This window comes from Rahnella woolbedingensis (assembly GCF_003602095.1).
In the GTDB taxonomy this organism is placed as follows: Bacteria; Pseudomonadota; Gammaproteobacteria; order Enterobacterales; family Enterobacteriaceae; genus Rahnella; species Rahnella woolbedingensis.
Genome location: NZ_RAHH01000003.1, coordinates 1 through 115,343 on the forward strand (window position 1 = coordinate 1; position 115,343 = coordinate 115,343).

Consider the following 115,343-nt stretch of genomic DNA (forward strand, 5'->3'; position numbering starts at 1 on the left):
ATGCCAGAAAGTGTACGGATTGCCTGAGGGAGTCAGCGACGAGGGGAGCTTTTATCTAAATCCGATTTATTCAACAAAGCCCATTTACCTTTTATCACGTCAACAGTAACGATCAGATAGTTCATGCCGAACAAAAAGGCACCCGGCCTCTGCTGGAGCTATTCCGGTACGACGCCGCTTTAAACATTATCGGGCATCAGCAGCGCCGGGGTGATGATGATGTTCCGCCGGAGCGGCTCAATCAGACGCAACAGGCAGGCCGGGTTATCCGCCGTGGCAACGGGGAATACCGTTACGACAGCGCCGGAAGGCTGGCGGAAAAACGCACCGAAATACCGGGATATCGTCCGCAGGTGTGGCGCTACCGCTGGGACGCCAACAGCCAGATGCGGGGCCTTATCACTCCGGACGGCGAGCAGTGGCACTACCGCTACGACGCTTTTGGTCGGCGGATAAGCAAGCGGCGTCAGGAAGCCACGCGAAGCAAACTGGCGGGTTATGATTATTTATGGAGCGGCGATCAACTTATCGAAGAGACGCCGGTCTATGCCGACGGCACCCCGGCGTATGAAGAAAGCATTCACTGGCTGTATGAACCGGGGGCATTAACGCCCGCCGCACGCCGTGAAAAAGGCCAACTGCATTATGTGGTCAGCGACCACATGGGCACGCCGCGTGAATTACTGACGGAAAAAGGGGATGTCGCCTGGGCCAGCCGGCTGAGCACGTGGGGAGACGCCACCCGCTACCGACCGGCGGCCAACGATGATAAACTGAGCTGTAACCTGCGCTTCGCCGGACAATACGCCGACGAAGAATCGGGATTGCATTACAACCGCCATCGTTACTATGATAGCGAGACAGGGCAATACCTGATCCCGGACCCGATAGGGCTGGCGGGTGGGGTGAATCCTTACGGGTATGTGCATAACCCGCTGGGGTGGGTTGATCCGCTGGGGCTGGCTTGTTGTCCTCCGAAGTTTAGTTCGAGAAATGAAGCGTTCAGAGCAGCGAAAAGGGATGCGGGAATACCAATGGGGCAACAACCATCAAAGGTTGATATGTTGAATTTAACAGATCGTAATGGTCATAATATTCTTGATAAGAATCATAAACCGATTAAAACTAGAGAATATACGTTCACGAAATCAGGGAAAGAAGATATTGTTATCCAAGATCATTCCCCTGGTCATATTTATGGAGCAACTGGTACACCTGGAAATCAGGGGCCTCATATTAATGTGAGACCTAAGAGTGATACCAGAAATGGCCACATAGACGGTACATCTGACCACTACCCCTTTTAGGAAAAATCATGAAATTATGGACTGATTATCTTGTTGATTCACAACATATTGATTCAATTTATCATGATGACAAGCCGAGCTTAAATAATGTAGATATCCATGAGATAATTTTCCATAGAGATGGTCCGAAAATCTCTATCAGAATGAATCTGAATGAATATCCAAGTAGCCCCCCTAAGAAATGGGTTTTGCAGAAATTTAACACAGTTCAGCTAACATTAACTCTTATTGATATTAAAGATGTAAACATGTCAGGATGGATTAATACTAATTACGTTGCAGATGCCAGTATTGAAATAATAAATGATAATATTTTCATGAAATTAGATAGCGTTAGCCTTAAGTTTATAGCCAAAGCAAAATTCATGGATGTTGAATCTATAGTTTCTTATATGAAAAAGTAAAAATAAGCAGGAAAGATCATCCTGATCTTTCCTGCTTATTCATTTAACTCACTATGCTCTGTAACGCTGATTTAATATTTTTATTAGCCCGTTTAATATCCCGAAGTTGCTGACGCAATGCTTCCTGCTCATGTTTCAGTTCGTCCACTTCGTCGCTATCTTTAATAATCACAATACAGCCGTTGGCTATTTTAACAGTGAGGTGTGCGCCCGTCTCAAACCCCGCCTCACGCAGCCATTTACCTTTTATCACGTCAACAGTAACGATCAGATAGTTCATGCCGAACAAAAAGGCGCACGGCCGCTGCTGGAATTGTTTGAGTACGACGCCGCTTTAAACATTATCGGGCATCAGCAGCGCCGGGGTGATGATGATGTTCCGCCGGAGCGGATCAATCAGACGCAACAGGCAGGCCGGGTTATCCGCCGTGGCAACGGGGAATACCGTTACGACAGCGCCGGAAGGCTGGCGGAAAAGCGCACCGAAATACCGGGATATCGCCCGCAGGTGTGGCGCTACCGCTGGGACGCCAACAGCCAGATGCGCGGCCTTGTCACCCCGGACGGCGAGCAGTGGCACTACCGCTATGACGCTTTTGGTCGGCGGATAAGCAAGCGACGTCAGGAGACCACGCGAAGCAAACTGGCGGGTTATGATTATTTATGGAGCGGCGATCAGCTTATCGAAGAGACGCCGGTCTATGCCGACAGCACCCCGGCGTATGAAGAAAGCATTCACTGGCTGTATGAACCGGGGGCATTAACGCCCGCCGCACGCCGTGAAAAAGGCCAGCTGCATTATGTGGTCAGCGACCACATGGGCACGCCGCGTGAATTACTGACGGAGAAAGGGGATGTCGCCTGGGCCAGCCGGCTGAGTACGTGGGGTGACGCTACCCGCTACCGACCGGCGGCCAACGACGATAAACTGAGCTGTAACCTGCGCTTCGCCGGGCAATACGCCGACGAAGAATCGGGATTGCATTACAACCGCCATCGTTACTATGATAGCGAGACAGGGCAATACCTGAGCCCGGACCCGATAGGGCTGGCTGGGGGGATTAATCCTTACGGGTATGTGCATAACCCGTTGAGTTGGGTTGATCCGCTGGGGCTGGCTTGTTGTCCTCCGAAGTTTAGTTCGAGAAATGAAGCGTTCAGAGCAGCGAAAAGGGATGCGGGGATACCAATGGGGGAGCAGCCAGTTAGGATATTTAATCCTAAAACAGGATTTGAAGGCGATCATCGAAATATACGAATGACAGACTCAAATAATAATCCAATTTTTGATAGCAATGGTAATCAAATTTGGACTCGCGAGTATCAATACACCAAACCTGATGGCTCAAAAATTATAATCGAAGATCACTCGGCGGGGCATAGTTATCCTGATGGTATAGGAAATCAAGGAGCACACGTGAATGTTAGGCCAAGCGATAACACCCGATCAGGGTCTGTTCCCGGAACATCTGGACATTATAATTTCTAAGGATTTCATCATGAACTGGAATGATCTTGATGGCAGTGTATTATTTAATAAAGTTTTTTCAAGACCAATAAAAATATCAGAAATTGATATTTTTGACATTAAGATAGACCGAGAGGGGTCCACCGTAATAATATCTTTCGATTTGATTGATGAAATCCCTGACCAGCCGCCAACTAAATGGATGAAAGGCTATAACCGGTGCAGGTGTGGCATCAACTGTGGTGGTGTTAGTCAAATGAAAATAGAAGGGGTGTCACCAAGCATGCCGGCAAAAATAAATATAAATAAACATGGCTCGCATGTCGAAGTAAGTATTTCAGGTGATGCTATAAATATGTATTTACAATGTTTTCATGTACAGATGATGGGGCCGTCAGTGTATATTAGCAATTAAAACAAATACCGGGAAGGACGTTCAAACCTTCCCGGTTTTTATTTATTCGCTGTTGTTCAGAACACTAAACCAGCACGTCCTGCATTCCCTTCATCATCTGCCGCGCCTGATAAACCTGCTCCCTCAATTCCTGCACCTCGTTATTATCCGCCATCAGCACAATACACCCCTCCGTGATTTTCACCGTCACGCCCGTCCCGGTAGTAAATCCCGCTGCTTTCAGCCAGTCACCCTTCAGGTGCAGGCTAGGGCTGCGTGAATAATAGGTGGTGATATGGGGTTTGTTTTTCATGGGGCAGGCGCTGATATAGCCGACTTATTAAACTGATGCCGGAATGCTCGCCGGTTTGAAAAATCATCACATCCCAGATCACGCTCTGACGATGAGTGCGCACGTACACTTATGTGGCTTCGTGGAGAAGGGGAAAGACGCCAAGCCGGCCGAAGACGGGTGAAGGCTATCAGTGCCGCATACCCCGTTTTACACAATCCCCTACACCCTGTGCTTTTTAGAAAGTCCCCCAATAGTGTATTCTGATCCACATTCCGCTCGCTGAGCCGTTTTGCTGATGGTTAATCCTTGAAATATCTTGCTTCGTTTCGAACAACGCTAAAAATATCCCGCTATCTGTTCCGGGTGCTGGCGCTCATGTTGTGGACACTGGGTGTGTTGCTGACCACCTTTTATGTGCTCAATATTTTCCACAACAAAGAATCCGAAATCCGTGATGAAGACAACTTCAATTACGATCTCGCGCAGAGCTACATCAAGAACTCCAATGACGTCATGCACAGCATTAAGTTCATGGCGGAAAAGCGGTTAAGCGATTCAATGAACGGGCTGGATATTATCAATGGCATGATCAGCACCAAAAATACTCAGCCGACGTATCTTTCCCTGTTTCCTGAATCCGACTGCTCGCAGATCACTGACAGCTACCGCAACTCCCTGTCTACGCTCGGAAACATGATCCACTACTGGAAGGATAATTTTTCCGATGCGTACGATCTCAACCGGGTGTTCTTTATTGGCGGCGCGAACCTGTGTCTGGTGGATTTTGGTATCAGCAGTGAACCGTTCGAGCGTGCCAGTCAGGATCAGCTCAAGTCGCTGCATGAAAAAATTCTGCAATACCGTAACGGGAAGAGCCAGGATAAAGAAAACAGCCTGTACTGGGTGTCGCAGGGCAGCAACAGAGATTCCGGTTATCTCTATGTTCTGACGCCGATTTATGTCGGCAATAAGCTCGAAGCGCTGATGGGCATTCAGCAAAATCTCCGTCTGGAAGATCTGGTCAATCCGAATGCGCAACACACCACTGTCACGCTGCTTGATGCTGACGATCAGCCGCTGCTGAACATTTCTGAAGATAACCGCACCGCCACGCCAGTGGCCAATATTCCCGAGGCAAGCTCATTCTTTGGCTACGTGAATGGTTACAAGGATCTGGTCTATAAAAAGCCGCTGACGCCTTCCTCACTCAGCGTGGTGTATTCGATGCCGTTTAATACGGTCATCGAGCGTTTTAAAATCCTGATTTTTAACGCGGTGTTACTGAATATTTTCTCCGGCCTGCTGCTGTTTATTCTGGCCTGGGTCTTTGAGCGCAAAATGTTTTTACCCGCCGAGGATAATGCCTTCCGCCTCGAAGAACATGAGCAGTTCAACCATAAAATCGTCGCCTCGGCACCGGTGGGCATTTCGATTCTGCGTATCAGCGATGGCGTCAATATTCTGAGTAACGAACTGGCGCACAACTACATCAATATGCTGACGCAGGAAGACCGGCAGCGTATTACGCGCATCATCTGCGACCAGCAAACGAACTTTGTTGATGTTATCACTAAGAACAATAACAACATCCAGCTGAGTTTCGTGCATTCGCGCTACCGTAATGAAGACGTGGCGATCTGCGTGCTGATCGACGTCAGTTCGCGCGTGAAAATGGAAGAATCGTTGCAGGAAATGGCCAATGCCGCCGAGCAGGCCAGCCAGTCGAAATCGATGTTCCTGGCAACCGTCAGCCATGAATTGCGTACGCCGCTGTACGGCATCATTGGTAACCTCGATTTACTGCAAACCCAGGGGCTGCCGCAGGGCGTTGACCGTCTGGTAACGGCGATGAATAACTCCTCGGCGCTGCTGCTGAAAATCATCAGCGACATTCTCGATTTCTCGAAAATTGAATCTGAGCAGTTGAAAATCGAGCCGCAGGAATTCTCCTGTCGCGAGGTCATCACCCATATTGCCGGTAACTATTTACCGCTGGTGGTGAAAAAGCGGCTGGGTCTGTACTGCTTTATCGAGCATAACGTGCCGCTGTCATTTAATGGCGACCCGGTACGTTTGCAGCAGGTCATTTCTAATATCCTCAATAACGCGATTAAATTCACTGATACCGGCTGCATTGTTCTGAATGTCAGAACCTGCGGAAATTATCTCGAGTTTCAGGTACGTGATACCGGCGTGGGTATTCCTGAGCGGGAGATTACCCGTCTGTTTGACCCGTTCTTCCAGGTCGGCACCGGTGTTCAGCGTCACTTCCAGGGAACCGGTCTCGGTCTGGCGATTTGTGAAAAGCTCATCAACCTGATGGATGGCGATATTGACGTCGAATCCGAGCCGGGGCTGGGCAGTTCGTTTACTGTGCGTATTCCGCTTTATAACGCGACATTCCCGTCGGGCGAACCGCTGGATGACTGGCAGGATAAAACGGTCTGGCTGGATGTGCGCAACGCTTATCTGGAAAGCTATCTGATGCAGCTGCTTCGCTACAACGGCGCCAATATCCAGCGCTGCGAGGCGGGGATGCAAAGTCAGCGGGAAGATGTATTGATCACCGATATTCCGAGGATCCACAAAGATGAACTGGCCGCGCAAATCGAGTTTTCTATCGATCACATTGGTCCGCCGGTCGAAACGCGTCCGGGGTACTGGGTACACAGCACATCCACGCCGCTGGAAATCACCGCGCTGCTCAATCGCATCTACCGCCTTGAAGCAGAAATGGAAGAGGGCGTTCCGGCTCTTCCTGAAGCTACGGTGCAGGATTATAGCGATGTGACCCTGCTGGTGGTGGATGACCATCCGATTAACCGCCGTCTTCTTGCCGATCAGCTGGGAACCATGGGGTATATCGTGGTGACGGCGAATGACGGGATGGACGCACTGGATGCCATGCGTGCGCACGAAATTGATATTGTTCTCAGCGACGTTAACATGCCGCGACTTGATGGTTATGGCCTGACGCAGAAGCTGCGTGAACTCGGCCATACGCTGCCGGTGATCGGTGTGACCGCCAATGCACTGGCTGAACAGCGTCAGCGCTGTCTGGAAGCGGGTATGGATAACTGCCTCTCCAAGCCGGTCACGCTGGAAACTCTGCGTGATACGCTGCGTTATTACAGCGCACTGGTGCGAAAGAAACGCGACAGCTGAAAACAACCAAACAAAAGGCACCGTGAAGGTGCCTTTTTTACTGACTTGCTGAGACGACTAAGCTGAAACGTTAGTCTCTGTCCACCGGCTGAGAGCTGACGGAAGACAGGTAGTTCAGCAGGGCGATATCATTTTCCACGCCCAGTTTCAGCATTGCAGATTTCTTCTGGCTGCTGATGGTTTTGATGCTGCGGTTCAGTTTTTTGGCAATCTCAGTCACCAGGAAGCCTTCTGCGAACAGGCGCAGAACTTCGCTTTCCTTCGGAGACAGGCGTTTGTCGCCGTAACCGTTGGCGCTGATTTTTTCCAGCAATTTCGCCACGCTGTCCGGCGTGAACTTCTTGCCTTTCTGCAATGCAGCCAGTGCTTTAGGCAGGTCAGTTGGCGCACCTTGCTTGAGCACAATCCCTTCGATATCCAGATCCAGAACAGAGCTCAGGATCGCCGGGTTATTGTTCATCGTCAGAACAATAATGGACAGCTGCGGGTAATGGCGTTTGATGTATTTGATCAACGTGATGCCATCGCCGAATTTGTCGCCCGGCATGGACAGGTCAGTGATCAGAACATGGGCGTCGAGTTTGCTTAAGCTGTTAACCAGTGCAGTGGAGTCCTCGAACTCACCTACAACATTCACCCATTCAATTTGTTCAAGGGACTTACGAATACCAAACAGGACGATAGGATGGTCATCAGCAATAATTACGTTCATATTATTCATGTGATTAGCTACCTTGCTGGAGCAGTCTGGAGACAAAAGAATCAATGTGATTGATGGTTTCAGTAATCTGTAATGCATCGCCATCTGCGATGTATTCTTCTAACGATTCACACATTTGCTTGCCTGGGGTCAGGTTCAGCATGGCGAACACCCCCTTGAGACGATGTGCTGTTTGTGAAAGTGACGTAAAGTCACGACGTTGGTTCTCATTATAAAGTTTCTCAAGATCTTCCGGTACCGTCTCGACGAAAAGCTGATAGTAATCGCTTGATTTTAACTGCTTTTCATAATGGTCGAGAGAGTCTTCACCGGGTTCTTCGGATGAAACACTGTCATCGGAAACAGAAAATTGCTGTTCGATTAACAGTAGGGTTGCGTCAATCAGCGCACTGCTGATGTTGTAATTGACGCGAATATAATGCTTTTCAAGCTGCTGGAAACCCGACTCATCGTCGGTCAGCAAAAGCGTAAACTTGTCACTGTTCTGCGGGTTATCTGTCAGCAAAACGTCGTATTCCCGCGCGACCTGCCGGTCGTCTGCCACGATACATACCGCACCGTACGCATTCATCGTGCGGGTCACAATCCCGCGCACTTCATCTGACGTAATGTCGAGTAAAACGGTGACATCATTGAGTAATTTCTCGTGTTCAGCTTCAATTTCCTGCGCTTCCTGACGTTGCTTAACCCGTACAGTATAGCGTGTGCCGATATTAAGCTTGCTGCGGATCTCTAACTGACCGCCCAGCTTCTTGCACAACTGATTACACAGGAAGAAGGTCAGCCCGGAACCGTGATTGAAACGGTCAACCAGCGTCTGACTCAGGAAAGGATAATTCAGATTGCTTAATTCTTCCTTGGAAATTCCGCTACCGGTGTCGTTAATGTGGAAAATTAACTGGTCCGGGCGATCTTCGTCCTGTTCGCTGGTCAGCGTCACTTTCCCCAGAGAGGTGGTGACGATGGCGTAATCGAGCAGCAGCGAAAGGATTTTCTTCACCGCCTGCGCATCGCCGATAAACGTCGCTTCCGGGGCAATCTGGAAGTGATTTAGCAAGCCGAGGCCTTTCTGGTTCAGACGGGGCAGGGCTTCAAGCAGCAGTTCATCAACCATGGCGGATAACACGTACTTTTCGCCAGACGGTTGCCAGTCCTGCGTTTCCAGTCGTGTCAGCAGGGTGATGTTATCCACCAGCGTCAGCGCATTACGCGATTCGTTGAGCAGTTTGCCTTCAAGCGTCTGGCGCTCTTCCGGGATTTGCTCTTCCATCAGCGCCACCGCCAGTCCGTTCAGTTCCTGCAACGGCTGATTCAGTTCAATGCCTAAATTGTGCAGCATCAGTTTGCGGGCCTGCAGGTTTTTCTCAAACTCGCGTTTTGCCTGTTGCAGCGTCCGGTTCACCATCACTTCTTTATCCTGATCATGGAGCATAAACAGGTAAGTTTCGGGTGAGATCTGACTGCGGATCATACGGATTTCATAGACTTCATTATTCACGGTCGCCTGAATGGTGCCGTGATGCTGTTCGGCCATATTGGCAATTTTATTCAGGCTCAGATGCGGCAACAGCTGGTCGGCAATTTTATTGCTCAGCACCACGCTGTGATTACTGAAGTTATACACCAGCAAACCGAGCGGTAACCCGGAGATAATTTCCTGGTTCAGCGCCTGCTGCATCTGCAACTGCGCGGCCATATTTTCACTCGGGCGGATGTACTGATGGCGGATAAAGTAAATGCTGGCCATCGCCAGTCCCATCAGGAACAGGTTAATCAGGATCAGCCAGAAATTGTTACGGGAAAGGTCCAGAACCAGGCTAAGCAGCGGAACATGATAGGTCAGCGACAGCGGCGAATTACTCAGCGGAACGTCAAACACCAGTGACCAGCCCTGCATCACGATGCTGCTTGCCTCTGCGTTATCGTCGGCCGGATCCCCTTCATTCACCGCCGTGGTATTACCGTTTAGCTGGAAATTATCCCGCGCCATGTTGTACGGGATCAGGTCGGTGATCGGCAGATCAAACGCAATAACGGTCGCCAGATGTCCCGGATTATTAAACGTGGTACGCAGGGAGAATGCATAGTCGCTGCCCTGGCGCAATTTTCTCAGCGCAGAATAGCTTTCACGCTCATCAAGCGTATTGGCCTGTTGCAGCATTTCAGCACGGCGTGCCTGCAATGTGCTGGTGAACGCGTTTTCCTTCAGGCGGGAATCTTGTTGCTGCAAAGGAACGGTCGTGACCACCAACATACTGTTGTCCTGACCGTTCAGATAATACAGCGAGTAGGGCAGGGTATCCGACCCCCACTGGTCATCCAGAAACGACGAAATTTTCAGGGTTAAATCCAGCGTTGAGCTGTCATGCGTGCCGAAAATAAGTGCGTCGGTTTTTTTGTGGGGTTTGGAAACGAGATACATGTCCTGACGCAGACGGATCTCCTGCGTGCTGACCGCATCCGGTGTCATAGGCTGACCCGAATAGTTGTCATAAATCTGGTAGGTCAGGTAACGGAATTTATCGATACGCTTTTGCAGCAGTTCGGCGGTGTTTTGTACCGTTCGCAGTTTATCGTTCAGATAAGCGTTGGTGTAATTGTAACCATACAGGCCCAGTCCCATCACCAGAAGGACGATGAACAACCAAAAGAAGCGCGTGATATTGGTTGATGTCAGCGATAAAAATTTACCAGCCATGATGATGAGTTTTTTCCTTCATTCTTGTTATTACTCTTTACCGGACGACGGCTCTGGCGCAGGCGGTGACGCAAAGCATCATTGCCGCTACGCAACCTAATGCAAAAGACAAACTGCTGACCTGAGCGATAAAACCTATCAGCGCAGGGCCTGCCAAAATACCGGCATAGCCTAACGTTGTCACGGAGGCGATAGCCATGCTGGCAGGCATCGATGTCTGATTTCCTGCCGCGCTGAACATGATCGGCACCAGATTCGAAGCACCAAATCCGATCATCACAAAGCCCAGACCGGCGATCCACAGATTATCCACCACCGTCAGCAAAATCAGTCCGAGGCTCGCACAAAGACTGCCGTACATCAGCACCTTATAACGTCCGAAGGCGGCGATAATCTTGTCACCGGTCAGACGCCCTGCGGTCATGGCGATCGAGAAAACCGCGTAGCCCAGTCCGGCCTGATGTGCTGCCACGCCGCGTTCAGTGGTCAGAAACAGCGCACCCCAGTCCAGCATCGACCCTTCGGTCAGAAACATCACAAAACATAAAAAGCCCAGCAAAATGACCCAGCCGCGAGGCAGCACAAAAATAGGGCCGTCGCCGTCATGGCGGGTTTCACGCCATAGGTGCGGGCTGGTCACCACCGTCAGAACAGCCAGTAAAATGACCACCAGCATCACCGATTCAAAAGGCGTCAGCCCGAAAAATAATAAACCGGTAACGGCCAGCGCGCCAAAAATGCTGCCCATACTGAAAAAGCCATGAAACCCAGACATCATCGCGCGGCCACTGGCTTTCTCAACCACTATCGCGTGGACATTCATCGCCACGTCAATCATGCCTATCGCGGCCCCGAACACCAGCAGCACCACGGCCATCCCGGCGGCGCTGTCCATCAGGGTCAGCAGTGGCAATGCCAGCAGCAGCAACACGCTGGCAATCAAAATCACGGTTTTACATCCCAGTTTTCCGGTCAGAAAGCCGGTCAGTGGCATCGAAAAGGTAGAGCCCGCCCCGATGCACAACAACAGTAATCCTAATGTTCCGTCACTGATCGCCAGCCGCAATTTAACAAAGGGCACCAGAGGTGCCCAGGCGGCCATCGCGAAGCCGGACAATAAGAAAATAAGCCGGGTGGCATGTTGTTGCGCTCTGCCCGGAACCGGCGTTTCAGTCAGGGAGTGTTCAGATGACGAAGCTGTCGTCATCGGTTCTGGAGACATCCTGGGAAATTCCTTTTCGATTGGTCTTTTCGATATATCTGTTGGACCCAAGCAAGACTGACTCAGTTTCCACCTGACTGACCGGACACTTTATCAGAAAGCATAAGTTACTGTGATTGCACATAGTCTTAATTATTTTCCTGCGGAATACATTAGCGACAAATATTCTAAAACGCGATCACACAATTGGTAAGTCATTTTGATGGGTGGTTGCGATGACTAATGCTTGATTTTATTAATAATGATCTCGCTTATTCTTTGCGTAAAAGTTAAGAAGATGTTGTTTTTTATGAATTTGTTTTAATTCTCAGTAAGCTAGATGACGATTTAACACTCGTCAAACTTATGTTTCGGGATTCTTTAATGAAATTTTCTTGTCATTAAGATTATATTTATTTATGGCACTTATCTCAAATCATGCATATAACTTATGGAGTTTCGGACAAAAAACTACCGAAACGATGAACCACTGAAGTTATAAAAAAATATCTTAATGCATTAACGACGCTTTTATTTGTTCAATTTGTAGTCTATGGCTTTCCCTGACACCAGTTGGAAGTATTCCCATTTTTCTTAATGGTCTTCACATCACGACACACCGCTTTTGCCTGAAAGAGGGAGAGCGGAGTTTGGCGTGTGTGTGCAACAACTGGTGTAACAGGGGTACAACATGGCTCAGAACGGTAGCGTTGTTATTGATATTCTCTCTCGTACAAATGGTGCTGTAGTTTCTCAGGTCTCAAACGCCAGCCAGGACGTCACCCTCAATCAACTCAGTATCGTACGTGTCCATGCGACACGCGACGCCGTCACCAGTTATGAGCGTGTCGGCAACGATCTGGTCATCCACATGAAAGATGGCCGCACTGTCCGCTATCACAGCTTCTTTGATACCGACGGCAAAGGGCACCACAGCGAACTGATTTTTGACGACGGTGTACACCCGATCGAGCATGCCGCGTTTGTCGATACAGGCGCGACGGCAGGTGCCGTACCGGTTGTCCCTGCTTATGAAACCATTCCTGATGTCGGTGTTCTGGTCCTCGACTCTTCCAATTTTGATCCCGCTGTTTTAGGTGCCGTGCTGGGCGTGCTTGCCCTCGGTGCCGGGATTGCCATTGCCGCAGGTGGCGGCGGTGGTGGTGGCGGTGGCAGTGGCAGCAGTAACAACGGCGGCAGCGACGGCGGTGGAAACACGGGCGGCGGTAATACTGGCGGAAACTCCGGGGGCGGGAATACAGGCGGGGGCAATACCGGCGGCGGCAATACGGGGGGCGCTACGCCAACCCTGACGCTGGCAGCGTTTGCCAATGAAAATACCGTCAACCAGTCTGCGGTTCAAAGCACGCAAACCTTCAGCGGCAGCTCGACCAACGCCGCCGCAGGCAGCACCATCGTGCTGACTATCAACGGAAAAACCTTCACCACCACCGTCGACGGCAGTGGGAACTGGCACGTTCCGTTGTCTGCGGGTGAGCTGCAAACGCTGGCGGACGGGACTTATGTCATCTCCGTGACCCTGACCAATACGTCGGGCGAAACGGTGACCAAGAGCGTGACGGTGGTTGTGGATACCACGCCGCCTACGCTGACCGTTGACCCAATCGATGGCGACAACGTGCTGGATGCCAACGAGCATCAGCAACCTCTGACGCTTACCGGTACGGCATCCGTTTCCGAGGCAGGCCGTTCGGTGGATGTGGTGCTTAACGGTGTTCACTACAGTGCGACCGTCGGTGCGGACGGCACCTGGTCTGTGACCATTCCGACCAATGTCGTTTCTGCACTGGCGGAAGGTAATTACCAGCTGACGGCGTCCCTGACCGATGCGGCGGGTAACTCGACCTCCACGCCGGAAAGTTTTGTCATCAATGACAGCGCGGGCATTCTGACCGTCAACCCGATTTCCGGTGATGGTCAGCTCAATGCCAGCGAAGCGCAAAGCCCGCTGGTGATCACCGGTACGACCTTCAATGTGCCGGTCGGTACGCAAATTACCGTCACGGTAGGCAGTACGGTATATCACACCACCACCACCGCGGGGGGCGGATGGAATCTGAGTATTTCCCCGGCTGATTTGCAGGCGCTGACCGATGGTTCGACGACCGTGACCGTCAGCATAGTGGATTCGCAGGGCAATACCATCAGCCAGAGCACCGATTTGAATGTCGCCATTCACGGTGTGCCGCCCACTCTGGATCCGGCATTTGGTGGCGACAATACGCTGGATGCCAGTGAATCCACCACCAGCCAGACGCTCACCGGCCACACCGGTTTAACCGGTGACGGCCAGACCGTGACCGTTACGATTGGCGGACAGCAAATTACCGGCACCGTATCGCCTGACGGCACATTTACCGTTCAGGTGCCGCCATCCGTGCTCGGCACTTTGCCGCAGGGCAGCAATAATATCGTGGTCACCGTGACGGATCCGGCGGGTAACCACAACACCATCACCACACCGGTGAGCGTGGATACGGTCGCGCCGACCCTGACGGTTAATCCGCTGGAAGGCGACGGTTACATCAGCGTGACGGAAGCCTCCGCTGACATGACACTGACCGGTACGGCGTCGGTATCCGAAGCCGGTCGTCCGGTTGTCGTGACCATTAATGGCGTTGATTATACGGGCGCGATTGTTCAGCCGGATGGCACCTGGAGTGTGAACATTCCGGCCGGTTCGCTGAGCAATCTCAGTCAGGATGTGACGGTCACCGCAACGCTGACGGATGCAGCGGGGAACGCCACCACCAATACCAGCACTGTTCACGTCGCCTCTGATCCGACCCTGCCGCCGCTGGTCACGGTGAATATGTTCGCGTCGGATAATATTGTCGATGGTGCCGAGCGCCAGACCGCGCAAACGTTAAGCGGTACCACCACGCGCGTCGAAGCGGGTCAGATGGTGACAATCACACTCAATAATCACTCGTATACGGCGACCGTCGGTACAGACGGAAAGTGGAGCGTGATTGTTCCGGCGGCGGATATGATCGTACTGGCAAACGGTTCGCAGACCATAACGGCTACTGTTTCTGATAAAGCCGGTAACGAAGCCGCGCCGGGCACCGACACCTTTAACGTGGATGCCGGGCAGGAAGGCATCTCGATTGCGCCGATCTCCGGCGACAACATCATCAACGTGCAGGAAACGCAGGACGGTGTGCTGGTCACCGGTACCACGCTGGGTGTGGCGACCTTTGAACTGGTTCAGCTGCAGTTCGGGTCACTGACCCGCCTGGCGCTGGTTCAGCCGGACGGTACCTGGTCAGTGCAACTGACATCGAACGATTTGCTCGCTGCAGCCGGGACATCCGGTAATCTGCAATTCACGGCCACCGTCCAGGGAATGGACGGTACCACGCTGAGTAACAGTGTTTCCGTCAATTATGATGCGACCAGTCCGGTGCCAACCCTTAACACCCCATTTGGCGACGGTTATCTGAATATTGCCGAAGCGGCAACGGCGGAAACGCTGAGCGGTACCACTGGCAAAACCGGTGACGGCCAGATTGTCACCGTAACCCTTGGCGGACATACCTATAACGCCACGGTGGATGGCGCCGGTGTCTGGTCAGTCAGTCTGCCTTCTGCTGATTTGCAGGCCTTACCGGCAGGCAATAATGCGATTGTGGTGAATGTGACGGACAGCGCGGGCAACACCGCGACGCTTAACGGTTCTGCCATCGTCGATTTAACCGCGCCGACCCTGACTATCAATCCGGTTTCCGGCGATGGTTACGTCAACAGCGCCGAAGCGGCTGCGGATATTGCCGTGACCGGTACCGCGTCGATTACCGAGGCGGGTAACACTGTCACGGTGACGGTAAACGGTCAGCCTTACACCGGCATCGTGGCGGCGAACGGGCAATGGACGGTGACTATTCCGGCAGGTGCTCTGGCAGGCGTGGCGGACGGACAATATCCGGTGACCGTGCAGCTTGCGGATGCCGCAGGTAACAGCACCACCATTACTTCGAATGTTCAGCTGGCAACCGATCCGGCGTCAGCGCCGACCATCACCCTGAACGCCTTTGCTGGCGACAATATTCTCGATGGCGCAGAGCAGCAAACGGCTCAGACCATCAGCGGGACAACGACGCATGTTGAAGCCGGGCAGGTCGTCAATATCACCCTCAACAGCGTGGTGTACAACGCGACCGTGCAGGCCGATGGCAGCTGGAGCGTCAGCATTCCGTCTTCAGCGCTGGGCGCACTGACTAACGGCTCAGTGCAAATTGGTGCTGCTGTACTGGATAAGGCCGGAAATCAGGCCACCGGCAGCGAATCGTTCACCGTGGATAACACGCAAAGCGGCCTGTCTGTAAATCCGGTTACCGGCGATAACCAGCTGAATGCCCAGGAAGCGGCGGCGGGTGTGACCATCAGCGGTACCTCAGTTAACGTGCCGGTCAACGGCGTGGTGACGATCACACTTAATGGCAAAACCTACACCGCGACAGTTGCCGTAGGTGGCGGCTGGAGCACACAGGTTTCTGCGGCAGATCTGGCGACATTGAGTGACGGCAAAAACACCATCACCGTCAGTGCCACCGATGCCCTCGGGCAAACGGTCACCGGCAGCGATGTGCTGAATGTCATCATTCACAATCTGCCAAATGCCACACTCGACACACCGTTTGGCGACAGTATTCTGAATGCCGCTGAAGCCGGTGTCAGCCAGACACTGACCGGGAATACCGGCGTTTCCGGCAGCGGCCAGACCGCTATTGTGACCTTTGGCGGCCAGAATTACGCCGCCGTTGTCGCCGCCGACGGTTCGTTCTCGGTGTCCGTGCCGTCATCAGTACTGACTGCCGTCGGACAAGGCCCGACCGCCGTGCAGGTGGCGGTAACGGATGCCGCTGGCAACACCAGCAACATTTCTGTGCCGGTATCGGTGGATACCGTTGCGCCGGTGGTGACCATCACCACCCCGGTTGCGGGCGACGGCACCATCAATGCCGCAGAAGCCGGAGCGATTATTCCGGTCAGCGGTACGGCGGGCGCGGGTGAGACGGGCGATACCGTCACCATCGAGCTTGGCGGGCACACTTACAGCGGTACCGTGGGTGCAGGCGGCGCATGGACGGTCAACATTCCGGCCGATGCACTGGCGAATGTGGCGAACGGAACGTACACCCTGACAGCGACAGTCACCGATGCGGCGGGCAACGCTGGCACGGCGACCGCACCGGTTACCGTGACAGCGGATCCGGCCTTACTGCCGACGCTGACTGTCTCTGCGTTTGCCGGCGACAACACGCTTGATGGCGCAGAGCAGCAGACCGCGCAGGTGATCAGCGGCACCACGACAAACGTGGAGGCCGGTCAGCTTGTCACTGTCACACTCGGCGCACATACCTATACGGCTACCGTTCTGGCCAGCGGCGCATGGAGCGTTTCTGTTCCGGCTGCAGATTTGCAAACACTCGGCGACGGACCGGCGACGATCAGCGCTTCTGTCTCCGATGCGGCGGGTAACCCGGCACAGGGCAGTGATGCCATTACCGTAAACTCGACGCTCGGCGGTATTTCTATCGATACCATCGCAGGTGACAATAATATCAACGTGGCGGAAGCCGCAGATGGTGTCACCATCAACGGCTCGACGTCCAATGTTCCGACTGGCACAACCGTAACGGTCAGTCTGGGCGGAAATACCTTCACCACCACGACCGACGCTCAGGGCAACTGGAGCGTTCCGATCCCGTCCAACGTTCTTACCGGTCTGGCCGATGGCACCAGCCATGTGATTGCCACCACGATCTCCACCGATCTTGGCGCGGTGACTACGCAGCAGGATGTCGGCATCTACACGCATCCTCCTGTGCCTACCCTGAATCCGCCGTTTGGCGATGGTCAGTTAGGCACCGATGAAGCAGCGGGTGCGCAGACTCTGACCGGTACTACCGGGCTGACCGGCGACGGTCAGACGGTGACCGTGGTCATTGACGGTCACACCCTGACCGGTACGGTTGCGACCGATGGCACCTGGAGTGTCACCGTTCCGGCGGGCACATTAACCGGCGCAACCGAAGGCCCGACGCCGGTGGTGGTAAACGTCACCGACGCTGCGGGCAATCCGGGCACCATCACGGGGTCTGTGAATGTCGATTTCACACCACCAACGCTGACGCTCAACCCGGTTGCGACAGACAACGTGATCAACTCGCAAGAAGTGGCGGGCATCATCGAGCTGTCGGGTACCGCCGATGTGGCGGATGCCGGTCAGATTGTCACGCTGCAATTTAACGGTCAGACCTATCAGGCGACCGTGCAGGGCGATGGTACCTGGTCGGCAGACGTTCCAGCGGGCACGCTGGCCGGTATGGCAGACGGCAGCTACACGCTGACCGCAACGCTGACGGATCTGGCGGGCAACACAACGACCCTTCCTGAAACGGTCACCGTGGTCGCGGCGCATCCGCCGGTGCCAACCATCGATACCCCGTTTGGCGATACCTTCCTTAATCAGCGCGAAGCGGATACCGATCAGACCCTCACCGGTACCACCGGCGTCTTGGGTGCGGGCCAGACCGTAGTGGTCAATATTGGCGGAATGGATCATAACGCTGCCGTCGATGCTAACGGTGTCTGGACGGTCAACATTTCGGCTGTCGATTTGCAGGCTATACCTGAAGGTCCGCAAACGGTTCTGGTGACGGCAACCGACAGCGCGGGTAACGAGGGCACAGTCAGCAGCGCCATCACTGTGGATTACACGCTGCCAACGCTGACCTTCGATCCGGTCGCAACGGACGACATCATTAATGCGGCCGAAGCACTGCAGCCGGTGGTGATCAGCGGCACGTCTGACATCCCGGATGCCGGACAAACTGTTTCTGTGGTGCTGAACTTCAACAATGTGACTTACACCGCCGTCGTCCAGCCGGACGGCACCTGGAGTTTCACGCTGCCGAGTTCTGTGGTGCAGGCGCTGGCTGATACCACTTACACGCTTTCAGCTTCAATCACTGACGCGGCGGGTAATACCACCACGGGCAACCATACCTTCACCGTCGATGCGGCGGCGGCAGATTTGCCAACGCTGACCATCACGGCGGTGGCCGGTGACGACTACATTAATGCCACCGAAAAAGCCGATGGTTTCCCAATCAGCGGGACATCAACGAATCTGGAAGTCGGCCAGCCAGTGACGGTGGTCTTTAACGGCGTGTCTTATACCACCAACGTGCTGGCCGGAGGTGCCTGGACGCTTAACGTGCCTGCGTCAGCGCTGGGTAGTGTCTCTGACGGTCCGACCACCGTGACCGCCAGTGCCAGTGATACGTCCGGTAACCCGGCGTCTGCGACCCACAACGCCACTGTGATTGCTGAGCCGGGCGACCTGCCGACCCTGAGCATCAATACGATTTCCGGCGATGATTACATCAACATCCTTGAGCACAATCAGGGGATGACCGTCAGCGGTACCTCCACCCACGTCCCTGTGGGCGGTACGGTCACTGTGGTGATCACCGGCGAATCCTATACCGCGACGTATACCGCTACCGTGCAGGCCGACGGCAGCTGGAGCTTCCCGATGACGGCGGCTGAGGTTCAGGCGTTGCCTGCGGGTAATAATACCTTCACCGCTACTGCGGATGACGTGGCGCAAAACGTCGCTACGGCAACGCATGATGTGGCCGTTGATACCATTGCACCGATACTGACAGTGACTGTCGATACCGGCGGTGATGACATCATCAATCTGGCTGAAGCGGCGCTCGGTATTCCGGTCAGCGGCACCACGGATCCAAATCTGACCGTGACCGTCACACTTAACGGTAAAGATTACACCACCACCGCAGACGGTTCAGGCATCTGGAGCCTGACCATTCCGGGCGTGGATGTGCAGGCCATCACGACGGATGGCACCAAAACCATTGGTGTCAGCGTCACCGATCCTGCCGGGAATAATCTCACTACTTCGGCTGATTTCACGCTCTCCTCGCATGCGTTACCAACGCTGACGATTGGCGTGATTGCCGGTGACGGCGTTCTGAACATCAGTGAAGCTGCCAACGGTTTCAACCTGAGCGGAAGCAGTTCAGGTCTGGCGCCGGGAACTGTCGTGCAGGTCACGGTTCCGGGACTTGCGGATCCTATCTCCGGTACCGTCAATCCCGACGGGCTCGGCTGGACGGCGACCGTACCACCGGGTCTGCTCAGCGGTCTGACTACCGGCATTGTGCAGGTGACCGTGACGGCAGAAGACGTGGCCGGTAACCCGGCGTCTTCCTCTGCCAGTCTGGATATCGAACTGTCTGCGCTGCCATTACCGACCATCAATACGCCGTTTGTGGATGGCATTCTTAATGCCGCCGAAGCGGCGGGTAATCAGCTGATTACCGGTACCACCGGCATTACCGGCGCGGGTCAGACCGTTGTGGTGACTGTCGATGGCACGCCAGTGCTGGCCACCGTCGCCAGTGACGGCACCTGGACGGCGACCGTGCCTTCCGCCGTGTTGCTGGGGCTGACAGACGCACAGCACACCATCAGCGTGACAGCAACCGACAGCGCAGGGAATACCAGCGCGCCGGGAACCCTTGATTTCACCGCGCTGACGCATGTTCTGCCAGTGGCTGGCATTAACGTGCCATTCGGTGACGGCATTCTGAATCTGCAAGAAGCGTCAGATCCGGCGGGACAAACCATTACCGGTACCACCGGGATCACCAGTCCGGGGCAGACCGTCACCGTGGTCATTAACGGCAATGCGGTACCGGTCGACGTCATTTCGGCGGCGGGAACCTGGAGTGTTTCGCTCACGTCAGCCCAGCTGCTGGCCTTGCAGGACGGTACCTGGCCGGTCGTGGTGACGGTGACCGACAGCGCAGGTAACACTTCTGTGCTGCCGGTTTCTGTGGGCGTTCAGATCCACACCGTACCTGTGCCGACCATTGATCTGCCATTCGGTGACGGCACGCTGAACATTGCGGAGTCTGTGGCTGTTACCGGCCAGACACTGACTGGTACCACCGGTGAAACAGGCCCAGGGCAAACGGTCAGCGTGGCAATTGCGGGCATGACCGGCAGTCCGTTCACGGCAACGGTGGATCCGGCGACCGGCAACTGGAGTCTGAACCTGACGCCTGTTCAGCTGGCATCACTCGGGACATCGACGGCGTCTCACGACATCACTGTCACAGCGACGGATTCTGTGGGTAACCATAACGATGCGACGGTCAGCTTTACGTCGCATCTGTCCGGACCGGTGCCTGTTATCAATCCACCATTCACTGATGGCAGCCTGAATATTACAGAAGCGGCCGGTGTGAATGTCATCACCGGTAACACCGGCATCACCGGCGACAACCAGAACGTCAAACTGACCATTGATGTGAACGGCACGACTTATACCGCGACTGTCGATCCGACAACCGGTGACTGGGCGGTAAGCCTGCCTGCGGGCGTGCTGAGTTCTCTGGGCAGCGGTACGCATGATATCAACGTGACGGTGACCGATGCCGCAGGCAACAGTTCGCCAGCGACGCTGCCATTCATCAGCTACCTCACCGCGCCGGATGTCACCATCAATACGCCATTTGGTGATGGTTATCTGAGTGCCGCCGAAGCCGCCGCGGCTGCCACAACGCCAATCATCCTCAGCGGGACGACGGGAGTAACTGGCACCGGGCAAAGCGTGGTGGTTTTTGTCGGGGGGATCCCTATTTCGGGCGCGACGGTAGATGCGAACGGTAACTGGACGGTTTCTCTGACTTCGGGCGAAATCGCCGATCTGCCGCAGGGCCCGCAGCAAATCAGCGTGACCGCGACGGACGGCGGCGGTAATACCGATTCGGCCTCAGCTGATATCGGCATTTCCGTCACGCTGCTTCCGGCCGTGGCAGTCACATCCTTCGCCGGTACCGGTTTTGATCTGACGTATGCAGAAAGCCAGAGCCCGCAAACCATCACCGGTTCAACGGCGAATGTGCAGGCCGGACAACAGGTCACGGTGACGGTCGGTGGTATTTCGCATCAGGCTACCGTGCAGGGCGACGGCACCTGGAGTGCCACCTTTACACCCGCTGAACTGGCAACGCTCGACAGCGCGGACACGATCACCGCTTCTGTGAGTGACCTGGCCGGTAACACGGCAAATCTGCTGGCGCCTCAGGCTATTACTGTTGATCTGCCGCCACCGCCATTGACCCCAACGCTGAGCATCGATCCGGTGACCGGCGACAACATCATTAACGTGGCGGATGGCAATCTGACGACTATTACGGTGTCTGGTAAGGTGCTCAATATCCCGGATACCACTTTGGTCACCGTTACCGTCGGGGGAGATCAGCATATTGCCGTGGTGACCGGCGGTGTCTGGTCAATTGCAGTACCCGCCAGTGACTTTACCGATGGCACCACCACCATTACCGCATCTACATTAATTCCGTCAACCAATGCGACCAGCAACGTGCTGGTGGATCTCACCGCGCCGGTGGTGACCATTAACGACTTTACCGCTGATAACACCATTAACAACCTTGAATCGAAATCGTCGCAGACCATTTCGGGGACGGTTGCTGATAACAACAATAATGATGTGGGCAGTGTGGTGACCGTGACGCTCAACGGCAAAACCTACACCACGACGGTGCTGACCGGCGGCGTCTGGTCGGTCAGTGTGCCTGCCGCCGATCTGCAGGCATTGCCACAAACGGCTACCGGCGGAGTTAACGTCATTACCGCAACGGTGACAGATGCCGCAGGGAATACAGGCAATGCAACACCGCATCCGATCACTGTCGATACCACCGCGCCGTTGCTGGCGCTGGATGTGGTCGCCGGGAATAACGTCATCAATCTGGTGGAATCACTGGCCAACGTACTGGTCGGCGGGACATCCAGCGGGGCTGACGGTCAGACGGTGAACGTCACACTAGGCGGCGCGTCGATTGGTACGGCACTTATTCAGCCGGGCGGGGCATGGTCGCTCAACCTGACGCCAGCGCAGTTGCTGTTGCTTAACGACGGCACCCTGACACTGGCGGCCACGGTAATGGATGCGGCGGGTAACACCACCAGCGTCAGTACCGGTCTGGATATCTTCTTCAACAAACTGCTCGCACTGAATGTGACCAGCGGTCTGGGGCTGACGGATGGCTTCCTCAATCTGGCGGAATCGCAGGTGGCGCAAACCATCAGCGGGACGGCGATTGGTGCAGGCGTGGGGTCTGTGGTCTCGACCATCATCAATGGCACGCCGCTGTCGGCAATCGTCGGGGCTAACGGTGCGTGGTCACTGAACATTCCGGCGGCGGTGCTCGGTGCACTGGGTGATGGTCAGCAGGTGCTGAACCTGAATCTGACCGATGCAGCAGGCAACGTGACCGCCTCCGTACTGAATCTGGACGTTATTAAAACGCTGCCAGTGCTGGGCAATCTGGATCCGCTCTTTGGTGGCAATGGCCTGCTGAATGCGGCGGAATCTCTGCTGGCACAAACTATCGGCGGCGCAGCGACGGCGGTGGACGGCACCTTAGTCACCGTGACGCTCGGCGGTAAAACTTACACCACCACGGTAACGGCGGGCACCTGGAACCTTCAGATCCAGCCGGGCGATCTGGGTGCGCTGCTTGATGGCAATCTGAATCTGGGTATCACCCTGACAGACCCGGCAGGCAACACGTCTTCTACCACTATTCCGGTGGGGATAGCCATCCACAATCTGCCACAAGTGGTGCTCAACACCGTGTTTGGCGACGGCGTGCTCAACATCGCCGATCTGCTGGTCAATCAGACGATCAGCGGTACCGTCTCGAATGTGGCAGAGGGCACAGCCATCGCAGTGCATGTCGGTACGCAAACTATTAACGGCGTCGTTGATGCGACGGGGCATTTCCTGGTCACCGTTCCGCCATCCGTGCTCGGCTTGCTGAGTGGCACAACCGCGGCAGTCAGCGTTACGGTGGCTGATGCGGCCGGAAACGTCGGTTCGGCGGCAGCGAATGCGGTGCTGGATCTGGTGAGACCGGTGATCAATGTCACTTCGGTGCTGGGCGATGGCCTGCTCAATGCTGCGGATGCCCTGACGACTCAGGTGATTGGCGGCACCGTCGGCGGCGTCGCGGCGGGCACGCAGGTTCAGGTTTCGCTGGGCGGGAAAACCTTCCTCGGCGCGACCGACGGTACCGGCGCATTCAGCATCACCCTGCAACCGGGTGACCTGAAAGCGCTGGGTGACGGCACCTTCCCGGTCGTGGTTTCTGTTACCGATGCTGGCGGTAATACCAGCACCAGCAGCAGCACGCTGACTTCCATCATCAACGCAGTACCGAAAATTGTGCTGGATCCTGTTTTCGGTGCAGACGGCATCCTGAACGCGGCGGAAGCGCTGCTGACGCAAACTATCAGCGGGACAGTCACTAACGGGCATGTTGGCGAAACGGTCAACATTAACGTCGGCGGCGGCCTGATTAACCTGACGGCAACCGTGGGCAGTGACGGCACGTTCTCCGCTTCTCTGACACCGCTTCAGCTGGCCGGATTGCTGGACGGCAATCTGACCATCGTCACCACCGTGACCGATGCGGTGGGTAACACGGCGTCGAATACCGTGGGGCTGAGTGTCGGTATCCATAATCTGCCGTCGATTGTTCTTAATCCGGTCTTTGGCGATGGCGTGCTGAACGTCGTTGACCTGCTGACCGGCCAGACCATCAGCGGTATTGCGACCAACGTTGCGCAGGGTACGCAGGTGCAGATTTCCCTGAATGGCAAAAACTATCTTGCCACCGTGGGAGTGGGCGGCGCATTCAGCGTGACGGTGCCGGTGACGGATCTGGGCGCCATTCTCAATGGTACACAATCGGTCGTCGCCAGCCTGGTGGATGGCACCGGCAACACGGCGTCTGTCAGCAATCTGCTGAACGTGGTATCGCAGTCTCTGCCTACCATTACGATCAACCCGCTGTTTGGCGATGGTCTGCTGAACGCGGCGGATGCGCTGCTGACGCAAACCATCAGCGGTACCACTACCAACGCGCAGGGCTCAACCGTGACCCTGAACGTCGGCGGAAATACCCTGACCGCGCTGGTGAAAGCCGATGGCACCTTCAGCGTGGCTATCCCGCAACTGACTCTGTCCAGCCTGCTCGACGGTACGCTGAACGTCGGTGCTTCCATCACTAACGCCGCCGGTCATTCAACCAGCGGAAGCGCAACCGCAACGGTCGGTATTCACCTCCTGCCAACGCTGTCACTCGGCACGTTGTTTGGCGGCGACGGTTACCTGAATGCTGCCGAAGCGGGCGCTAACACCAACGTAACCGGGACTTCAAACCTGCTTAACGGCACGGTGTCGGTGACGATTGGAGGCGTGACGCACACCGGCACCATCACCAACGGCGCGTGGAGTGTGCCGTTTACCTCAGCAGAGCTGAAAGGGCTGGCGGATGGCTCGACGCAGGTTTCTGTCTCGGTCGCAGACGTTGTGGGTAACACCGCGATTATCTCTGATCCGCTGAATGTGCTGACACACGCGCTGCCGCTGGTGGCGCTGAATCCATTACTCGGGCTGACGCTCGGTGTGGTCGGCGGCATCCTCGGTGGTCAGGGGCTGACGCTGAGCGGGACCAGCCGCAATATCGCACAAGGTGGCCAGGTCAGCGTCACGCTGCTGGGCAATACGCTGGCGGGGACCGTGCAGGGGGATGGTTCGTGGACAGTAAAACTTTCCAGTGCGCTGCTGAGCAGTTACGGACTGGTGGGCTTACTGAACGCACTGCTCGGCGCGATTGTTGAGCTGAAAGCGGTCGATGCGGCCGGTAACGGATTTGATGCTCACGTCGGGCTGACGGTCGGTTCTTCATTACCGGCTGAACCCGCAACGCTGATGGCAACGTCACAGGCAGTGGACGATACCCATACGCTGGCGGCGGTTCACACCTCCGATACCAGCAGTTCCACCACTGATACCAGCACAACGCACGCCGCCAGTACGCTGACGGATCCGCTGGTGACAACGGACACCAGTGCTTCAACCACCACCACCCACGACACCACCACGGCGGACACCACCGCGCATGCGGACACGGCGTTCTCCATTGGCGGTGTGACCCTCGACCTGACGGCAACGGACGGCGTCGCCATCGGCGGTGCGGGCAACGATACCATTTCGGTTCATACGCTCGATTTCTCGCAAATCGACGGCGGAACCGGTGTCGATACCTTACTGCTGGCGGGCACCAATCAGCATCTGGATCTGACCGTACTCGGGCTGAAAGTCGAGCATATCGACATCTTCGACCTGGGGACTTCCGGCACCAACAGCATCTCGCTGAATCTGCATGAGGCGCTGAACGTGAAGGACAATCCCACTGACGAAGTGATCATCAAAGGGGGCGAGGGCAGTCTGGTGAACCTGCAAATGGGCACCGACGGCGCATGGAACGAAAGCGGGCAACGCACGGTGGATGGCCTGACCTTCGACGTTTATCACAACGCATCAATGGATGCATCGAACACCCTGGGAGACGTTCTGGTGCAACACGGTCTGCACGTACAACAGAGTTAATGCTGTACGCCTCCCTCTGCGAAGGGGGAGGCGTAACACGCAAGCTTTTAAAAAAACAAAAAAATCGGCGTAATTAAGTGGTGTCGGTAATGAAAAAAAAGAGAGCAATACGGCAAATCGCCGTTGTGTTGGGCACCTTGTGCCTGGCGGGGTTAACAGGGAATACGGGTGTGATGGCGGCGGAAAAACAGCCGGAATTTAACTGGCAGGCGGCACCCACGGAGGAAATGCGCGCCAGCCTGACGTTACGGGATGCCATTCTGCGGGCGTTCGCGCGTAACCCGCAAATAGCGGAAGCGGCGGCGCAAATCCGCGTCGGCGGCGGGAATCTGGACGCGGCGAAAAGTGCGTGGTATCCGCAGGTTTCATTACAAGGGTCAGCAGGGCAATCGCGGCAGACCTATTCATCAGGTGACCAGAGCAGCAACGGATCGGCGGGGATTCAGCTCAGCCAGCTGCTGTGGGACTTTGGTAAAACCAACGGCAGTATCGGTGAGCAGGAATACCTGTCGGATTCCTATCGCTTTTCGCTTTACAGCACCATGACCGATGTGGCGCTGAGCACCATGCAGGCGTACCTCTCGGTGAAACGCTTTCAGGCGTTAAGCGTGGCGGCGCAGGACAATATCGAATCGCTCACCCGCGTGAAAGATACGGCGAAGCTGCGCTCGGACGCCGGGCTGAGTTCTCAGTCTGACGTGTTGCAAGCGGAAACCCGCATTGCCGGTATGCGTGCCACAGTTGAACAATACCGCGCGCAGGAACGTTCCGCACAGGCGCAACTGACCGTGCTGACCGGCGTGGTTTCGAACAACTTGCCGGACTTGCCGGAAAGTCTCCTCAATCAGAAAGTCACTCTCGACAAAATCCCCTACGAAAACAGCACGCTGGTGCGCGCCGCACAGGCCAAGCAGCAGGCGGCGATTGAGCAGGTCAATCAGGCAGAAGCCCAGCACTGGCCGACGGTCAAAGTTCAGGCCGGTCGCACCCGTTATGACAACAACGGTACCACCGGTTCTTACTGGGATGACCAGCTCCAGCTGGCGGTAGACGCCCCGGTGTATCAGGGCGGCGCGGTCAGTGCCAAAGTCCGGGCGGCAGAAGGGCAACGGCAGGCGGCGCAGGCGGATGTCGAAAAAGCCAAGCTGGATATCAACCAGAAAGCCTCAACGGCCTACGCCGACATGATCGGCGGTCAGCAGCGGCAGATCGCGGGTGAAGAACAGTATTCCAGCGCCACACATACCCGCAGCGTGTATCAGGACGAATACAAACTCAGTAAACGCAGCCTGAACGATTTACTCAGTGTCGAACAGGACGTCTTTCAGGCGGACACGTCGCGCATCGGCGCGCTTTATGACGGCTGGGATGCCACCGTGCGGTACGCCGCGGCGGTGGACAATCTTGTCGATATGTTAGGTATCGACCGGCAGAAACAATCAGGTGACACCATCCCGGCGCTGTAAGGCGAAACAGGCCGTGGGAACCCAGAAGCATTCGATACCGAGGTTGAAATGAGCAACGAAACAACAACACCTTTGTCGATCGACGTCTGGATAAGCGCCATGGGGCGTGTGGCCGAAACATTCGGTAAGCCAGCAGACTCACTTTATCTTCGCCAGCAAATGCGCTGGTTTGAACATCAGCCGCTGCGTCGTCAGCTCGACCGTCTGAGCGGGCTGATGGGGTTACAGATTGGCATGGTCAGCTGGAATCAGGTGCGCTGGCGTCAGGAAATTTTGCCCGCGGTGATAACCCTGGCACAGGGCGGCATTGCGGTGCTTGAACAGTTACACGATGACGGCAAGGTGGATTACTGGCTGAGCGACGGCGGTGACTTGGTGCGTTCGGCGGAGCTGGTCACGTTACTTGAGCAAAGTACCGGACCGGTCTTTCTGGTCGGCGTAGCGGCGCGCGGACGCGATGAGCGTATTGATCAGTTCGTTCAGCCGCATAAAAAACACTGGTTCTGGGAAAACTTTCGCGGCAGCGGGCGGAAAATCGCAGAAATCTCACTGGCGTCGATTCTCGGTAACGTGCTGGCGCTGGCCGGGATTTTATTCTCGATGCAGGTTTACGACCGCGTTATTCCGGCACAATCTTTCCCGACTTTATGGGTGCTGTTCTTCGGCGTGGTGCTGGCGGCAGGCATGGAATATGTCATCCGCCTGATGCGCACGCTGGTATCAGATCTCATGGGGAAGAAAATCGACCTCAAAGTGTCTTCGCTGTTTTTTGTGCGGGCGATGAACATCAAAAATGACGACCGGCCAAAATCTACCGGTTCCTTTATCTCTCAGCTGCGCGAAATCGATCAGGTGCGCGAACTGCTGACGTCTACCACCGTCAGCGCCGCCGCCGATATGCCGTTCGTCCTGCTGTTCCTCGGCATTATGTTTTTCATCGGCGGCCCGCTGGTGATCATCCCGCTGCTGGCCATCCCGCTGATTGTTATTCCCGGCATACTGATCCAGTGGCCGATGGCCAAACTGGCGAAAGAGGGGATGCGTGAAAGTGCGCTGCGAAACGCGGTGCTGGTGGAAACCATCGAAGGCATCGAAGACATCAAAGCCTTGCAGGCCGAAGCCTATTTTCAGCGTCAGTGGGAACAGACGCACGAAGTCAGCGCGGCGGTCGGCATGAAACAACGCCTGTGGGGCGCACGCCTGACCGGCTGGGCATCCACCGTCCAGCAACTGACTTATGGCGGGATGCTGGTGTTCGGGGTGTATCTGGTGCTGAGCGGCGATATCACCACCGGTACGCTGGTGGCCAGCAGTATGTTGTCGTCGCGCACCATTGCGCCGCTGATGCAGCTGACGATGGTATTTTCCCGCTGGCAGCACGCCAAAAGCGCCATGCACGGGCTGGATGAATTACTGAAAAAACCTATCGACCGGCCTGCGGATGCACAGCTGTCACATTGTCCGTCGCTCAGCGGCCATTTCAACGTGCGCAATCTGCAATACACCTACGATAAAGAGAATTCGCCGAATGTGCTGGGGATCGGCCAGCTGGAAATTAAGCCCGGTGAACGGGTGGCGATCCTCGGCAAAGTCGGCGCCGGGAAATCCACGCTGCTGAAATTGCTTTCCGGTCAGGCCAGTCCGTCGCAGGGAAAAATCCTGATCGACGGCGTGGATATGACCAAAGTTGAACCGGCCGATATCCGCCGTCAGCTGGGGTATCTGTCGCAGGATTCACGGCTGTTTTTCGGCACGCTGCGCCAGAACCTGATGCTCGGTTATCCGCATGCGTCTGACCAGGAAATGCTACAGGCGCTGCGCATCAGCGGCGCGCTGAGTATGGTGCAGGCCGATGCGTCGAGTCTGGATAAAATCATTAATGAAGGCGGGCGCGGACTTTCCGGCGGGCAGCGCCAGATGGTGATGCTGAGCCGCATGATCCTGCGCAATCCGCAGGTGGTGCTGATGGACGAACCGACGGCGTCGATGGATGAACAACTGGAGGAATATGTGATCCGCCAGCTTCACGCCTGGCTGGTCGGACGCACGCTGATTGTGGTCACGCACCGCCCGGCGCTGCTCAAACTGGTAGACCGGATTGTGGTGATGGACAACGGACGGGTGGTAGCTGACGGACCGCGGGATCAGATCCTTGCGAAAGCGGCCAGCAATACGCCCGCTCCGGCTGCGGCCGTGGTGGCGGACAACAAACAAGGCGCAGCCTGAGCTGCTAAGGACATCGCATGGCACATCTCACTTTGCATGATGAACTGGAAGCCGAAGGCCGCAAAGTATCGTGGATCATCTGGGTTTCGCTGGCCTGTCTGCTGATTTTCTTCGTCTGGGCGCGGTTTGCCCAGCTCGATGAAGTTACTGTCGGAACCGGCAAAGTCACGCCATCGAGTAAAGCGCAGCAGATCGACTCGCTCGACGGCGGCGTTATTTTAAAACTGATGGTGCAGGAAGGCTCGGTGGTCAATCGCGGTCAGTTACTCGCGCAGCTTGACCCGACGCGTTCGCAGTCCAATTACGGTGAAGCCGCTTCCAGAGTGCGCACATTGCGGGCATCGTCTGAACGGCTGAGTGCCGAACTGACCGGCGCTCCGCTGAAATTCAGTCCGGAAACCATGAAATCCCCTGAACTGGTGGCGCGTGAACGTCAGCTGTATTTATCGCGTAAACAGAACCGCGACGAAACCGTCAGCAACCTGCAGCAGTCGCTCAAACTGGTGAATGATGAAATCAACATGACCCAGCCGCTGGTGGCGAAGGGCGCGGCGGGGCAGGTGGAAGTGATCCGGCTGAAACGTCAGGCCAGCGAACTTCGCGGAAAAATCGACGATGCCATCAACCAGTACGCCGTGCGCGCCCGTGAAGAGCAGGTGAAGAACAACGCCGATCTGGACGCCGAATTACAGGTGATGGCGGGGAAAGAGGATCAGGTAACGCGTTCTGAACTCTATTCGCCGGTGCACGGTATTGTAAAAGATATTCAGGTATCGACCGTCGGCGGCGTGTTACAGCCAGGCGGCAAACTGATGGAAATCGTGCCGATTGAAGATCAGCTGCTGATTGAAACCCGCATCAATCCGCGTGATATCGCCTATATCCGTCCGGGATTACCGGCAACGGTTAAAATCTCGGCCTACGACTCGTCTATTTATGGTGATCTTGAAGGCAAAGTCGAAGGCGTTTCGCCGGATACCTTGCAGGATGAGGTGAAGCGCGATCAGTATTATTACCGCGTGTACGTGCGCACCGATAAAGCCTTCCTGACCAACAAAGCCGGACGCCAGTTCCCGATAGTACCGGGGATGGTGGCGAACGTGGACATTAAAACCGGCCAGAAAAGCGTGCTGGATTATCTGATCAAGCCGCTGAATAAGGTTAAGGAATCGTTGAGGGAGAGATAGCAGGAGGCCGCTGCTTGTGCGGCTTTTAGGTCAACTTCAACTTCAAGGTCGTGGGCGTCGGCCCACACCGACTTGGGGGGCGGCCAATCGCCGCCACCCCCCAAGACCCCCCGGGCTCTTTCACTGCGCGCTATCGCGGGCACGACGGACATGTTCCGGCACATGGGTGAGTGGCGCAAATCCAGGTGCTTCGCACTACCTTCTCTCAGTCTTCGAGCCTTTGGTCTCGAAGCCGCTCCGTTCAGCTGAATTTTGAGCACGCCATTGTGCTTTCTAAAGCAGATGTGTTTTTTTTTTAATTTAAGATCGTGCGGGCGGTTCAGAAAACTTGCTGAATGAGAGGTTGCAGACCTGAGGCTGCAATCCCGAAATGAAGGCACCGCGAAGCGGCAAGATTTCCAGCCTGTCGGTGAGATACCTGAAACATGGCCAGCGAGCAGAGCGCGCAGTTTAAGAGCCCGGGATTCTCAAGGGGTGCGGCGATAGGCGCCCCTTGAGGCCAGCTTGGGTGGCAACCCAAGGTGTTGAACTTGGCCTGAGGCCAGCTTGGATGCCAACCCCAAGATCTCAGCCCGCTATTGCAGCGGCTCCTGCAAACGAAACTCCGCTACCGGATCTTCCACCTCTGCTTTCCGTTTGTCCTGCCATAGACTCATCCGTGCCCGCAGTGAGCCGCTGAGTTCTTCATGTACCTGCTTCGCGGCTTCGGAATCCGGATTCAGCTCGAGTACGAATTCCATATATTTATCTGCGGTATAACGGTTTTTCTTCACGCCGGTACCGGTCAGCCATGCCATGCCGAGGGTGTAAGCGGCTTCGGCGCGATCGGGGTGTTGTGCGTTATGCAGAATTTCCGGCAGCCAGACTTCAGCAGCCTGACGTTTTTCGGCATCTGAACCGTTGTCCAGCGCGCAACTTGCACGGAAATAGGCGGCGGATAAATGCCCGGCATCCATCGCCCGCTGATACCAGTGCATGGCTTGTTCATAATCGGGTTCACCGCCAAGCCCTTCACGCAGCGCATTGGCGCAGGTAAACATGGCGGGCACCATGCCCGAACGGGCGGCGCTCAGCACGCAGTCCATGGCATTACTGTCGTTGTGATACTGCTCCGGCACATCCTGATGCCAGCCATTGCGGTAGAAAAAGTACAGCTCATAGCAATGGATCGCGCTGCCGTGGCGGGCCATTTCAGTCATCAGAAAATGTGCCGCGTCCAGATCGTCATTGATCGCCATGTCGTGTGCCAGCGTGACCAGATCTTTTACCGGTTGCTCGTCGCCCGCTTGCAGAATAAGCGACCACGCATGTTCCATCAGTCCCGCACATAATTCAGGGCGCGCCGGTAGTCCGTACAGGCCTGATTGCAGAGCCGTCGCGGCGAAAGCCACCAGCACCGGATCGTTTGCCTGACTCAGACCGCGGGTCAGCAGCTGTGTCAGTACCGGTAAACCTTCCTGATGACCATTGGCCAGTACGGCGCGGGAGATAAACATCCGCGCGGCGTGGCCGGGCATCGCCTGCGGTGAGACAGCAAATAAATCGTTATATACGGCCAGGCCGGCCTGATCGTCGTCCTGCCAGTAGGCGATGCAGATCCCGGCCAGACTCAGCAGACGGATCCGCGTTTCCGGCGACAGAGGCTGTGCCAGTAATCCGGCTAAGCGTGATTGTAATTCCAGCGCCTGCGGCGATTCACTGTCGGCGATATCGCCGGAAAGCGCATCGCACAACGCATTAGCGCGGAACTGATTGCGCTCTTCTTCACTGAATTCTGCGCACAGCGGACTGTCGATAATCTGCATCTGTTGCGCGTCACTGCCGCCCCAGAAAGCGGAATGGAATAAAAGGTAGGATTCCATAGTGCCGACGTCCGCGTGGCGTACTGACATCGCCATGCGCAGCCAGTAATCCAACGCTTCTTCGTCGTTTTTGCGGGTTTGTTGTAGCGCCGCAGGGAGCACTTGCGGCCAGTGCGTAGCGGGCTCGAATCCCAGCGCGTGGATGTGCGCCACACCGGCCCGCCAGATTTCACTGCCCTGAATCGAAAACTTTTCATGCAAAGGTTTGGGAATTTCACCCGCAAACAATGCCTTCAGCCAGTAAGGCTCACCAAAACCGCCACTCAGGTTCATCATATGGCGCAGCGCGTGCGTCGGGCGCGGGTGCAGTTCAATGGCGCGCAAAAATGACAGCACCGCATAGTCACAGCATAACTGTGCGCCCAGCCACTGGTGGTCAGCGACTTCTTCACCTTCCTGTGGCTGGCGGATAATCCAGGCATTTTCATGCCAGACCATTCCCAGCAAAGCATGGGCGTGATAGCTCTGCGGGCATTGCTGCACCCAGTCACTGAGTATTTCCAGCGGATTGAGCGGAGGGGATTCTGTGCCGGTAAACAGCGTCGCCGGATGCATCAGCAGTCCGTAATCACTGTGGCCTTCGCCCTGATTCTGCCAGCCACGCATTTGTGACAACAGCCACTCGTCGAGTTTTAGAAAACGGCGGGTCGCCAGAAGCATTCTGGCTTTGGAAATGTTGTCGTGCTGGTCCTGTTGTGGCATGAGGTTCCCTGAACTGTTGAGTAAAAACGGTGTTTTGCGCGGCACCCGAAGTCTAACTTTGTTCCCCTGCGCGATCAGCGGGATTGGTCTGACTTTGGCTATAGTAACGGATCCGAACCGTCACTGACTAACAAAGCCGTACATAATAAAGATTAATAATCATCCTAAAATTTCTTATTAATTGAACAGATTAGATATCAACTATTAAGAAAATCGGAATTTGAAAGATGGAGAAAGTATGAGGTAATTAAGGAGAAATACAGTTTAGTAGCGAAATTTAATTAGTGATCAATGTCACATCTGATAATTATCTCTTTGGAAAACAAAAAAAAACCGACCACAAAGGGTCGGCTGTTGTTTCCACAAAACGGGGAATGAGGGTAATAAATAACAAATAATGATGATAGCGAGAAAGAGTATATATTATCGTTGAATAGATGCTTTATCACTTAGTGCGGTAACTAATTTAGTTAATATCATGTTTTTAAAGGTTTTTTATTTAATTTAGCTTTGCGTGCTTTATTTTAACAAACAATCGCAGGTCTAAATTTACCCAATTTTAATAAATTGTTACACCTTTAAATACTTCGGAAATATATTAACTAATTTCGTATCATTTTCTTTCTGGATTAATAGTATTTATATCAAGAGAATGGAATTGCCATGTCGGGCCAACATTTATACAGATACCAACAAGCGTTAAGCAGATTTAAATCAGTAAAAACGTGTACTTTACATTCAGTGGCACGGCCCGACACCTATCGAGGACAGAAAAATGAAACTCCGTGTTCTTTCACTCATGATCCCTGCATTAGTGGTCGCAGGATCAGCAAGTGCGGCAGAAGTTTATAATAAAGATGGTAATAAACTCGACCTGTACGGTCTGGTTGATGGTTTGCACTATTTTTCAAATAATGCCGGCAGCGATGGTGATCAGAGCTACATCCGTCTGGGCTTCAAAGGCGAAACTCAGATAACCGACCAGCTGACCGGTTACGGCCAGTGGGAATATCAGGTTCAGGCTAATCAGGCTGAAAGCTCTGATGACGGCGACCGTGCATTTACCCGTTACGGTTTCGCAGGTCTGAAATTTGGTGATATGGGTTCCTTCGACTACGGTCGTAACAACGGCGTAATGTATGACGTTGCCGCCTGGACCGACATGCAGCCAGAGTTCGATGGTTCAACCTACGGTGCTGACCAGTTCCTGTATCAGCGTACCAATGGCGTTGCAACGTATCGTAACGAAAACTTCTTCGGTCTGGTCGACGGTCTGCATTTCGCTCTGCAATATCAGGGCAAAAATGACAGCGGCGGCGGTGAACCGGGTACACGCGATGTGCTGACTCAGAATGGCGACGGTTACGGTATGTCCCTGAGCTACGATATTGGCGCGGGCGTCAGCGTGGCAGGTGCGTTCTTTAACTCAGACCGTACTGATGAGCAAAATAGCGCACCGGGCATCATGGGCGACGGTAAAAAAGCCGAAGGTTACACCGGCGGTCTGAAATATGACGCCAACAACGTTTATGTGGCTGCCATGTTTACTCAGGCTTACAACGCTTCCCGCTTCGGTTCTACCGATTCAGAAGCTTACGGTTATGCTAACCAGTCACAGGCATTCGAAGCTTACGCAAGCTATCAGTTCGACTTCGGTCTGCGTCCGTTCGTGGCATATAACCAAACTCGCGGTAAAGATTTAGGCACTGACCGTCTGGGCAACAACTACCAGGATCAGGATCTGGTGAAATTTGTCGACCTGGGTGCGACTTACTACTTCAACAAAAACATGTCGGCCTATGTTGACTACAAAATCAACCTGATCGACAGCAGCACCTTCACCGATAACGCCGGTATCAACACCGATGACGTTACCGCTGTAGGTCTGGTGTATCAGTTCTAAGCGTGCCTTTCTCAGACACAGAATAGCGTTTAGATTTGAGTCATAAAGAACAAGCAGTAAAAGAACGCGGTCTCTGATGGCCGCGTTTTTTATGGGCACAATTTGAGGTGAGAACCCCGCAAAACGCCGCTATTGTGTTGGGGTGCATTTCTTCCACAGCCGAGGTCATTATGTCCGTTAAACCACCGTTACCGCCTTTTACCCGCGAAAGTGCTATCGAAAAAGTCCGCCTGGCCGAAGATGCCTGGAACAGCCGCGACCCGCAGCGTGTCAGTCAGGTCTATTCTGCTGATACCCTGTGGCGTAACCGCAGTGAATTTGTTCACGGTCAGGAAGCTGTCGTGGCTTTTCTGCAGCGCAAATGGGCTAAAGAGCTGGATTATCGTCTGATTAAAGAGATTTGGGCATTTGATGGCGCGCGGATTGCTGTGCGTTTTGCCTACGAATGGCATGACGATTCAGGTAACTGGTTCCGCAGTTTTGGCAATGAAAACTGGGAATTTAACGAACAGGGGCAGATGTTTGCACGCCATGCCTGTATTAACGATTTACCGATTCAGGAAAGTGAGCGGAAATTCCATTGGCCTCTCGGACGCAGGCCGGACGATCATCCTGGCCTGAGCGAGTTTGGATTCTGACGGTTTCAGGCTGATTTTTGGTGGATCAGATGCAGCGGGGGAGAAACATCGAGTTCGATTTCCGGATTCTGGCGAAATTCATGCGGCGTGATATTGAAACGCTTGCGGAACATGTAGGTAAAGTGTGACTGCGAGCCGAAGCCGAAATCCATCGCGATGTCGAAAATCGGTGTATCACTGCTGCTCAGCTGATAAACAGCACTCGCCAGACGACGTTCCCTGATGTACTTCCCCAGAGAAATGCCTGTCGATTCTTTGAACAATTTTTGCATGTGCCAAAGCGAATAGCCTGAGTACTCAGCCAGTTCTTCAAGGTGGATGACACGACCAAGATGGCCTTCAATCCATTTGCTGAGTGCGCAGACGATAGCGATATGAATATCCTGAGCCATAACCAGTCTGTTTTAAGGTTGAATATCGCTATTATACACGACTTCGCCGTGATGGCGTGGCAGGTGTTGCTCTGAGGTGTATGACAACAGAAGTGACAAAAATGGCCCGCTGAAAAGGAGTGGACAAGCACTCTGACGGGCCACGATTTAGCGTAACAGCATCCAGTGGATGAGGCGGGCGATACCATCGTCCACCAGAACGATCCCGACAAGGATAAGAACAATGATGATGTAAAAGTTCTTACCGGTTGGCAAAGTGGCTCCTCCCTTCATCCCTGTTCAGGGCATAAAATTCGGTTACCACGGGCCACTGCCCCGCATATTTAGTGCAATAACACTCAGACAAACCGCAACGAATATCAGAAAAACGATAAGGAGCCGTTTCATTCTTTTTACAGAGCTTACGCTCTTCCTCCAGCGTGGATCTTTAGCCAACAGTGCAAGCGAACGTTAACCGCTTCTTGCTGGGAGATCCAGTCTGGAAGGACTTTTTATGGTGTTTGTTTAACTATTTATGCTATTCGTTTAATTATTAACACTGTTCGTTCAGCTTTTTACAAGAGCCGGTTAACCATCAGTAGCAGGGCGTCGCACCAGATCGGTTTTCTGACCGCCGTTAATGACGGTTGTCGGCGGTGTTTCAGGCACCAGCGCATCCGGAGCAATGTTCATATGGTTGAGGATTTCCCCCATGATTTGCCCGAAGATAGGCCCTGCAACGGAACCACCAAAGTGTTTACCGGCCTGCGGATTGTTGACCATCACCACCAGCGCCACGCGCGGGTTACTGGCCGGTGCCACACCGGCGGTATAGTTGATGTAACCGCCATCGTATTTGCCGCTGGCACCCATTTTTTCCGCCGTACCGGTTTTAATCGCCAGACGATAACCCGGCACCGCCGCACTGAGGCCTGAGCCTCCCGGCAGGGCGTCACTTTCCATCATATGAATCACGGTTCTGACCACGTCAGCCGACATCACACGAGTGCCTAACACCGGTGGCGTGACTTTGGTAATCGACAGTGGCCGGTAAATGCCTTCTGCACCAATCGTGGCGTATTCGCGGGCAATTTGCAGCGGTGTTACGCGCAGGCCATAACCGAATGAGAAGGTTGCACGTTCGATATCCGCCCAGCGGTCACGGTGCGCCGGGAAATAACCACTGCTCTCGCCGCCAATACCTAAATCTGTAGGTCTGCCCAGACCGAATGACTGATAAAGCTGAACCAGCACGTTCGCAGGCATCGCCAGTGCGATATGAGATACCGCGATGTCGCTCGATTTCTGCAAAATACCGGTGATGGTCAGTGCCGGCCAGTGGCCAACGTCGCGGATCAGGTGTCCGTTAACGGTGTACGGATGTGTATCGAGAACCGAATCAGGGCGGATCATATGGCGGTTCAGACCGGCCATCACCACCAGCGGTTTCACCGTCGAACCAGGCTCAAAGCTGTCGCTGATCGCCACATTTCGCATGTCTTTCGGAGGCACGCCCGCGTAATTATTCGGGTTGTAAGAAGGGTAGGAGGCCATCCCCAGAATTTCGCCGGTATTCACATCCACCAGAACGGCCGCACCGGACTCTGCCTGGTTAAGCGTCACGCCATCGCGCAGGCGGGAATACAGAACGTACTGCATAAAACTGTCGATGCTGAGATTAATCGTTGGCGGCTGTTGTGGCGCAACTTCTTTGAGGATACCGATGACATTGCCGTGGCGATCCTGACGGTATTCGCGCATCCCCGGCTTGCCCTGCAACAGCGCATTAAAGCCTTTTTCCAGTCCGGTCAGGCCTTCGTTATCAGTCCCGACCACACCGACCAGGTTCGCTGCGGCTTCACTCATCGGGTAATAGCGGCTGTCATCAAGCTGAGTGCTGATGCCACCAAGATGGAGCTGGCTGATATCGGCGGCAATGCCTTCTTCGATTTTACGGCCAAGATAAACAAAGCGGCGCTGCGGATCGCTGGTGATAGTTTGCTGTAACTGGGAAAGCGGCATATCCAGCGCAGAGGCCAGATATTGCCATTTCGGACTGTTCAGATCGCTGTGCAATTCAAGCACGCGGAACGGGTCGGCGATAATGTCTTTGGATGCCACACTGAGTGCCAGCGGGTGTCCGTTGCGGTCAACAATGGTACCGCGCCCGGCAGGGATCACGCTGGAACGCAGGGAGCGGGAATCGGCTTCTTTTTCCAGCATTGGCTGATTAAGAAGTTGCAGGTAGCCTACGCGGCCAAGCAGAAGTGCCAGACAAAAGACGATGCCGAGACAAATCAGCGCAAAGCGCTTGGTATAAAAATGCGGTTGGGCGCTGGATTTTTTTGAGCTCGGTGGCATGGCTGTTTCGCAAAGTCATTGACGCGTTTGAAGCGAAAAGCGACGGCTCCGGGGAACAATTTCACCGCATCAAATGATGCCGGTCAGTGCCCGATAAAAATACAGCTCATCGCTCTGAAAGATAATGAAATTCGTATACCTGCACATCTTATATTAAGCCATAGAGATGGGTTGTTTATTTCAATTGCTCTTTGTAAGAAAGTGCAACGGCGAAGCCGTTTTTTACTCGACGGACAGCCATTCATCCGCTTCTTCAAACATTTCTTCCAGCATTTGGTTTAATTGCGAACGTTCCTGCTTGCTGGCACCTTGCGTATTCAGCCCGTTGGCCTGCATCGGTTTTACCTTAACTTCTGCATCCGGGAACATCCGGTGTACGCGTTTTACCAGCTCTGCTTCAATTTTTTCACTGGCATTAGGGATGCCGGAGACATTCCGTTTGTCAAAAATCAGTTCAACCCGCATGGTTTTCCTCATTATTATAAAATTTTATTAACTGGCTAAATATACAGTATGCACGGCGGGCGCTCTAGTGATTTTTGGCCTTAACTTTGGAACGCAGCGCAGATTTGCGTGCGTAAATTCATGTAATTGATGATTCATACGGCTTGTGAATGTCTGGCTGACCGTTAGAATGGCGGCCTGTCTGTGAGGGAAATGTGGATAAACAACGGCGTACAGCACTGATATTTTTTTGCCTGGCCTGTCTGGTCATACTGACTTGTATGACGCAGCGCATCGCCGGGCTGAATGCGTTGTCCGCTATTGTGCATCAGGAAACGACGACTGCACAGGTGTCCTCCACGACCTCCGAAATCGCTAAAATCCCGGCTCCCTGCGAGCTCAGCAGCAAATCACTGCTTTCTGTTCCTCCTCTGCTTTTAGAATTTGCGTTTCTGGCACTGAGCCTGCTGCTGGCATTTTTGTCACGCGGGAATATGGCGGCGATCCGCCTGCTGGTGCCACAAGCCGTCCCCGTGCCGCGCCTGCGGGTGCATTTGCGGCTCTGCGTTTTCCGGGAATAAAACACGCCTGTTTTTCATCAGGATGTGACTTTTTATTTTTGGAGAAAATCTATGCGAAGTTTATTCAGGGCAGCCGCTGGCTGTTTGCTGATGCTCTGGCTGCATACCGGATATGCTGCTGACACCGGCTGGCTGCAAAGCCCGCAAAATACCCACGCGAAAGTGCGCTTACAGGCCGAGCCTGCCCATTCTTCTGAGAAAGAAACCCGCTTGCTGCTTTCTGTCAGCCTCGAAAAGGGCTGGAAAACCTACTGGCGCTCGCCCGGAGAAGGCGGCATTGCGCCGTCGGTCGAATGGCAAAAACCGGTCACTGGGGCGCAGGCTACAGGGTACTGGCCTACGCCCGCACGCTTTGATGTGGCAGGTATCACGACTCAGGGCTATCACGACGAAGTCACGCTGCCAATAACCCTCAGCGGTCATGTGCCTGGCACCATCGCCGGAACGCTGACGCTGCCGGTTTGCAGCAGCGTGTGCATTCTCACCGACTATCATTTTAGTCTGGATCTTAATTCGTCCGCAGATAACGCAGAATTTGCACGCCAGTTCGCTGCGGCCATGGGTAAGGTACCGATTGCAGAAGGGCTGGCGGACAGCGTAACGGCAGGTTATCGCGCCGGTGTATTGCAGATTACCGCTCACCGCGAGCAGGGCTGGCAAAATCCGGAAGTTTTTACCGATACGCTGGATGGCAGTTCACTGGGCAAACCGGTGGTGAAAGTCGACGGGCAACAGGCGCAGTTCACGCTGCCGGTAACGGACGAGTGGGGCGAAAAAGCACAGGATATCAGCGGGAAAACGCTGAGCATTGTGCTGGCGGACAACGGTCTGGCGCAGCAGATAAGCCTGAATGTGAGCCCGCTTCCTGCCGCAGTTCCGGGCAGTATCGCACTCTGGCAGGTAGCGCTGATGGCGCTGGCCGGTGGGTTTATTCTCAATCTGATGCCTTGTGTTTTGCCGGTGCTGGGCATGAAACTCGGCAGTATTTTGCAGGTGGAACAGCGCAACCGGAAAAGTATTCGCGTGCAGTTTCTGGCGTCGTCGGGCGGGATCATCGTCTCGTTTCTGGCGCTGGCATTGCTGATGACATTGCTGCGTTACACTAATCAGACGCTGGGCTGGGGTATTCAGTTTCAGAACCCGCGGTTTATTGGCCTGATGGTGCTGGTCACGGCCCTGTTTACCGCCAATCTGCTGGGGTTATTTGAAATCAATCTGCCTTCACGGATGACGACCCGTCTGGCGACGCATCAGCGTTCGGGTCTTAGCGGGCACTTTGCTGAAGGCGCGTTTGCCACGCTGCTGGCGACGCCTTGTTCGGCGCCGTTTCTCGGGACTGCGGTGGCGTTTGCGCTGGCCGCACCGCTGCCGGTGCTGTGGGGACTGTTCCTGATGCTGGGCATTGGCATGAGCCTGCCCTGGCTGATGATCGCCTTGTGGCCGGGTCTGGCGATGCGCCTGCCGCGTCCGGGTCGCTGGATGTTACGGCTGCGGTTGTTCCTCGGCGTACTGATGCTGTCTGCGTGTTTGTGGCTGCTGAGCCTGATGCAAAACCATTTTTCAACGCTGTTTGTCGCTGTACTGACGGGCGCGCTGCTGGTCATGCTGTTTGTCTTATCCCTGCGGCGCTATGGTTTGCGTAACTGTGCGTTAACCGCCGGTGCTTGCGCAGTTCTGGCGGGCGCCGTCATCGTCATTGCTACGCAATTTTCCGGCGCTGGCGGGAAACCGTTGCGCGATGATATTGCCTGGCAGCCTTTGTCAGAAGAGGCGATTCAGACTGCGCTGGCGGAAAAAAAGGTGGTCTTTGTGGATGTCACTGCCGACTGGTGTGTGACCTGTAAAGCTAATAAATACAATGTCCTGATGAGTGAAGACGTGCAGAAAGCGCTGACAGACCCCGACGTCGTGGCCTTGCGCGGTGACTGGACGTTGCCGTCAAAACCAGTCAATGACTTCCTGCAAAAACGCGGCAGCGTCGCCGTGCCGTTTAATCAAATTTATGGTCCGCACAATCCTGCCGGTGAGATTTTATCGCCGTTGCTGACCCGTGATGCTGTTTTACAGGGGCTGGAAGATGCCCGTGGAGCCCGATAATGAAAACGTTAATGCTGATTATGATGATGGTGATTTCTCCGGTTGTTCTGGCGATGACGCCGGAAGACACGCTGTTTAATAACCCGGCGTCGCCGTGGTTTGGCGCGAAAAATCCCCGGCTGACGATTGTGTCCTTCACCGATTACAACTGCCCTTACTGCAAGCAGTTTGACCCGCTGCTGGAAAAGGTCGCAAAGGAAAATCCTGACATAAAAGTGGTGATTAAACTGCTGCCTTTCCGCGGCGCGAGTTCCATTATTGCAGGTCGCGCAGCGATGACCGTGTGGGAACAACATCCGGAAAAGTTTCTGGTCGTACATCAGCGGCTGATGTCTAAAAAAGGGCAGCATGATGAGGCCAGTGCGCTTGAGGCGGTGAAATATGCCGGGCTGGAACCTATCCGCGTGACGCCCGCCAGCTATCTTGAGCTGAAAACCAATGTGGAAATTGCCGAAGTGCTGGGGATTCAGGGAACGCCAGCGACGATTATTGGCGATCAGCTGATTGCCGGAGCCATCTCTTACGACGATTTGCAGAAGATCGTCAGGGAACAACTGGCGAAGGCGAAAAATGACCAGGCTTAAGCGCTGGGCCCGGGAGGGGGTGATTTTCGTCGTGCTGATTATGGTTGTGATGCTGGGGATGGATTTTCTGCGCGCGCCGAAGGCTCCGGCCAGTTTTGGCAGCCAGCCATTGCAGATACTCAACGAGCAGCCCCTGACGCTTAACGAACAAAGCCAGCAGCGTCCACTGCTGGTCTACTTCTGGGCAACGTGGTGCGGCGTCTGCAAAATGACTACACCTTCGGTTGCGCGGCTGGCCGAAGAAGGCGAGAACGTGCTGACCGTGGCGTTGCGCTCCGGTGATAACGCCACGCTGGAGCGTTATCTGCAAGGAAAGGGCATTCAGATGCCGGTGGTTAACGATGCACGTGGCGATTTGTCGGCGCAGTGGGATATCGGCGTCACCCCGACGTTTGTCATCATTGATAAAGGTCAGGTCATCGCCACGACAACCGGCTGGACATCATACCGGGGGATGAAAGCGCGGCTGTGGTGGGCGCAAATCCGCGGCTGATTTGCTGCCGTCAGAAAAAAAAGGCCTTCACCGTAGTGAAGGCCTTTCTTCATATTGAGTTCACAACAGGAAATCAGTTTGCCAGGAAACGTTTCTCATCGGTCAGTACCTGAAGCAGTAAACCCAGCTCCGGTTTCTGATCTTTAATCCGTTTGCCCTCGGTATCAAAGGCCCGGTAATCGCCGTCGCTTTCCAGTTCCAGCGTCTGCTCTGGCGTTGTGATGATCAGTGTTCCGTCATCGCTGGTCGTCACCCAGTTATGGCGGCGCTTGGCAGCAAACAAATCTTCACCCTGCGAATAATCGGCCGGTGACGTCGTGACGTGCAACAGTCGCTGCATCAGCGTAGTCATCACATCCGCATGATCAGTCAGCTTGTTGATATTCTGCGCAGGCGTACCCGGCCAGTGAATAATCAGCGGAACCTGCAACTGGCGGCGGTTCATCGAATTGCCCGAACCCCAGGTGCCGTTCTCGTTGAATTCAATGCCGTGAGACGCGGTAATAACAATTACCGTTTTATCCAGCTCACCGCGGTCTTTCAGCGATTGCAAGATAGCCTTGATCTGGTCATCAACGCTTTGAGCACCCGCCTGATAGCGGTGAACAAAAGTGTTACCTGTCGGCACGCTGTCACCGTTCTGACGCAACGCCGTGCTGATCCCGTTCAGACTGACATATGAGAACCACGGGCCATTGCCACGCACGTTCAGCCACTGCTGCCACTGATTTACCGTTTGCTCATCGGACTGCTTAACCGGCGGCGGCAGGGTGAAATCGGTCAGCAACGCCTGACGGTACAGCGGGCTGTTAAAGCCGTCAGAGGCAAACAGGCCAAATTCGTAACCCTGCTGTTCCAGTGACGTGACCAGTGCAGAAGGTTTACGTGCCGCCAGAATACCCTGCATATAGCTTGGGGAAATCCCATAGAACAGGCCAAACTGGCCGGTATCATTACGGTTGCCGGAGCTGAAATGCTGGTCAAAACGAATATTGTGTTTGGCGAAATCGCTCAGCGCTGGCATCTCGTTATCCAGCGTGGCGGTGTGAACGCCATCCATCACGATCATCAGCAAATTATACTTCGAACCGGTTTTTGCAAAGCTGATGGAATTGAGCGGATATTCCACGGCCAGCGCTTCCGGATTGCCCTGTTCGATCAGGCGTCTCTGGTATTCCTCGGCATTCAGCAGGCCATGTTTCTCAAGAAACTTACGTGCGGTCATCGGATACGAGAGCGGAAGATTCGAGCGCTGCATGGTGATCGGACGGTAGAAATTAGCATCTGCCCAGATATACATCAGGTGCGACGCAAAGAAACTGACGATGAACAGCACGACAATCGGCTTGGCGAAATTACGGCGGTTAAGGCTGCGCAGCTTTTGCCATGCCCAGGTGCCAAACAGCATTTCCAGCAGGAAAATCACCGGTACAGCGATGAACATCAACTGCCAGTCGCGCGCCATTTCGCCCTGTCCGGGGTTGACCACCAGTTCCCACACCACCGGATTGATATGCAGATGGAAGCGGGTAAAGACCGCGGTATCCACCAGCACCAGTGTCAGTCCGGCCGTCGCCAGGATTGCGGATAAAAACCGCAGCAGGCGTTGCGACATCACCACAAAGGTCAGCGGGAAGATAATCAGCAGATAGGCGGAGAAACCGATAAAGCTGAAGTGCCCAAGCCAGCTGACGAGTGCGTAAATACGCCCCTGCAACGAAGAAGGCCAGTCAGAAACAAACAGGTAGCGACTGCCGATCCCCTGCATGAGCAGGATATTAAACAGGGCGAACCAGTGCCCCCAGCTGATCATCTGGGATACTTTTTCGCGATAGCGCTGACGATTTGTCACCATGAGAGGTATTGGGCAGTTTGTGAATTAATGGGCTTTATCTTCTCTTATCGACGCTTGCAACGCTTTAGCAAAAGACTGGGACAAGGCTTTGCGTTGTGCAGGAGCGACGCTGGTATTAATAAGGTTAGTCACCATGTTGCCCAGAACCATCAAAGAAAGGTCTGTCGGGGCGCGGTGCTTTTCGAGCACGGTCGCCAGCTCGGAAAGGAGCTGTTCAACGTGTTCGTCACTGTAACGGGATGATTGTGCCATAGAGTATTGTGCTTCTTGATCTGACAAAGTCCAATATCTTAGCGTATCGCGCCTCTGTTTTCCGCATTTTTATAACTGAGATACCGTTGAGGTATTGATCGCATCTATTAATCCTTGTTTCAGACTTCGCAGTGGTTGCGGCTTTAGAGCTTCGGTGTTTGAATACGCCCCGCAGGCAAACCCTTCTTACACGGCCGCAATTCTTACAGGAGAAAGTCCCCATGAGTCTGGATATTGAGCAGATTGCTCTTCACCAGTTGAACAAACGTGACGAGCAAACGCTGGATGTTGTGCTGCGCGATACGCTTCTGACGCCGAATGCGGCCGTTGATGAAATGATGGCTGAACTGCACCGCGTTTACAGCGCCAAAAGTAAAGCTTACGGTCTTTTCAATGAAGACAGCGAACTGGCTGTGGCGTTGCGCAGTTGCCGCAAAGGGGACGACGATTTCCTGTCATTCAGCCGCGCTGCGACCGGTCGTCTGCGTGATGAACTGGCGAAATACCCGTTTGCCGAAGGCGGCGTGGTGTTGTTCTGTCATTACCGATTCCTGGCAGTTGAATATTTACTGGTGGCGGTGCTTAACAGCCGCAGCAGTATGCGCGTCAATGAGCAGCTGGATGTCAGCAGCATTCATTATCTCGATATCAATCATGCCGATATCGTGGCGCGCATTGATCTGACCGAATGGGAAACCAACCCGGGATCTACCCGTTACCTGACCTTCCTGAAAGGTCGGGTAGGGCGCAAAGTCTCTGACTTCTTCATGGATTTCCTTGGCGCGTCTGAAGGTCTGGATACCAAAGCGCAGAACCGTGGCCTGTTGCAGGCGGTGGATGATTTCTGTACCGAAGCGCAGCTCGATAAAAACGAGCGCCAGAATTACCGTCAGCAGGTTTATACCTACTGTAACGAGCAGTTGCAGGCGGGCGAAGAAATCGCGCTGGATGATTTGTCCGAAGAACTGCCGCCGTGGAATGACAAGAAATTCAAAGAGTTTACCCAGGAGCAGGGGTATCAGCTGGAAGAAACCTTCCCGGCAGATCGCAGCACCTTGCGTCAGCTGACCAAGTTCGCCGGCAGCGGCGGCGGGCTGAGCATTAACTTTGATGCCATGCTGATGGGCGAGCGTATTTTCTGGGATCCGGCCACCGATACCCTGACCATCAAAGGCACACCGCCAAATCTGCGGGATCAGTTGCAGCGTAAAGCGGGCAATAAATAACGGCTCCCTCCGCAGGGGAGGGAGCAAACCCAGTTAAGGATATATCCCCGAAAACCTGAATCGCGCCCAATAAAAAACACCGCCTGGGCGGTGTTTTTTATTTGTTCTCGCACGGCGTCCCGATGCGCAACAACTTTTTACTCGTCATCCTTCACGTTGTTGCTGCGTTAGCTACGTTCGTTCACCTGAATCACTTACCAATGTAAGTTCATCAGGACTCACTCGCTTGCTGCCTTGCTACAACCTGAATAATTTAGAGTAAAGTCGCGTTATTAAACGCGAACGAAGTCGATGTGAGCCAGTTTTGGCTTGAACGGGTGACGCTGTACAGCCTGAACTTTAACTTTGGTTTCTTTACCGTCGATAACCAGAGTAATAGCTTCAGAGTAGAACTCCGCTTTAACTTCCATGTTCTTTACAGAATCATGGTCCAGTTTGATAGAAACCGGAGCAGCTGAGCCACCGTAAACGATAGCTGGGAATTTGTTTTCTGTACGCAGGCGGCGGCTCGCACCCTTGCCCTGCTCGTCCTGTGGACGTACTTCTACATTGATAGTGATCATTGTATGTTTCTCGATTAGAACTACTTCTAAAATGTGCCCCGCCACCTGCGACCGAGTGACGAGTTGAGTACTGCAGCTTTCACACAAGGCGAAAGCGGGCGGTATGATACCGGAGCAGGGTAGTCGCAGCAATACAAATCGCCGGTTTTCTCACCCGCGCAGCTCATTGGCCCGCCGGTACCGTCCTTCGTAATCGAACATTTTTTCGCGTACCTGCCAGAACTGGCCTTTCATGCGCGCCACCACAAAATCCGGATGACGCAGTAAAACCTGCTGCGCGACAATGTCCGCGGCAGTCTTCCATTCCAGCGGTACACCCGGTGCGCGCTGATGCGGGCGCAGGAAGTTATGCAAAAACGCCATGCGCTGGGCGGGTGTCGTCAGGCGAAAACGCTCGGACACGTCAGCGCCATCCTCATCGTAGTAGGTGATTTTCAGCCATTCGCCTTTGTCATCGCGTCCGTTTTCCAGATTCATACCACCGCAGCGCAGTACCAGCGCGTCTTTCAGACGTAACGCGGCTTTGAGCATATCGTCGGGATCAACCAGAATTTCCTGACACTGATGGCAGCGCCGTGCGGCGATATCGTTCTCCGCGCCACAGTGCGGGCAGCTTTTAAAACGAAAACGGAAATCGCACTGTTCGCGGTTGCCTTCGTCATCTTCCAGCACGCCCTGACAGCGGCGGCCAAAATGCTCAATGATCGTGCCGTCTTCGGTGGTTTTTCCCCAGAAGATATTGGCGAAACCGCAGGCGGGGCAGAAAACCTGCACCGGTTTGTTATCGCCAGCGGGTTTATGACTGCCAACTTCCGGCGTGAACAGGTCATGCGGGTTGCCGGCATAATCGAGGATCAGACAATCGGTTTTGCCCGGTGCGAGGCGCAGTCCGCGCCCGACAATCTGCTGATACAGGCTGACGGATTCGGTCGGGCGCAGGATGGCGATCAGGTCCACATGTGGCGCATCGAAACCGGTTGTCAGCACCGACACGTTCACCAGATAGCGCAATTGCTGCGCTTTAAACGCGGTGATCAGCCTGTCACGTTCGACGGCGTGCGTTTGTGCGCTGATCAGCGCCGCTTCGCCTTTCGGCAGCAGACCAAAAATTTCACCGGCGTGTTCCACCGTTGAGGCGAAAATCATCACGCCTCTGCGATCCTGCGCGAACTCAATAATCTGGCTGATGATGTGCGGCGTGATGCGTTTTTGCTGATGCAGTTCGTCGTTCAGATCCGCTTCACTGAACAGTCCGTTGCTGTTGGCCTGCAACCGGCTGAAATCGTAACTGACCACCGGCATATCGAGCCGCTCGGGCGGCACCAGAAAGCCATTTTTAATCATGTAGCGCAGCGGCAGTTCATAGATACAGTCGCGAAACAGGCTTTTCGCATCACCGCGCACAATGCCCTGATGGTGATACTGATAAATCCAGCCCTTGCCTAAACGGTAGGGCGTGGCGGTCAGTCCGAGCAAGCGCAGACGCGGATTTTGTGCCTTAAGATGGCCGATGATCTGCTGATACTGGCTGTTGTCATCGTCGGAAATCCGGTGGCATTCATCGACAATCAGCAGGGAAAACTCCCCGCTGAACTCTGCCAGGTTAGGCGCAACGGACTGCACGCTGCCAAACACCACTTTGCCGCTGCTTTGTTTCAGATTCAGTCCGGCGGCGAAAATATCTGCCTCCAGCCCGTAAGAAAGGTATTTGCTGTGGTTTTGCGCCACCAGTTCTTTTACGTGCGCCAGAACCAGAACGCGCCCGCGTGCCACTCTGGCCAGTTCGGCAATCACCAGACTTTTTCCGGCGCCGGTCGGCAGCACGATCACAGCCGGTTCGTCATGCTGGCGGAAATGACGCAGCGTGGCATCCACGGCGTCCTGCTGGTAGGGGCGAAGCGTAAAAGCGGTCACGGCAACAATCACCTGTAGTTTTACTGTTAATAAAGACAGTAGTGAAGTATGCCAAGAAATCAGACCTATAGCGATGAGCAAAAAAATCACCTGCCGTGAATGTTTAGCCTGCTTATTTTCCTTCTTCCTGACCGGTTGCGCGGCTATACTATTCCTCTCAACGCGGCAGCCAGTCTGCCTCCTCTAAGTAATAATAACGTTTTGCAATTATTACGAACCGAACAACCCTGAACCCTGTCAGTTGCGTATCGCGACGGCGGGGTCTTGTGTTTTATCAGTAACGCGATCACTCAGATCGCCATGAAGGCAAGTCTACTCAATGCGTCTGGACAAGTTTCTCTCTCAGCAATTAGGCGTAAGCCGCGCGCTGGTTTTGCGCGAACTGCGTAACAAGCGTGTCACCGTGGACGGTGAAATCGTCAAAACCGGCGCGATGAAAATCAGCCCTGAGCAGCGTGTCGAATTCGACGGTAACGTGCTGGACCAGATCACCGGCCCGCGTTATTTCATGCTCAACAAACCGCAGGGTTATGTGTGCTCTACCGACGATCCTGATCATCCGACCGTGCTGTATTTTCTCGAAGAGCCTGTAGCCTACAAGCTGCATGCCGCAGGGCGTCTGGATATCGACACCACCGGCCTGGTTCTGATGACCGACGACGGCCAGTGGTCGCACCGCATCACTTCACCGCGCCATCAGTGCGAAAAAACCTACCTGGTGACGCTCGAACATCCACTGGCTGACGATACCGCCGCGCAGTTTGAAGCCGGCGTTCAGCTGCACAACGAAGATTCCCTGACTAAGCCCGCGCAACTCGAAAAAATCGAAGATTGCCTGGTGCGTTTGACCATCAGCGAAGGCCGTTATCATCAGGTGAAACGTATGTTTGCCGCCGTGGGTAACCGCGTGGTGGGCCTGCATCGTGAACGTATCGGCGAAATCGTGATGGATGAAGATTTAGAACCGGGTCAGTACCGGCCTTTAACTGAGCAGGAAATTGCCAGCGTTGGCGTTCCCTCGCAATAGTTTTTCCTCTAACTGGAGCAGCTGAAAGTGCAAGAAAAACCGGTATCCCACATCGGACTGATTTTCATCCTGGGATTGATATCGATGCTGATGCCTCTGGCCATCGATATGTATCTGCCAAGTATGCCCGTGATCGCGCAGGAATATGGTGTTCCGGCGGGCAGTGTGCAAATGACGCTCAGCGCCTATGTGCTGGGTTTTGCGATAGGGCAGTTGTTTTACGGACCGATGGCGGACAGCCTCGGGCGTAAGCCGGTTATCTTCTGGGGCGTGCTTACCTTTGCCGTCGCCGCCGGTGCCTGTGCGCTGGCGCAATCGGTCGAGCAGCTGGTCTGGATGCGGTTCCTGCACGGTCTGGCTGCCGCTGCCGCCAGTGTGGTTATCAATGCGCTGATGCGCGATATGTTCACCAAAGACGAATTCTCGCGAATGATGTCTTTTGTGGTGCTGGTCATGACGGTCGCACCGCTGCTGGCCCCGATGCTCGGGGGTGTGCTGATGGCGATTTTCAGCTGGCACGCGATTTTCTGGGCGATGGCGATTGCCGCGCTGATCGCTGCCATACTGGTCGGCGTTTATATCAAAGAGACGCTGCCCAAAGCACGACGGCAGAAGTTTCATTTGCGTACCAGCGTCGGTAACTTTGCATCCCTGTTCCGCCATAAACGCGTGCTGAGTTATATGCTGGCGAGTGGTTTCTCTTTCGCAGGCATGTTCTCATTCCTCAGCGCCGGTCCGTTTGTGTATATCGAACTCAATGGCGTTTCGCCGCAGCACTTCGGCTTTTACTTTGCGCTGAACATCGTGGCGCTGGTGATCCTGACCCTCATCAACAGCCGTAACGTGCGCCGTGCGGGTGCGGTGAAGATGTTCCGCTTCGGGCTGTTTGTGCAGCTGACAATGGGCATGTGGCTGGTGATCGTCTGCACCTTTGGGTTGCCGTTCTGGGCGATGGTGATGGGTGTGGCGGGGTATGTCGGCGTGATTGCGATGGTTACGTCTAACGCGATGGCGGTGATTATGGATGACTTCCCGCACATGGCGGGTACTGCGGCTTCACTGGCGGGGACGATTCGTTTCGGTACCGGTGCGGCGATTGGCTCCGTGCTTTCACTGTTTACCGCGAAAAGCGCCTGGCCGATGGTCGGGTCAATGGCCTTCTGCATTCTGGCTGCTACCTTGCTGTATCTCTACGCCAGCCGTCCGGCGAAAGTTGCTGTGGAAACGGCATAGTTCAGACTGCTCATTCCTCTCGTGAGAGGGGAATGAGCATGAGCATTAAATCACTTCCGCTTTCACTCCCTGAACCCGGCGCGCCGCTTTGGCACGGGCATATTGGTCGGCCATCGCTTTGGCTTTTGCGCCCGGCACCAGCGCCATGTCGCACTCTTTCGGCAGTAACGTCGTGACCGCCGCCGCAATCAGTAACGAGGCGACCAGCGCATAAATCGCGGTGCTCTGACCGTACAGGCTGACCAGTACGCCGACCAGATAAGGCCCGCAGAACCCCCCCAGATTCCCCAGACCGTTAATCACGCCGCGCGCGCTGCCTGCGACTTCCGGCGTAGTGACTTTGCCCGGAATAGTCCAGAAGGCGCTGGTGGCGGCCTGCAGGAAGAAACCGGCACCGACCAGGAAACCATACGCCGCCATGATGTTATGACCGAATGCCACGGATGCCGCCAGACAGGCTGCGAAACCACACAGCGGCAGGGCGATGAACATACGGCGTTTACCGGTTTTATCCGACAATACGGACATCGCCAGGATCCCCAGCATGGTGCCGACGTAAGGGATAATTGCCAGCATACCAACCGAACTCATATCACCGCCGGTCAGGTTTTTCAGGATGGTCGGCAGCCACAGGGTGTAACCGTAAATCCCTGTCTGATAGAAGAAGTTAATGATGATCAGTTTGACGATAGACTTGTTGCGGAACACTTCTTTCAGCGGTGCGTTATTGACCGGCGCCAGGGCTCTCAGCGCTTCGCGTTCACGGTTGAGTTCGGTTACCAGATAGTCGCGCTCACGTTCTGACAGCCATTTCGCCTCTTCCGGACGGTCGCTGATGGTGAACCACCAGAAAATCATCACCACGAAAGATAATGCCCCTTCGATGATGAACAACCAGCGCCAGTCGAGCGTATCCAGAATCAGGCCAGACAACGGCGCGGTGATCATCCCGCCGAGCGGCGCGAACATCAGCACGTAAGCATTGGCGCGACCGCGTTCCTTATCCGGGAACCAGTTACTGACCATGGTCAGCACCACCGGCAGCATCCCGCCTTCTGCCACACCCAGCGCAAAGCGCAGGAACAGCAGCTGATACTGATTAGTGATAAAACCGGTCAGAATGGAGATGATTGCCCAGGCGACCAGCGAGCAGGCGATAAATTTCCGTCCGCTGCCGTGAACCGCCAGACTGCCGCCTGGAACCTGCAGGAACAAATATCCGATAAAGAATATACCGGCGGCCAGACCGGCCATTGAAGCGGTAATACCTAATTCGGCATCCATTCCGCCGGGCATGGCGAAACTAATATTAACCCTGTCCATGAAAGAAATAATGCAGGCGATAAGTATCGGCGTTATTACGCGGAGCCAACGGGCCTTAGGAATCTTATTATCCATATTCTTTCCTCTGTGTGCTTGTAACCAGCGATGGCTTAATAAAAGCATTTTGAGGAAAGTATTTCGTGACAGGAGTCACGTTGAATTATGTTAAGAAAAGGTGTTACCACATACGTGATCCTGCACCCGGGTTCGCGTGCAGGATGGAAAGGCGATACTGATACCGAAGGGAGAATTAAATCGTGCCGCCGAGGGAAATCCGGTAGTGCAAGTCCACGCGTTCAATTGTTGGCAGGTTTCTGATTTTTTTGAGTAATATTTCTGCCACGACTTTACCCATTTCAAAGCGCGGCGTGATCACGCTGGCCAGTAATGGCGTGGTTGCCAGCCCGATATCTAATCCGTGGAAGCCGGATATCGCCATATCCAGCGGAACATGAATGCCCAGTTTGATACATTCCTGTAACACGCCGACCGCAATATCGTCATTGGTGCATAAAATCGCGTTGGTTTGCGGATATAACTGACGCGCCATGGCTAACATTCCGGCACCAATAGACACCGATGAGACTTTATTTGGCGTGATATGCACCGGCGTCAGGCCGCGTTCATTCATGGCGCGGCTGTAGCCCTGATAACGTTTCTGATCCCGCGCATCTGACATAGAACCGAAATACACCACGTGCTCTTTGCCGCTGGAAAGCAGGGTATTGGCCATATCGTAACCGGCCTGCTGATTATCAAAGCCGACCGCGATACGCCCGTGCGGATTATCAAGATCCATCACCTGTGCGACCGGAATGTCAGCCGCATTCAGGTACTTATCGGCTTTCAGCGTGTGTACAGAATCAGTGAGGATCAGTCCTGCCAGCTGATAACCCAGCAGATTGATAATATGTTCTTCTTCGCGATCTTTGCTGTAATCGTAATTAACCACCAGCGTCTGAAAGCCCTGCGCGGAAGTGACTGACTCAATGCCAGCCAGTAAATCGGAGAAAATCTGGTTATTGAAAGAGGGAACTAAAATGCCGATACGTGGCGCTTTGGCTGGCCCGCGGGCTTCTTCCAGCGGATATCCGACTTCTTCCATCACCTTTGTAATGCGTTCGCGGGTTTCAGGAGACACCTTTTCCGGCGTGCGCAGAAAACGGCTCACCGTCATCTTTGTGACGTCCGCCAGTTGGGCGATGTCCTGTAGTGTCACGCGCTGGTTTCTCATGCGGAATGTTCCTGGTTGGGCCTGCAAAGATACCTTGTTATTGAAACAGAAAGTGCCGGAAATTGTTATCAAAATGATGAGGATCACACCGGGAGTAACAGGGTTTTTTAACATTCCGCGAGGTGATCTGCATCACAGTTTGGCGCGGTGTAAACCGGTGTAGTGAAGCTAACTTTTTAAATAAGCATTCAACAGGGCCAACGTTATGACAAATCTGTTCTCACTGGATAATAAAAAGATTCTGATTACCGGCTCGACGCGCGGTCTGGGTTTCCTGCTGGCGAAAGGGCTGGCGCAGCATGGCGCAGAAATTATCGTTAACGGCACGCAGCCGGAGTCCACGCAAAAAGCGGCAGAAGCCTTGCGTGCGGAAGGGTTTATCGCCCATGCGGTTTCATTTGACGTTACCAGCAGTCAGGCGGTGAATCAGGCGATTGATCACATTGAAAGTACCATCGGGCCGGTTGATGTGCTGGTGAATAACGCCGGTATTCAGCGCCGCCACAAGTTTACGGAATTCCCGGAAAAAGACTGGGACGACGTGATTGCCGTCAATCAGAAATCGGTGTTCCTGGTTTCTCAGGCAGTGGCGCGGTACATGATCCAGCGCGAGCGCGGCAAAATCATCAATATCGGTTCGATGCAAAGTGAGCTGGGCCGCGACACTATCACACCCTACGCCGCTTCAAAGGGCGCGGTAAAAATGCTGACCCGTGGCATGTGTGTTGAACTGGCACGCTACAATATTCAGGTAAACGGCATTGCGCCGGGCTATTTCAAAACCGATATGACGCAGGCGCTGGTGGACAATAAAGAGTTCTCCGAATGGCTGTGTAAACGCACACCGGCCGCACGCTGGGGCAATCCGGAGGAGCTGGTCGGCGGCGCGGTTTATCTGTCATCTAAAGCCTCGGACTTCGTCAATGGGCATCTTCTTTTCATTGATGGCGGCATGTTAGCGGCTGTTTAATAAGGAGTTACGATGAATAAGACTGCACTCATCACCGGCGGTGGCAGCGGCATCGGGTTAAGCGCCGCGAAGGCGCTGGCCGCCACCGGATTCACAGTGATTCTGGCCGGACGCAATATCGAAAAACTGGAGCAGGCCGTCGCGCAGTTCGCGCAAGGGCAGGCGGTGGCGCGTCAGCTGGATGTCACCAGCCCGCAATCAGTCGCCGCGCTGTTTCAGGATATTCAGGCAACCTTCGGGCGGCTGGATGTGCTGTTCAATAACGCCGGTAATAACGTTAAAGATATGCCGATCGAAGACCTGCCGGTGGAAGACTGGCTGTCGGTGATCAACACCAATCTGACCGGTGCTTTTTTGTGTACACAGGCGGCGGTGAGGCTGATGAAACAGCAGTCACCGCAGGGCGGGCGCATCATTAACAATGGTTCGATTTCGGCGCAGTCGCCGCGTCCGAATTCTGCCCCATACACCGCCAGCAAACATGCAATCACCGGCCTGACCAAATCCACGGCGCTGGATGGACGCGCGTTCAATATTGCCTGCGGACAAATTGATGTCGGCAATGCGGCAACGGATATGGGCAACAAAGCGCTGGCGGGCAGAATGCAGGCTGACGGGCACATTGCTGAGGAACCGGTGATCGCGGTGGAACGCGTCGGCGAGGCCGTGGCCTTTATGGCCGGACTGCCGCTCGATACCAACGTGCTGACCATGACCGTAATGGCCAGTGCCATGCCACTGGTGGGACGCGGCTAAGTTGAGTTTCTGTCATCGTTTCTGCCATAAAGAAACGGCCCTTTTACGGGCCGTTTTGCATTTCGGATGACGGATTACGCCGCTTTGTTTTTGCGTTTCCGGCCAAGCCAGAAAATCAGCACCAGCAGAATAATCACGCCGGCCACCATCGCCGGAGCCATGAATGGCTGGAGTTTTGCCAGCAATGTGACCGGGCCACCGGCGCGTAACACCGCGACATCCTGCGTGCTGACCTGAACACCGGCGTTGCCGTAGTTCTTCAGTACGTAGTTGGAGATGTCGGCGATCTGCTGATCGTCGAGTTGGCCGACATACGAACCCACACCGAATTTCGGCATCAGCACGTGATGGTCGCCGACCTGGCGATCCACACCGTACAGAATGGCGGAAATCAGGTTAGATGCGTTGCCCATGCCGGTCGCCGTGTTGTTGAACAGCGACGGGTATGCCTGATTCTGGCTGCCGGAGCCGTCCGGCTGGTGACAGCTGGCGCAATAACCGCTGAACAAGGCCGCACCGTTGTCGATGGTCTTGTTCGCGTTATACGGATGCGCACCGCGCAGACCTTCTTCCACATTGACCGGCTTACCGAACGTATCCGCGGCCTGCGTATCATGCGGATCACGCACCGGCGTGCTGTTTTTCAGGTAGAAGGCAATCGCGTTAAGATCCGTGTCAGACATGTATTGCAGGCTGTTTTGCACCGCTTCTGCCATGCCGCCCGCTGCCTGGTTTTTCCCGGCTGTACGGCCGGTTTTCAGGTATTCCACCAGCTGAGCTTGCGACCAGTTACCGATACCGCTGACCGGATCAGAACTGATGTTTGGCGCATACCACGGGCCAACCATGCCGCCTGCCAGCGGTTTATCCGTCACAGAACCCATCATCAGGTTACGTGGCGTGTGGCAGGTATCACAGTGACCGGCACCGTTGACCAGATAGGCGCCACGGTTCCATTGCTCGCTTTTCGACGGATCCGGCTTAAACGGCGTGCTGTCGAGATACATTATGTTCCAGCCCGCCATGGCAATACGCATGTTGAACGGGAACGGCAGGGCGGTTTCAGGATTCGGTTGCTCGACCGGCTTCACCCCTTGCTGGAAATAGACATACAGCGCGTGCATGTCGGCATCGCTCATATGGCTGTAAGAGGTATAAGGCATCGCCGGATACAGATTTGCACCGTCCGGACGCACACCTTCACGCACCGCACGGGTAAACTGTGCTTCGGTGTAATTCCCGATACCAAACTGTTTCGACGGCGTGATGTTGGTGGTGTAAATCGTGCCCATCGGCGAGTGGATTTCATATCCACCGGCAAACGGCTTACCGCCTTCCGGTGCGGTATGACAGGCCTGACAGTCAGCGGCAGTCGCGACTTCCTGACCCTGATGGATAAGCGCAGCCTGATCGTCTGCAGACGCGCTGGCCGCGAAACCGCCCAGTGACGCGCTCAGCAGGCAGGCGGTGAGAAGTTTTTTCATGCTGCACCTGCCAGTTTTTTCGCCATATCGTCTGCCGCTTTCAGGCCGAGTGCGGCCATGGTCAGCGTACTGTTCACCACGCTCGAAGACGGAATAGCACCGCCGCCCGGTAGCCACAGGTTAGCGTGGTCATGCGCCCGGCATTCACCGTTCACCACGGAATCTTTCGGATCACTGCCCATGATGGTACCGCCCATGATGTGGTTGTTGGCGTTCAGGCTGGTGGTGATGTTGAATTCTTCGGCCATAAACAGGGAACCGATGTGTTCCAGCTGTTTGTGCGCCGCTTCCGCGCCGTTACGCACGTAATCGCCGACATCGTAATGAATGTCCGGGCACGGCAGACCGTGCGGGTCTTTACGGGTGGTGCTGAGCGTCAGGCGGTTATTCGGATCCGGCAACGGTTCCAGACTAATGGATAAGTCCACGCCAAAGATAGAACGGCGGCGAATTTCCTCATCCAGCTCTTTACCGACCAGGCCCATTTGCAACGCTTTAGACGTTGCCGGGATCACGCGGCTGATATTATTGAGGATCATTTTATTGGCAGAATAATCTTTGCGGAAATCGCCGTCGCGCGGCCCCACCAGACAGCTGCTTTGCGCCGGACCACGGCCAATCCACAGCGGCTCTTTGGCGATAAACGTACAGTGGAAACCGGAGTGATCCATCATGTTACGGCCAACATGATCAGACGAGTTGGCGATTCCGTTCGGGTTCTTTTCGTTGGCCGCCATCAGCAGCAGACGCGGGGTTTCGATCCCGTTACAGGCCAGTGCGAAGACTTTACCGGTGGCTTTATGTGATTTTTTATCTCTGTCCAGCCAGTGAACGGCGGTCACATTGTTGTTTTCATCGGTGTCGATTTTGTAGACCACCGCTTCGGCCAGCACCACGGCGCCTTTATTTTCGGCGCGCTCCACGTGGGCAATACCGTTATACATCGCACCAATCGGGCAGATCGGCTGGCAGTTGTTGTTACCGCAACAGGTCGGGCGGCCGTTCCACGGACGCGTGCTGCGCCCTTGTGGGATCGGCACGGAACGGTAACCGTGCGGGTTCACGATTTCAGCAAAACGCGTGTCGCCGTAACCGTAAGGCACCTGTTCCATCGGATAGGGTTTGCTGCGCTCGGAAGGGGATTGCAGCTCAGGATCGTTCGGGCCTGCAACACCAATCTCTTCTTCAGCGCGGCAATAATAAGGTTCGAGTTCATCGTATGAAATAGGCCAGTCGCGGCCCACGCCGTATAACGTTTTCATTTTGAAATCGTTAGGAACGTGACGCCAGCACGAAGCCGCCCAGTGCCAGGTGGTGCCGCCGACGGTACGCAGATAGCCTTGCTTGAAGCTGCCTGCGCTGGGTCCGGTCAGATGGGCGTAGTTGTTTTCCGGGAAATACAGCGGAGCAGGGGCTTTTTCTGACTGCGGATATAAGCCCTGGAAGTCAGAACCTGCGCGGTTATCAAACGGCATATTGCGCCAGTTTTCCACCGCCTGCGCACGTTCGATACGTAAACCTGCTTCCAGCACCAGCACGGAATGCCCCTGGCTGACCAGTTGGTCAGCAATCATCCCGCCAACGATACCGGAACCGACAACAATCACATCAGCAGACGCATCGCCATCTGCGGTAAATTCTGGTTTTTTCATCAGGCTTTGCTCACAACATTTGTATCAGAAGGGTGGGTAAAACGATCGGCGTTCATGGATTCCGGCATCGCGGCCGCTGGCGGCGCAGCAGTGAAGTACAGCGGTCCGTTACCGCAGTAAGTCGGCACAATCAGACCGTCACTGACCGGGCGATACATCAGCGCATCTTTATAGGTAATTAAAATGGAATCGGTTCCATGTCCGACCGTACCGGTATACCACGCGGTGACGATGCTGGTGACCAGTTCGCCCAGACCATTTTGCTTTGCCACTTCCTGCAAATCTTTCGCCGCCTGACCCGGTTTTACCAGCGCGTGAAGCTTACTGACCTGAGCAGGGAAGTCGGGCTGTGAACGGTAAAAGGCGTTGAAAATCTGCGCTGAAGAACCTTCGCTGATATTTTTATGTTCAGTGATGGCCTGTGATACCAGATAGAACTGACCGAAGATGACCGGATCCTGGGCGGCGGTTTCTTTTTCCGCCTGGCTGAGGAACGGGAAGCCGAGCAGGGTGGTGGCCACCATCGCGGAGGTGAGGCCTTTCAGCAGTTCACGACGGCTGAAACCGGTTCCATTTTCGGGTGCGTTGTTTCCAATGATTGAAGGATCGTTTTCCATCTCTTTCTCGCTGGGAATAGGTTGTTTTGCCAAACGGCAGTGAATTCGCTTATCTGATTCTTATTATAATTTGCGTAATGCGAGATTTATCAGCGGGTTAGTTTCTGCCGATATCTGTCCCGATAGGGTATACCACTTATAACGGTGCGGATGATAAGCCAAAGAAGAGGGATTTGTGCAAACAAATTGTGCGGATTTATTAACATTAGATCCAGATTTTAACGTATGATGCGCGGCGTCAAATAATGTAACCAACTGGTTCATTTCAAGATGAAATTAACAGCTGACTCTGACCGTTGCAGGAAGTTATTGCTTTCTATTTATATGATAAACAATGAGTAAACAGAGAATGCGTCTTTTACCTGGATCCTCATTTGTATATTAAATGTAAACAAATAAGCGATTTAAAGTAACGCTAATTGATTAAAATGGTTGTGAATTAAGCCGGAAAAGGTTACAAATAGGCCAAAATGAGATCTGCCTCTCAGAATGTTCGGGAGCAGGCATAAAAATGACCTGAGTCTGCTGTTTTGTATCCGGTGACGTTAATTTAATGTTAATTATTTGAGCGTAAATTGGGCAAAGCGAAGACCGTCGGCTATAACTTAAAGAGTATGGTTGTAGCGATTTTGTAAAAACATCGGGTATAAGATGTATGAATCATTGTCTGGGGAACCGTGTGAATAATATCCAACTTTCGGTAGTACATCGTTTGCCGCAAAGTTATCGCTGGTTGTCGGGTTTTGCCGGTATCAAAGTTGAACCGATTCCGCTGCCTGGTAACGATGAAGATAACAATCTGATCGGCCTCAAACTGCTCAGCCACGAAGGCGAGTTCGCCTGGCAGGTCATGCATCAGCTGACAAATGCGTTAGAAGATATTCAGGTAAAAGCGGCGATCGTTGAAATCGACGGTGAACCCTGTTTATTTGTTCATCGTGAAGATGAAAGCGCCACGCTCTGCTGCCTGAAGAATATCGGTGCCGCGATCGCAGAATCCGTTACCGCACTTTATCCTTTCTGAACCGCCTGAAATTTCACTGTTTCAGGCGATGAGCTTCCACACCTTCATCGTCACCTAACGGATTGTGTCGAATGCGTCCGACGCTGCCAGCAACTCACGGGTATAAGCCTGCTGCGGCGCAGTAAAAATCTGCTCACAATCTCCCTGTTCGATCACTTCCCCGTTTCGCAATACCATCAGCTGATGGCATAAAGACCGCACCACGTGCAAATCATGGCTGATAAACAGATACGTCAGACCGTGGCGTTGTTGCAGTTCGCTGAGGATTGTCAGAATTTGCGCCTGTACCGATTTATCCAGCGACGACGTAGGCTCATCAAGGATCAGCATTTCCGGCTGTAAAATCAGCGCGCGGGCAATCGCAATACGCTGGCGCTGACCGCCTGAAAACTCGGTGGGATAACGGTGACGTGACGCCGGATCTAATCCCACTTCCTGCATGGCACGTATCACCTCTTTTTCCCGCTCCTGTTCACTGACTTTCCGGTGAACCAGCAAACCTTCGGCGATGATTTGCCCGACCGTGAAACGGGGATTCAGTGCAGAGAACGGATCCTGAAATACCACCTGTATCCGGCTGCGGAACGGCAGCATTTTTTTGCGCGAGAAAGTATGCAGCGGCTGGCCATCAAACCAGATTTCCCCCTGCGATTTCATTAGCCGCAGCAATGCCAGACCCGTGGTGCTTTTGCCTGAACCGGATTCGCCCACCACGCCAAGACTCTCGCCGCGACGCAGCTGAAAACTCACCTGATTTACCGCATGTTTGATACCGACGGTTCGGCGCAGCAGCCCGCGTTTTACCGGGAAGCCGACATCCAGATTTTTAACGTCAAGCAGAACGGCAGATTCGTCTTTCAATGGTTGCGGGCGACCCTGAGGTTCAGCCTGCAATAGCTGACGGGTATAAGGGTCTTGTGGATGGCTGAACAGTGTGGCACGCGGTTGTTGTTCCACCACACGACCTTTGTGCATCACCGCCACGGTATCCGCCAGACGCCGCACTATGCGCAGGTTATGGGTGATGAACAGCATCGCCATGCCCATTTCCTGCTTGAGTTCATCGAGCAGCGATAAAATCTGTGCCTGCACGGAAACATCCAGCGCGGTGGTCGGTTCGTCAGCAATCAGGAGTTTCGGACGGGTCAGCACCGCCATGGCAATCATCACGCGCTGGCGCTCGCCGCCGGAAAGCTGATGCGGGAAATCTTTCAGGCGCGATCCTGCCTGGCGGATCCCTACGCGATCCAGACAGCGCAGTATTTCATTACGTGCCGCATCACCGCGAAGATTACGGTGCAGTATCAGCACTTCTGCGAGCTGTTTTTCGAGCGTATGCAGCGGATTAAGCGAAACCATCGGCTCCTGAAAGATCATCGAAATTTCATTGCCACGGATTTGGCGCAGGGTATTGGTGCTGGCGTGAAGCAGCGATTGACCGGCAAATACAATATCGCCCTGAGGATAGACTGCTGAGGAAGGCAGAAGGCGCAATACCGACAGCGCGGTAACGCTTTTGCCGGAACCGGATTCCCCGACCAGCGCTAAGGTTTCTCCGGCATGAATAGTGAGCGACACGTCGCTGACGACTTCCTGTTGCTGATTTCCCTGACGAAAGGCGACGCTGAGATTTTTGATTTGTAAGAGAGGAGTGTCTGTCATCTCAGAGCGCCTCATGATGATGTGCGGACGGATTAAAGGCGTCGCGTACGGCTTCACCAATGAAAATCAGTAACGACAGAAGGGCGGCCAGCACCACGAAGGCGCTGATGCCCAGCCATGGCGCCTGCAAATTATTTTTACCTTCCATCAGTAGCGTGCCGAGCGAGGGAGAACCCAGCGGCAGGCCGAAACCGAGGAAATCCAGCGATGTCAGGGTGGTAATCGAACCACACAGGATAAACGGCAGATAAGTCAGCGTCGCGACCATCGCATTAGGCAGCATATGGCGGCGCATAATGGCGCTGTCACTGACACCCATCGCCTGCGCCGCGCGGATGTAATCAAAATTACGCGTGCGCAAAAATTCAGCCCGCACCACGCTGACCAGTGTCATCCAGCCGGAAAGCACAGTGATCAGCAGCAGCCACCAGAAATTCGGTTGCACCACACTGGCCAGAATGATGATCAGGAACAGCGTCGGTATGCTGGACCACACTTCAATAAAACGCTGCCCGAGCAGGTCAATCAGCCCGCCGTAATAGCCTTGTGTGGCTCCGGCCATAATCCCAATCACAGAGGTCAGAACGGTCAGCATAATGCCAAAGAACAGTGAAATGCGTAGCCCGTAGAGAATTTGCGCCAGCACATCGTGACCGTTGCTGTCGGTGCCCAGCCAGTTTTGCGCCGAGGGTGGCGAAGGGAAGGGCTGCGCGGTAGAAAAGTTAATGGAGTTATAGCTGCTGCGGATCGGCGCCCAGACCGCCCAGCCGTGGTCTTCAATCTGGCGCATGACGAACGGATCCTGATAATCAGCCGGCGTTTCCAGCTCGCCGCCAAAGGTGGTTTCACTGTAGTTGACCAGAAACGGCACGTAGAGATGCCCCTGATAGCGCGCCAGCAGGGGTTTATCATTGGCGAGCACGTTGGATAACAGCACCAGAATCAACATGACCATGAAAATCCACAGCGACCAGAAACCGCGGCGGTTCTGGCAGAAACGCGCCCAGCGCGCCAGACTGACGGTGTTCAGTTTAAAAAGGCTCATTACTGGCGGCCCTCAAAATCGATACGCGGGTCAACCAGCGTGTAAGTGATGTCGCTGACAATATTGAGCAGCAAACCAATCAGCGTGAAGACGTACAGGGTGCCGAAAATGACCGGGAAATCGCGCTGTACGATGGCGTCGTAACCCAACAATCCCAGCCCCTGCAAAGAGAACATCACTTCGATCAGCAAGGATCCGGTGAAAAACATGCTGATAAAGGTGGCAGGGAAACCGGCAATTACCAGCAGCATCGCGTTGCGAAAGACATGCCGGTACAAAATCTGTTTCTCGTTCAGCCCCTTGGCGCGCGCGGTCACCACATACTGCTTGCCTACCTCATCCATAAACGAGTTTTTGGTCAGCATGGTTAACGTGGCAAAGCCGCCAATCACCGTCGCCAGTACCGGCAACGTGATATGCCAGAGATAGTCGGTGATTTTGCCGTACCACGGCAGGGTATCGAAATTCGGGGATGTCAGGCCGCGCAGCGGGAACCAGTCGAGGTAACTGCCGCCGGTGAACAGCACAATCAATAAGATAGCGAATAAAAACGAAGGAACGGCATAGCCGACGATAATCACCGAACTGCTCCAGGTATCGAACCGCGAGCCGTTACGTACCGCTTTGCGGATGCCGAGCGGAATCGACACCAGATAGATAATCAGCGTGCTCCACAGGCCGATGGTGACAGAAACCGGCAACGCGTTTTTCACCAGCCCCATCACCGAAGAACCGCGAAACAGGCTGTCGCCAAAATCAAACCGGACATAATCCGACAGCATGTCGAAATACCGCACGTGCAGAGGCTTGTCGAAACCGAAACGGTGGGTTATCTCAGCGATCACTTCCGGGTCAAGGCCGCGGGCACCGCGATACTGACCTTCACCAAACTGCGCCAGACCCGGAGACGCTTTGCCATTTCCGCTGCCTCCACCGGCACCGGGTAAACTGCTGGATTGCCCCATTTCAATAGCGGCAATGGCCTGATCGACCGGTCCGCCAGGTGCAATTTGCACAATGAAAAAGTTTATTGTGATGATCGCCCACAGCGTCGGGATCACCAGCAGTAGTCGTCTTAACAGGTAGGCGGCCACAATCTGCTCCTCAGCGGCGTTGCGCAGGTAAACGGGCTGCGCGGTTTACGTCGTACCACCACGTATCGAGTTCCATTCCATTGGACGGGGCGACGGCCGGCATCGAAAATTTATCCCAGTACGCATAGCGTTCGTGGTTGGTGTACCACATCGGGATCATCACCCTGTTCCAGGTCAGTACGCGATCAAGCGCATGCCCGAGCGCTAACAGCGCGTCGGGTTTACCCTGATTCGCGGCAATTTCATCGGTCAGTTTATCGATGGCCGGGTCGCTGATACCCGATTTGTTATAGGTGGAATCGAGATATTGAGTATTCCAGTAAATCCGCAAATCGCTGCTCGGATAAGAAGTGGCAGGATAAACCGTCGGGATCATATCGTAATCGCGCTGACGCATACGGCGCACGAACTGCGAGCTATCCACTTCGCGGATCGACATTTTGATGCCAAGACGTTGCAGATTATGCTGGAACGGCAGCACATATTGCGAGTTCCCGCCGCCCGGCAGCAGCAGTTCAAAAGTAAACGGCTTGCCGGTTTTACTGTTCACCAGCACCTGATCTTTCACTTCCCAGCCCGCTTCTTTCAGCAGTGCCGTGGCTTTCAGCAGATTGGCGCGGTCGTTGCCACTGCCATCGGAACGGGGCGGCTGATACAGCGAGGTGAAGACTTCCTCAGGAACCTGACCTTTCAGTGGCCCGAGCCAGGCCAGTTCGGCAGAGTTCGGATACTCTTTTGCCGCGTAATCGGTATTCTGGAAATAACTGTTCACCCGCTGGTAGGCACCAAAATAAAGCGCCTTATTCATCCAGTCAAAATCGAACGCCAGCGTAATGGCCTCGCGCACTTTGCGGTCGGCGAATTGCGGGCGATGAAGATTAAAAGCCAGCCAGCGTGTGTCCTGAGCAGCCTGATTTTCTTCATCCGCTTTCACGATGAAGTTTTTACTGAAATTGCCGCCCTGATATTGCGTTGACCAGTTCTTTGGCGAGGATTCCATACGAAAATCAAAGGCACCGGATTTAAAGGCTTCCAGCGCGACATTGTCATCCAGATAATAGTCGTATCGGATGGTGTCGAAGTTATAACGCCCGCGGTTAACCGGCAAATTAGCGGCCCAGTAGTCAGGAACGCGTGAATAAGTGATGTACTGACCGAGCTTGTAATCGCTGATGCGGTAAGGCCCGCTGCCCGGCGGTGGCGTGCTCAGCGGCTCGTTGAATTTATGTTTTTCCCAAAATACCTGCGGTAACACTGGCAGACCCAGCAGGCCGAGCATCATGTCTTTATCCGGTTTGGGCAAGACCATGCGCACCGTCAGACGTGATATGGCTTTCACTTCCACACCTTTATAAACCACGCGAAATTGCGGTACGCCTTCGGTCATGAACTTTTTGAAGCTGAACGCCACGTCGCTGGCGGTGATGGGCGTGTTGTCGTTAAAACGGGCGCGCGGATTGATGTCCACTTCGACCCAGCGGTACTGGCTGTCATAACGGGCAGAATCAGCAATCAGCGGATAATAGCTGCCGATTTCGTCGCTGGATGTGGTGAACAGGCTGTCGTAAAGCGAACCGCTGCGTGCCGCCGGATTGCCCCGCGAGGCAAAGCGGTTGAAGTTGTCATAGGTGCCGATAGCGGCCAGCGTAATCTGTCCTCCCTTCGGCGCGGCGGGATTGACGTAGTCAAAACTGGTGAAGTTAGAGACATATTTAGGTTCGCCTAAAATGGCAAACGCATAGCTGTCCTGTATGACTTCGGCTTGTGCGCTGAGACTCAGCAGACACAGCACACCGGCGAACACGCGAGAAAACATCCTGAATCAGCACTCCTGTGAGGGTGAGAGCATCGTGCGGGCATTGCCGCAGATTATTGTTCGGGTTTAATCAATTGATCGCTAAGACCTTGTAACGCTCCGGCCTTAGATTTCATCCCTGATTCCGGCCTTTTTATCACAACCGGATGCAGACGCCTAAAAGAAAAATGGAACAAAAGATGCAAAAAAAGATGAAAAAAACAGTCAGGCCTGCCGGAAGCTAAATGTGGTAAGTGGCTTCTTTCTCGTTGAAATCGCAGATGAAGTCCAGAAGTGCCGCAACGCCCAGCGGTTTGCTGTACAAATAGCCCTGCAAATAAGTGACGCCATGATTACGCAGATATTCTGCCTGTTGCTGCGTTTCGACCCCTTCTGCCACCGTTTTCAGCTTCAGTTCTTCCGTGAGTTTAAGCACGGTATCTAAAACGGGAGCGATTAAGGTTTTCTGGTCGATGGACATGACAAAACCACGGTCTATTTTCAGATAGTCCAGGGTAAATTTCTCAAGGTAAATCAGCGCGCTGTGGCCGGTACCAAAATCATCAATAGCGATTTCTATTTTATGGCGACGCAGCCAGTTGAATTCACGCATTGCGCCTTCGGTATCAATCATTCCGCGTTCTGTTATTTCAAAAACGACCTGAAAAGCGTTCTCCGGCAAGGCTTCGATAAAATTCATCACGTCATCATGAAAGCTGACTTTCTCCATATGATGCGGAGAAATATTAATGCTGAGCTTTCCCGGCGCTGAGAAAACATGCTGCATTTTATGCGCGTCCTGTGCGACAAGAATCATCATGTGTCGCGTCAGTTCGACGATAAGCCCCTGATTTTCGGCATAAGCGATAAAGACATCCGGTGGGATCCGCCCTTCAAGAGGATGTTGCCAGCGCAGCAGTGCTTCCACGCCGGTGACTTTCAGCGTTTTTGAATCAATTACCGGCTGATACTCAACAAAGAATTCTTTGTTTTTCAGACCACGCAAGATCTCGCGTTCAACATTATGGCGGTTAAGCAGGCTGTGATAAATCAGGGCGCAGACCATCAGGCTCAGCAGCAATCCACCGGAAAGCGTAAACAGCACGCTGTCGCCGGTGAGGGTAGGGGAGTAAAGACGAACGGTGAACGGATAGCCCTCAATTTTGGCCTCGGTAAAATGGCTATGCGGTAATTTGCTGACCGGAATCAGCTGATCCTGCGCAGAAATCAGGGCTGAATCGCCCACCAGCAAAGCAAATCCCCGATAACCCGAACCTTGTTGGGCAAACAACATATAAGGCGAGAGCGTCAGCTCAAGCGTTGCAATCACGCCATCATTACTGGCTCCGGGATTACGCTGCCAGACGATGATTACCGCGCGGTTAGGGACGGCGGGTGTCCCCATTTGCAGATCAATACTCATCATTTTGTCGAAGTCGATATTATGCAGGGAACTGTTGGCGGGAATATTTTGGTTACCGGAGGCCGAAGAACAGAACACCATTCCGTCGCGCACCAGTTGAAAATCTCGCACACCGACACTGAAGGCGGCATCACGATTTAATTCACCCGCAATGGAATTACAGGGCTCATCGGTGAGTAATCCAATTTTGCCCATGGTATCGGAGAGCTGATGCAAATAGTTAGCGGCATAACGGGCAGTTCGCTGAGCGATTTGATCTTGATCGCGAAGGGTATTGGTTTTAATGACGGTCAGGGTAGTGGCAGTAAACAAAATGAAAAACAAGGCTGAAAAAAGGATACTTCTCTTTAAATACCGGCGCCTGGGTAATACGGTGTGTGTTAACGCCGTTTTTAAACCCATATGATTTGCCCTTTTTCTCGCCGAAGAAATAAAAGTATAACGTAGTCAAAAAAACAACAGACATTAAATACACTTTATTACAGGCATAAAAAAACGCCATCCGAAGATGACGTTTTTTTATTCGCTTGGCATAGGACAACAAGAACTAAATCATAAGGTAACGGGGATTAACCGTTAGCTAAAACTCGTCTTGCTTCACGATAACGTGCATTCCAGTAGGATTCTTTCAGATTTGAAATCATTACACCGTTGCTGGTGGATGCATGAACAAACTGATCGTTGCCTAAATAAATGCCGACGTGACGCCCTGTTGAGCCAGCACGGAACAGAACCAGATCACCCGGACGCAGTTTCGTGCGCTGAACTTTCTTGCCCTTTTCTTCCTGTTCATAAGTAGAACGAGGGAGATCCATACCAAATTGTTCGCGGAATGTTACCTGAACGAACGCTGAGCAATCGATACCACGCTTGCTGTCGCCGCCTAACCGATAACGAACGCCTTTCCAGTCAGCGTACTGATCCATAATTTTGGATTTAACGTTGACGCTACGAACCATTGCTTCGAATTCATCCTGAGAGGCTTGCAGTAGAAGACCGTCTTTGTCATTTACTGCACGCATATCAGTTTGTGCGCTTTCTGTGTTCGAAGAATGCATACCACTACACGCAGAGAGAAGAATTGCTGCGCCAATTGCGGGAATCATCCGCGTGATATATCTCAGAAACGGTTGAGACTTGACCATTATTGTTGTTATCCCTTGATGTCCTTAACGATGAAATCGTTATTAAAATTGCCAAACGAAGCGAGACTACCTGCCACAATTAGTTGGGACAAACACCAGACGGGTAAAATGTGCGTTAGAGCACGTTTTTTCCTTCAGAACGGGTATTTTAGTCACATTTCTATGAGGGCGATTTGGAGAGTACCGTAATGAATAAGGGATTGCGAGAGGTTTTGCGGGATTTTTTATAAGAAATTGTGATGTAAGCTGATGTAAGTAATCATGTTAAAAACGATGTGCGATTTATATACTAATTTGGGTTAAAACCGCCTCGCAAGCGGGTTCCACATGCAAAATTCAGCAAAGTATATTCGGGAATTGTCTGGAAAAAACGTCAGGCAGATCATAAACATCTGCCTGACCATAACTTAATTATATGAATGTAAAATTATGCCGCTGTTCTACTGATATTTTTTACCCGGCAGTTTGCGCTCAAGCCAGTTAATCAACATATCACTGGCCGGTGTCATCAGCCACCAGCTTGCACCTACCAGGACAACTGACATCGAACCCACGGCAATATCCGTAAACCAGTGCGCGCCAATCATCACGCGCGGCAGCGAGAAAATGACGGTGATCAGTAGAGCGATAAAGAAGGCTGACTTGCTCAGATAGCGCAACATAAAGCAGGAGAAAATAATCAGCATCATGCCGTGGTCGCCGGGGAAGCTGTCTGCGGAGGCATCTTTCGTCGGGATACCGGTCAGCTTGCTGACACGGTTGACATCCGGGAAGCTCAGCGAAGGGCTTTTGTGACTGACCGGCAATAAATGGCCGAGTTGATTAAGCACGACGGCGGTCAGCAGCATCACGACGCCGATAATGATGTAGCGGCGGCGTCCGGCATTGTCTTGTTTCAGGAAATAACTCAGATAGAGCGCACCCATCGCCAGCAATGAGATCAGATCAAAGGCGCGGTTATTAGTCACTGCAACCAGATGCAGGAACCACGCGTCCGTCGCCAGATGCTGGTTAAAGAAGAAGAATATCGATTTATCAATCGGGAACCAGAAACCGTGGTTCGTAGGTAAATAGAAAGACAAAAAGAGGGCAATACCTAAGCCATTGAGGAGCAGGATTGCAGGAATATTTCGGCGCCACATATATGAAGACCTATTCTTAGCATGGTAACGATTAACGTAATGGGCGTTAACTTAATCCGTTTAACTTAAACGAATCTTCAACAAAGACGATTGTAATGCATTCAACGGCACTTCTTTTTGCGTAATGAGCTCAATTCTGCTGTCCAAAGGTGCCACCGGCTTTGTTTCGATACTCAGATCATTACCCTGGCGGTTGATTATCAGCGCCCCTTCTTTAATGCGAATTATTCCTTTCACGCGGTCAACCGGCGCGGCGCGCGCCCAGTCAAGTATTCCCGCCGTATCAAACACCGTCTCGCCATCAAATATCCAGCCGCAACTGGTATAACCGCCCGCTTGGTTAAGCGCTCGTCTCCAGCGCTGCTTTTCTGGCAGGCTCAGTGCCGCCAGCCCGCGCTTTGAAGCATGTGCGTGATGGTGGCGGCCCTCCGGTAATTCGGTGTGATTGAGGCGCGGCAAATCCAGCAGGGCAGGGTCAATCTCCCCCTGAGAAGCCACCACCAGCAGTCGCTCACGGCCATTTTCGCTGAACCATTTTTCCAGCGCCTGGCGGTCATTTTCCTGCGCCACATCTGCTTTGTTAGCGACAATCACGTCCGCCGCTGCCAGCTGATCGCGGAAGTTTTCATTTTCAATGACGCGTTGCTCACTCAGCTGACGCGGATCGAGCAAACACAATGTGGCATTGAGTGTCAGCCAGTTGCTGTAAACATCAGAGGTTAATAAAGAAAGGATCTGTTTCGGATGGCCCAGTCCGGTGGGCTCGATCAGTAACCGGTCAGGTTTTGCCTGCTGCAATAACATGTTCAGCCCGACCTGCATCGGTAAGCCATTAACGCAGCACATGCATCCGCCGGGGATTTCCTTCAACACCGCGCCGCTGTCCGCCAGCAGTGCGCCATCGATTCCAATCTCTCCGAACTCATTGACCAATATGGCCCATTTTTCACCTTCGGGTTTTTGGGCCAGCAGGTGGCGCAGTGTGGTGGTTTTACCGCTGCCCAGAAAGCCGGTGATCAGGTTGGTTTTGGTCATGGTTCACATCCTTTCAAAAATTCTCTCGTCAATGTGCAGCGACCCATAAAGAAAATCCAGTGTTGTGCCGATTAATGACATGGATTGCTTATGTTCGTCATACGTCATTCACAGTTTATTTCATCGTTCAACGTGCGAATTTGTTTAGATGCATTAATGTTAAAATGCGGTTTATTAAAAGTTGCAATCAGGTTTTTTAATGAGGGTATTGCCATGAACAGAGTGAAATGGATGCTGTTTTTGGGAGTGATGGCCTCAGGGATGATTCCGTGTAGTTATGCCGCGTCCAGCGGGACAATTCATTTTTATGGTGCGATTATCGAAGGGGGATGCAGCTTTTCCAATGGCGGAAACAAAGTGACCAGCACCTGTGAGCGTGGCACGACTCAACTCACGCAAGTTCACACCTTGGATCCCAGAAATTCTTCCGCATTTTCATTGCCATTATCATTGGGGCAGGTGACCACGGAGCACATCAATAATAATCCGCATCTTGCGATAATGACCGTGAGTTACAACTGAAGTGCAGCCTAATCATTATGTTTTCTGATTTATTTATGACCGGTATTAAGTGCCGACTTATTAATGCCCTGTCATGAGGACAGACAACTTCTCCAACTGGCCGGCCCAATTTTGATCGGGCCGTCAGTTTTCTTCTTCCGTTCTTTCCCTTTGTGCCGGCATGTTATAATTTTTTCTCTTATTTCAGGTATCAGTGCATGCGAACAGTTGTCAGACCAATTGAGTGCGTGCCACCGACGGGGGCGAAAACATGCGACTTTATCAGGAAATTGGCGGCCATTTGCGCCGCGATATCCATGCCGGAAAATATACGTCCGGCGATCGTCTTCCTCCTGAACGTGATATTGCTGAATCTTATTCAGTCAGCCGCAGCGTGGTGCGCGAAGCGCTGATCATGCTTGAGCTGGAGAAAATCGTCGAAGTGCGCAAAGGCTCCGGTGTGTATGTGCTGAAACAGCCGGAAAACACGCCGGCGGAACTGGCTGACAGCGGCTACGGCCCGTTTGAATTGTTGCAGGCGCGTCAGTTGCTGGAAAGCGAAGTGGCCGCCTTTGCCGCCATGCAGGCGACGAAAACGGATATTTTGCAGATGCGCGATGCGATTGATGCCCAGCGCGGCTGCATTGCCCGTGGTGTGACGGATGAAGCGGAAGATCAGCGGTTTCATGCTTTACTGGCGCAGGCATCGCAGAACAGTGTGCTGGTCAAACTGGTCGATGATCTCTGGCAGATCCGCCAGCGCAGTTCGATGTGGGAAGGGATACATCAGCACGTGGTCGATAAAAGCTATCACCAGATCTGGTTGCAGGATCATCAGACCATTCTGCAGGCGGTTTTACGCCGGGATCCGAAAGCCGCGAAACAGGCCATGTGGCAGCATCTGGAGAATGTGAAAGATATGCTGTTGCAGGTTTCGGACGCTGACGATCCGTCTTTTGATGGTTTTTTGTTTTCCTCTGTTCCTTCAGAGCTGAATGACTGAGGGCTGCACCAATAAAAACGGCTGCCTGAGCAGCCATTAATCGTTCTTGGTTTACTTTACATCAGGCCTTAACCGACGTATTTCGCGACAGTTTTCTTCGCGCCGATCCTTTGCAGGTCAGCATACGCGGCCTGAATGGCCTGCACGACTTTCTCTTCGTGCGGCAGTTGCTCGCCGAATACACCGTTCAGGGCCAGCAGCGCTTTCACGCGTTCTTCACCCTCTGCGGTAGATGCGACGATTTCCGCCAGCGTTTCCGCCATCGGATCTTTAATCTCAATTGGCTGACCCGCATCATCGGTGCCGCCGACATAACGCATCCAGCCCGCAACGCCCAGCGCCAGCAAGTCATAAGAACCGCCATTTTTCACATGCCAGCGGATTGAATCGAGCATACGTTGCGGCAGTTTCATCGTACCGTCCATGGCGATTTGCCAGGTGCGATGCTTGAGTGCCGGATTGCAGTAACGCGCAATCAGGCTGTCGGCATAGGCAGTGAGATCCACACCTTCAACGCTCAGTGTCGGGGCCTGCTCATGCAACATCAGGTGATGCGCGGCGGCTTTGTAGTTAGCGTCTTCCATACAATCGTTGATGTGCTGATAACCGGCCAGATAACCCAGATAGGCCAGGAAAGAGTGGCTGCCGTTCAGCATGCGTAACTTCATCTGCTCAAACGGCAGAACGTCGGCAACCATCTGCGCACCGGCTTTTTCCCAGTCCGGACGTCCAGCGACAAAGTGGTCTTCCACTACCCACTGGATGAACGGTTCACAGGCGATACCGCAAGGGTCAGTCACGCCGCCGAGGGCTTCAGTGATTTCTTCCAGCGTGGTTTCAGTGGCTGCCGGAACAATGCGGTCAACCATGGTGCTCGGGAAGGAGACGTTTTCGGTGACCCATTTCGCCAGTTCTGCGGAGCGTGCTTTCGCCATACCCAGCACGGCGTTTTTGACCACCAGGCCATTTTCAGGAATGTTATCGCAGCATAAAACGGTGAAACCCGGCAGACCGCGTTCATGGCGCAGACGCAGCGCTTCCACTAATACGCCCGGCGCAGTACATGGCGCCTGACCCCCGGCCAGATCCTGCTGGATTTTCGGGTTTTGCAGATCCAGTTCACCCGTGCCCGGTTCAATGCAATAACCTTTTTCGGTGATGGTCAGGGAAACAATCGCCACCTGAGGTTCAGTCAGTTTTTCCAGCACGGCATCAAGCCCGTCAATGCCGCCGTGGACGGATTCATGAGCAGAGCCAATGATAATAGCCTGATTGCCTTCAGCGCCTTTTTCGAGCACGGTAAACAGATGATCTTGCTTACGCAGACTTTGTATCAGCGTTTCATTACCGAAGAGGCTGATTTCGCAAATGCCCCAGTCTCCGCCCTGAAGATTCAGGACGCGGTTGGTGAGCAGCGCCTGGTGGGCACGGTGGAATGCGCCAAAGCCGAGATGTACGATGCGGCTTTTCAGTGCATCGCGATCATAAGCAGGCAATGATACTGCTGCGGGCAGAGACGCTGTGGCAATAGTTTTCATGCAATACTCCAGGCAAGTCAGAAATAGATAATTGGTCAGGCCAAATTGGGGCTGTTTACCCGTCAGTTCAATTTTATGCTGGATAAAGCGACGATTTAAGCCGAAATCAGGGCTTAGAGTGTAAAGTCATATGATAGAAAGGGGAATTGGTAAGTCCGGATGACCACTGATTTTGTGATGCAGATCGAGACTCTGCGCATTAATGGCAAAATCAGGGCAATAAAAAAGGAACGCCAAAACGTTCCTTTCAATACATCGCGGGATATAGCGGAGCGCTGATTAATCCGCGCGACCCATATAACGGCGTTCCGCGATATGAATACGGATTTTGTCGCCGGAGCTCAGGTATTCAGGCACCTGAATGCTCAGGCCTGTCGCCATGACCGCCGGTTTGGTACGGGAACTGGCAGACGCGCCTTTGATGCCCGGTGCGGTTTCAACGATTTCCAGATCCACCGTCTGTGGCATTTCCAGCGCCAGCAGCTGGCTATCCAGCGTCAGAACCTGCATGCCCTGCAAACCTTCTTCAGGAATAAACAACAGTTCGTCTTCGATCTGCGCCTTGTTGAAGGTGTACGGCGTGAAGTCTTCATCATCCATAAAGATGTATTCGTCGCCATCGACGTAAGAGAAGTTCACTTTACGACGGGTCAAGCTGACGGTGTCGAGGATATCGTCGCCTTTGAAGCGCTCTTCTACTTTGCCGCCGGTACGTACATCAGCGAAACGCATTTTGTACAAGGTGCTGGCACCACGGGCGCTTGGGCTCTGAACATCAATATCTTTTACCAGCAGCAATTTGCCGTCGTAGTTCACAACGAAGCCGCGTTTAATTTCGTTAGCACGTGCCATATAAATAACCTGTCAGCAGAGAGATAAATAATTTGCGACACGTTACTCGCGCCGCTGATTTCAGGCAAGCAGATAGCGTAAAAAGAGTTGCGAAAACCCGCTTTATTGCGCATTTTTACTGTGTTGTTTGCCTGCATGAAAAATGTTCGGGTTACCCTGTTACAGGATAGTAAATATTTCGCTGGTGGCGCATACCACTGCCTGCTATTGTCGCGCCTCAAAATGAGGCCTGAGGAGGCTGTTGATGGACTGTCGTACCGATTGCGGAGCCTGTTGCATAGCGCCTTCAATTTCCAGCCCGATACCGGGAATGCCTGGCGGCAAACCGGCGAATACCCGCTGCGTACAGCTGGCCGATAATTTCCTGTGCAAGATTTTCACCTCGCCGCTGCGCCCGAAAGTTTGCGCCAGCCTGCAGGCCAGCCGCGAAATGTGTTTTACCCATCGCGACCAGGCCCTGACGTATCTGATTAAACTCGAAGCCGATACCGCGCCTTAAACGACGACTTCCGGCGCTTCTTCTGCCGGCTTATCAACGTTTTTCACATTCCAGATACACACCACCGACCCTACTACCATCGCCAGCGCGGCATAAAATACCGCATGGTATGTCCAGAACTGTGCAATCACTCCCGCCAGAGAACCGGCAAGGATCCAGCCAGCACGCGTTGAATTGGTAAACAGCGTGGTTGCCGCACCCGCCTGACCCGGCATCAGATCCTGAAAATACAACATCCCAATTCCCGCCAGAATACCGATGAAAATCGCGTTCAGCAGCTGTAAGGCAATCAGCATGGCCGCGCCGGTGGTAAACAGAATGCAGCCATAGAAAATCACACCGGCCACTACCGCAAAACGCATCAGGAAGCGTTTACCGAGCTGCCTGGCCAGATATCCGGCGATCAGCATAGTGGGAATTTCCAGACACGCCGCACTGCCCATCAGCACGCCCGCCAGTTTTTCCGGCAACCCTAACTCACGCACTACGTACAGCGGCATATTGATGAGATAAATACTGTTGGCAGCCCACATCAGTGAACACGCGATGAAAAGCATCAGCGTATCGCGACGGTTGCGGCGCGGGGCTTCCAGCGTGGCAGTGGTTTTGATGTGCGCTTTCGGCATAGATGGCAGGAACATATACACCATCACGCCGCAAAGCAGGAACGCCAGCGTGGCGGCGCAGTACATAAAGGTGAAACCAAAGCCCATAGACAGGGCGAAGGCCAGCGGCGGCCCGACGACCCAGGCCAGCGACACCTGTGCCCGCAAAATAGAGCTGAACATGACGGCTTCACGGCCGGTTTTTTCGGAATGCTCACGTGCCAGAGCAAACATCTGAGGGTTCGCGGTCGAGCCAAAACTCGACAGCAAAACGCCGATAAACAGCAAAATAAAGTAATTGCGGTTGAAGGCGAACAACACGCACGCCAGTGCGCCCAGAATGCAGCAATACAAAATCAGCGTTTTGCGGTCGCCGCGTTTATCCGACCAGTTGGCCAGCAACTGACTGACGAAAATGCCGATCACCGCACTGCCGGTGAAGAAAATACCGACCATGAACGGACTGACGTGAACCTGAGATGTGAGGAAAAGACTCAGCGTGGGCGTCTGTAAAGCACCGGCGATGCCGGTCAGAAAAGCGATGATCAGAAAAGCGGTCGACGTCATGTCGGGTAAGCGGCGGGCTGACGTTGTAGAAATTCGCATTAGCTATGTGAACCAGATGTAGGGGAGGGGACGAAATTTGGGCGAATGTTACGTCAGTTTAAAAAAAACAAAAACAGGTTTTGATCATCAAAAATGTAAACCGGAGTGAATTTGCCATACTGAATAATAAAAACGCACGTAGTGTCAAAAATAACCAGCCCGTGTTTCTGTCATCTATCTAAAGCGTCACTGCAAACAGGGCTAAGCTTACGTCGGATTTTCGCGTCAGCCTGACTTCAGCATTTGCGTTAAGTTAACCGTCTCCGGGAGTCCACGAACAGAAAACTGTGCGTACCATCAAAAAATTGCTACGCCAAATAAGGGAAAGCTTGCTTTAAAAACAGGCCGGATTGAGACTCCCTGAAACGTTTCAGCGTCGTCAGCTTCTCCTATGAAATTTGATGGCGCTCCTTTTTTCTCAGTAAAGCTGAAACGATTCAATTTCAGCAGGAGAGGAGAATTATGTTCCAACTGTCACAGCAAGATATTCATCTCGGTGCGGCTGCCAGCGATAAGCAGGAAGCCATTCGCCAGGTTGCAGCAGCACTGACACAAGCAGGTCGCGTCAGCGAAGGCTATGTAGACGGCATGTTAGCGCGTGAGCTGCAAACTTCCACTTACCTGGGTAACGGCATCGCTATTCCTCACGGCACCACCGATACCCGTGATCTGGTGCTCGATACCGGCGTGCAGGTTTTCCAGTTCCCGCAGGGGATTGCGTGGGGCGAAGGCCAGACCGCGTATGTGGTTATCGGCATCGCCGCGCGTTCTGATGAACACCTCGGCCTGTTGCGTCAGCTGACGCACGTCTTAAGCGACGACAGCGTGGCAGAGCGTCTGGCAAAAACAGATTCAGCTGAAGAACTCCGCAGCCTGCTGATGGGCGAAAAAAATGCCGCTGAATTCCTGTTTGATACTCAGCTGATTGCCGTCGATGTGGCCGCTGAAAACCTGATCACCTTACAGGCGCTGAATGCCGGTCGCCTGAAAGAGATTGGTGCCGTGGATACCGCTTTTGTCAGTGATGTGATCAGCCGTAAGCCGCTGAACCTCGGGCAGGGCATCTGGCTGAGCGACAGCACCGAAGGCAACCTTAAAAGTGCAGCCACGGTAAGCCGTGCGCAGCAGGCGTTTGATCTGGAAGGCGAAAAAGTCGCCATGCTGCTGACGATTTCCGTCGCAGATGATCAGCCGCTCAATGTGCTGAATTACCTCAGTGATTTGCTGATAGCCAACAATGCTGAACGCTTGCTGACGGCAGATTCTGTCGGTGTGTTGGCATTGCTGACCAGCGAAGTGGAAGAACAAGCCAACGTGCTGACAGCGGAATACGTTATCCGTAACGAACACGGTCTGCATGCGCGTCCGGGTACGGCTTTGGTGAACGTCATCAAACAGTTCAGCAGCGAAATCACAGTCACGAATCTTGATGGCAGCGGTAAACCTGCCAACGGCCGCAGCCTGATGAAAGTCGTGGCGCTGGGCGTGAAAAAAGGTCATCACCTGCGCTTTACCGCCAGTGGTGAAGATGCAGAACTGGCATTAAAAACCATCGGTGAAGCGATTGCCGAAGGTCTTGGGGAGGGCGCATGAGCCGCAGAGTCGCCACAATTACCTTAAACCCTGCGTACGATTTAGTGGGCTATGTGCCTGAAATCGAACGCGGTGAAGTGAATCTGGTACAAACCACCGGATTGCACGCCGCCGGTAAAGGCATCAACGTTGCGAAAGTGCTGAAAGATCTCGGCATCGACGTCACCGTGGGTGGTTTCCTCGGTAAAGAAAATCAGGACGGCTTCCAGTTGCTGTTCAGCGATCTGGGCATCGCCAACCGCTTCCAGGTGGTCAATGGCCGTACCCGCATTAACGTCAAACTGACCGAAAAAGACGGCGAAGTCAGCGACTTCAACTTCTCCGGTTTCAACGTAACGCCTGCCGACTGGGAACGTTTCGTGACGGATTCTCTGTCATGGCTGGGACAGTTCGACATGGTTGCCGTCAGCGGCAGTCTGCCAGCGGGTGTTGACCCAGACGCATTCACCGACTGGATGAAACGCCTGCGTGCGCAATGTCCGTGCATCATCTTTGACAGCAGCCGTGAAGCGCTGGTTGCCGGTCTGAAAGCCGCGCCTTGGCTGGTTAAACCAAACCGTCGTGAACTGGAAATCTGGGCTGGCCGTAAATTACCGGAACTGAGCGATGTGGTAGAAGCCGCACACGCCTTGCGTGATCAGGGAATTGCCCACGTGGTGATTTCACTGGGCGCCGAAGGTGCCTTGTGGGTTAACGCATCGGGTGCGTGGATAGCCAAACCGCCAGCTTGTGAAGTCGTCAGCACGGTGGGTGCCGGTGATTCCATGGTCGGTGGTCTGATCTACGGCTTGCTGATGCGTGAATCCAGTGAACATACGCTGCGACTGGCAACGGCTGTTGCCGCCCTGGCTGTCAGCCAGAGTAATGTCGGTGTCACCGATCGTCCGCAGCTCGCGGCGATGATGGCCCGTGTTGACCTGAAACCCTTTTAATCCGCAGGAGGCAGAATGAAAACGCTGCTGATGATAGACAGTTCGCTCGGACAGGCTCGCAGCCATCTGGCGAAAAATTTGCTTGCTGCCGCTGCTGTGAAAGCAGGGCATCAGGTCGTTGAGCAGGCCGCTGACGCTGAAGTCGTCATTGTTGCCGGTGAAACTGTGCCAAACGACGCCGCTCTGGCGGGCAAAAATATTTATACCGGTGATGTGGCGGATGCCGTACGTAATCCGCAGGCTTTCCTGCAACGTGCGCTGACCGAAGCCAAACCGTATGTTGCGCCGGTTGCTGCTGCGGTAACGGCTCCGGTTGCGGGTGGTCCGAAACGTATCGTCGCAATCACTGCCTGCCCGACCGGTGTTGCACACACCTTTATGGCCGCTGAAGCCATTGAGAGTGAAGCGAAAAAACGCGGCTGGTGGGTAAAAGTTGAAACCCGCGGTTCCGTCGGCGCTGGCAATGCCATCACGCCAGAAGAAGTGGCAGCGGCTGATCTGGTGATTGTCGCGGCTGATATCGAAGTGGATCTGGCGAAATTTGCCGGTAAGCCGATGTACCGCACCTCTACCGGTCTGGCGCTGAAAAAGACTAAACAGGAACTGGATAAAGCATTGGTTGAAGCTGAAGTCTTTGAGCCGAAATCTCAGAGTGCAGCTACCGGCGTGAAGAAAAAAGAAGCGGGCGGTACCGGGCCGTATCGTCACCTGCTGACCGGCGTATCTTACATGCTGCCGATGGTAGTGGCGGGGGGGCTTTGTATCGCGCTGTCCTTCGTGTTTGGTATCAAAGCTTTTGAAGTGAAAGGCACGCTGGCGGCTGCGCTGATGCAAATCGGTGGGGGTTCAGCCTTCGCCCTGATGGTTCCTGTGCTGGCGGGCTTCATTGCCTTCTCCATCGCTGACCGTCCGGGTCTGACGCCGGGTCTTATCGGCGGTATGCTGGCAGTGAGCACGGGTGCAGGGTTCCTTGGCGGTATCATCGCCGGTTTCCTGGCGGGTTATGTGGCCAAAGCCATCAGCGGCAAGCTGAAATTACCGCAAAGTATGGAAGCCCTGAAGCCTATCCTGATCATTCCGCTGGTCGCGAGCCTGATTACCGGTCTGGTGATGATTTACATCGTCGGTACGCCGGTGGCTAAAATCATGGTTGGCCTGACCAACTGGTTGCAATCTCTGGGTACAGCGAACGCGGTTCTGCTCGGCGCAATCCTCGGTGCGATGATGTGTACCGATATGGGTGGTCCGGTAAACAAAGCGTCTTACGCATTTGGCGTGGCATTGTTGAGCTCTTCTGTGTATGGCCCGATGGCGGCTATCATGGCAGCGGGTATGGTGCCACCGCTGGCAATGGGTCTGGCAACGGTTCTGGCCAGTAAGAAGTTTGAGCAGGGCGAGCGTGAAGGTGGTAAGGCTGCCATGGTGCTGGGACTGTGCTTCATTACTGAAGGTGCGATTCCGTTCGCCGCCCGTGACCCGATGCGTGTTCTGCCATGTTGTATCGCAGGTGGCGCACTGACCGGTGCACTGTCTATGGCGTTCCATGCACAACTGATGGCGCCACACGGCGGTCTGTTCGTGCTGTTAATCCCGGGTGCAATTACTCCGATTCTGGGTTATCTGGTGGCGATTATCGCCGGTACCGTTGTGGCCGGTGGCGCTTACGCGATTCTGAAACGTTCAGATGCTGCATTAGCTGCGAAAGCCGCTGCATAACGTCAAGTCGTTAAAAACAAAAAGGCGCGACAATGATATGTCGCGCCTTTTTTATTGCTGCTCCCTTGTGACAGAAAAGCCGGGAGGGAGCCAACCGAAATTTACTCAAAAACCCATTTACTCAAATACCCATTTACTCTAAAACCTATGCTGCGGCTTCGTCATTCTCTGACTTTTGCTGCGCTTTCAGCCAGGCAATTTCATCTTTCCAGATATCGGGATTGACCGTTTCGAGGATCATAGGAATGCCGTCGAAACGGGCATCTTTCATCATCCAACTGAACACGGTATTGCCGATATTGCCTTCACCGAGGCTGTGATGGCGGTCAACGCGGCTGTTGAATTCGCTTTTCGCATCGTTGAGGTGCATACCCCGCAGATACTTAAAACCAACCACATCGTGGAAATGTTTAAACGTTTTCTCGCATTCTTCAACGGTACGCAGATCGTAACCGGCGGCGAACGCGTGGCAGGTATCGATGCAGACGCCGACGCGGCTTTTGTCTTCCACGCCGTCGATAATTTTCGCCAGATGTTCAAAGCGGAAACCGAGATTGCTGCCCTGACCGGCGGTATTTTCGATAACGGCCGTGACGCCTTTGGTTTTATCCAGCGCAATGTTCAGGGATTCAGAAATCCGTTCGAGGCATTTATCTTCCTCGATTTGCATCAGATGGCTGCCGGGATGGAAATTCAGCAGCGACAAACCTAGCTGCTCGCAGCGCTGCAATTCATCAAGGAATGCTTCACGGGATTTTTCCAGCGCTTCCGTCACCGGATGCCCGAGGTTAATCAGATAGCTGTCGTGCGGTAAAATCTGGTTGCTCTTGTAGCCGTACTTTTCACAAGCCAGTTTGAATTTTTCAATCACATCTTCCGGCAAAGCAGCCGCTTTCCACTGACGCTGATTCTTGGTGAAAAGCGCAAACGCCGTGGCTTCCAGCTCATGTGCGCGCAATACCGCCTGATCGACACCCCCGGCTGCACTGACGTGTGCTCCCACAAACTTCATTTTTGCTCCTCAGTTATTCATCGCGTTTATCAACGAATAATAGCGCCTCCGGACAGGAGGCGCAGCATCGGAGTGTTAAAAGCCGCAACATCAGCCAAAAAGATGTTGAACCAGCTGGTTGATACCGGCACCGCCGACTATCAGCCAGATGAACAGTATTGCCGCCAGCAGCATCGGTTTCAGCCCCGCCTGACGCAGCGCGCTCATGTGCGTTGTCAGCCCGAGAGCCGCCATCGCCATCGCCAGTAACACGGTATCGAGCGTAATCAGCGGTGGGATCCAGCTGTGCGGCAGAATATCCAGCGAGTTGAACGCCGCCACCAGAATAAACAGCAGGGCAAACCACGGAATGGTGATGTTGCGCATACCGGCGTTCTGGCCGCCTTGCTGAACTTCACGACGCGATTTCCAGCCAGAGAGCAGCAGCAGGAACGGAGCCAGCATCATCACGCGGATCATCTTGGCTATCACCGCCGCATTCTCAGCGTCCGGACTGACACCCTGACCGGCTGCTACAACCTGAGCGACTTCATGCACCGTCGAGCCGGTGTAAATCCCAAACTGTGACGCGGTAAAACTCAGCCAGTGAAATTGCTCATTAAGGTGCCACAGCCACGGATACAGGAAGATGGCCGCCGTCCCGAAGATGACCACAGTAGCCACCGCGACGGTGACTTTTTCCGCCCTGGCATCCAGCACCGGTTCGGTGGCCATCACGGCGGCAGCACCACAGATACTGCTGCCCGCGCCAATCAGCATCGACGTATCGCGGTCTAATTTAAATACCCGTTGTCCCAGCCAGCAGGCAAGGGCGAAGGTGGAGCACAACATCATGGCATCGATAAGGATCCCGGTTGCGCCGACATCGGCGATTTGCGCGAACGTCAGGCGCATGCCGTAGAGGATAATCCCCAGACGCAGCAGCCGCTGTTTTGCCAGCGTGACGCCGCTGTCGCACCAGGGTTTGGCTGCGGGATAAACCGTGTTGCCGACCACCATCCCGATAACAATCGCCAGCGTCAGCGCGCTGAGACCGAGATGGCTCAGGGACGGGAAATTGCTTAACCAGACTGCCAGTCCGGTAATCGCGCCGGTCAGCACCAGACCTGGGCTCAGGCGGCTGTATCCGCCATGTTTTTGCAGCGCAGGCTGTTCAACATCATGTTTAAGCGTGTCGCTTTTATTGAGTGAAAATTGGGTCATCGTCCGTTCCTCGTTCAGGAGTGATGACATAAGGCTACGCCGCGCTTATATAAAAATGAAATAGATTATAACTTTATAACCTATCTGAAAAACTGGTATAAAGAATCCATTCAAAAGAGACCTGCAAGGCAAAGGTCTATACTCAAGAGAACAAGCGTGCAGTCTGGCGCATGAGAACAGCGGGACATTTATGCACATAACATTGCGACAACTTGAAGTTTTCGCCGAGGTGCTGAAAAGCGGTTCGACCACGCAGGCGTCGGTTGTGCTTTCATTATCACAATCGGCGGTCAGTGCCGCACTGGCCGATATCGAAGGGCAGCTCGGCGTGCAGTTATTTGACCGTGTCGGGAAGCGGCTGGTAATTAATGAGCACGGGCGTCTGCTGTATCCGAAAGCCCTGGCCTTGCTGGAACAGGCGGGTGAAATCGAACGTCTGTTTAATCAGGACAACGGCTCGCTGCGTATTGGCGCCAGCAGCACCATTGGCAACTACATGTTGCCGGCGATGATTGCCGGTTACCGGCTGGATTTCCCTGATACGCCGCTGGAACTGAACGTCGGCAACACTAACGACGTCATTAATGCGGTGGCAGATTTTCGTGTCGATCTGGGTCTTATCGAAGGCCCGTGTCAGATGCCGGAGTTGATCACTCAGCCCTGGCTGGACGATGAGCTGGTGGTGTTCGTTGCTCCCGAAAATCCGCTGGTGGGGCAGGTTGTTTCGCTCGAATCGCTGGCGCGGGAACCGTGGATTTTACGTGAGCGCGGTTCCGGTACCCGCGAAGTGCTCGATCATCTGCTGTTACCGCAATTGCCCGATTTCAATCTGGTGATGGAACTGGGGAATTCTGAGGCCATCAAGCACGCCGTGCGTCACGGAATTGGTATCAGTTGCCTTTCCCGACGGGTGATTGCGGAGCAGCTGGCCAGCGGGTCACTGGTGGAAATTCACCTGCCGGTGGCGCCGCTGGTGCGCAAACTTTACCTTATACATCATCGCCAGAAACACATCTCCGGCGCGTTATCGCGCTTTTTGACCTATTGCCGCGAAGCCCAATAACGGTCTTTCGCTAATGATCCACGGCCTGTTATGAAGGTGTCTTATAACAGGTCGTTCCTGCTATTCAGAGCGGCAGGTTTTGCTACAATCCGCGCTTAAATTTCCACATGACGAGCGGATATAGGGTAAAAATGGCTCAACAACCTACAAAAAATACGCAGGTGGCTCCCACACTGCGTCGCGAGCTGAAGGCACGTCACTTAACGATGATCGCCATCGGCGGTTCAATTGGTACGGGTTTATTCGTCGCATCGGGTGCGACAGTTTCACAGGCAGGGCCGGGTGGCGCGCTGCTCTCCTATGCATTAATCGGCATCATGGTTTACTTCCTGATGACAAGTCTGGGTGAACTGGCGGCGTTCATGCCGGTATCCGGCTCATTCTCCACATACGGTTCCCGCTATGTAGAAGAAGGCTTCGGTTTCGCACTCGGCTGGAACTACTGGTACAACTGGGCTGTCACCATCGCGGTTGACCTGGTTGCCTCACAACTGGTGATGAACTACTGGTTCCCTGACACGCCGGGCTGGATCTGGAGCGCCTTGTTCCTTGGGCTGATCTTCTTGCTCAATTACATCTCTGTTCGCGGTTTTGGCGAAGCGGAATACTGGTTCTCGCTGATCAAAGTGGTCACCGTCATCATCTTTATCGCCGTGGGCGTTCTGATGATCACCGGCATTATGCGCGGCGGCGAAACGGCTGGCTGGCATAACTGGGCTATCGGTGATGCGCCATTTGCAGGCGGCTTTGCGTCGATGATAGGCGTGGCGATGATAGTCGGCTTCTCCTTCCAGGGTACCGAACTGATTGGCGTCGCAGCCGGTGAATCTGAAAACCCGGCCAAGAACATCCCGCGTGCGGTTCGTCAGGTATTCTGGCGTATCCTGCTGTTCTATATTCTGGCGATTCTGGTTATCAGCCTGATCATTCCTTATACCGATCCGAATCTGCTGCGTAACGAAGTCGGCGATATCTCGGTCAGCCCGTTCACGCTGGTGTTCCGCAATGCGGGTCTGCTGTCCGCGGCGGCGGTAATGAATGCGGTTATCCTGACTGCCGTGCTGTCTGCCGGTAACTCCGGGATGTACGCGTCTACCCGCATGCTGTTTACGCTGGCAAGCGAAGGCAAAGCGCCGCGCATGTTCGCTAAACTGTCGAAAGGCGGTGTGCCGCGTAACGCGCTGTATGCCACCACGATTGTGGCTGCATTGTGCTTCCTGAGTTCAATGTTTGGTAATCAGACCGTTTACCTGTGGCTGCTGAACACCTCCGGGATGACCGGTTTCATTGCCTGGCTGGGTATTGCGGTAAGTCATTACCGTTTCCGTCGTGGTTATGTCTCGCAAGGTCGCGACCTGAAGAAACTGCCATATCTGTCTGGCTTCTTCCCGTTCGGTCCGATTTTCGCCTTTGTTTTGTGTCTGATTATTACGCTGGGGCAAAACTATCAGGCGTTTATGAAAGACACCATTGACTGGTATGGCGTGGCCGCGACTTACATCGGTTTGCCGCTGTTCCTGATCATCTGGTTCGGCTACAAGCTGACCAAAGGCACTAAAGTAGTGAAATACAGCGAGATGGAATTCCCGGAACATGTCGATAAGTAACCGGCAGGGACATTCAGGTCGTTGAAAACAGATCGTTGAAAGCGGAGCTCAGGCTCCGCTTTTTTGTATCTGCAATTTAATAAAGGAGAGTGGAGAACATAATGCTTTGTTACCGCTACGTTTAATGTCCGCGTCTGATAGGTTTTGCAAAACACATTGATAATTATTATCATTTGTTCCCTTTCATTGGGAATAGCACAACATCTACTCCCGCCGTAAGTTTTTAACTTAATGAGATTGAAGCGAAAATGAGTGCAACTACCGAACCCGCGCTGGCGGTGAAAGGCAACGCCCCGGATGGCGTGATGGGACGATACCGGAATATCGTCCGCCGCCGTCTGTTAATCATGCTGGTGCTGGTGCTGGCGATTGTCGTCTCACTGGTGATTGATTTCATTATGGGGCCTTCGGGGTTGTCGCTCGGTACGCTGTGGAAAACCCTGTTTAATGCGGCGGCAGCCGATCCGGGTACGCGTGTCATAGTCTGGGATATCCGCCTGCCTTACGCGCTGATGGCCGTGACGGTCGGCATGTCGCTGGGTCTTGCCGGTGCGGAAATGCAGACCATTCTCAATAACCCGCTGGCCAGTCCGTTCACACTGGGTGTGTCTTCTGCGGCGGCGTTCGGCGCGGCGCTGGCGATTGTGCTGGGTATCGGTATTCCGGGCATTCCCGACCAGTGGTTTATCTCTGCCAACGCCTTTATCTTTGCGCTGCTGGCCGCCCTGATGCTCGATGGCATTACGCGCTGGACACGTGTCGCCAGTTCCGGCGTGGTGCTGTTTGGTATTGCGCTGGTGTTTACCTTCAACGCGCTGGTTTCACTGATGCAGTTTATTGCCACCGAAGACACCCTGCAGGGGCTGGTATTCTGGACGATGGGCAGTCTGGCGCGCGCCTCGTGGGTAAAACTGGGTGTGATGCTGCTGGCTTTCCTGATTCTGTTGCCGTGGTCGATGATGAGCGCGTGGAAGCTGACGGCGCTGCGTCTGGGTGAAGATCGCGCGGTAAGTTTTGGTATCGACGTGCGTCGTTTGCGCCTCGGCACCTTGCTGCGTATCAGTATTCTTTCCGCACTGGCGGTGGCGTTTGTCGGTCCGATTGGCTTTATCGGTCTGGTCGCGCCGCACATCGCCCGTCTGATGTTTGGTGAAGATCACCGTTTCTACCTGCCAGCCAGTGCGCTGATTGGTGCGCTGGTGCTTTCAATGGCGTCGGTGGCCTCTAAAAATCTGGTGCCGGGTGTCATCATACCGGTGGGTATCGTCACCTCGCTGGTCGGTGTGCCGTTCTTCCTGAGTATTATTCTTCGTCACCGGGGGAACGTCTGATGTCTGCAATGCCCGAAACGCGTCCTGAAGATTTACTGAATGCCGCAACGCAGGGGCTGCAAATCCGCGATTTCAATGCGGGCTACCCGAAGCGCCATGTGATCCGCCATCTCAATGTCCCGATGCTGCCACGTGGCAAAATCACGGTTTTGCTCGGACCAAACGGCAGCGGAAAATCGACATTACTCCGCTCACTCGCCGGACTGAACCGGGCAGAAGGGCAGTTGTTGCTCGACGGTCATGATTTAATGCCGATGCCTTTTGCGCGCCGCGCCGAACAGGTGGTTTACCTGCCGCAAACCCTGCCCGCGGGTGTGCATCTGCACGTGCTGGAATCCATTATCGTGGCGCAACGAGCCTCAGGGGGAAAAGGTAAAGCCTCCGAAGGCACTGATAAAGTGATGACGCTGCTGCGTCAACTGGGGATCGAGCATCTGGCGCTGAGTTATCTCGATCAGCTTTCCGGCGGTCAGAAACAGCTGGTTGGTCTGGCACAATCCCTGATCCGCCAGCCTTCATTATTGCTGCTCGACGAACCGCTCAGCGCGCTGGATCTCAACTATCAGTTCCACGTGATGGATCTGGTTCGTCAGGAAACGCAGAAACGCAATATCGTCACCGTCGTGGTGGTGCATGACATCAATATCGCGCTGCGCCACGGTGACCGCGTGCTGATGCTCAAAGACGGCAATCTGATTGCCGATGGCGAACCGGAAGAGGTGATCACGCCGGAAAGTCTGGCGCAGGTTTACGGCGTGCGGGGCAGGATTGAGCGCTGCTCGCAGGGGACACCGCAGATACTGATAGACGGGCTGGTAGGGGATATTGGGTAATTTTGTGGGTTGCCACCCACACGGGCTTTAAATTCAAATTCAAATTCAAATTCAAGGTCGTGGGCGTCGGCCCACACCGACTTGGGGGGCGGCCTGTCGCCGCCACCCCCCAAGACCCCCCAGGCTCTTTCACTGCGCGCTCCGCTCGCTGGCTATGTTTCATAAGCCACAGCGATAGCCGCAAAACCCCGCCGCTGCGCGGTTCCCTCCGTTCGGGTTACAACCCGCGTAAAAAGACACGCGGTTTTTCACCTCTCCTCCGGCGGTATTTTGGAACCGGCCTCAGGTTTATACTTCACAACCTCACTTTTTTAATCTTTTTAAAATGCTGCGGGCGATTCAGAAATCTTGCTGAACGGAGCGGCCTGAAGACCAAAGGCTTCAGGACCGAGAGAAGGCACCGCGCAGCGGCAAGATTTCCAGCCTGTCGCAGGGATAACTGGAATATAGCCAGCGAGCGGAGCGCGTGTTGATAAAGCGGGGAGAGATCCAAGAGAGGGAAAGCACTTCCCTCTCTTGGGCGGTTTTGGCGCAGCGCGATAAGTGATCGCTGCGCTTAAAAAACCGAAATATTCTCGATCAAGCCCTCACTGCAAGTGAAAGATTTGTCAGCTTTCTAAAAGCCTATTTCCCGTTCCACGCCTTCAGATTCTGGTCCCGCGCATTCAGTTTCTGCTCAGGTGTCAGCTTGTTGTAATCCTTCGCCAGACCACTCTCCCAGTCGCCGTACAGCGGATTTGGCAGCACGATATATTGCGTGCCGAAGTGCTGATGGTTCTGATTCACAAACGCACGGCGCTGTTCATTGCCCTGATGATAGGTCGCGGAACCGAAATCATTCAGGTTGTCGCCGATGTAAATCACCACGTGATAACCCGCCGCTTTAATGGAATCGAAACGGGCCTGTTTGTTCGACGTATCTGAACTCAAAAGCATGGTTTTTTCATTGGCGCCGGTAAAGCCCAGACGGTTCATGTTGTCGAGTGTTGCTGCATATTCGCTGGTTTTGCGGTTAGACACGTAGAACATCGTGCCGCCATGCGTGTTGACGTAATTGGCAAATTCGACCGCACCGGGCACGGCTGTAGCCTGACGGGCTGCCGTCCACTGGGACCAGGTTTTGCTGTCGAATGGCTTATTCGCTTTCACCTGCCACGCGCTGTATGCGCTGTTATCAAGCATGGTTTCATCAAGATCCACGACGACGGCTTTCTTCTGCCCGGCCAGCGGCTGTGCGTTATCAAACGCCATTTTCGCCGTGTTAAAAGCCTGATACGCCAGCGCCTGATATTCGCCAGATTGCTGGAACCAGTTCAGCGCCATCACCGACTGATCGTTCAGTTTCTGTTGGGCATCCGGTTTTTGCTGTGCGCAGCCGCTGAGGGCCAGCATGATTAAGGCACTGGTGGTGCAAAGCGAAATTTTATTCATTCGTCATCCCTAGTCTTGTTAAGAAAGATTCGCATTCATGAAAATCGTTAAAACTGTAGCAGATTCAGCGGGGTGTGGAAGGATAAATGGCGTGTTACGCGAGATGTATCGAAAAATGGGTCAGTCAGGAAACAATAATACGGCCAGTGACATGTCAGGAGTTAGATCAGACTGCTGCGCGCTGAGACTGATCTATCACGAATATGTTAAGGCTCGCAGAGGATTTGGTAATAAGTGATCCCTTAGTCTGTTCCAAAAGGGTGGAATGAAACTACTGAAGCAAACGAGGGATTACGATGCTAGCGATTATTCTTGGTTATCTGGCCGGCATGTTGACCATTGCCAGCCCTTGTATATTACCTATTCTGCCCTTCATTTTTTCCCATTCAGGGCAATCCTTCAAACGCTCCGGCTTGCCTATGCTGGCCGGGATGGCGCTGACTTTTACGGCTTTCGCCTCGCTAGCCGCCGTCAGCGGTGAATGGACCATCGCCGCGAACCAGTATGGGCGGACGCTGGCTCTGGCTTTTATGGCGTTATTTGCCCTCACACTTTTATTCCCTCAACTGGCCGAACGGATTTTCCGCCCGTGGGTGGCTGCCGGTAATCGCTTACTCAACACCTCTGCAGTCGGAGAACAAAAGGGCATTGGGGGAGCGCTGTTATCCGGCGTAGCGACCGGTCTGTTGTGGACGCCGTGCGCCGGGCCGATCCTCGGGTTGGTATTAACCGGCGCGGCTATTCAGGGGGCGAACATCGGCTCCAGTTTTTTACTTCTTTCATATGCGGCCGGGGCGGCGACGTCGCTGGCTCTGGTATTACTGACCGGAAATAAGGTGCTATTAGCCATGAAAAAATCATCTGGAAATGTGAGCGGATTACGACGTGTGTTGGGGGGATTGATGCTGGTGGGTGTTTTAGCCATCTCATTAGGGCTGGATCGGGGCGTGCTGGCGCGTGTTTCCCTGTTGCCAACTGCGCCAATTGAAGAGCAACTGTTACAGAAACTGGGTACGCCTGAGCTGCCGAAAATCAAAGAGACGAAGGCGGCGCTGACTCCGATTAAAGAGGAATTACCCGTGCTGAAGGATCAAGGTGAAATGCCGCCTCTGACCGGCGTGGTTCAATGGTTAAACTCTCCGCCGCTTACGCCACAGGAGCTGCGGGGTAAAGTCGTGTTGGTGCATTTCTGGACATTCGGCTGCATCAACTGCCAGCGTTCATTACCCTACGTTAATGCATGGGCGAAAAAATATCGTGAACAGGGGCTGGTGGTTATTGGCATACATTCACCAGAGTTTGCCTTTGAAAAAGACCCTGCAAGCGTGAAGAAAGAAGCCGCCAAACTGGGGATCGATTACCCGATAGCGATTGATAACAACTTTACTGTCTGGAATGCCTACAAAAATAACTACTGGCCAGCCCATTATTTCATCGATGCCAAAGGGCACATTCGCTACATGCATATCGGTGAAGGCGATTATGCACAGTCTGAGCGTGTCATCCAGGAACTGCTGAGTGAGGCGGGGAGTAAAGTGTAGCCAAACAGTTGCAGATCGAAAATGACAAAAATAAAAAAGGCCGGAGGGTGAGTCCGGCCGAAGAATTTCAAGACAGAGAATAATAATGAGGTGGTGAAACGCCTTTTTTAGAACTGATACACCAGGCCAACAGCCACGGTATCGTCGTTATTCAATTTCAGAGTATTGTCATCGCTCAGCTGGTTGATTTTATAATCAACGAAGGTAGACATATTCTTGTTGAAATAATAGGTTGCTGCAACGTCGATATATTTAACCAGGTCAGCATCGCCGATGCCTTCAATATCTTTAGCTTTGGTCTGAACATAACCCAGTGACGGACGAAGACCGAAATCAAACTGATATTGCGCGACGGTTTCGAAAGTCTGTGTTTTATTTGCGTAACCGCTAACAGATGCCGCAGTACCCGCCAGGCTACCCGGAACGGAAATACCGATCATGTTGCGGGTTTCAGCATAAATAGCGGCTAAATAAACACCGTTATTGTCATATTTCAGACCGCCAGTCCATGCGTCGGCTTTGTCACCCTGACCATAACGTGCAGAGGTCTGGCCAACCGTACGGTCAGAAGACGAGTAAGCACCACCGGCGCTGATGCCGGTATCGCCGAAGGCATAAGTGGCAGAAAGCGCGTAGCCGTCACCGTTAGCGGTGGTGCTGGTACGGCTGTCGTTTTCGTTTTTGCCCTGGTACTGAACAGCCAGATTCAGGCCATCAACCAGACCGAAGAAACCGCGGTTACGGTAAGTCGCCACGCCGTTTGCACGGCCCGTCATGAAGCGGTCAGCCTTGGTATAGCCGTCGCCACCGAACTCAGGGAACATATCGGTCCAGGCTTCGATGTCGTACAGTGCGCCGTAGTTACGACCGTAGTCGAAAGAACCGTATTGAGAGAATTTCAGACCTGCGAAGCCGAGACGGGTTTTAGTACCGGTAGTCCCTTGTGCTTCGGAGTGGTTAGCAGCAACCTGATATTCCCACTGGCCATAGCCAGTCATCAGATCGTTAATTTGTGTCTGGCCTTTAAAGCCCATGCGTACATAAGTCTGGTCGCCGTCCTGGGTATTGTCATCAGAGAAATAATGTTCTGCTTTGACTTTTCCGTACAGATCCAGTTTGTTGCCATCTTTGTTGTAAATTTCTGCTGCGTTAGCTCCTGATGCAATCAGTAAGCCAGGAATCAAAAGTGCCAGAATATTAAGTTTCATTAATTTTTACCCTGCATTCTTTATTAAAAGCTTTTCAATAAAGCTTTATATGAAGTCTTGTGAAAAGACGCTGTTCATCATTTTTGCTGTGCATTCCGTATGGGCTCGGATTTTTCTCAGCGAGAGTTTTTTACCGTATATTTGTGATCAATTTATGACAGTCAGAAATGAACTTTTTCTTTTTTTACACGTCCTCCTTTTTTTCTGCATAAATTTAAACCACAGGAAATGCCCTTAACCAAGATTTCGGGCTGCGCCAGAAGCCGGTCTGTGGGACAATAGCTGGGACATTCCTGTCTCACCTCCAACAAAAAAAGAGATGCATGGCGCTTTCCCCCGCAGTAAAAAATCAGATAAGCCAGTGGTACAAAGCCCTGCAACAGCAAATCCCGGATTTCATTTCCCGCGCTCCGCAACGTCAGATGATTGCAGAGGTGGCGAAGGCATTCTCGGGGGATTCTGCACGGCATCTGGCCATCGAAGCGCCGACCGGCGTCGGGAAAACGCTGTCCTATCTTATTCCCGGCATTGCGGTCAGCCGTGAGGAAGAAAAGCCACTGATCGTCAGCACGGCGAACGTGGCGTTGCAGGATCAGATTTTCAGCAAAGACTTACCGCTGCTGAAAAAAATTATTCCTGATTTGAAATTCACCGGCGCTTTTGGCCGCGGGCGTTACGTGTGTCCGCGAAATCTGGCGGCGATGAGCAATGAAAATGCGCAGGGCGATCTGGGATTATTTCTTGGTGACGAGCTGGCGCCTTCCAGCGGCGAAGAACAGAAACTGTGTAAAACGCTGGAAACCGCGCTCTCACGCTACGAGTGGGACGGTTTACGCGATCACTATCAGAAAACCATCGACGATCCGCTGTGGATAAAAATCAGTACAGACAAAGCCAACTGTCTGAGCCGTAACTGCCATTATTTTCGTGAATGCCCGTATTTTGTGGCGCGCAAAGAGATTGAAAGTGCCGACGTGGTGGTCACTAACCATGCGCTGGTGATGGCGGCGCTGGAATCAGAATCGGTGCTGCCACCGGCGAAAGACCTGCTGCTGGTGCTCGACGAAGGACATCATCTGCCGGAAGTCGCCCGCGATGCGCTGGAAGTCGACGCTGAAATCACCGCCATGTGGAACAACCTGCAACTCGATAATTTTGTGCGTCAGATTGAGCAATGTCTGGCGCTGTTTACGCCGAAAAATCCGCCGCCGCTGACTAACGCTGAGCGTCTGCATAATCACTGTGCGGAAATGCGCGAACTGCTGCTTTCGATTGAACAGGCCGTGAGCCAGTATTTGCCACCGGATGAGCCGGAAGCGGAATATCGTTTCGAGCTGGGCTTATTGCCGCCGGAACTGACAGAGCAGTGCAGCCGCCTGTTCAAACTTACCGATGGTCTGCGCAGCCTGGCGGAATACATGGTGAATGATCTGAGCGAGAAAACCGGCAAGCACGACATTATGCGTCTGCACCGGGCGATTTTGCACATGAGCCGGATGCAGGGCTATCTCGAAACCATGAGCAAATTGTGGCGGCTGGCGGCGCTGGAAAAAGCCTCTAACGCGCCGATCGGCAAATGGGTGAAGCGAACTTATTTCGATAACCAGACGCATCTGGTGTTCCACTGCGCGGGGATCCGCGTGAGCGAGCAGCTGGAAAAAATGCTGTGGCGAAAAGTGCCGCATGTGGTGATTACCTCTGCGACGCTGCGCTCGCTGAATAGTTTTTCCCGTTTGCAGGAAATGACCGGCCTGACGGAAAAAGCCGGCGATCATTTCGTCAGCCTGGATTCGCCGTTCAGCCATATTACGCAGGGTAAACTGGTGATCCCGCAAATGACGCTCGAGCCGGTGATGGCCAATGAAGCGGCACATTTGCAGGAAATGGCCGATTTCTTCCGCGCCGAACTGGCAAAAGGGCAACACACCGGCCAGCTGGTATTGTTCGCCAGCAACCGCGCGTTGCAACAATTTGTCTCCCTGCTGCCGGACTTGCGTCTGATGCTGCTGGTGCAGGGCGATCAGCCACGTTACCGGCTGGTCGAGGAGCACCGCAAGCGCGTAGCCGCAGGCACCACCAGCGTGCTGATTGGCCTGCAATCGTTCGCCGAAGGTTTAGATCTGAAAGGTGAATTGCTGACACAGGTGCATATTCATAAAATTGCGTTTCCGCCGATCGACAGCCAGGTGATCCTGACCGAAGGCGAGTGGCTGAAAACGCTGAAACGCTATCCGTTTGAAGTTCAGAGTTTACCGAGCGCGTCTTTCAACCTGATCCAGCAGGTCGGGCGTCTCATCCGCAGCCATGAATGTACCGGCGAAATTGTGATTTATGACAAACGGCTGCTGACCAAAAGCTACGGTTCGCGCCTGCTTGCGGCGCTGCCGGTGTTTCCGATTGAACAGCGCGAGATGCCTGCGCCCGGTTCGGTGAAACGTCCTGACATCCTGAAAACGGTGAAGAAAGATCCGGTTCGCCGTCGCGCCCGCCGGCGATAATTACTCCTGAAGAAAAGTCATTACACAGAGAAGGTAACGCTACGATGGATTACACCAAACTCATTAAAGAAGTGGGCCGTGGAAAAAATCATGCCCGTGATCTGGATCGTGAGCAGTCGCTTGCGTTGTACCGCGAAATTCTGGCCGGTGAAGTGCCTGATTTGCAACTGGGTGCGCTGCTGATTGCGTTTCGAATTAAAGGCGAGGCGGAAGAAGAGATGCTCGGGTTTTATGCCGCGATGCAAGAGCGCGTTATGCGTTTACAGGCACCGGAAAACCGTCCGCTGCCGGTGGTGATCCCAACCTATAACGGCGCGCGCAAACAGGCGAATCTCACGCCGTTGCTGGCGGTGCTGCTTAGCCGTCTTGGTTTGCCGGTCGTGGTGCATGGCGTTGACGAAGATCCGACCCGTATCACCAGCGCGGAGATTTTCCGTGCTTTGGGTATCGACGCGGCACAAAACCAGCAACAGGCTCAGCAGCAGCTTGATACCGGTAACGGCCCGGTGTTTGTGCCGATCTCAGTGATGTGTGCGCCAATCGAAAAGCAGCTGTCACTGCGCTGGCAGATGGGCGTGCGTAACAGCAGCCATACGCTGGCGAAGCTTATCACGCCGTTCATCGGGCAGGATGCGTTGCGCTTATCCAGCGTTTCCCATCCCGAGTATATCCAGCGTGTTTCCTCGTTTTTCCGCCAGATTGACGGCCGCGCGCTGCTGACGCAGGGGACAGAAGGGGAGGTTTATGCTAACCCGTCACGTTTCCCGCAGACGCACTTTATCACCGGTGGCGAACTGAGCGTGCTGGCCGAAAAGGAAGAGATATTTGCTGCGGATGTACCGGCTGGTAAAGACGTCGAAACCACCGTGAACTACATTCAGGAATGCCTGAAAGGCGAGCGTGATATCCCGCAGGCGATCCTCAATCAGCTGGCGTGTTGTCTGGTGGCCGCAGAAGTGAGTGGTGACAGGGTTGAAGCCAAAATGATTGTGGATCAGATTTTCTGATTACGTTTTAGCAAACCCGGTCAACTCCCTCCCCTGCGAAGGGCAGGGTTGGGGGGTGTTAAGGTCAAAATCAGGCGTTAAAGTGTGCTTAAACATTCATTTCCTTTTAATACCCCCTCCCGCCCGCCCCCCTTCACAGGGGGAGACTCTAAAAAATAGTCCGTATTACTCTATAATTCCTGCGTTTAGCCTCATTTCAGTCGCGTAAAACTCGCCTTACCCTGTTCAAAAGTGTGGTTAAAGACTAAAATAGAGAGACTACGGAATCTATTTCATGATTTTATTGGTTTTTTTATAAATTTTTATGGAGATTTAAATATGGAAACGTTGCCAGCTTGCCCGACGTGTCAGTCTGAATTTACCTGGCAGGACGGTGAAATGCTTAACTGTCCTGAATGTGGACATGTCTGGTCAATGAGCGGTGAAAACGGCGTAGAAGACGATGTACTGAAAGTCGTCGATGCCAACGGTAATCTGCTGGCGGATGGCGATTCAGTCACCGTAATCAAAGACCTGAAAGTTAAAGGCAGTTCTTCGATGCTGAAAATCGGCACCAAAGTGAAGGGTATCCGTCTGGTCGAAGGCGATCACAATATTGACTGCAAAATTGACGGTTTTGGCCAGATGAAACTCAAATCAGAGTTCGTGAAGAAAAACTGATCTCCGCACAATCCTGCCTGACGCTCAAAAGCGGTTTTGCCATATCGACATAACCGCTTTGCGAACATACACTCAATGTAAAATCTCTTTAACATTCAGCAGAGAAGATTACATGAAACAGGCTCAGGACTATTTTAACGCCCTCAATCGCGATTACCTCAAAGTGCATCAGGACAAAGAAAACTTGTTCTGGCAAAACTACATGGGCACGGGTGATGAAAATGTCTCCGACGCTTTCTCCGCTGCCGAAACCGCCTACAAACGTTTTATCGCTGAACCTTCCCGCCCGAAAGAATTACGTGACGCTATCGCCCGTGCAGAAAAAGAGAGTGCCGGTGACGAACGTGATGCGCTGCTTCATGGTCTGCGCGGCTGGCTGAATTTCTTCGACTGTAACGTGATTGAAGACTCAAAAGCTCAGGCGCTGATGGATGAAATCATTCAGGCCGAATCCGTGCTGTTTGGTAAGCGCAAGCAGTACCGCATGACCCACATCAACAGTAAAGGTGAGCGCGTCAATGCCTCTCTCGGTGAACTGCTGACCAATCAGGCCAATAACGAAAATGAATCCTACCGCCGCAGCTCGCAAAATGCCTTGCGCGAGCTGGAAGAATGGCTGCTGCACAACGGTTTGCCTGAACTGATCGGCCTGCGTAACCGTTTTGCCCGTCAGCTCGGTTACCGCAACTATTTCGACTATAAAGTGAATAAAACCGAGCGCATGTCGCCGGAACAGTTATTCGCCATTCTCGACCGTTTCGAAGAACGCACCCGTGAAAGCAACACGCGCAGCCTCAATGAGCTGGTGGCGCGCGAAGGCGATGCCGCATTGCTGCCGTGGAATATCCGTTTCGCCAGCGCCGGTGACGTCACCCGTCAGCTCGATCCTTACTTCCCGTTCGCCGATTCCCTGCGTCGCTGGATAGACAGTTTTAAGCGTCTGAATATCGGTTTTAACGGGGCAGAAATGCAGCTGGATTTGCTGGTTCGCGAAGGCAAATACGAGAACGGTTTTATGCACGGGCCGGTGCCGCCGTTTTATGACAACGGCAAATGGGTGCCAGCGGTGATTAACTTTACCAGCCTGGCAAAACCGGACCAGATTGGCAGCGGTGCGATTGGCCTGAACACCTTGTTCCATGAAGGAGGCCATGCGGCGCATTTCGCCAATATCCGTCAGAATGCGCCGTGTTTCTCGCAGGAATTCCCGCCGACGTCGATGGCGTATGCTGAAACGCAGTCTATGTTCTGCGACAGTTTGCTTGAAGACGCAGACTGGCTGAAGCGTTACGCGAAAAATACCGCCGGGGAGCCGGTGCCGGATGAACTGATCCGCGCCAGTATTGAAGCCCGTCAGCCGATGCGTTCGTTCAATGAGCGCCATATTTTGCTGGTGCCGTATTTCGAATGGCAGCTGTATCAGTGGCCGGATGAAAAACGCACGCCGGAAGCGATGACCGCGCTGGCGCGTGACGTCGAAACGCATATTCTTGGCGTGACCGGCAGCCCGCGTCCGACGCTGGCAATTCCTCATCTGCTTTCTATGGAATCCGCCTGTTCGTATCAGGGTTATCTGCTGGCGATGATGGCCGTGGAACAGACCCGTGCGTTCTTCCTCAAACGCGATGGCTATCTGACTGACAATCCGGCTATTGGCCCGGATCTGGCGAAGCATTACTGGACGCCGGGCAACAGCGTCAGTCACGACGATACGTTGCGCAGCCTGACCGGCGAAGGATTTAATCCGGATTATCTGGCGCAGGCCTGTAATCAGACCATTGATGGTGCGTGGGAAGATGCGCAGCAGACGATTGAAAAAGCTTCTGCGCGTGAGCAGCCGGAAGCAGATTTCGATCTGAATGTGCACATCCGCGTGGTGGATGGCGCTCTGATCCTGGCGGACAGCGCCGACGGTGATGATGCGATGTGTCAGGATTTCGCTGATTTCGTTGAGCAGAACTACGAGAATAAATAGCTACGGTAAGAAATCATCCCCTTAATGAAAAAGCCACCGGCGGTGTAAATCGCGCGGTGGCTTTTTTTTAGGCTGAAGATCAGAACTCAGCGGGCGTCGGGACGTATCAGATCAAAGCGTAAATCTTCAGAAATACCGTAGTAGGCCGAAGGGCCACCGGCGCGCAAGACAGGTTCGGCAAGCGCGGTCTGATAAATGCCGTCAACCAGCAGATGCGGCGCGATATGTACGGCAACCACTTCGCCCAGCACCAGCCAGGTATCAATATCACCACCGGCCGCCGTTTTCAGCTGAATGCACTGCGTCAGTTTGCACTCAAAATTCACCGGGCTTTCCAGTACGCGATCGGCGGCAACCCGTGTTCCCGGTTGTGGCGTCAGACCTGCAAAATCAAACTCATCTGCGCCGTGTTCCAGCGAGGCAGAACTTTCGTTCATTTTCACCGCCAGCGGCCGGGTGGTGAGATTCCAGACGAATTCCCCGGTTTCAACGATATTCGCCACGCTGTCTTTCCAGCCGCTGCTGGCAAAGCCAATGATCGGCGGGCGGTAATTGAAGCAGTTAAAGAAGCTGTAAGGGGCCAGATTACGCTGTCCGGCAGCATTGCGGGAGGAAATCCAGCCAATCGGACGCGGACCCACGATAGCATTTAGCGGATCATGCGGCAGACCGTGGCCTTTGGCCGGTTCGTAATAGTAGCGCTCATCAGTACTCATGATTTTCCTCAGCAAATAATTCATAAAGACTATGATTTGTACATTACCCGATTTATTCAGGCGTTGACGGTTTTTATGTGCCCGCTTCATCCTGCATGCATCCGGCAGGCGGCGGCGCTTTGTGGTATCTTGTGCGCCATTCATGATTATCAAACGCCCCATCGCATATTTTATGCGTCGCGCACACCTTTCGGAGAGTCACTCAGGTGGAAAAAAAGAAAGTCTTCCCTCAGGAAAAAAGCGGTCTTCACCCGCGAAATCGTCATCGCAACCGCTATGATTTCCCGGCCCTGATTGCCAGCAGCCCGGAACTGGCACCGTTTGTTGTCGAAAATAAATGGGGCGATTTGTCCGTAGATTTCGCCAATGCTCAGGCCGTCAAAGCCCTGAATCGTGCCCTGCTGCGCGATTGCTATCAGATTGAAAACTGGGATATTCCCGCAGATTATTTGTGTCCGCCAATCCCCGGACGTGCGGATTATATTCACCATCTGGCCGATTTACTGGCGGGCAGCAACAACGGCAATATTCCGCAGGGTAAAGACATTTCCGTGCTGGATATCGGTGTGGGCGCTAACTGTATTTACCCGATTATCGGTCTGCGTGAATATGGCTGGCGTTTCACCGCCAGCGAGATTGATGCGGTTTCCATGGCTGCGGCAAAGAAAATTGTGGCGACCAATCCGCAACTGACGAATCAGGTGCGTTTCCGTTTACAGGCTAAACCGCCGCGCATCCTCGACACGATTATCCGTCATGACGAGCGTTATGATGCGGTGCTGTGTAATCCGCCATTCCATGCTTCGGCAGCGGATGCGGCATCAGGCAGTCAGCGTAAACGTCAGAATCTCGGTCTGGATCGTCGTGCCGGCACTGCGGAACTGAACTTTGGCGGTCAGCACAATGAACTGTGGTGTGAAGGCGGCGAAGAAGCGTTTGTGGTTCGCATGGCACAGGAGAGCGCCGGTAAAGCGCAGAACTGTTTCTGGTACACGGTGCTGGTTTCTAAAAAAACTACGTTACCATTACTGTATGACGCCCTGAGTGAAGAGGGTGCAACCGATGTCCGCACCATCGAAATGGTTCACGGAAACAAGATCAGCCGCTTCGTGGCCTGGACATTCCTGACCCCTTCACAGCAAAAAAGCTGGGCAATCAAACGCTGGTCAGTTCGTTCATAGTATAAATTGCCTTATTGCAGCCTGTTCCTCTGATAATGAACAGGCTGCAAAAATAGTCCCGTGGCCCCTTTCTTTTTCAGTGGAATAAATTATGCTTAATTCACTATAAGAAAGTTGATTAATTAACAGAGTAATGATTTTGCGCGTGACTTTATTTTTCACCGCATCATGTTTTGACTGCCTGAGCAACCCTCCTGCCACCCACCCAGGGGCCAGACTAATGTTTCGTGGTTTATTAGTGACATGACTAATAACCTGCGGGAATTAGCACGTGTTTATTCCAATTAATTGCGATTGCGCATTAATTCACGTTATCAGCCACAGGGTGTCTGTCCTATGCAATTATTTTCTCATCAGTTTAGTACGGCATGGCGTGATAAATTCGCTGCTATTCAGCAGGCAGTTCCGATGATCGCTTTCACGCCAGAAGGCGTGGTGCTTGAGGTCAACGACCTGTTTCTGAACAGCATGGGGTACAACAGGAATGAGGTGATTGGTCAGCCTCACCGGATTTTCTGTACGCCAGAGTTTGTTGCCAGCGATGCCTATCGTTTGCACTGGGAAGGTTTGCGGCAGGGAAAGTCGGTCAGCGGAAATATTAAACGCGTACAAAAAAACGGAAACTTAATCTGGCTGGAAGCGACCTATGTACCTGTCAAAAATAAACAAGGCAAAGTCACTGAAATAATTAAAATTGCCAGTGATGTCTCCGAAAGAATTAATGAATCTCACGAACACCAGGGAATTCTTCAGGCGCTGGAACGTTCAATGGCGCTGATAACTTTTACACCCGACGGTCATGTGATTTCTGCAAACAATAACTTCCTGAAAGTCATGGGTTATTCTCTGCAACAAATTAAAGGCCATCCCCATTCGATGTTTTGTCTTGCGCAATATCGCGATTCTCATGATTACCGCAACCACTGGCAACGCCTGCGCAACGGTGAGTTTATTCTCGGACGTTTCGAGCGTATGAATGGCCGTGGTCAGGCAATCTGGCTGGAGGCGAGTTATAACCCGGTTATCGACGATGACGGCAAAGTGGTAAAAATTGTCAAAATCGCCCAGGACATCACCAGCCAGATGGCCCAGCAGCGCCAGCAGGAAAATATGATGACGCACGTGCATGAGCTTTCGCTGACGACGGATAAAACCGCCGCCGAGGGCGTCACTATCGTGCAGAAAGCGGTGGAAGATATGCAGGAAGTGGAAGCGCTGGCGCGCCGTACTTCTGAGATTATCGGGCAACTGGGACAGACCTCAGAACGCATTGGCGAAATGGTCGATACCATCCGCAGAATTTCCTCCCAGACCAATTTGCTGGCCATAAACGCGACGATTGAAGCGGCACACGCCGGTGAACAGGGCAGGGGATTCGCCGTGGTCGCCGGGGAAGTCCGCTCGCTTGCCGATCAGTCCCGCAAAGCCGCCGTTGAAATTGACCAACTGACGCAAAGCATCCGCGATGGCGTGATGGCGGCGATTGATGGCATGGGGAACTGCGTGAACCGCGCAGGCGGTGGCGTAGCGCTGAGCCGCAATGCCGGGGATGTTATCAATCAGGTCAATCTTGGGATGCAGGATCTGGTACGGATGATGGCGGAGTTTTCCGTTATGACGGGGGAGCAGGGGCAGACAAGGCACTAATTATCGTTTCGCTCCTCCCCCTTCGCACGGGGAGGAGCAGAACGACATATCCTCATGCCTTACCGTACGGGCCCAGCAACCGGTAAGGTGCCCTCACCGCCAGCACCCGTTTCATCCCGATATATCTGCACGGCCTGTCTTGGCATCACAATGCCGGCTTTCTCGAAGTGGATCTTCACCAGCCTGTCCAGCGCGTACTGCACCGTCCATTGTTCCAGCGCTTTCGTGCGCACCAGCACACGTATCGTGAAGAACTGATCGCCCAACCCGACGACGCCCTGGAAGATCGGTTCGCCGATGAGCAACGGTTTGATGCTCTCATCCCGCTGCAACTCTTCCACTGCCTGGCGCAGTACGGCATCAGCCTGATCGACATCTTCATCGCGGCTGACGTTATAAGCGGCGCGGTATACGCCGAACTCACGTTCGTAATTGGAAAGTGTGGTGATCGACGAATACGGGACTATATGGAATACGCCGTAAATGTCGCGCAGGCCAATGGAGCGGATAGTCATACTTTCGACCGTGCCGGTGATCCCCATAACAGTCACGTATTCGCCGGTATTCATCCCGTTTTCAAACTGAATGAAAATCCCGGTGATCACATCTTTCACCAGCGTTTGCGCACCGAAGCTGACCGCCAGACCCAGCGCACCGGCACCGGCCAGCAGAGGCGCGATATTCAGGCCGATTTGCGAGAGCATAATCATTACGGTGATCGTACAAATCACAATGGCGAGTACATTACGGAACAGCGTCAGCAACGTTCTCTCGCGGGCACTTGGTCGCGTGCCGTTACTCAGTTCCTGCCCCAGACGGTGCTCAATCATGCTCGCGAGCAATGTCCAGCCGACTATCGCAAAGCACAGGATAAACAGGATATGCCCCAGCCCGCTGATCATCTTCTCGCCGGTATCGGTCATAAACCAGTGATTGAGATTAAAGATGTGCCAGGCATCGAGCAGCGAAAGCGTCACACTGAGCACCACCAGCACGCGGATGATTTTCAGACCTGCCGGAATATACGAGTTAATGCGTTTTTGCAGCAACGGATAACGGCGGTTTATGTCGTCCGGCAGGGTAATGCGGCGGTTGATCCAGCGGGAAAGCAGCCCTGACAGGAGTGCGCCGAGCGCTATCACCATCAGGCTTTTCAGCGTTGCGGTCATCATGAATTGCAGACTGCCGGCAAAATCAAACTGTGACAGGAAAAACAGCACCACGAAGTAGCTGACTGCCAGCAGATGCCAGACACGCCCCAGCGCGCGCAGGATGACGCTGAAAAACGCCATTGACCGTTCGGCCAGCAAATTGAATTCGCGGTTAATGGTGCGTCTGTTGTGCAGGATCAGCCAGCTGGCATAGACAGTCAGCGCCAGCATCACCACAAAATTGACCACGGCGGCAGTAGTGTAGTTGATTTGCGTGGCGACGACCGGCACGCCGACCATCAGCGCATAGCCTATCAGACCGCTGACCCAGGCAAGCCGGGTATTCCAGTAGCGGGCTGTCACGTCAGTCAGCGGGAAGGGGCGCAGATGACTGAAACCGGGGGAAAATATCAGTCGTAAGAAGGCCTTGAAGAATTCAATCACCGCAAAAGCACTCAGGAAAAGCGCTTCCTGACGCGCAATCATTGCGCTGCCGCCGTTCATGTATTGCGTAAACAGATTTCCGGCGGCGACGGTCAACAGCAAAATGGCCAGATCGATGGCAAAAGCGCCAAGAATACTGGCAGGCAGCTGATACCAGTGCGCTTGTTTCAATCGGGCGCTATTTCCCCAACGTCCAAACCGCACGTAAAGCGGGCCCACCAGTTTGCGGATCAGATGGAAGAAAGCGAAGGTGACTACAACGGTCAGCAGGAAATAGCCCAACGCTGAGAAAAATTTGTCAGCGCTAAAATGGTGCTGAGGACCGGAATCTATGAGGGCTTTCATTTTATGCACCCGCTCTTTAAATTGAGCAATGGCGCCTTGCGAGGTATCGACCAGTTCGTCGATCAGAGAAATCTGTGCAGGTTTAGGTTCTGGCGTCTTCGCTGACGGGCTCGTGGCCGCGGGGTCTGCTTTAGCCGCTTCACGCAAATGTGCGATCAGCTGCGCACGGGCTTTATCATCCTGAAGGATATCGGCCAGCGCGGTGTAAGAGGCTTTTTGTTGATCCGCTCCGGCAGGTTGTTCCGCCGCGTGGCTGAAGGCGCTGAACAGGGCCAGCGTGATGAACAACAAGATGGAATAAAGGTATGTTTGTGTTTGGATGCGGTGAGCCAACGGAGTCCTGTCGTTATGCGGCATGGTTCCTCTCTCAAAAATAGCGGTTAATCGGCGTATGGCCGCCTAAGGGTAAAGCAAAAGTGGCCGTATTGTAGAAAAATAGTGGCAGAAATTTGTGAGGTGATGTGCCATAAGCGGGTGAGGGGGACACAAACCTGAAGGGTGCATCCGGAAAACTCCCTCCCCTGCGAGGGGAGGGTTGGGGTGGGATATTAAGGTCAAATCAAGGTGTCAGCCCTTAAAACCCCCTCCCGACCTCCCCTTTCGCAAGGGGAGGAGCAAGACAGCATCAGGCTTAAGAAACGTGTTGCAGGAATTCGCGCAGACGTTCGCTCGGCGGGTTGTTCACCAGATCAGACGGTTTACCGTCTTCGGCGATACGACCTTTGTCGATGAAGATCAGACGTGAAGCCACTTTTTCCGCAAAGCCGACTTCGTGGGTCACGATAACCATCGTCATGCCTTCTTCAGCCAGCTGCTTCATAACGGTCAGCACTTCGTGACGCAGTTCCGGATCGAGCGCAGAGGTGGGCTCATCAAACAGCATCAGTTTAGGCTTAACCGCCAGCGCACGGGCAATTGCCACACGCTGCTGCTGTCCGCCGGAAAGCTCTGACGGATAGTGATTGCCGCGCTCGGAAAGACCGACTTTCGCCAGCAGCTCTTTCGCCTGTTTATTGGCTTCATCCTTCGACGCACCACGAACACGGATCGGGCCGAAAGCCACGTTTTCCAGTGCGGTCATGTGCGGGAACAGATAAAACTGCTGGAACACCATGCCCGCTTCCTGGCGGATCAGACGTTCGTCGACTTTCGGATCGTTCACTTTCAGGCCATCAACAATCAGATCACCGGAAGTAATTTCTTCCAGCTTGTTGATGCAACGCAGCAGTGTCGATTTACCGGAACCGGATGGCCCGATAATCACCACGACTTCACCCTGAGAAATGTTCAGATCGATGTCGTGGAGCACCTGGGTTTTACCAAAGTGTTTTGAGACGTTCTTGAATTCAATCATATAATTTTCAGTTTGCGTTCTAAGCGGCGCAGAACAAAGCTCAGAGCCAGCGTGATGATCAGATAGATAACAGCAACCGCACTCCAGATTTCCATGGCGCGGAAGTTGCCGGCGATGATTTCCTGGCCCTGACGGGTCAGTTCGGCCACACCGATAACGATAAACAGTGAGGTGTCTTTGATACTGACAATCCACTGGTTACCCAGCGGTGGCAACATGCGGCGCAAGGCCAGCGGCATGATGATGTAACGCAGCGTTGCACGGCGCGAAAGTCCCAGCGCCAGACCTGCTTCACGGAATCCGTTGTGAATCGACAACACCGCACCACGCGTAATTTCAGCGATATAAGCACCGGAGTTGATGATGATCGTGACCACCGCCGCGCTGAACGGGTCGATACGCAGATCGGGAACCATCATCGGCAGTGCGAAGTAAATGAACATTACCTGTACGACAATAGGCGTACCGCGAATGAGCTCGATAAAGACCAGTGCGACGTTGCTGCTAAACCAGCCACCAAACGCGCGGGCAAAGCCCGCAATCACACCAATAATCAGACCGCCAACCAGACCGAGGATCGAAATCCACAATGTCATTTTAGCGCCTTCGAGCAGGATAGGCAGAGCGGGCCAAATTACGCTCCAGTCAAACTGCATGGATTATCTCCTGGTAAAACAACAAACTGCGCCTGTGCAGATTTGCATCTGACAGGCGCTTCTTCTCAAGTGCTCTTTCTTAAAAAAGGAACGACTTAAATTAAAACGTCTTACTTAGGTTCGCTATCAAACCATTTTTTGTAGATTGCTGCGTAAGTACCATTCTCTTTGATGGTTTTCAGCGCGGCGTTGGCTTTCTCACGCAGGTCACTGCCTTGCGGGAATGCGATACCGTATTGCTGGCCAGCCAGTGAATCGCCGACCGCTTTGAACTGGCCTTTACCGGCAGTTTTGATGAAGTACAGGATGTTTGGCGTGTCATGCATTACCGCATCCGCACGGCCCGTGCCCAGTTCCATGTAAGCGCTGTCGATGTTCGGGAACTGACGCAGGTCTTTGGTCTGTACGTTGGCTTTCATGTAATCAACGGAGCTGGTGCCGCTTTTCACTGCAACGGTTTTGCCTTTCAGGTCAGCAACGCTTTTGATGGCGTCGTTATTGCTCTTAACCATGACCATCAGGCCGCTGTTGTAGTAACCGTCAGAGAAGTCGATCGCTTTTTTACGCTCAGGGGTGATGGTGATACCCGCCAGTGCCAGATCGATGTTATGCGTTTGCAGGGCAGGAATGATGCCGCCGAAATCCATGGGTTTCAGTTCATAAGAGACTTTCATCTCTTTGGCGACCGCGTCCCAGAGGTCAATGTCGAAGCCGACGTACTTGTCGCCTTGTTTGAATTCAAACGGTACAAACGCAGTGTCGGTAGCTACGATCAGTTTTTTGTCTGCTGCGTGGGAGCTAACGGCAAAGGCCAGAGTCAACGCGGCCAGGGAAACTTTTAACAGTGACTTCATCAGTGAATTTCCTTTGTACATATTATGGGAACGGCATTGGGTTACGGCGCTTTAATGCAAAATCTATGCCAGGATTAGTGCATATTAAAATTCAATAAGTTATCGCGCTGCTGAACCGATCAAGCGGCATTTCAATGAGCGAAAGCACTGTAATGGTGCGTTCTTACATTTTGAAATGTTCTCTGATGGTGCATGGCTTCATCATTAACCAGATGTTGTATTTTAAACAATCATTAATTAACAACTGTGCTGCTCAAATGATAACTCGCTCTAACTTTATTCGAACCTGAGTAAAACCAGTGCTCAGTTTTGAAGCAGATGTTAAGAAGGGAAGGACTAAATTTGGGCCGAAAGAGTGTGTGGCTGAACCAAAACAGTGCAACCGGTCATAAGAAAAAAAACTAGCGCAACTGGCTGTCTTTACTGCCGCGCCGGTTGTATCCGGCATGATCCTGCTGCTTTTTGTCTATCTCAGCCTGGCACTTCACACAATATTGCACGCCCTGAAGTGCTTCCCGCCGGGCCTGAGGAATAGGTTCACCACATTCCTTACAATAATGTGCGCTTTCACCCTGCCCGAGTGACTGGCGCGCACGTTCTACCGCGTCGTTGACTGTGGAATCAATCTGGTCCTGCACGGCGCCATCTTGCGCCCAACCGCTTGCCATTATGACCTCCTTGAAACATTCACTTACCACTAATTCACTATTCGTTAATAATAGCCTGCTTATAGTGCTAAATTGCTATGATTAATTGTGCTAGCTAAGAGTAAATTTTTATAAAACATAGACTTGATAATTTTTATTCATGACAATGAAATTGCTAAATGTCCTAATTTCCTAGGATAAGTCCGATAGCATTTGTCTTATTTCGTGCCCTATGTTAAAAAAACGCGTGAATTGAATGAATGTGTTTCAGTTATCAATAACCCATGTGAATCTGTTTCTTTATTCGCGTGTTTGTAAATTCATATTTTCCAGCGGGCCTCTGCTTCGGTCAGGTGCTCGCTTTCTCATTCAATTCCCCAGCTGCCAGGCAGCGTCGACCGGCCAGACCAGGAAACGGAATTCGTCTCCGCGCATTTACTTGATCGGCTAACCAAAATAAATAACCACTCTATAGTGTAGTCGCTGAGTGAGTTTTATCCCGGACAGGGTATTCAGGGTATAAAAGTGGCAGATAATCAGGTAGTTGGAAGCACGGGTCTTGTTCCCTTACAGCCCGGTCTGATTGACTCGGTGCGCAGTACACTTTCTGAGCAGGCTGATGCCTTACACCGTCTTTCATCACGACTGGACAGCGTTCAGTACCAGAAGGCGCTGAAGCTGATTGTGGAATGTAAAGGCCACGTGATCCTCTCCGGAATGGGGAAATCAGGGCATGTCGGTCGCAAAATTTCTGCAACGCTGGCCTCCACCGGAACCCCCAGTTTCTTTATACATCCTGCAGAAGCCTTCCACGGCGATCTGGGGATGATTACGCCGTATGACCTGCTGATCCTGATTTCAGCCAGCGGGGAAACCGACGAAATTCTCAAGCTTATTCCTTCTTTGCGCCAGTTCGGTAACCGCATTATTGCAATCACCAACCACTGCGAATCGACGCTGGCTAAACATGCTGATGCGACGCTTGAACTGATGATGGAAAGTGAAAGCTGCCCGAATAATCTGGCCCCGACGACATCGACCACGCTGACCATGGCGATCGGCGATGCGCTGGCCGTGGCGCTTATCCATCAGCGTAAATTCCTGCCGACAGATTTTGCCCGCTACCATCCTGGCGGCTCACTGGGTCGCCGTTTGCTGACCCGTGTTTCAGACGTGATGCAGGCGAACGTGCCGACCATTACCGAAGACACTGAATTCCGTCAGGTGATTTCGGCGATCACCTGCGGTTGTCAGGGCATGGTGGCCGTTAATGATGCGCAGAACCAGCTTGCCGGCATCATTACAGACGGCGATTTACGCCGTTATATGGAAAAGAACGCGCAGCTCGACAGCGCGTGTGCCAGAGACATGATGACCCGCTCGCCGCTGACATTACCGGCGGACATGATGATTACCGACGCTGAAATGCTGATGCAAAAGCACCGCGTTTCGGTGTTGCTGGTGACGGACAAAGAAAAGAACGTTGCAGGATTAGTTCGTATCTTCGACTGACGATAAAGCACGAATTAACTATTTTCGCACCGTGATCCTTACGCGAGGAAAATAAGGACTTCACGGTACTTTTAATAAAGCACGACGATAAAAACGTGCTGTTTGTCATGATGATAATAAATGTTTATTGAAAAATTGAAGTCCGCATGGCCCGGGGAACACATTGCCCGGGTTCGTCGATCTCCTCATCTTAATATGGCTACGCTGAACCGCAATCTGGGCAAAATTGTGATCGGCCTGCCGATGGCGTTGCTGATCATCTATCTGGTGATTTTCAGTCGTCCGCGTTATCTCAGCGAATCTACCGTTGCTATCAAAAGTTCTAACGACATCAGCGGATCCAGCCTGAACGTCGGCCTGCTGCTGGGCGCGGGGAATCCTAATACCGCTCAGGACGCGATGTATTTGAAAGAATACATCAACTCACCTGACATGCTGGCGGTGCTGGATAAGCAACTCGATTTCCATTCTGTTTTCGGTAAAAGCGGGTTGGATTTTCTGTATCACCTGCCGAAAAATGCCAGCAGCGAGCAGTTTCTGAACTACTACCGCGACCGCATTGCCGTCACTTATGACGATAAATCGGGCATGCTGACCATCGGTACTCAGGGCTTTACCCCGGAATTCGCCGAGCTGTTCAACAAAGCGGTTCTCAAAGAATCCGAACGATTCATTAACGAAATCACGCATAAAATTGCCCGCGACCAGCAGGCGTTTGCTGAAAACGAAATGCGTGAAGCCCGCGCACGCCTGGATGAAAGTAAAACCCAGCTGCTGGCCTATCAGAACCACAACAATATTCTTGACCCTCAGGCTCAGGCGATTGCAGCGACCACGCTTGTGAATACGATGATGGGGCAAAAAATCCAGATGGAAGCGGAACTGCGCAACCTGCTGACCTATCTGCGTGAAGATGCGCCGCAGGTGATCAGCGCGCAAAACGCTATTACTTCTCTGGGCAAGCAGATCGATCAGGAAAAAAGCAAAATCACCGCGCCGGATGGCCATCAGCTGAACAGCATGGCGGTTGATTTCGAAAGCATTAAATCGAAAGTTGAGTTTGATACCGAACTCTACAAACTCACGCTGACATCGGTTGAGAAAACCCGTGTTGAAGCGGCACGCAAACTGAAAGTGCTCTCGGTGATCAGTTCACCGCAGTTGCCGCAAGAAACCACCTTCCCGAATATCCCTTATATGATCGCAAGCTGGCTGCTGGTGTGCTGCCTGTTATTCGGAACGATTAAATTATTGCTGGCTGTTATCGATGACCATAAAGATTGATGTGGTTTGTCCCGCTATCCCTTTTTGCCTGAAGAATCGCACACAGAGCTTGTTATGAAATTATTGAAGTCCGTTTTAATTTTGCTGGCCTGCCAGCTTACGCAGGCAAATGCCGTCGGGATCAACGCCGATCCCAATATGACCGGCGCAGCACCGCTGCCGACATTTTTAACCGGTCAGACCCAGCAGACCGGTTCTGATACCGGTTTTGATGATTCGCCGCCACCTCCGGTGCCTGCGGTCATGAGCCGCATGTTCGGTGCGCAGCTATTTACCGGTGGCGCGGCGGCCGATAACGCGGCCAGCATCGGCTTCAACCCGAATTACATCGTCGGCCTTGGCGATCAGGTGCAAATCCGTCTGTGGGGGGCTTTCAATTTTGATGGCGCGCTGACCGTTGACCCGAAAGGCAATATCTTCCTGCCGAACGTCGGCCCGCTGAAAGTGGCCGGTGTGTCTAACAGCCAGCTGAACAGCGTGATCACCACCAAGGTGAAACAGGTTTACCAGTCCAACGTGAACGTTTACGCCTCACTGCTTCAGGCGCAGCCGGTCAAAGTGTTTGTCACCGGTTATGTCACCAATCCGGGGCTGTATGGTGGTGTGGCGTCTGACTCGCTGCTTTCTTACCTGAGCAAAGCCGGTGGCGTAGACACAGAACGCGGCAGCTACGTCGACATCGTGGTGAAACACAATGACCGCGTGCGTTCGCGCATCAACTTGTACGATTTCCTGCTCAACGGCGACCTGCGTCTGTCGCAGTTCTCTGACGGCGATACCATTGTGGTCGGGCCGCGTCAGCACACGTTCAGCGTGGAAGGCGATGTCTTTAACAGCTACGACTTTGAATTTCGTGACAGCACTATTCCGGTGAGCGAAGCCCTGAGCTGGGCGCGTCCGAAACCGGGCGCGACGCACATGACCATTATCCGCCAGCAAGGCAGCATGAAACGCAGCGAATATTACCCGCTGGGTTCCGCGCCGGGTCGTTCATTGCAGGATGGCGACAAGCTGATTGTCAGCTCTGACCGTTACGCGGGCACCATCCAGGTGCGTATCGAAGGCGCGCATTCCGGTGAACACGCGGTTGTGCTGCCGTATGGCGCCACCATGAGCCAGCTGCTGCCGAAAATCCGCACCAACAGCATGTCGCAGATTAACTCCATCCAGCTGTACCGCCGCTCTGTGGCGCTCCGCCAGAAGGAGATGCTGGATCTGACGCTGCAAAAACTGGAAGAAGCGTCGCTGTCAGCACAGTCCTCAACGCAGGAAGAAGGCCGTCTGCGCGCGCAGGAAGCCCAGCTGGTCAGCCGTTTCGTGGCGAAAGCCCGTCAGGTGGTGCCAAAAGGTGAAGTGGTGCTGAGCGAAGACAACCTGAATCAGGTGATTCTGGAAGATGGCGACGTCATCAACATTCCTGAGAAGACCTCGCTGGTGATGATCCACGGCGAAGTGCTGTTCCCGAATGCGGTGAGCTGGCAGAAAGGTCTGAGCCCGGATGATTACATCGAGAAAGTCGGCGGTTACACCCAGAAAGCGGGTAACTCGAAAGTCATCCTGATCAAACAGAACGGCGAAGCGATTAACGCAGAAGACGTGAAATCGCTGCAACCTGGCGATGAGCTGATGGTGTTGCCGAAATACGAATCGAAGAACATCGAAGTGACCCGTGGTATCTCGACGATCCTGTATCAGCTGGCCGTTGCCGCGAAAGTGATACTGACAATTTAATGATTGGAATTTTTTCGGCGGGCATTCATCGCATCCCGCACCTGGAAACCTTTCTGGGTCAGCCGTGCCGCAAGCTTTCGCTGTTGCGGCCGGTGCCGGAAGACATCACACAGATTGCCGTGTGGGGTTACCGGCCAACCGGTGATAAAGCTGTCGCGCTGGCCAAAAAGTCTGGCCTGCCGGTGTTGCGCCTCGAGGACGGATTTATCCGTTCTCTGGAACTGGGTGTGACCGGCGCTGCGCCGCTTTCGATGGTGCTGGACACAGAGGGCATGTATTACGACGCCTCGCAGCCGAGCACGCTTGAGCGGCTTATCCACCAGCGGGAAGAGAACCCGTTGCTGCATGATGCCGCACGTCAGGCGATGCAGATGATTGTTGAAGGCGACCTGTCGAAATATAACCAGGCACCGGCGTGTACGCTGGCGCGACCCAAACAGGGTGCGGTGCTGGTGGTCGATCAGACCTTCGGTGATATGGCGGTGGTTTACGGCAATGCCGGAGCCCAACAGTTTGACGACATGCTGCGGGCGGCGATAGCGGAGAACCCGCAGTCTGAGATTTGGGTGAAGATCCACCCGGACGTTTTGCACGGTAAAAAAGCCGGTTACTTCACGCAGATTGCAAAACTGGCGCAACAGGAACCGCGGATCAAATTGCTTGCGGAAAACGTCAGCCCGCAATCTTTACTGCGTCTGGTTGAGCACGTGTATGTGGTGACGTCCAACTATGGCTTTGAGGCGCTGATTGCCGGTAAACCGGTCAGCGTTTTCGGACAGCCTTGGTATGCGGGCTGGGGAATAACGGACGACCGCCATGCGCAGGCGGAACCGCTCAGGGCGCGACGGGGTACCGCCAGTCTGGAAGACCTGTTCAGCGCTGCCTGTTTACGTTACAGCCGGTACATTAATCCGGTGAATGGCAAGAATGGCACGTTATTTGATGTACTTAGCTGGCTTGCAATGCAACGACGTCATCACCAGCAGCGCGCCGGACGCTTATGGACGCCGGGGCTGACGCTCTGGAAACGCAGCATTCTGGCACCGTTTGTGCGTACCAAAAGCAACAAAGTGAATTTCAGTAAACGCTATGCCGGTGAAACCGCCTGCGTGGTGTGGGGAATTAAAGGCGAGGCGCGCTGGGGTGCTCAGACAGCACAACATCAGATCCCGCAATGGTGTATGGAAGATGGCTTTTTGCGTTCAGCCGGACTGGGTTCTGACCTGCATCCGCCGCTGTCGCTGGTGCTGGATAAGTCAGGCATTTATTACGATGCCACGCGCCCGAGTGATCTGGAGCAGTTGCTGAACAACAGCACGCTGACGGCATTTGAGCAACAACGTGCCGCAGCGCTGCGCCAGAGACTGGTCGCCAGCAAAGTCAGTAAATATAACCTCGGCGCTGCGTTTACATTGCCTGTGGATGCGGCGGGTAAGACAGTGATTCTGGTGCCGGGGCAGGTGGAAGATGACGCCTCTATTCTGACGGGCACGCTGTCGCTTTGCACCAACGGTGATTTGCTGCGCACGGTTCGGGAGCGCAATCCCGACGCTTACATCATTTATAAGCCGCACCCGGATGTTCTGGTGGGCAACCGGCAGGGACATATTCCTGCACAAGACGTCAGCCGCTGGGCCGACAGTCAGGCGCTGGATGCTGACATTATTCAGTGCATTCAGGCCGCGGATGAGCTGCACACCCTGACATCATTGTCAGGCTTTGAAGCCTTATTACATGGCAAAAAAGTGGCGTGTTACGGCATGCCATTTTATGCCGGATGGGGACTGACGCAGGATGAGCATAGTTGTTCACGCCGGCTGCGCAGCCTCAGTTTAGACGACGTGGTTTACCAGGCGCTGATCGCGTACCCGTCGTACATCGACCCGCAAAGCCGGGAGCCTATTTTGGCGGAGCAGGCGGTTGAACTTCTCGCTGCGACCCCACGGGCAGAGATGCAATTCACAAGAATAAAAGCGGGCAGGATAGTCCGTTATTACAGAAAACTGCTCATGCTGATCCGGGTGACATTGAGCACCTGAGAACAGCTTTTTATTAAATGCCCAAGGCGTTGATGGAATCGGACAGAAATGGACAGTAAGGCGCTTACAACATTACTTTCTGGAAAAAAATATTTGCTGCTGCAGGGGCCGATGGGGCCTTTCTTCAGCGATCTGGCGCAGTGGCTTGAGTCACTGGGGCGCGAAGCGGTGAACGTCGCTTTCAATGGCGGCGACAGGTTGTATTCGCGAAAGCGTGAATACCGCTTGTACCAGCAGACGCCGGATGAGTTTCCGACCTGGCTGAAAGCCACCTGGCAGGAGTACGACTTCGACACCATCGTGTGTTTCGGGGATTGTCGTCCGCTGCATCAGGCCGCTAAACGCTGGGCGCAGGCCAAGGGCGTACGCTTCCTCGCGTTTGAGGAGGGCTATCTGCGACCGCATTACATCACGCTGGAACAGAACGGCGTAAACGCTTATTCCAGCCTGCCACGTGATGCGGAGTTTTACCGCAGCCTGCCAAAAATGACCATGCCGGAAATCGAGCAGCTGAAACCTTCGGGCTGGCAGCGCGTGCGTCACGCCATTACCTATTATCTGGCTGGCTGGCGTCACCGCCACGACTTCCCGAAATACCGTCATCATAAATCCTTCTCGCCATGGTATGAGGCACGCTGCTGGACGCGCGCGGCCTGGCGTAAAAAGGTGTATGCCTTCCGCCAGCGCAACGTATTGCAGCTGCTCCGGACTGAGCTGGATCAGCGTTATTATCTGGCGATTTTGCAGGTCTACAACGACAGCCAGATCCGCAATCACAGCCCGTATAAAGACGTGCGTGATTACATCAATGAGGTGATGCACTCGTTCGCCAAAAAAGCGCCGAAGAGTGAATTCCTGGTCATCAAACATCATCCGATGGACAGGGGACACCGCCTGTACGGACCGCTTATCCGCCAGCTGGGTAAAAAATATGGCGTGATCGACAGGGTGATCTACATCCATGACCTGCCGATGCCGGAACTGCTGACCCACTCAAAAGCCGTGGTGACGATTAACAGTACTGCGGGTATTTCTGCGCTTATCCATAACAAGCCGCTGATCGTGATGGGCAAGGCGCTGTATGACATTAAAGGCATTACCTATCAGGGACATCTGAACCAGTTCTGGACCTCAGGATTTAAGCCGGATATGAAGCTTTTCAAACAGTTCCGTCTATACTTGCTGAAGAATACGCAGATTAATGCGGTGTATTATGGTGGGCAACAGAAAGAACAAAAACCGCTTATAGAGGTTCCATATCAGCCTACATTTGTTAGTCAAAAACTTATAATGGATTATCTTAAGCAAGAAATGCTGTAAATGTGGAGGGCGTTTAGAAGGGTGTGAATAATAGTGCATGCCGTATGTATATTACGGCATGAACATTTAATGTAAGATATGTTATATAAATTTACTGGCATTAAATTTCGATTACGAGGTGCTAGTTTTCTTATTTTTAATGCTCATGCAGTTCCAGCTTGTAAATATTGCCAAGTCTTTTACCTTTGTCTCCCACCGCAAAGAGCATATATAATTCTTTTTTTCTACTGTCGATAGCCATTCCTTCTGGTTCCCAGTGACCTTCTTTACCAGAAGAAATAGCATCTTTTTCACCAAGAATGACATTATCCGCCTTACTTACCAGCGTTCCGTCAAGCAAGTATGTGTATAGTCGCTTATGTTCTTTCCCTGCCTTACCACTTAGAATGTAAACAAAATTATTATCCGCGGTTATAGCCTGGAAATAATATTTATCTTTGGTAACTTCATCATCAACTTGCCATTCAAAACTAGGTTTTTTTCTAATGTCACTTGATTGTAGAAAGTTTATTTTTGTTAAATCATAGACGCGAATAATGTTATGATTATTAATTCTCCCTCGAACGAGTAAATGATTAGAATCAGGCGTTACAACAGGCATTGTGTTAGCCGTTGTGCTATAGGAAGAATCAAAAACTTGTATGCTTGAAAATGATGATGG

The 115,343-nt window shown here is 53.4% G+C and carries 83 protein-coding genes and 1 pseudogene (1 of these 84 running past the window's edge); 44 read left to right on the forward strand and 40 right to left on the reverse strand.

Features of this window, described 5'->3' with window-relative positions:
- Nucleotides 1-86 precede the first annotated feature (86 nt).
- From D6C13_RS02525 to D6C13_RS02530, 3 genes and pseudogenes are all read left to right on the forward strand, one after another.
- A pseudogene (locus D6C13_RS02525) lies at nt 87-1,058 on the forward strand (RHS repeat domain-containing protein); the annotation flags it as partial.
- Between the two features lie 3 nt (nt 1,059-1,061).
- Nucleotides 1,062-1,307 (forward strand): HNH/endonuclease VII fold putative polymorphic toxin, encoded by a 246-nt coding sequence (locus D6C13_RS25850; protein WP_244212625.1) that lies wholly within the window; start codon nt 1,062-1,064, stop codon nt 1,305-1,307.
- A gap of 8 nt (nt 1,308-1,315) precedes the next feature.
- Nucleotides 1,316-1,711 (forward strand): Imm50 family immunity protein, encoded by a 396-nt coding sequence (locus D6C13_RS02530; RefSeq protein WP_120131280.1) that lies wholly within the window; start codon nt 1,316-1,318, stop codon nt 1,709-1,711.
- A gap of 43 nt (nt 1,712-1,754) precedes the next feature.
- Here the strand turns inward: D6C13_RS02530 and D6C13_RS26165 are convergent, their stop codons facing one another.
- The gene (locus D6C13_RS26165; protein WP_120131281.1) at nt 1,755-1,991 is read right to left on the reverse strand and encodes a SymE family type I addiction module toxin; all 237 of its coding nucleotides are present in this window, start codon (nt 1,989-1,991) and stop codon (nt 1,755-1,757) included.
- Between D6C13_RS26165 and D6C13_RS26120 the strand changes: the two genes are divergently transcribed.
- Together D6C13_RS26120 and D6C13_RS02545 are read left to right on the forward strand one after the other, a co-directional pair.
- Nucleotides 1,914-3,200, forward strand: coding sequence for an HNH/endonuclease VII fold putative polymorphic toxin (locus D6C13_RS26120; RefSeq protein WP_208642853.1), 1,287 nt, complete (start codon nt 1,914-1,916; stop codon nt 3,198-3,200). The two genes, D6C13_RS26165 and D6C13_RS26120, sit on opposite strands and share 78 nt — an antisense overlap.
- Nucleotides 3,201-3,210: 10 nt before the next feature.
- Nucleotides 3,211-3,594 (forward strand): Imm50 family immunity protein, encoded by a 384-nt coding sequence (locus D6C13_RS02545; protein WP_120131283.1) that lies wholly within the window; start codon nt 3,211-3,213, stop codon nt 3,592-3,594.
- Between the two features lie 64 nt (nt 3,595-3,658).
- Here the strand turns inward: D6C13_RS02545 and D6C13_RS02550 are convergent, their stop codons facing one another.
- Complete coding sequence (locus D6C13_RS02550) at nt 3,659-3,886, reverse strand: SymE family type I addiction module toxin (protein ID WP_120131284.1); 228 nt, start codon at nt 3,884-3,886, stop codon at nt 3,659-3,661.
- Between the two features lie 288 nt (nt 3,887-4,174).
- Between D6C13_RS02550 and rcsC the strand changes: the two genes are divergently transcribed.
- Complete coding sequence (gene rcsC, locus D6C13_RS02555; RefSeq protein ID WP_120131285.1) at nt 4,175-7,033, forward strand: two-component system sensor histidine kinase RcsC; 2,859 nt, start codon at nt 4,175-4,177, stop codon at nt 7,031-7,033.
- Nucleotides 7,034-7,103: 70 nt separating this feature from the next.
- On the opposite strand, the gene rcsB is transcribed toward rcsC, so the two are convergent.
- Genes rcsB through D6C13_RS02570 form a run of 3 tightly spaced genes read right to left on the reverse strand, consistent with a single transcriptional unit; the run spans nt 7,104 to nt 11,674 of the window.
- The gene (gene rcsB / locus D6C13_RS02560; RefSeq protein WP_104921302.1) at nt 7,104-7,754 is read right to left on the reverse strand and encodes a response regulator transcription factor RcsB; all 651 of its coding nucleotides are present in this window, start codon (nt 7,752-7,754) and stop codon (nt 7,104-7,106) included.
- Between the two features lie 4 nt (nt 7,755-7,758).
- Nucleotides 7,759-10,452: a phosphotransferase RcsD gene (gene rcsD / locus D6C13_RS02565; protein ID WP_120131286.1), complete on the reverse strand. Its 2,694-nt coding sequence runs from the start codon at nt 10,450-10,452 to the stop codon at nt 7,759-7,761.
- 37 nt (nt 10,453-10,489) lie between these two features.
- Nucleotides 10,490-11,674, reverse strand: a complete 1,185-nt coding sequence (locus D6C13_RS02570) for an MFS transporter (protein ID WP_425272691.1) — start codon at nt 11,672-11,674, stop codon at nt 10,490-10,492.
- Nucleotides 11,675-12,344: 670 nt separating this feature from the next.
- Here D6C13_RS02570 and D6C13_RS02575 point away from each other — a divergent pair.
- The 4 genes from D6C13_RS02575 (at nt 12,345) to D6C13_RS02590 (ending at nt 31,080) form a co-directional block, all read left to right on the forward strand.
- The gene (locus D6C13_RS02575; RefSeq protein WP_120131287.1) at nt 12,345-26,201 is read left to right on the forward strand and encodes an Ig-like domain-containing protein; all 13,857 of its coding nucleotides are present in this window, start codon (nt 12,345-12,347) and stop codon (nt 26,199-26,201) included.
- A gap of 89 nt (nt 26,202-26,290) precedes the next feature.
- Nucleotides 26,291-27,667, forward strand: a complete 1,377-nt coding sequence (locus D6C13_RS02580; RefSeq protein WP_120131288.1) for a TolC family outer membrane protein — start codon at nt 26,291-26,293, stop codon at nt 27,665-27,667.
- 48 nt (nt 27,668-27,715) lie between these two features.
- On the forward strand, nt 27,716-29,893 hold the full coding sequence (locus tag D6C13_RS02585) for a type I secretion system permease/ATPase (protein ID WP_120131289.1): 2,178 nt from the start codon (nt 27,716-27,718) through the stop codon (nt 29,891-29,893).
- A gap of 17 nt (nt 29,894-29,910) precedes the next feature.
- Nucleotides 29,911-31,080 (forward strand): beta-barrel domain-containing protein, encoded by a 1,170-nt coding sequence (locus D6C13_RS02590; RefSeq protein ID WP_120131290.1) that lies wholly within the window; start codon nt 29,911-29,913, stop codon nt 31,078-31,080.
- 575 nt (nt 31,081-31,655) lie between these two features.
- Here D6C13_RS02590 and D6C13_RS02600 read toward each other — a convergent pair.
- Nucleotides 31,656-33,644 carry a DUF4034 domain-containing protein gene (locus D6C13_RS02600; RefSeq protein WP_120131292.1) on the reverse strand — a complete coding sequence of 663 codons (1,989 nt, stop codon included), beginning with the start codon at nt 33,642-33,644 and terminating at the stop codon, nt 31,656-31,658.
- A 775-nt stretch (nt 33,645-34,419) separates the two neighbouring features.
- Here D6C13_RS02600 and ompC (D6C13_RS02605) point away from each other — a divergent pair.
- Nucleotides 34,420-35,547 carry a porin OmpC gene (ompC, locus tag D6C13_RS02605; protein ID WP_120131293.1) on the forward strand — a complete coding sequence of 376 codons (1,128 nt, stop codon included), beginning with the start codon at nt 34,420-34,422 and terminating at the stop codon, nt 35,545-35,547.
- Between the two features lie 170 nt (nt 35,548-35,717).
- Nucleotides 35,718-36,185: a nuclear transport factor 2 family protein gene (locus D6C13_RS02610; protein WP_120131294.1), complete on the forward strand. Its 468-nt coding sequence runs from the start codon at nt 35,718-35,720 to the stop codon at nt 36,183-36,185.
- Nucleotides 36,186-36,190: 5 nt separating this feature from the next.
- Here the strand turns inward: D6C13_RS02610 and D6C13_RS02615 are convergent, their stop codons facing one another.
- The 3 genes from D6C13_RS02615 to D6C13_RS02625 all read right to left on the reverse strand — a co-directional run bounded on the left by D6C13_RS02615 (nt 36,191) and on the right by D6C13_RS02625 (nt 39,382).
- Entirely contained in the window at nt 36,191-36,577 is a 387-nt protein-coding gene (locus D6C13_RS02615; RefSeq protein WP_112289967.1) for a helix-turn-helix domain-containing protein, read from the reverse strand.
- A 567-nt stretch (nt 36,578-37,144) separates the two neighbouring features.
- The gene (locus tag D6C13_RS02620) at nt 37,145-38,917 is read right to left on the reverse strand and encodes a penicillin-binding transpeptidase domain-containing protein (protein ID WP_120131295.1); all 1,773 of its coding nucleotides are present in this window, start codon (nt 38,915-38,917) and stop codon (nt 37,145-37,147) included.
- 222 nt (nt 38,918-39,139) lie between these two features.
- The gene (locus tag D6C13_RS02625; protein WP_112289970.1) at nt 39,140-39,382 is read right to left on the reverse strand and encodes a DinI family protein; all 243 of its coding nucleotides are present in this window, start codon (nt 39,380-39,382) and stop codon (nt 39,140-39,142) included.
- Between the two features lie 194 nt (nt 39,383-39,576).
- Between D6C13_RS02625 and D6C13_RS02630 the strand changes: the two genes are divergently transcribed.
- The 4 genes from D6C13_RS02630 to D6C13_RS02645 are packed head-to-tail and all read left to right on the forward strand — an operon-like array spanning nt 39,577 to nt 43,116.
- A complete protein-coding gene (locus tag D6C13_RS02630; RefSeq protein WP_120131296.1) occupies nt 39,577-39,942 on the forward strand; it encodes a copper resistance protein in 366 nt (121 codons plus the stop codon).
- Nucleotides 39,943-39,993: 51 nt separating this feature from the next.
- Nucleotides 39,994-42,039, forward strand: coding sequence for a protein-disulfide reductase DsbD family protein (locus D6C13_RS02635; protein WP_120131297.1), 2,046 nt, complete (start codon nt 39,994-39,996; stop codon nt 42,037-42,039).
- On the forward strand, nt 42,039-42,623 hold the full coding sequence (locus D6C13_RS02640) for a DsbA family protein (RefSeq protein ID WP_120131298.1): 585 nt from the start codon (nt 42,039-42,041) through the stop codon (nt 42,621-42,623). The genes D6C13_RS02635 and D6C13_RS02640 overlap by 1 nt, the downstream gene beginning before the upstream one ends.
- Nucleotides 42,610-43,116, forward strand: coding sequence for a protein disulfide oxidoreductase (locus D6C13_RS02645; RefSeq protein ID WP_120131299.1), 507 nt, complete (start codon nt 42,610-42,612; stop codon nt 43,114-43,116). The genes D6C13_RS02640 and D6C13_RS02645 overlap by 14 nt, the downstream gene beginning before the upstream one ends.
- A 73-nt stretch (nt 43,117-43,189) precedes the next feature.
- Here D6C13_RS02645 and yejM read toward each other — a convergent pair whose 3' ends face one another.
- Complete coding sequence (gene yejM / locus D6C13_RS02650) at nt 43,190-44,971, reverse strand: LPS biosynthesis-modulating metalloenzyme YejM (RefSeq protein ID WP_120131300.1); 1,782 nt, start codon at nt 44,969-44,971, stop codon at nt 43,190-43,192.
- Nucleotides 44,972-44,995: 24 nt separating this feature from the next.
- Nucleotides 44,996-45,223: a YejL family protein gene (locus tag D6C13_RS02655; RefSeq protein WP_015696497.1), complete on the reverse strand. Its 228-nt coding sequence runs from the start codon at nt 45,221-45,223 to the stop codon at nt 44,996-44,998.
- A 221-nt stretch (nt 45,224-45,444) separates the two neighbouring features.
- Here D6C13_RS02655 and yejK point away from each other — a divergent pair, with 221 nt between their 5' ends.
- Nucleotides 45,445-46,449: a nucleoid-associated protein YejK gene (gene yejK, locus D6C13_RS02660; protein ID WP_120131301.1), complete on the forward strand. Its 1,005-nt coding sequence runs from the start codon at nt 45,445-45,447 to the stop codon at nt 46,447-46,449.
- A gap of 272 nt (nt 46,450-46,721) precedes the next feature.
- Here the strand turns inward: yejK and rplY are convergent, their stop codons facing one another.
- Both rplY and radD read right to left on the reverse strand, forming a co-directional pair.
- Nucleotides 46,722-47,012, reverse strand: coding sequence for a 50S ribosomal protein L25 (rplY, locus tag D6C13_RS02665; protein ID WP_120131302.1), 291 nt, complete (start codon nt 47,010-47,012; stop codon nt 46,722-46,724).
- Between the two features lie 150 nt (nt 47,013-47,162).
- Nucleotides 47,163-48,926, reverse strand: a complete 1,764-nt coding sequence (radD, locus tag D6C13_RS02670) for a DNA repair helicase RadD (RefSeq protein ID WP_120131456.1) — start codon at nt 48,924-48,926, stop codon at nt 47,163-47,165.
- Between the two features lie 319 nt (nt 48,927-49,245).
- On the opposite strand from radD, the gene rsuA reads away from it, so the two are divergent.
- Both rsuA and D6C13_RS02680 read left to right on the forward strand, forming a co-directional pair.
- Entirely contained in the window at nt 49,246-49,953 is a 708-nt protein-coding gene (gene rsuA / locus D6C13_RS02675; RefSeq protein WP_120131303.1) for a 16S rRNA pseudouridine(516) synthase RsuA, read from the forward strand.
- A gap of 27 nt (nt 49,954-49,980) precedes the next feature.
- A complete protein-coding gene (locus tag D6C13_RS02680; protein WP_120131304.1) occupies nt 49,981-51,186 on the forward strand; it encodes a Bcr/CflA family multidrug efflux MFS transporter in 1,206 nt (401 codons plus the stop codon).
- A 45-nt stretch (nt 51,187-51,231) separates the two neighbouring features.
- Here the strand turns inward: D6C13_RS02680 and D6C13_RS02685 are convergent, their stop codons facing one another.
- Both D6C13_RS02685 and D6C13_RS02690 read right to left on the reverse strand, forming a co-directional pair.
- Nucleotides 51,232-52,584 carry an MFS transporter gene (locus D6C13_RS02685; RefSeq protein WP_120131305.1) on the reverse strand — a complete coding sequence of 451 codons (1,353 nt, stop codon included), beginning with the start codon at nt 52,582-52,584 and terminating at the stop codon, nt 51,232-51,234.
- Nucleotides 52,585-52,759: 175 nt separating this feature from the next.
- The gene (locus tag D6C13_RS02690; protein ID WP_120131306.1) at nt 52,760-53,743 is read right to left on the reverse strand and encodes a LacI family DNA-binding transcriptional regulator; all 984 of its coding nucleotides are present in this window, start codon (nt 53,741-53,743) and stop codon (nt 52,760-52,762) included.
- A 205-nt stretch (nt 53,744-53,948) separates the two neighbouring features.
- On the opposite strand from D6C13_RS02690, the gene idnO reads away from it, so the two are divergent.
- Together idnO and D6C13_RS02700 are read left to right on the forward strand one after the other, a co-directional pair.
- On the forward strand, nt 53,949-54,713 hold the full coding sequence (idnO, locus tag D6C13_RS02695) for a gluconate 5-dehydrogenase (RefSeq protein ID WP_120131307.1): 765 nt from the start codon (nt 53,949-53,951) through the stop codon (nt 54,711-54,713).
- Between the two features lie 12 nt (nt 54,714-54,725).
- Nucleotides 54,726-55,469 carry an SDR family oxidoreductase gene (locus D6C13_RS02700; RefSeq protein WP_120131308.1) on the forward strand — a complete coding sequence of 248 codons (744 nt, stop codon included), beginning with the start codon at nt 54,726-54,728 and terminating at the stop codon, nt 55,467-55,469.
- Between the two features lie 74 nt (nt 55,470-55,543).
- Here the strand turns inward: D6C13_RS02700 and D6C13_RS02705 are convergent, their stop codons facing one another.
- Genes D6C13_RS02705 through D6C13_RS02715 form a run of 3 tightly spaced genes read right to left on the reverse strand, consistent with a single transcriptional unit; the run spans nt 55,544 to nt 59,222 of the window.
- A complete protein-coding gene (locus D6C13_RS02705; RefSeq protein ID WP_120131309.1) occupies nt 55,544-56,953 on the reverse strand; it encodes a cytochrome c in 1,410 nt (469 codons plus the stop codon).
- Entirely contained in the window at nt 56,950-58,605 is a 1,656-nt protein-coding gene (locus tag D6C13_RS02710; protein WP_120131310.1) for a GMC family oxidoreductase, read from the reverse strand. The genes D6C13_RS02705 and D6C13_RS02710 overlap by 4 nt, the downstream gene beginning before the upstream one ends.
- Entirely contained in the window at nt 58,605-59,222 is a 618-nt protein-coding gene (locus D6C13_RS02715) for a sorbitol dehydrogenase family protein (protein WP_120131311.1), read from the reverse strand. Before D6C13_RS02715 ends, D6C13_RS02710 begins: the two co-directional genes overlap by 1 nt.
- A gap of 679 nt (nt 59,223-59,901) precedes the next feature.
- Between D6C13_RS02715 and D6C13_RS02720 the strand changes: the two genes are divergently transcribed.
- Nucleotides 59,902-60,246 (forward strand): YejG family protein, encoded by a 345-nt coding sequence (locus D6C13_RS02720; RefSeq protein ID WP_120131312.1) that lies wholly within the window; start codon nt 59,902-59,904, stop codon nt 60,244-60,246.
- 54 nt (nt 60,247-60,300) lie between these two features.
- Here D6C13_RS02720 and yejF read toward each other — a convergent pair whose 3' ends face one another.
- From yejF to D6C13_RS02760, 8 genes are all read right to left on the reverse strand, one after another.
- On the reverse strand, nt 60,301-61,908 hold the full coding sequence (yejF, locus tag D6C13_RS02725; RefSeq protein WP_120131313.1) for a microcin C ABC transporter ATP-binding protein YejF: 1,608 nt from the start codon (nt 61,906-61,908) through the stop codon (nt 60,301-60,303).
- Between the two features lies 1 nt (nt 61,909).
- A complete protein-coding gene (locus D6C13_RS02730) occupies nt 61,910-62,953 on the reverse strand; it encodes an ABC transporter permease (RefSeq protein ID WP_120131314.1) in 1,044 nt (347 codons plus the stop codon).
- Complete coding sequence (gene yejB, locus D6C13_RS02735) at nt 62,953-64,047, reverse strand: microcin C ABC transporter permease YejB (protein WP_120131315.1); 1,095 nt, start codon at nt 64,045-64,047, stop codon at nt 62,953-62,955. Before yejB ends, D6C13_RS02730 begins: the two co-directional genes overlap by 1 nt.
- A gap of 10 nt (nt 64,048-64,057) precedes the next feature.
- A complete protein-coding gene (locus D6C13_RS02740; RefSeq protein ID WP_120131316.1) occupies nt 64,058-65,863 on the reverse strand; it encodes an extracellular solute-binding protein in 1,806 nt (601 codons plus the stop codon).
- A 220-nt stretch (nt 65,864-66,083) separates the two neighbouring features.
- Nucleotides 66,084-67,667: a cyclic di-GMP phosphodiesterase gene (locus D6C13_RS02745; RefSeq protein WP_244212620.1), complete on the reverse strand. Its 1,584-nt coding sequence runs from the start codon at nt 67,665-67,667 to the stop codon at nt 66,084-66,086.
- Between the two features lie 167 nt (nt 67,668-67,834).
- Nucleotides 67,835-68,410, reverse strand: coding sequence for a bifunctional murein DD-endopeptidase/murein LD-carboxypeptidase (gene mepS, locus D6C13_RS02750; protein ID WP_120131317.1), 576 nt, complete (start codon nt 68,408-68,410; stop codon nt 67,835-67,837).
- 440 nt (nt 68,411-68,850) lie between these two features.
- Nucleotides 68,851-69,552, reverse strand: coding sequence for a phosphatase PAP2 family protein (locus D6C13_RS02755; protein ID WP_120131318.1), 702 nt, complete (start codon nt 69,550-69,552; stop codon nt 68,851-68,853).
- 60 nt (nt 69,553-69,612) lie between these two features.
- On the reverse strand, nt 69,613-70,587 hold the full coding sequence (locus tag D6C13_RS02760) for a CobW family GTP-binding protein (RefSeq protein WP_120131319.1): 975 nt from the start codon (nt 70,585-70,587) through the stop codon (nt 69,613-69,615).
- A gap of 90 nt (nt 70,588-70,677) precedes the next feature.
- On the opposite strand from D6C13_RS02760, the gene D6C13_RS02765 reads away from it, so the two are divergent.
- Nucleotides 70,678-71,109, forward strand: coding sequence for a hypothetical protein (locus tag D6C13_RS02765; protein ID WP_244212621.1), 432 nt, complete (start codon nt 70,678-70,680; stop codon nt 71,107-71,109).
- 250 nt (nt 71,110-71,359) lie between these two features.
- Complete coding sequence (locus D6C13_RS02770; RefSeq protein ID WP_120131458.1) at nt 71,360-72,091, forward strand: FCD domain-containing protein; 732 nt, start codon at nt 71,360-71,362, stop codon at nt 72,089-72,091.
- Between the two features lie 68 nt (nt 72,092-72,159).
- Here D6C13_RS02770 and D6C13_RS02775 read toward each other — a convergent pair whose 3' ends face one another.
- Both D6C13_RS02775 and yeiP read right to left on the reverse strand, forming a co-directional pair.
- Nucleotides 72,160-73,629, reverse strand: a complete 1,470-nt coding sequence (locus tag D6C13_RS02775) for a mannitol dehydrogenase family protein (protein ID WP_120131320.1) — start codon at nt 73,627-73,629, stop codon at nt 72,160-72,162.
- 279 nt (nt 73,630-73,908) lie between these two features.
- The gene (gene yeiP / locus D6C13_RS02780; RefSeq protein ID WP_095922781.1) at nt 73,909-74,481 is read right to left on the reverse strand and encodes an elongation factor P-like protein YeiP; all 573 of its coding nucleotides are present in this window, start codon (nt 74,479-74,481) and stop codon (nt 73,909-73,911) included.
- Nucleotides 74,482-74,725: 244 nt separating this feature from the next.
- Between yeiP and D6C13_RS02785 the strand changes: the two genes are divergently transcribed.
- Entirely contained in the window at nt 74,726-74,980 is a 255-nt protein-coding gene (locus D6C13_RS02785; RefSeq protein WP_120131321.1) for a YkgJ family cysteine cluster protein, read from the forward strand.
- Here D6C13_RS02785 and D6C13_RS02790 read toward each other — a convergent pair.
- Entirely contained in the window at nt 74,977-76,191 is a 1,215-nt protein-coding gene (locus tag D6C13_RS02790) for a sugar efflux transporter (protein WP_120131322.1), read from the reverse strand. The genes D6C13_RS02785 and D6C13_RS02790 overlap by 4 nt on opposite strands.
- A gap of 462 nt (nt 76,192-76,653) precedes the next feature.
- Here D6C13_RS02790 and fruB point away from each other — a divergent pair, with 462 nt between their 5' ends.
- The 3 genes from fruB to fruA are packed head-to-tail and all read left to right on the forward strand — an operon-like array spanning nt 76,654 to nt 80,432.
- Complete coding sequence (gene fruB / locus D6C13_RS02795) at nt 76,654-77,784, forward strand: fused PTS fructose transporter subunit IIA/HPr protein (protein WP_120131323.1); 1,131 nt, start codon at nt 76,654-76,656, stop codon at nt 77,782-77,784.
- A complete protein-coding gene (gene fruK / locus D6C13_RS02800; protein ID WP_056778537.1) occupies nt 77,781-78,716 on the forward strand; it encodes a 1-phosphofructokinase in 936 nt (311 codons plus the stop codon). Before fruB ends, fruK begins: the two co-directional genes overlap by 4 nt.
- A 15-nt stretch (nt 78,717-78,731) precedes the next feature.
- Nucleotides 78,732-80,432, forward strand: a complete 1,701-nt coding sequence (fruA, locus tag D6C13_RS02805; protein ID WP_120131324.1) for a PTS fructose transporter subunit IIBC — start codon at nt 78,732-78,734, stop codon at nt 80,430-80,432.
- A 145-nt stretch (nt 80,433-80,577) separates the two neighbouring features.
- Here fruA and nfo read toward each other — a convergent pair whose 3' ends face one another.
- Both nfo and D6C13_RS02815 read right to left on the reverse strand, forming a co-directional pair.
- Nucleotides 80,578-81,444: a deoxyribonuclease IV gene (nfo, locus tag D6C13_RS02810; RefSeq protein WP_120131325.1), complete on the reverse strand. Its 867-nt coding sequence runs from the start codon at nt 81,442-81,444 to the stop codon at nt 80,578-80,580.
- Between the two features lie 90 nt (nt 81,445-81,534).
- Nucleotides 81,535-82,647: a YeiH family protein gene (locus tag D6C13_RS02815; protein WP_244212622.1), complete on the reverse strand. Its 1,113-nt coding sequence runs from the start codon at nt 82,645-82,647 to the stop codon at nt 81,535-81,537.
- Nucleotides 82,648-82,837: 190 nt separating this feature from the next.
- Between D6C13_RS02815 and yieE the strand changes: the two genes are divergently transcribed.
- From yieE to D6C13_RS02835, 4 genes are all read left to right on the forward strand, one after another.
- A complete protein-coding gene (gene yieE, locus D6C13_RS02820) occupies nt 82,838-83,710 on the forward strand; it encodes a DNA-binding transcriptional regulator YeiE (RefSeq protein ID WP_120131326.1) in 873 nt (290 codons plus the stop codon).
- A 131-nt stretch (nt 83,711-83,841) separates the two neighbouring features.
- Nucleotides 83,842-85,317, forward strand: coding sequence for an amino acid permease (locus D6C13_RS02825; protein WP_120131327.1), 1,476 nt, complete (start codon nt 83,842-83,844; stop codon nt 85,315-85,317).
- A 248-nt stretch (nt 85,318-85,565) separates the two neighbouring features.
- The gene (locus tag D6C13_RS02830; RefSeq protein WP_120131328.1) at nt 85,566-86,648 is read left to right on the forward strand and encodes a FecCD family ABC transporter permease; all 1,083 of its coding nucleotides are present in this window, start codon (nt 85,566-85,568) and stop codon (nt 86,646-86,648) included.
- The gene (locus tag D6C13_RS02835) at nt 86,648-87,481 is read left to right on the forward strand and encodes an ABC transporter ATP-binding protein (RefSeq protein WP_120131329.1); all 834 of its coding nucleotides are present in this window, start codon (nt 86,648-86,650) and stop codon (nt 87,479-87,481) included. Before D6C13_RS02830 ends, D6C13_RS02835 begins: the two co-directional genes overlap by 1 nt.
- Before the next feature lie 624 nt (nt 87,482-88,105).
- Here D6C13_RS02835 and D6C13_RS02840 read toward each other — a convergent pair.
- Nucleotides 88,106-88,912, reverse strand: coding sequence for a 5'-nucleotidase, lipoprotein e(P4) family (locus tag D6C13_RS02840; RefSeq protein ID WP_120131330.1), 807 nt, complete (start codon nt 88,910-88,912; stop codon nt 88,106-88,108).
- Between the two features lie 296 nt (nt 88,913-89,208).
- Between D6C13_RS02840 and D6C13_RS02845 the strand changes: the two genes are divergently transcribed.
- On the forward strand, nt 89,209-90,453 hold the full coding sequence (locus tag D6C13_RS02845; protein ID WP_120131331.1) for a cytochrome c biogenesis protein DipZ: 1,245 nt from the start codon (nt 89,209-89,211) through the stop codon (nt 90,451-90,453).
- A gap of 107 nt (nt 90,454-90,560) precedes the next feature.
- On the opposite strand, the gene ompC (D6C13_RS02850) is transcribed toward D6C13_RS02845, so the two are convergent.
- Nucleotides 90,561-91,661: a porin OmpC gene (gene ompC / locus D6C13_RS02850; RefSeq protein ID WP_120131332.1), complete on the reverse strand. Its 1,101-nt coding sequence runs from the start codon at nt 91,659-91,661 to the stop codon at nt 90,561-90,563.
- 323 nt (nt 91,662-91,984) lie between these two features.
- Between ompC (D6C13_RS02850) and dinG the strand changes: the two genes are divergently transcribed.
- The 4 genes from dinG (at nt 91,985) to D6C13_RS02870 (ending at nt 97,801) form a co-directional block, all read left to right on the forward strand.
- Nucleotides 91,985-94,159, forward strand: a complete 2,175-nt coding sequence (gene dinG, locus D6C13_RS02855; RefSeq protein ID WP_120131333.1) for an ATP-dependent DNA helicase DinG — start codon at nt 91,985-91,987, stop codon at nt 94,157-94,159.
- 44 nt (nt 94,160-94,203) lie between these two features.
- Entirely contained in the window at nt 94,204-95,166 is a 963-nt protein-coding gene (gene ybiB / locus D6C13_RS02860; RefSeq protein WP_120131334.1) for a DNA-binding protein YbiB, read from the forward strand.
- A 318-nt stretch (nt 95,167-95,484) separates the two neighbouring features.
- Nucleotides 95,485-95,826, forward strand: coding sequence for a zinc ribbon domain-containing protein YjdM (locus D6C13_RS02865; protein WP_120131335.1), 342 nt, complete (start codon nt 95,485-95,487; stop codon nt 95,824-95,826).
- Nucleotides 95,827-95,938: 112 nt separating this feature from the next.
- On the forward strand, nt 95,939-97,801 hold the full coding sequence (locus D6C13_RS02870; protein WP_120131336.1) for a M3 family metallopeptidase: 1,863 nt from the start codon (nt 95,939-95,941) through the stop codon (nt 97,799-97,801).
- Between the two features lie 86 nt (nt 97,802-97,887).
- Here the strand turns inward: D6C13_RS02870 and D6C13_RS02875 are convergent, their stop codons facing one another.
- The gene (locus D6C13_RS02875) at nt 97,888-98,517 is read right to left on the reverse strand and encodes a flavin reductase family protein (RefSeq protein ID WP_120131460.1); all 630 of its coding nucleotides are present in this window, start codon (nt 98,515-98,517) and stop codon (nt 97,888-97,890) included.
- A gap of 206 nt (nt 98,518-98,723) precedes the next feature.
- Here D6C13_RS02875 and rlmF point away from each other — a divergent pair, with 206 nt between their 5' ends.
- Both rlmF and D6C13_RS02885 read left to right on the forward strand, forming a co-directional pair.
- A complete protein-coding gene (gene rlmF, locus D6C13_RS02880) occupies nt 98,724-99,698 on the forward strand; it encodes a 23S rRNA (adenine(1618)-N(6))-methyltransferase RlmF (RefSeq protein ID WP_120131337.1) in 975 nt (324 codons plus the stop codon).
- Nucleotides 99,699-100,034: 336 nt separating this feature from the next.
- The gene (locus D6C13_RS02885) at nt 100,035-101,345 is read left to right on the forward strand and encodes a methyl-accepting chemotaxis protein (RefSeq protein ID WP_120131338.1); all 1,311 of its coding nucleotides are present in this window, start codon (nt 100,035-100,037) and stop codon (nt 101,343-101,345) included.
- A 59-nt stretch (nt 101,346-101,404) separates the two neighbouring features.
- Here the strand turns inward: D6C13_RS02885 and ybiO are convergent, their stop codons facing one another.
- The 5 genes from ybiO to D6C13_RS02910 form a co-directional block, all read right to left on the reverse strand.
- Nucleotides 101,405-103,618: a mechanosensitive channel protein gene (ybiO, locus tag D6C13_RS02890; RefSeq protein WP_244212623.1), complete on the reverse strand. Its 2,214-nt coding sequence runs from the start codon at nt 103,616-103,618 to the stop codon at nt 101,405-101,407.
- A 298-nt stretch (nt 103,619-103,916) separates the two neighbouring features.
- Nucleotides 103,917-104,639 carry a glutamine ABC transporter ATP-binding protein GlnQ gene (gene glnQ / locus D6C13_RS02895; protein ID WP_120131340.1) on the reverse strand — a complete coding sequence of 241 codons (723 nt, stop codon included), beginning with the start codon at nt 104,637-104,639 and terminating at the stop codon, nt 103,917-103,919.
- Nucleotides 104,636-105,295: a glutamine ABC transporter permease GlnP gene (gene glnP, locus D6C13_RS02900; RefSeq protein ID WP_120131341.1), complete on the reverse strand. Its 660-nt coding sequence runs from the start codon at nt 105,293-105,295 to the stop codon at nt 104,636-104,638. Before glnP ends, glnQ begins: the two co-directional genes overlap by 4 nt.
- 110 nt (nt 105,296-105,405) lie before the next feature.
- Nucleotides 105,406-106,149 carry a glutamine ABC transporter substrate-binding protein GlnH gene (gene glnH, locus D6C13_RS02905; RefSeq protein ID WP_120131342.1) on the reverse strand — a complete coding sequence of 248 codons (744 nt, stop codon included), beginning with the start codon at nt 106,147-106,149 and terminating at the stop codon, nt 105,406-105,408.
- Nucleotides 106,150-106,550: 401 nt separating this feature from the next.
- A complete protein-coding gene (locus D6C13_RS02910) occupies nt 106,551-106,817 on the reverse strand; it encodes a DksA/TraR family C4-type zinc finger protein (protein WP_120131343.1) in 267 nt (88 codons plus the stop codon).
- Between the two features lie 504 nt (nt 106,818-107,321).
- On the opposite strand from D6C13_RS02910, the gene D6C13_RS02915 reads away from it, so the two are divergent.
- The 5 genes from D6C13_RS02915 (at nt 107,322) to D6C13_RS02935 (ending at nt 114,682) form a co-directional block, all read left to right on the forward strand.
- Nucleotides 107,322-108,308, forward strand: coding sequence for a KpsF/GutQ family sugar-phosphate isomerase (locus tag D6C13_RS02915; RefSeq protein ID WP_147408166.1), 987 nt, complete (start codon nt 107,322-107,324; stop codon nt 108,306-108,308).
- A 195-nt stretch (nt 108,309-108,503) separates the two neighbouring features.
- Nucleotides 108,504-109,592: a capsule biosynthesis protein gene (locus tag D6C13_RS02920; protein WP_208642854.1), complete on the forward strand. Its 1,089-nt coding sequence runs from the start codon at nt 108,504-108,506 to the stop codon at nt 109,590-109,592.
- Nucleotides 109,593-109,646: 54 nt separating this feature from the next.
- Nucleotides 109,647-111,323, forward strand: coding sequence for a polysaccharide biosynthesis/export family protein (locus tag D6C13_RS02925; protein WP_120131346.1), 1,677 nt, complete (start codon nt 109,647-109,649; stop codon nt 111,321-111,323).
- On the forward strand, nt 111,323-113,362 hold the full coding sequence (locus D6C13_RS02930) for a capsular polysaccharide biosynthesis protein (protein ID WP_120131347.1): 2,040 nt from the start codon (nt 111,323-111,325) through the stop codon (nt 113,360-113,362). Before D6C13_RS02925 ends, D6C13_RS02930 begins: the two co-directional genes overlap by 1 nt.
- A gap of 48 nt (nt 113,363-113,410) precedes the next feature.
- Nucleotides 113,411-114,682 carry a capsule biosynthesis protein gene (locus D6C13_RS02935; protein WP_120131348.1) on the forward strand — a complete coding sequence of 424 codons (1,272 nt, stop codon included), beginning with the start codon at nt 113,411-113,413 and terminating at the stop codon, nt 114,680-114,682.
- A gap of 136 nt (nt 114,683-114,818) precedes the next feature.
- Here the strand turns inward: D6C13_RS02935 and D6C13_RS02940 are convergent, their stop codons facing one another.
- Nucleotides 114,819-115,343: the 3' portion of a phage baseplate protein gene (locus D6C13_RS02940; RefSeq protein ID WP_120131349.1), read on the reverse strand. Its footprint extends 459 nt past the window's final position; 525 of the gene's 984 nt are visible here — the last part of the coding sequence; its start codon lies off the right edge, out of view; its stop codon occupies nt 114,819-114,821.

What these genes read in the sequence shown, in the direction of transcription:
- D6C13_RS25850 (WP_244212625.1), top strand. Translation starts at nt 1,062, where the DNA reads ATGTTGAATTTAACAGATCGTAATGGTCATAATATTCTTGATAAGAAT.
- D6C13_RS02530 (WP_120131280.1), top strand. Translation starts at nt 1,316, where the DNA reads ATGAAATTATGGACTGATTATCTTGTTGATTCACAACATATTGATTCA.
- D6C13_RS26165 (WP_120131281.1), bottom strand. Translation starts at nt 1,991, where the DNA reads ATGAACTATCTGATCGTTACTGTTGACGTGATAAAAGGTAAATGGCTG.
- D6C13_RS02545 (WP_120131283.1), top strand. Translation starts at nt 3,211, where the DNA reads ATGAACTGGAATGATCTTGATGGCAGTGTATTATTTAATAAAGTTTTT.
- D6C13_RS02550 (WP_120131284.1), bottom strand. Translation starts at nt 3,886, where the DNA reads ATGAAAAACAAACCCCATATCACCACCTATTATTCACGCAGCCCTAGC.
- rcsB (WP_104921302.1), bottom strand. Translation starts at nt 7,754, where the DNA reads ATGAATAATATGAACGTAATTATTGCTGATGACCATCCTATCGTCCTG.
- rcsD (WP_120131286.1), bottom strand. Translation starts at nt 10,452, where the DNA reads ATGGCTGGTAAATTTTTATCGCTGACATCAACCAATATCACGCGCTTC.
- D6C13_RS02570 (WP_425272691.1), bottom strand. Translation starts at nt 11,674, where the DNA reads ATGTCTCCAGAACCGATGACGACAGCTTCGTCATCTGAACACTCCCTG.
- D6C13_RS02575 (WP_120131287.1), top strand. Translation starts at nt 12,345, where the DNA reads ATGGCTCAGAACGGTAGCGTTGTTATTGATATTCTCTCTCGTACAAAT.
- D6C13_RS02580 (WP_120131288.1), top strand. Translation starts at nt 26,291, where the DNA reads ATGAAAAAAAAGAGAGCAATACGGCAAATCGCCGTTGTGTTGGGCACC.
- D6C13_RS02585 (WP_120131289.1), top strand. Translation starts at nt 27,716, where the DNA reads ATGAGCAACGAAACAACAACACCTTTGTCGATCGACGTCTGGATAAGC.
- D6C13_RS02590 (WP_120131290.1), top strand. Translation starts at nt 29,911, where the DNA reads ATGGCACATCTCACTTTGCATGATGAACTGGAAGCCGAAGGCCGCAAA.
- D6C13_RS02600 (WP_120131292.1), bottom strand. Translation starts at nt 33,644, where the DNA reads ATGCCACAACAGGACCAGCACGACAACATTTCCAAAGCCAGAATGCTT.
- ompC (WP_120131293.1), top strand. Translation starts at nt 34,420, where the DNA reads ATGAAACTCCGTGTTCTTTCACTCATGATCCCTGCATTAGTGGTCGCA.
- D6C13_RS02610 (WP_120131294.1), top strand. Translation starts at nt 35,718, where the DNA reads ATGTCCGTTAAACCACCGTTACCGCCTTTTACCCGCGAAAGTGCTATC.
- D6C13_RS02615 (WP_112289967.1), bottom strand. Translation starts at nt 36,577, where the DNA reads ATGGCTCAGGATATTCATATCGCTATCGTCTGCGCACTCAGCAAATGG.
- D6C13_RS02620 (WP_120131295.1), bottom strand. Translation starts at nt 38,917, where the DNA reads ATGCCACCGAGCTCAAAAAAATCCAGCGCCCAACCGCATTTTTATACC.
- D6C13_RS02625 (WP_112289970.1), bottom strand. Translation starts at nt 39,382, where the DNA reads ATGCGGGTTGAACTGATTTTTGACAAACGGAATGTCTCCGGCATCCCT.
- D6C13_RS02635 (WP_120131297.1), top strand. Translation starts at nt 39,994, where the DNA reads ATGCGAAGTTTATTCAGGGCAGCCGCTGGCTGTTTGCTGATGCTCTGG.
- D6C13_RS02640 (WP_120131298.1), top strand. Translation starts at nt 42,039, where the DNA reads ATGAAAACGTTAATGCTGATTATGATGATGGTGATTTCTCCGGTTGTT.
- D6C13_RS02645 (WP_120131299.1), top strand. Translation starts at nt 42,610, where the DNA reads ATGACCAGGCTTAAGCGCTGGGCCCGGGAGGGGGTGATTTTCGTCGTG.
- yejM (WP_120131300.1), bottom strand. Translation starts at nt 44,971, where the DNA reads ATGGTGACAAATCGTCAGCGCTATCGCGAAAAAGTATCCCAGATGATC.
- D6C13_RS02655 (WP_015696497.1), bottom strand. Translation starts at nt 45,223, where the DNA reads ATGGCACAATCATCCCGTTACAGTGACGAACACGTTGAACAGCTCCTT.
- yejK (WP_120131301.1), top strand. Translation starts at nt 45,445, where the DNA reads ATGAGTCTGGATATTGAGCAGATTGCTCTTCACCAGTTGAACAAACGT.
- rplY (WP_120131302.1), bottom strand. Translation starts at nt 47,012, where the DNA reads ATGATCACTATCAATGTAGAAGTACGTCCACAGGACGAGCAGGGCAAG.
- rsuA (WP_120131303.1), top strand. Translation starts at nt 49,246, where the DNA reads ATGCGTCTGGACAAGTTTCTCTCTCAGCAATTAGGCGTAAGCCGCGCG.
- D6C13_RS02685 (WP_120131305.1), bottom strand. Translation starts at nt 52,584, where the DNA reads ATGGATAATAAGATTCCTAAGGCCCGTTGGCTCCGCGTAATAACGCCG.
- D6C13_RS02690 (WP_120131306.1), bottom strand. Translation starts at nt 53,743, where the DNA reads ATGAGAAACCAGCGCGTGACACTACAGGACATCGCCCAACTGGCGGAC.
- idnO (WP_120131307.1), top strand. Translation starts at nt 53,949, where the DNA reads ATGACAAATCTGTTCTCACTGGATAATAAAAAGATTCTGATTACCGGC.
- D6C13_RS02700 (WP_120131308.1), top strand. Translation starts at nt 54,726, where the DNA reads ATGAATAAGACTGCACTCATCACCGGCGGTGGCAGCGGCATCGGGTTA.
- D6C13_RS02705 (WP_120131309.1), bottom strand. Translation starts at nt 56,953, where the DNA reads ATGAAAAAACTTCTCACCGCCTGCCTGCTGAGCGCGTCACTGGGCGGT.
- D6C13_RS02710 (WP_120131310.1), bottom strand. Translation starts at nt 58,605, where the DNA reads ATGAAAAAACCAGAATTTACCGCAGATGGCGATGCGTCTGCTGATGTG.
- D6C13_RS02715 (WP_120131311.1), bottom strand. Translation starts at nt 59,222, where the DNA reads ATGGAAAACGATCCTTCAATCATTGGAAACAACGCACCCGAAAATGGA.
- yejF (WP_120131313.1), bottom strand. Translation starts at nt 61,908, where the DNA reads ATGACAGACACTCCTCTCTTACAAATCAAAAATCTCAGCGTCGCCTTT.
- D6C13_RS02730 (WP_120131314.1), bottom strand. Translation starts at nt 62,953, where the DNA reads ATGAGCCTTTTTAAACTGAACACCGTCAGTCTGGCGCGCTGGGCGCGT.
- D6C13_RS02740 (WP_120131316.1), bottom strand. Translation starts at nt 65,863, where the DNA reads ATGTTTTCTCGCGTGTTCGCCGGTGTGCTGTGTCTGCTGAGTCTCAGC.
- D6C13_RS02745 (WP_244212620.1), bottom strand. Translation starts at nt 67,667, where the DNA reads ATGGGTTTAAAAACGGCGTTAACACACACCGTATTACCCAGGCGCCGG.
- mepS (WP_120131317.1), bottom strand. Translation starts at nt 68,410, where the DNA reads ATGGTCAAGTCTCAACCGTTTCTGAGATATATCACGCGGATGATTCCC.
- D6C13_RS02755 (WP_120131318.1), bottom strand. Translation starts at nt 69,552, where the DNA reads ATGTGGCGCCGAAATATTCCTGCAATCCTGCTCCTCAATGGCTTAGGT.
- D6C13_RS02760 (WP_120131319.1), bottom strand. Translation starts at nt 70,587, where the DNA reads ATGACCAAAACCAACCTGATCACCGGCTTTCTGGGCAGCGGTAAAACC.
- D6C13_RS02765 (WP_244212621.1), top strand. Translation starts at nt 70,678, where the DNA reads ATGTTCGTCATACGTCATTCACAGTTTATTTCATCGTTCAACGTGCGA.
- D6C13_RS02770 (WP_120131458.1), top strand. Translation starts at nt 71,360, where the DNA reads ATGCGACTTTATCAGGAAATTGGCGGCCATTTGCGCCGCGATATCCAT.
- D6C13_RS02775 (WP_120131320.1), bottom strand. Translation starts at nt 73,629, where the DNA reads ATGAAAACTATTGCCACAGCGTCTCTGCCCGCAGCAGTATCATTGCCT.
- yeiP (WP_095922781.1), bottom strand. Translation starts at nt 74,481, where the DNA reads ATGGCACGTGCTAACGAAATTAAACGCGGCTTCGTTGTGAACTACGAC.
- D6C13_RS02785 (WP_120131321.1), top strand. Translation starts at nt 74,726, where the DNA reads ATGGACTGTCGTACCGATTGCGGAGCCTGTTGCATAGCGCCTTCAATT.
- D6C13_RS02790 (WP_120131322.1), bottom strand. Translation starts at nt 76,191, where the DNA reads ATGCGAATTTCTACAACGTCAGCCCGCCGCTTACCCGACATGACGTCG.
- fruB (WP_120131323.1), top strand. Translation starts at nt 76,654, where the DNA reads ATGTTCCAACTGTCACAGCAAGATATTCATCTCGGTGCGGCTGCCAGC.
- fruK (WP_056778537.1), top strand. Translation starts at nt 77,781, where the DNA reads ATGAGCCGCAGAGTCGCCACAATTACCTTAAACCCTGCGTACGATTTA.
- fruA (WP_120131324.1), top strand. Translation starts at nt 78,732, where the DNA reads ATGAAAACGCTGCTGATGATAGACAGTTCGCTCGGACAGGCTCGCAGC.
- nfo (WP_120131325.1), bottom strand. Translation starts at nt 81,444, where the DNA reads ATGAAGTTTGTGGGAGCACACGTCAGTGCAGCCGGGGGTGTCGATCAG.
- D6C13_RS02815 (WP_244212622.1), bottom strand. Translation starts at nt 82,647, where the DNA reads ATGACCCAATTTTCACTCAATAAAAGCGACACGCTTAAACATGATGTT.
- yieE (WP_120131326.1), top strand. Translation starts at nt 82,838, where the DNA reads ATGCACATAACATTGCGACAACTTGAAGTTTTCGCCGAGGTGCTGAAA.
- D6C13_RS02825 (WP_120131327.1), top strand. Translation starts at nt 83,842, where the DNA reads ATGGCTCAACAACCTACAAAAAATACGCAGGTGGCTCCCACACTGCGT.
- D6C13_RS02830 (WP_120131328.1), top strand. Translation starts at nt 85,566, where the DNA reads ATGAGTGCAACTACCGAACCCGCGCTGGCGGTGAAAGGCAACGCCCCG.
- D6C13_RS02835 (WP_120131329.1), top strand. Translation starts at nt 86,648, where the DNA reads ATGTCTGCAATGCCCGAAACGCGTCCTGAAGATTTACTGAATGCCGCA.
- D6C13_RS02840 (WP_120131330.1), bottom strand. Translation starts at nt 88,912, where the DNA reads ATGAATAAAATTTCGCTTTGCACCACCAGTGCCTTAATCATGCTGGCC.
- D6C13_RS02845 (WP_120131331.1), top strand. Translation starts at nt 89,209, where the DNA reads ATGCTAGCGATTATTCTTGGTTATCTGGCCGGCATGTTGACCATTGCC.
- ompC (WP_120131332.1), bottom strand. Translation starts at nt 91,661, where the DNA reads ATGAAACTTAATATTCTGGCACTTTTGATTCCTGGCTTACTGATTGCA.
- dinG (WP_120131333.1), top strand. Translation starts at nt 91,985, where the DNA reads ATGGCGCTTTCCCCCGCAGTAAAAAATCAGATAAGCCAGTGGTACAAA.
- ybiB (WP_120131334.1), top strand. Translation starts at nt 94,204, where the DNA reads ATGGATTACACCAAACTCATTAAAGAAGTGGGCCGTGGAAAAAATCAT.
- D6C13_RS02865 (WP_120131335.1), top strand. Translation starts at nt 95,485, where the DNA reads ATGGAAACGTTGCCAGCTTGCCCGACGTGTCAGTCTGAATTTACCTGG.
- D6C13_RS02870 (WP_120131336.1), top strand. Translation starts at nt 95,939, where the DNA reads ATGAAACAGGCTCAGGACTATTTTAACGCCCTCAATCGCGATTACCTC.
- D6C13_RS02875 (WP_120131460.1), bottom strand. Translation starts at nt 98,517, where the DNA reads ATGAGTACTGATGAGCGCTACTATTACGAACCGGCCAAAGGCCACGGT.
- D6C13_RS02885 (WP_120131338.1), top strand. Translation starts at nt 100,035, where the DNA reads ATGCAATTATTTTCTCATCAGTTTAGTACGGCATGGCGTGATAAATTC.
- glnQ (WP_120131340.1), bottom strand. Translation starts at nt 104,639, where the DNA reads ATGATTGAATTCAAGAACGTCTCAAAACACTTTGGTAAAACCCAGGTG.
- glnP (WP_120131341.1), bottom strand. Translation starts at nt 105,295, where the DNA reads ATGCAGTTTGACTGGAGCGTAATTTGGCCCGCTCTGCCTATCCTGCTC.
- glnH (WP_120131342.1), bottom strand. Translation starts at nt 106,149, where the DNA reads ATGAAGTCACTGTTAAAAGTTTCCCTGGCCGCGTTGACTCTGGCCTTT.
- D6C13_RS02910 (WP_120131343.1), bottom strand. Translation starts at nt 106,817, where the DNA reads ATGGCAAGCGGTTGGGCGCAAGATGGCGCCGTGCAGGACCAGATTGAT.
- D6C13_RS02920 (WP_208642854.1), top strand. Translation starts at nt 108,504, where the DNA reads ATGGCTACGCTGAACCGCAATCTGGGCAAAATTGTGATCGGCCTGCCG.
- D6C13_RS02925 (WP_120131346.1), top strand. Translation starts at nt 109,647, where the DNA reads ATGAAATTATTGAAGTCCGTTTTAATTTTGCTGGCCTGCCAGCTTACG.
- D6C13_RS02930 (WP_120131347.1), top strand. Translation starts at nt 111,323, where the DNA reads ATGATTGGAATTTTTTCGGCGGGCATTCATCGCATCCCGCACCTGGAA.
- D6C13_RS02935 (WP_120131348.1), top strand. Translation starts at nt 113,411, where the DNA reads ATGGACAGTAAGGCGCTTACAACATTACTTTCTGGAAAAAAATATTTG.